This window comes from Nocardia ignorata NBRC 108230 (assembly GCF_001612905.1).
Lineage (GTDB): Bacteria > Actinomycetota > Actinomycetes > Mycobacteriales > Mycobacteriaceae > Nocardia > Nocardia ignorata.
This window is the reverse complement of record NZ_BDBI01000011.1, coordinates 115041-227788: the sequence shown is the minus strand read 5'-3', so window position 1 is coordinate 227788 and position 112748 is coordinate 115041. Positions and strand designations below refer to the sequence as shown.

The following is a 112748-nucleotide window of genomic DNA, read 5'->3' as shown; positions in this document are numbered from 1 at the left end:
CCCATGTTCACCCCGTCGGCGCCGAGCGCCATGGCCGCGACCAAGCCGCGCGCGTCGGCGATCCCGCCGGAGGCGATCATCGGGATCTCGAGCTCACGGGCCGCGGCCGGGATGAGGACCAGGCCGGGGGTGTCGTTCTCGCCGGGATGCCCGGCGCATTCGAAGCCGTCGATGCTCACGCCGTCGACACCGACCTGCTGCGCCTTGAGGGCGTGCTTGACGCTGGTGCACTTGTGCAGCACCTTGATGCCCGCGTCCTTGAGGAACGGCAGGTGGGTGGCCGGGTTTCCGCCGGCGATCTCGACGATCTTCACCCCGCCGTCGATGATCGCCTGCCGGTACTCCTCGTAGGGCGGCGGCGTGATGGACGGCAGGATGGTCAGGTTCACCCCGAACGGCTTGTCGGTGAGATCGCGGGTGCGGGCGATCTCCTCACGCAGCGCCTGCGGCGTGGGCTGGGTGAGGCCGGTGATGATGCCGAGACCACCCGCTTCGGACACGGCGGCGGCGAGTTCGGCGCGGCCGACCCACATCATCCCGCCCTGCACGATCGGGTGCTCGACACCGAATGCCTCGGTGAATCGGGTGCGCAGCATCGCGCTCTCCCTCCGGATTCAGACGTTCCCGCCGGTCGCGGGCAGAACCAGGACGGCTCTGGGCAACCGGACAGAATCATGATTAACTTAGCGAGAATTGTGATTAACTTAATGGCGGCCGACGCGGCCTGTCAACACCTCGTGCGGCGAGTTGCCCGCCCAGTGGAACCGCGCACCGCCACATCGCGAACGAGTGACCTGAAGGAAGGTCGACAATGACCGAAACCCCCACCGCAGCACCGATTTCTGCGACAATGATCGCCACCGCGAACCCGGCTACCGGCGAGCCCGTCGGCAGTTGGCCGGTCGACGACGCCGCACGGGTCGCGGCCGTCGTCGCGCAGGCCCGCGTGGCCGCACAGTCATGGCGCGAACTCGGGTTCACCGAGCGGAAGCGGGCGTTACAACGCTGGGCGTCCCAGCTGGTGCTGCGCGCGGACGAGTTCTGCGCGCTGATCCACGCGGAGAACGGCAAGCCGCTCGACGACGCCTACCTCGAGGTCGTCACCGCGGTCGAACATCTGAACTGGGCCGCCGAGAACGCGCAGCGCGTCCTGAAGCCCAAGAAGGTCTGGCCGGGACTGATGATGGCCAACCACGAGGCGGTGATCGAGCAGCGCCCACACGGCGTGGTCGGCGTGATCGGCCCGTGGAACTACCCGGTGTACACCCCGAACGGGTCCATCGCCTACGCCCTGGCCGCGGGCAACACCGTCGTGTTCAAGCCGAGCGAGCTCACCGTCGGTATCGGGCACTGGTACGTGAACGCCTTCGCCGAGGCCAATCCCGGCCTGCCCGAGGGAATCCTGAGTGTGCTGACCGGGCCGGGGGAGACCGGCCGTGCGCTCGTGGAGTCCGGTGTCGACATGATCGCCTTCACCGGCTCGACCGCCACCGGCAAGCGGATCATGGCGGCGGCCGCCGAGCGGCTCACCCCGGTCGTACTGGAATGCGGTGGCAAGGACGCGGCCATCGTCGCCGAGGACGCCGACGTGGCCGCGGCCGCCGACGCGATCGTGTGGTCGGCGATGGCCAATTCCGGGCAGACCTGTGTTGGCACCGAACGCTGCTATGTGGTCGCCTCGGTGTACGACGAGTTCCTCGCCGAACTGACCAAGCGGGTGCGCGAGCTCGTACCGGGCTCAGACGGCGACGCCGCCTACGGGCCGATGACGTTGCCCACCCAGGTCGATGTGGTCGCCGAGCACGTCGACGCCGCTCTCGCCGACGGCGCGACCGCCCTGGTCGGTGGCGCCGATTCGATCGAGGCGCCGTTCGTCCGCCCGATCGTGCTCGTCGACGTCCCGGAGAACTCCCTCGCGGTGCGCGAGGAGACCTTCGGCCCGACCCTGACGGTGCGCAAGGTCCAGGATGTGGCCGAGGCGATCCGCCTGGCCAACGACTCTCGCTACGGGCTCGCCTCGTCGGTGTTCTCCCGCAAACGCGGCATGGCCATCGCGCGCGAACTGCGGGCGGGCGCCACCTCGGTGAACAGCCCCGCCGCCTACGCCGCCATTCCCGCGCTGCCGTTCGGCGGCGTGGGGGAGTCGGGCGTCGGACGGATCCACGGTGCGGCCGGGCTGCTCGGCTTCACCCGCCCGCATTCGATCGCGCGGCAGCGCTTCGCGATTCCCGGCATGGCGCTGCAGTCCTTCGCCAGGACCGAATCGACCATCGCGATGGTCAAGAAGCTCACGGTGCGCCGCTTCGGCCGCGCCAAGTAGACCCAGCAATCAGGAAGCAGAGGAACAGTATGGGCGTCGAATTCACCTCGGAACAGAAGGATTTCGCCGCGGCGGTCGCCGCGTTCGCCAAGCGCGAGGCGGGGACAAGGGCGCAGCGTGACGAGCTCACCGATCACGACAGAGAACAGCACAACCCAGCGGTCTACGCGAAGATGGCCGAGCTCGGCTGGCTGGGGCTGACGGTGCCCGAGGAGTACGGCGGGTCGGCGGCCTCGATGGTCGACATGTGCATCCTGCTCGAGGAGACCCACCGCGGCATGCTGCCGATCGGCGCGATCGGGCCGACCCTGATCACCGGCGGCGCCTACGCCAAGTTCGGTACCGACGCACAGAAGGACAACGTGCTGCGCGGCATCGTGCGCGGTGCGTCGCAGTCGATCTCGATGTCGGAACCCGAGGCGGGCTCGGATGTGGGCAACCTGTCGACCAAGGCGGTCAAGACCGCCGACGGCTGGCTGATCAACGGCCAGAAGACCTGGTGTTCCAACGCGCACATCTCCGAGAACATCCTGCTCGTGGCCCGCACCTCGAAGGAGGGCGGAAAACACGAGGGGCTCACCATGTTCCACGTGCCCGCGAACACCCCGGGGCTGCAGATCACTCCGATCGAGCTGATGGGCAACCAGAAGGAAACCAACGACCTGTACTTCACCGACTGCGTGCTCCCCGAGGACGCGGTGGTCGGCGAGGAGGGCAACGGCTGGCGTCAGCTCATGACCGGCCTGAACTTCGAGCGGCTGATCCTGGCCGCGATGAGTCTCGGTGCCGCCGAGCGTGCCTTCGCCGACACCCTGGAGTTCGTCACCCAGCGCAAACAGTTCGGCAGGCCGGTCGGCACCTTCCAGGCGCTGCGGCACCGGCTGGCCGACCTGGCCACCGAGATCGAGTGCACCAAGCTGCTGATCTACAGCGTGGCCCGCGAGGCCGACGCGAATCCGGACAAGATGCTGGCGCGTGAGGCCTCGATGGCCAAGCTCAAGGCCACCGAGACCGCCAAGCGAGTGGCGCTCGAGGGCATGCAGATGATGGGCGGCTACGGGTACGCGCGCGAATTCGACATGGAAAAGCACGTGCGCGGCGCCCTGGTGTCGACCATCTTCGGCGGCACCAGCGAGATCCAGCGCGACATCATCGGGCGCACGCTGGGCCTGTGACCCGCGGGGTTCTCGCCGCCGCGACCGTTGGGGGGTGGCGGCGAGAACCCACGCGCTACCGTGGTCGGCATGGCCGAACGCATGGTTGTCATCGGCGCCGACGCGACAGGCATGTCGGCGGCCTCGCAGGCGCGCAGACTGCGCGGCGCCGACGAACTCGAGATCGTGGTGTTCGAGAAGGGCAGGCACGCCTCGTATTCGGCGTGCGGCATTCCGTACTGGGTCAGCGGTGACGTCGCCGAGGCCGACGACCTGATCGCCCGTTCACCCGAGGAACACCGTGCCCGCGCGATCGATCTGCGCTTGCGCACCGAGGTGATCGAGCTCGATATCGCTGGGCGGCAAGTGCTCTCGCGTGACCTCGACACCGGCGACGAGACCTGGACCGGCTACGACAAGCTGGTGCTCGCCACCGGCGCCACCCCGATCCGCCCGCCGCTGCCCGGCATCGACGCCGACGGTGTGTTCGGCGTGCAGACCCTCGACGACGGTGAGGACCTCATCGAGGCGCTGGTTTCGTCGTCGGGACGCGATGCCGTCGTCGTGGGGGCGGGCTACATCGGGGTCGAGATGGCCGAGGCGCTCATCCGGCGCGGGTTCCGGGTCACCATGGTGACCCGGGGTCCGGAGCCCATGTCGACACTGGATCCCGACATGGGCGCCCTTGTCCGAGAAGCCATGGTCGGCATGGGCATCCGGTTGGTCACCGGCACCGAGGTGACCGGTGTGCGTACCGATGCCGATGGGCACGTGCGTGCGGTGCTCACCGCCGACACCGAGTACCCGGCGGATGTGGTCGTCCTCGGTCTCGGCGTACGACCGGCCACCGACCTGGCCCGGCGCGCGGGTCTGCCGCTCGGTGAATCCGGCGGCCTGCTCACCGATCTCGCCCAGCGGGTGCGTGGTCACGACGACATCTGGGCGGGCGGCGACTGCGTGGAGGTACTCGATCTGGTCTCCGGTGAGCTGGTGCACATCGCCCTCGGCACCCACGCCAACAAACACGGCCAGGTGATCGGCACGGGCATCGGCGGCGGGTATGCCACCTTTCCCGGCGTGGTCGGCACCGCCGTCAGCAAGGTGTGCGATCTCGAGGTCGCCCGCACCGGCCTGCTCGAGGACGACGCCGAGCGAGCCGGCCTGCAGTTCCACACGGTCACCATCGAATCCACCGGGCGCGCAGGTTATTTCCCCGGCGCCGAACCGATGACGGTGAAGATGCTCGCCGAACGCCGCACGGGCAGACTGCTCGGCGTGCAGATCGTCGGGCGCGAGGGCGCGGCCAAGCGCGTCGACATCGCGGCGGTCGCGCTCACCGCCCGGATGACGGTGGAGCAGATGACGGCCCTGGACCTCGGTTACGCGCCGCCGTTCTCGCCGGTGTGGGATCCGGTGCTCGTCGCCGCCCGCGCGGCCACCCGTGCGGTGGCGCGCGGCGACTGAACGACTCAGCGGGGAAGTGGCCGACCGAGGGTGACGGTCTGGAGCAGCCGGACCACGAGGTCCTGCGGGCAGATCCCGTCGTCACCGAAGACCCGTCCGAGGTCGACCACCAGGCTGAACGCGGCATGGACCAGGATTCTGGCCTCACCGATCGACAGCTCCGGCCTGGCCTCGGCGACGAGTTTCGCCCACTCGGTGATGATGAGTTGCTGCAGGTGCCGCAAGGTCACCTGATCGGCTTGGTCGACATGGGTGAACTCGGCGTAGTAGACGAAGGTCAGCGCCCGTTCGTCGAAAGACCCGGCGACATAGAGATCGATGAGCGTGCCCAGCGCCTCGGCGGGTGTCCCGGCGGTGTTGATCGCCGTGGGAATCGCCGCCGACACCCGGTCGGCGGCGCGCCGGAACGCCGCCGCGAGCAGGTCGCTCTTGCTGCGGTAGTAGCGGTACACCGCGGAGGCCGCCGACAGATCGGCGGCCACGGCGATGTCTTCCATACTCACATTGGGGTAGCCACGCTCGTGGAACAGCTCGACCGCTTTGCGCAGCAGCAGTTCGTGTTTGAACGGTTGCGGTAGGTCGGCACCCCGCCGGGCCGCCGCCGTGCTCGGCGCGCCGCGCAGATCGGCGTCGACCAGTGCCCAGCAGGTCGACTTCAACAGCTGGGCAAGGGTTTTGGCCGACAGGCTCGCGTGGTGGTCGCCGATGCTGCTGACCACCGCGAACACCGACACCGCGCGCACGGCACGGTCGTGCCCGTCCAGTTCGGGGCGCACGTCACGGATCAGGCCACGTAGTGCGGCGATCGCGGTGACGAACTGCCCGGTGAACTCGGTGAAGTCGGCGGGCTCCAGATAGCGCCGCTCCCAGCGGGCCAGCGCCACGGTCGGCCGGTTGGTGACCGTGGCCGCGATGATCGCGTCGAAGACATGGTCGAGACGCTCCCTCGGCGACCAGCCCTCGGCCTCCGGCGGCAGTTCGACCGCGCTGAGCGCCAGCCCCGACAGCCGCAGCAACTCCTCCCGGAACAGCGCGTACTTGCTGGGGAAGTGGCGATAGAGAGCGGCGGAACTGATGTCGAGCCGGCGGGCGATGTCGTCCATGCTCACGCCGTGGTAGCCGTGCGCGCCGAAGGCCGCCGCGGACTCGGCCGCGATCTGTGCACGCCGGTTCTTCGGCCTGCGGCGGATCTGCCGTGCCGGGGCGGCGGGTTCGTCGATCTGCTTGCTCGTCATCTCGCTTGTCATGCTATCGCCTGTCGGTACCCGGTCGGACCGGCCGCTGGCGTCACTGGGCGGGCGTCGCTGTCAGCGGGGAATTCACCTTCTCGACGAGCCAGCGGCCACCGTCGTTGTGCAGGCTCATCACCATCGACAGCTGGCCCGGCTTGGCCTTGTGCTCGGTGCCGAGGCTCGAGATGGTCGTGCCGATCACCACGATGGCCTCGGCGGAGTCCTCGTCACCGGTGCGCAGGGCGCACTGGGTGTCGGTGGCCTTCGAGGTGACCTGGCCCTGGGTGAGGGCGTCGCGCAGCTCGGTGCTCGTCGCTTCGAACTGCTTCTTCCAGTCGCCGGTCGCACCGTCGAGGACGGCCTGGAAATAGCCGTCGAGGCTCTTGCTGTCGTAGTCGGCAAGGACCGGGGCGTAGCGGCAGGCGGCTTCGCGGGCGCCCTGCTGGGCGGCGAGCAAGTCCTTGCTCTCCTTGTTCTCGAGGAACAGGATCACCGAACTCGCCACCGAGGCGCCGACGACGAGTGCTGCCGCCCCCCGCAGGACGAGGGACCTGCGCTCGGCGGTCCACCGTGCGGCGGCGGTCGGTGCCGCGGTCTCCCCGGCGGGGGTATCGGATTCGGTTGTGCCGGTGTCTTTTTCGTCTGTGCTCATGAGGTCATCTCCTTATCGGGGTGCGGGCACCGCGGGCTGGGACAGTTCGTCGCCGGTCACCCCGGGCGGCGGACCCGCGCCGTTGTCGGGGCCCGGGGGTCGTGGCGCGTTGGCCGAGCCGCGCACCTGCAGCGCGGGGTTGTCGGTGACGCAGTAGTTGTAGAGCCGCACCCTGGTGTCGGTGGTCGGCGTGGTCGGCACGATCGGGACCGTGTCGTAGTCGCAGGTCGGGCGCGGCCACGGATCCACCAGGGTGAAGAAGGCATTGTCGTGGGCCGGGATGCCGACCGCCTCGGCGAAGCGGCTCAGCGTGGGGAAGAGCAGCTCGATCGCGGGCTGGCGAAGTTTTGCCGCCCGGGTGATCGCGACGAAGTTCGTCACCAGGTCGGTGATCGGGTCCTGGGTGCGCGAGACGAACCCGCCGAGCGTGGCCAGCTGACCCGGCCCCTCCTCGAGCAGGTGCCGCAACTCGGCGTCGGCGGCGGTGAACTGCTGGAACAGCGCGCTACCCGCGTGCGTGATGGTGCCGAGGTCGGGTTGGGCGTGCGCGGTGGTCGAGGCGATGACCTGGAGATTGCGCAGAAGGTGCTCGGTATGCGGGAGCAGGTCGGTGAGCCCGGCCATCGCACGGCTGAGCCCGGAGATCATATTGCGCAACCCGTCCGGCCCACCGGCGAGAGCTTTGTCGAGCTCGTCGACGATGACATTGAGCCGCTCGGGATTCAGCCCGCTCACCAGGCCGGTCATATTGGCCAGCACCGACTGCACCTGCACGGGCACCGCGGTGTCGGCGCGGGCGATCACGGCGCCGTCCTCCAGATAGGGACCGGTCTCGGTTTCCGGGCGGAAATCCAGGTACTGCTCACCGGCCGCCGACAGGCGGGCGACCGCCACCCGGCCACCCCGCGGGATCCGGGTGCCCTCCTCGATCTGGGCCACGGCGGCGATGCCGTCACCGGAGACCCGTACGTCCTGGACCCGGCCGACCCGGACCCCACGGAACGTGACATCACTGCCCGCCGTGAGCCCACCCGAGGTGGCCAGTTCGACGGTCACCTCGTAGGGCGAATCGGTCGGGTCGATCCGCAGGACCACCCCGCCCAGGTACAGGGTGCCGAGCACCAGGACCACGACGAGGCCGGCGTTGGCGACCGCGACGCGGCGCCGCACCAGCCACTGCCACAAGGGTGAGTTCATCGCGGACCCTCCTGCGGTGTGCTGTTGAGACGGCCGGTGACCTTGGCGATCACCTCGGCGAGGCTGCCGATGAAGGCGGGCACATCGGTGCCGTCGGGCCAGCGGCTGCCGGTGGGATCGGTGACCGCGCCGACATCGAGGTAGGACAGGATCGCCCCGACCGACAGGTTCGGCCCCCGCATGCTGTCCATCACCGAGGGATAGATCTGGTTGAAGCCGTCGAGGGCGCCGGTGAGGTCGTCGCCCATTCCCACGAACCCGTTCATCAGGTTCTGGATGCTCTGGAACAGGCTCACGAACTGCGGCCCGTTGGTGGCGCTGAAGTCACCGAGGGCGTCCATGGTGATCGCGACCCGGTTGATGAGATCGACGATCGCCTGATTGTTCTCGGCGAACAGCCCGATCAACTGGGGGAAACTGTCGGCCGCCGCACCGAGCTCGGCCTTGCGCCTGGCCAATTCGCCCGTGAGCACCTGCAACCCACCCAGGGTGGCGTCGAGGTCGCCGGTGCGCTCGTTGAGCGCGGTGATGACCGAGGTCATCTCGCCGATCAGGTGCTGCAGCTGAGGTGCTTTGCCCGCGAAGATCGAGTTCAGCTCGGAGGTGATCTCGGCGGCCTGATTGATGCCGCCACCGTTGATGAGCATCGAGACCGACATCATGAGCTGTTCGACCGAGGCGGCCGAGGCGGTGTGCTCGGTGCCGATGGTCGCGCCCTCGCGCAGCGACGGACCGGCGTTCGCTTCGCTCGGCAGGGTCATGGCGACGAAGACATCGCCCAGTGGCGTCGCCTGCCGCAACTCCACGGTGGTGCCCTGCGGCAGCCGGATATCCTCGCGGATGAGCATTTCCACATCCGCCAGGAACGAGGTGGTCGAAATGCCGGTCACCACACCGATATCGGTGCCGCCGATCTTCACATGAGCCCGGTCGGGCAGGTTGAGCGCGTCGCGGAAGGTGGCGTGCACGGTGTACCCGGGACCCCCGATCCCGGGCTCGGGCATCGGCAACTGGGCGACGGTCATCGAGCAGCCGGCGCTCGATGCCGCGACGGCGGACGCGCACAGGGCGACGGCGACGGTCCTGCGCAGTGTCTTTGCGTGCGTGGTCATTTCGTGAGTCCCAACAGAGCGGCGGTCAAGCCGAAATCCGGGCCCATATCGGAGATCTTGCCGGTGCGGCACCCGTCCAGACGCATCTGCACGCGCTCGCAGAACGTCGCGAGGATCTCGCTGTCGAGCACGATCTTGTCGAGCAGGCCGTGCAGGCGAAGGGCTCGATGTTCCCGGCTGATCGCGTTGTCGAAGTTCTGGAACATCAGCGGGCCCACGTCGATGATCTCGGTGAGATTGCGGGCGTTGGCCCGCATCTGGGCGGCGATGTCGACGAACTTGGTGAGCGCGCCCGCGAGCTGGGTCTCGTTCTGGCCGACCACCGAGGACGTGTTGGTGATGAAGTCGTCGAGTTGCTTCAGCACCGCCTGCAAGCCGGGAGACTGCTGGGCGAACAGCGCGACCAGCTCGGTGATCCGCCCGCTGAAATCGCGCACGGTCTGGTCGTTGTCGGCGATGATCTGGGTGATCTCGCCGAGCCGGACCACGGCATTGGCGATCTGGTCCTTGTTGGCCAGGGTCAGCTCGAACGCCGCCGACAGTTCGTCGAGCGTGGCGCGCAGCCGGTCGCCGTTGCCGTCGAGCAGCGGGAACAGCACCCGGCTCGCCATCGGCCCGCTCTGGCTGTCGCCCTTCAGCGCCTCACCGAGCTGATCGAAGTTGGCCAGGATGCGGTCCAATTCGACCGGGGTCCGTGTCTTTCCGAGCGGAAGATGGGCGCCGTCGGCGAGCTCGGGGCCAGACCCGGTGTAGGCGGGCGCCAGTTCGACGTGCCGGTTGGTGATCAGCTGCGGCGAGATCAGGGCCGCCATGGCGTCGGCGGGAATGCGCACATCGCGATCGACCTTCATCACCACCTCGACATAGCTGCCGCGTGGTGTCACCGAATCGACGACACCGACCGGGACCCCGAGCACCGCGACCTCGTTGCCCGGGTACAGCCCGGAGACGTTCTCGAAGTCGGCGCTGATGGTCTTCTGCTCACCGAGCGCTCGGTCGGCGAACCCGGATACGCTGTCGGGCACCAGCGAACAGCCGGTGGTCACGGCCAGAGCCAGGCACAGCGCGGCCAGTCTGCTCGAACGTGTCGTCCTCATCAGTTGCACCCCTGTACGGCCTGCGCGAAGCACAGCCAGTTGTCCGGGAAGATCCACGGTGCCCAGATCTCGCCGTAGGGGCCGTTGCCGAGCAGATTGTTGAACTGCCGCAACGTCACCGGGGCGATCTCGTAGAGCCGGTCCAGGTTCTCCTTGTTCTTGGTCAGGCCGTCCGCCATGGTGTTGAGATTCGTGATCAGCGGTGCGAGCTCGCCGTTGTTCTCGACGCCCATCTCCTGCAGCAGCCGCGACATCTGCGCGACGTTGTCGAGCAATTGGGTGAGCAGGGTCTGGCGTTTCTGCACGGCAGCGCCGATCGCCTCGCCCCTGGTGATCAGGACGAGCACGCTGTTGCGGTTGTCCGACACCAGTTGCGAGACCTGATCCAGGCTCTTCAGCAGGGTGTCGACCTCGTCGCGCCTGCTGTTGATGACCTGGGCCAGCGCGCCGATACTGTCGAGGGCCTGCACCGCCATGGCGGGGGAGTCGCCCAGCTGGCTGCTGAACACATCGAGCGCGGTGCGCAGCTTGTTCGGGTCGATGCGTTCGATCCGCTCGAACGACGACGAGTACTTCGGGTCCTGGATCACCTTGCTCAGGTTGTAGGGAACGGTGGTGTTCTCGAGCTCGATCCGGTTGTCCGGCAGCCCTTTTCCGTCGCCGGGGCGCAGGTCGATGTGCAGCCTGCCGAGGATGGTCGACATCTCGATCGCCGCGTGCGCGTCGGCGCCGAGGCGGATGTCACGACGGATGCGCAGCGCCACGTCGACCCGGTCGTTCACGAGTTCCACCGACTGCACCTCACCGACCTCGATGCCCGAGATGTCGACGGTCGCGCCGGGCCGCAACCCGGCGGCCTGCGCGAATTCGGCGTGAATCGTCTTGTCACCCAGCTGGATCCGGGCGAGCAGATTCGAACCACCGAGCAGCACGAGCACCGAGGCGGCCGCGATCAGACCGAGGCGCAGATTCCGGTTGTGCCGCAAGAACTGCGGGACGCGGGGCCGGTTCATCGGCACACCCCCGACTGCGCGTTGCCGCCGACCTGCGAGAACAGGCCCTCCGGCAGCAGCACTCCCCACAGCGACACATCGAGGCGGCACAGGTAGGCATTGCCGTAGGTACCGTACTGGGTGAAGCGGGCCACACCGTTGAGGAAGTCGGGCAATTGCACCGCGCCGCGATCGAGGGCGGCACCGTTGGCCAGCAGCATCGCCACCCCCGTCGTCGCGTTGCGCTGGGCGTCCGATACACCGGGCTTGACCTGTTCGATAATCGTGACCAGCGAGTTCGTCGCACCGGCCACCCGTTCGACCGAACTCTTCAACGATTCTCCTTCGGCGTAGAGCCCGTCCATCAGGCTGCGGGTCTGGGTGATCAGGGTTTCCAGTTCGCCGCTGCGATTGGCCAGCCCCGCCATCACGGAACTGAGATTGCTCAGCACGTCACCGAGGATCTGATCGCGTTCCCCGAAGGTGGCGGCCAGCTGCGCGGCCTGGGTGATGAGCGCCGACAGCGACACCTCGTTGCCCTGCAGCGCCTGGATGAGCGTTTCCGACAGCGAGTTGATCTGGTCGGGCTGCAGCACGCTGAACAGCGGCTCGAAGCCCGACAGCAGCGCGGACACGTCGAACGACGGTTCGGTCCGCTCGAGCGGAATCTCCGAGCCCGGTGCGACGACGGTGCCGCCGTCGGTGCCCGGTGCCAGCGCGAGATAGCGCTGACCGATGAGATTCTGGTACCGCACCAGCGCCTTGGTCGTATCGGTCAGGCGCTGGCGTTCTTCGATCCGGAAATCGACCCGGGCGGTGTAGTTGTCGGCGAAATCGATCTTGTCGATCCGCCCGACGCGTACGCCGGCCATCCGGACGTCGTCGCCGACCCGCAGGCCGAGCACATCGGTGAACACCGCCGAATAGCTGCTGGTATTTCCCGGCACACTGCGTTGCAGGGTCGACCAGATCGTGTAGGTGAGCACGGTCGCCAGGACAGCGAAGAGGCTGAACCCGATGAGTGCTTTGGTGGATTTCACTGTCGGACACCGTCTTCTGTGTCGGGAACGAGGGGGGTGTCGCCGAGGATCGAGCTCAGCAACAGCAGCTGGCTGAACGTCGGCCTCCCGCCGACCAGCGCCGATATGGCCTCGATGCCGGTGAGCCGCTGTGCGGCCGGGGTGGTGGCGGGTGTGGGTTCGACCGCCGCGGCCGGTGCCGTGATCCCCGGGATGGCGGGCAGCCCCGGGATCGGGGGCAGGCCGGGGATCGCCGGAACGGTGATGCTCGGGAGCGCGGGCAGCTGCGGCACTGCGGGCATCACCGGTGCGGGCCCCGCGGCCTCGAGCCGGTTCGGCAGCATGCCGGGCGGATACTCCTGCGGCGGTGCGACTTCCGGGACGGTCGGTCCGCCGCAGCGGGGACCGGTCATCTCGCCGTAGCGGGGGCAGTCGGCGGCGGTGTACTGCTGGAAGGGCGTGAACGTCACATCCATCCGCCAGGTCATCTGCCTGCGCGAGCCGAAGTTGAAGACCTGCTGCAAATTGCGCAGCGACGTATTGAGATTGGCCGCCGTCGTCTGCAGTGCGCCGGGATCGCGGGCGATGCCGCCGAGCAGGTCGTCCAGCCCCGCGACCAGCTCCTTGCCCGCGTTCGGGTTCGCACCGAACAGCACGTTCACCGATTCCACGGCACTGTTTCCCTGCATGAGCAGTTCGATCAGGTCGGTTCGGTGTTCGTTGAGGGTGCGGGCGGAGTTCACCGAGTCGGCGAGCACACCGACCAGCTCCGGCGCCGACTGGCTCAGCGCCGTCGACGCACGCCCGAGATCGCCGAGCAGGTCACCGATCTCGGGAATCCGGTGCACGGTCGTGAGCCACTGATCGAGGCGCTCGATCGTCGAGCCCGGCGCGCGACCGGCCGGGTCGAGCGCCGCCGACAAGGTGGCGAGCACCCGGCCGAGCTTCTCCGGCTGGATGGTGGTGAGCACGTCGCGCAGGGTGTTGAGCGTGGTCTGCAGCTGGATGGTCGCCTCGCTGGTGTCCTCGGCGATCACCGCACCCGCGCGCAGACCCGAGGTGGCGGCGCCGTTGTCGACCAGCTGGATGGACGAGACACCGAAGATGTTGTCGGGCACCACACGGGCGGTGACGGTATTCGGAATCGTCTCGGCCAGGCCGGGTTTCAGCTCGAGGGTGGCTCGCTGGCGTTCGCCCGCCGCGACCATCTCCACCGAGCCGACGACGCCGACGATCATGCCGCGGAACTTCACATCCGCGCGCTGCGGTAAGCCGTCGCCGGTGCTGGTGAGGTCGGCGCCGACGGTCACCGTTTCCTCGAACTCGCCGTTGTAGCGCAGGGCGAGCAGATACAGCGCGACCGCGAACGCGGTGATCATCGCCAGGCCCGCCGCGGTGAGCTGCAGGGGTTTGGGGCCGCGGCCGCTGAGATCGAGAATCATCCGATCGACCTATCCCGAGATCCGGAATCCGGGGTCGATGCCCCAGATCGCTAGCGTGAGAAAAAGATTCGTGAAGACCATGACGACGATGACCATCTTGATCGCCCGTCCGGCCGCCACTCCGACGCCTTCTGGCCCACCGGTGGCGACGAAGCCGTAGTAGCACTGGATGAAGGCGGCGATCAGCACGAAGACCACCACTTTGAGCAGTGAGAAGAACACATCGGGGCCGAGCAGGAATTGGTAGAAGTAGTGGTCGTAGGTGCCCGCGGTCGTGCCGCCCAGGAACAGCACCGACAGCTTGGTCGCCACATAGGCCACCGCGAGACCGACGGTGTAGAGCGGGACGATGGTGATGGTCGCCGCGAGCATCCGGGTGGTCACCAGGTACGGCAACGGCCGGATGGCGATGGACTCGAGTGCGTCGATCTCCTCGGAGATCCGCATCGAACCGAGCTGGGCGGTGAACCGGCACCCCGACTGGATGGCGAAGGCGAGCGTGCCGAGGATCGGCGCGATCTCCCTGGTGGTCGCGAAGCCGGAGATGGCGCCGGTGAGCGGGCCCATGGTGAGCAGGTTCAGCGCCGAGTAGGACTCCATGCCGACGGTGATGCCGCCGAACGCGCACAGCACGATCACCACGCCGACCGTGCCGCCACCGACGATCAGCGATCCGTTGCCCCAGCCGACATCGGCGACGAGGCGGGCGACTTCCTTGCGGTAGTGGCGCAGCGTGAACGGGATCGCCAGCAGCGCCTGGAAGAACACGATGGCCTGATGACCGAGCCGCTGATTGGCCTGGACCGGCACCTTGGCCGTGGCGGCCAGCGCCTGCACCGGGCGCATCGCGGGTGGGATGTATTCGGCGGCCACGTCACACCACCTTCGCCGGGAAGAGGGCGTTGTAGAGCTGGGTGACGATGATGTTCGTCGCGAACAGCATCAGCGCCGAGGTGACCACCGCCGAGTTCACCGAGTTCGCGACCCCGCCGGGGCCGCCCTTGGTGTGCAGGCCGATATCGCAGGCGATGATCGCGGTGAGCGCACCGAAGATCGCCGCCTTGAACAGCGCGACCAGCAGGTCGTTGGCCACCGCGAACGAGGCGAACGAACTGATGAACGAACCCGGTGTGCCGTGCTGGGCATACACATTGAACAGGTACGCGGTGGCGAAGCCGACGAAGACGATGAACCCGCACAGCAGCATGCTCACCACCACCGCGGCCACCAGGCGGGGTGCGACGAGCCTGCGCACCGGGTCGACGCCCATCACCTTCATCGCGTCGATCTCCTCGCGGATCGTGCGCGAGCCGAGGTCGGCGCAGATCGCCGAACCGACCGCCCCCGCGATCATCAGCGAAGTCACCAGCGGTGCGCCCTGACGGATGATGCCGAGGCCGGCGACCGCGCCGATGAAGGTGGTCGCACCGACCTGGTTGACCAGCGCGCCCACCTGGATCGAGACGACCACCGCGACCGGGATGGCGACGAAGACGGTCGGCAGGGCCGAGACATTGGCCATGAAGGCGCACTGTTTCACGAACTCCTGGAACGGAAATCGTCGCCGCACCAGTGAGAGGAACAGTTGCACGATCGCGGACCTGCCGAGCAGGACCTGCCTGCCGAGGGTCTCGACCGATCGCTGGGGATGTCGTCGCCAGAGCCCGGTGGCGCTGTCGATGATCCGTCCGACCTCGGACGGTTCGGTGGCCGGTTGTGACGTCATGCGGCACCGATCCTCGTGCTGAGCCAGTGGTCGAGCAGGACGACGAGTCCGGCGAGGGCGGCGAGGCCGAGCCCGAACGCGCACAGAACGGCGATCCACATACCGAATCGGAGCACCGGATTCACCTCGGTACGTCCGCCGAGGATCTTGACGACGGTCACCACCAGATCGATGACCCAGACCAGCGCCATCATCAGGTCATCGTCACATTCGCGAAGGTGAGCACCGGCCAGCACACGATCGACCCGAGGAACGAGATCACCAGGTCCGCGCCGTGGAGATCGCGCAGGTGGCTCGTGTGGGTGAGGGTCCAGATCACCCCGACGAGACCGTAGGGGATCCCGAGAATGATCAGGGTGCCGAGAAATTCGGACACCTTCATCTCGTAGCTGAGAAATCTGTCCAGCCGTCGCAACATGGCGTGCCGCTGTTCCTTCCTGCAGGACCGTGGATCAGCGGGGGCCGGCGGGCGGCCGACGTCGCTGACGGTCGAGTGATGTTGCTTGGTGTTCGGTGGGGAGAAAGGAATCGGCTATTCGGGATCTTCCCCTGGATCGTCGGATAGCGTGGGGATTACGGTGCTCACCTACGGCGACTGCACCGATTAAGTTACTATGCATTCCTCGCTCTGTGACGAGAATTACGGGTAACATAGCGCAAGAATCGCCGATTGCCTATAGGTAGTCGACCAGGAGCTCGCCTGGTTGTCGTCAGCGAGAATGGCTAGTAACTTATCGGTGATGTCGCCGCTGGGGTGGCTGTGCAGGAGGAACGCAATGTCCGCAGTGATCGTCGATGTGGTTCGCACCCCCTCGGGGCGGGGCAAACAGGGCGGTGGGCTCTCGTCGGTGCACCCGGCCACCCTGCTCGCGGGTGTGCTCGCCGAGCTCGTCGCCCGCACCGGCATCGACCCCGCCCTGGTGGACGATGTGATCGGCGGTTGCGTGACGCAGAGCGGTGAACAGGCCAACAACATCTCCCGCACGGCGGTACTCGCCGCCGGATTCCCCGAATCCGTGCCGGCCACCACGGTCGACCGGCAGTGCGGATCCAGCCAGCAGGCCGTGCATTTCGCGGCCCAGGGAGTGCTCGCCGGCGCCTACGACATCGCCATCGCCTGTGGCGTCGAGTCGATGAGCCGGGCGCCGATGTTCTCCAACACCCAGGGCAAGGACTCCCTGCGCGGTCCGCTTGCCGCGCGCTACCCCGACGGGCTGATCGGCCAGGGTATCGCGGCCGAAATCCTCGCCGCGCGGTGGAAACTGGACCGGGCCACCCTCGACGAATTCGCCGCCCGCTCACACCGCCTCGCGGCCGCCACCGCGCAGGCGGGCGGGTTCGACGCCGAACTGGTGTCCGCGGGCGAACTCACCGCCGACGAGACCATCCGGGCCGGCACCACCGTGGAAGGGCTGGCCGCCCTGCGCCCCGCCTTCACCGATCAGGCTATGGCACAGCGTTTCCCGGAGATCGACTGGTCGGTGACAGCGGGCAATTCCTCGCCGCTCACCGACGGCGCCTCGGCCGCGCTCATCATGAGCGAGGCGATGGCATCGAAGCTCGGCCTCACCCCGCGCGCCCGCTTCCACTCGTTCGCGGTGGCCGGCGACGACCCGACCCTGATGCTCACCGCCGTCGTCCCGGCGACCCGCAAGGCACTCGAGCGCGTGTCGCTGACCGTCGACGACATCGACACCTTCGAGGTGAACGAGGCATTCGCGCCGGTTCCGCTGGTGTGGCAGCACGAACTCGGCGCCGACCCGGAACGGGTGAACCCGCGCGGCGGCGCCATCGCGCTCGGCCACCCGCTCGGCGCCTCCGGCACCCGCCTGCTCGCCACCATGGTCAACCACCTCGAGCAGACCGGCGGCCGGTACGGGCTGCAGACCATGTGCGAAGCCGGTGGTCTGGCCAACGCCACCATCATCGAACGGCTCTGACGCGCTCGCGCTTCGATCCCGTGATCAACCAAACCCTGGAGTAGCCATGCGTCGTCGGACCGCAGCGGTACGAACATCGGAACCGTCGGGCGACCGGCGGCGCTACATGGCGGGTCCGGCGGCGCTTCTCGGCGGCCCAGCGAATGTGATCATGCAACTGAGCTGGGCGCCGGTCGGTCGCGGGGTCGTGGAAAGCACCGTGACCAGTGGACGTTTCGATCTGCGTCCACGGAAGCGGGGGCGAACCACGTTGACGTACCTGGCGGTCGCGATGCTCGGCACCGAGGAAGATCGGGTCGCCTTCCGCGCGGCCGTGAACACCGCGCACCGGCAGGTGCGATCGCGGCCCGACAGCCCGGTGCGCTACAACGCCTTCGATCCGCGGCTGCAACTGTGGGTCGCGGCCTGCCTCTACCGTGGCACCCTCGATTCGCTGACCTTTCTGTTCGGTGCGCCGGACGAGGAGTCGGCGGACGAGTTGTACTCGGAATCAGCGCGATTCGGGACAACCCTGCAGGTGCCACCGGAACTCTGGCCCGCGGATCGTGCCGCCTTCGCCGACTATTGGGAGTCCATGCTCCCCGGCCTCTCCTTGGACGACGAGGTACGGGAATACCTCGTGAGCCAGGTGGTCGACATGGGCCCCTACCGGCCGTGGGAGCGACTCCTGTTCCGCCGGGTGAACAGGTTTTTCACCACCGGCTTTCTGCCACAACACTTTCGCGATGAACTCGGGTTGTCGTGGAGTGGCCGCAAGCAGCGCGCCTTCGAGATCACGATGCGGGCGATCGGCCGCGTGCTGTCGGTGGTCCCCGAGTCCTGGCGGCTGTACCCCTTCGAGACATACCTGCACGACATGCGCCGCCGACGGGCGCGCGGCCTGCCGTTGGTGTGAGCGGCCTGCCACGAATCCGTACTGTTATCGAGCGACCGGCAGACAGCGAACCGCGCGAGGCGCCAGATGTGCCCGCGCCTCGCAGCATTCGGCGTAGAGCCGCTCGTGCTCGTCGGCCGACATCGGGCGGATGAACATGTCGACGGCGGTGAACAGAGTCTCCACGTAGGTGGCGTGCTGGAAGTGGAAGACCTCGGGATGCAACGCGTGGTATCGGCGCCCGAGGTTGTCACGACCTTTGACGTGCTCGTGCGCGGCGCGGATCACGAAGCGGGCATCCGCGCCGGTGTAGGCCAGCCGGATCATCTGTGAGACGGAACGTTGCTTGTGCCACCACAGCCGGTAGGACACATGATCGACGAGGCCGGCCGCGATCGGCGGATGCAGAACCTGCAGGGGTGACTCGGATGTGCTCCGTGAGAGGTCGTGCACCGCGGGCTCGGGCTTCGCGGTGGTGCCGCGCCGTACCCTCCGCATCGCCCTGCGCCACGACAGCAACGGCACCGACCTGGCGATTCTGGGTGCCATTCCGGAGCTCAGACCGAGCCGAACTTGATCGGCGAGGGCCGCGCGACGGATCGACGCCGAAGTTTCGGTCGGCCGTGGCATGTCGAAGGGCGGTGCGGGGTCGTACTCGATGTCCAGCTGAAGGATCCGGGCGCGCTCGGTGCCGCATATGCTGCCGACCAGCGGGAGGCTGCCGCTGTCGGTGACGATCGGACCGACGTCATGCCAGACGAATCGGATGCTCGTTGCCGGCATGAACCGGAGGACCTCGTACGGGCCTATCGCGTCCAGTGCGGTCATGCCCGGGTAACACAGCACGGCGATTCGCATGTGGTTCACCACCGTTTTTCGGCGTGGAACGCGCGGGCCACCATGGCCGACTTCAGTTGCCAGAGTCCGGTGGCGCCGGTCGCATCGATCCCGGTCAAGGCCGCGATCCGGCCGAGCCGGTAGATGACGGTGTTGGTGTGCACATGCAGCTGCCGCGCGGTGCGCTGGCGATTCATGTTGTTGGCGACGAGCACCCGGACGGTCTTGGCCAATGCGGGATGATCGTCCAGCGGCGCGAGCAATTCGCCGAGTCCGGCCAGGCCCGGTCCGGGCCGGGTGAGCTGGTATTCCAGCGCGAGGTCTTCGAATCGGTAGAGTGCGGGTGGGTAGCCGAGTCGGCCCGCGATGTCGAGAAGTTCGTGTGCGAGCTGTGCCGCGTCGGGAATGTCGGCGGTGCCGCTGACGACCACGGCCACGGTGATCTCGGCGCGGGCAGCGGTCGAGAGTGTGTCGACGAGGCTGTCGAATCGGACATCATCGGTGTCGTCACCGGGGATCAGGATGGTGCCGCCGTCGGATGACAGCATCGCGAGGGCGGTATCGATGTGCCGTTCCAGTGCTTTGTGGACACGGTGGAGTCGTCGCCGTGCCGTATCGCCGGTCTGCCACTGCTTCGGTGACCTGCGGGGAATCGACACTGCGAGCACCCGATACGCGTCCGCGATGTGCACGCCCGACTCCCGGGCCATCGTGGTCGTCGCGCGGCCGGCGAGCAGCGCCGAGGTCACGGTCCGCATCGCGGTGTGGTGTTCGCCCGCGACCACGCGGTATTCGCGCAGATACGCGCTGATCATCGTGGTGGACAGGAGATTCGAGAGTCGCACTGATGCGCGCAGTCCCGCGGCGAGCGTGTCGTCGCCATAGCCGTTGCGGGGGGAGAACACCGTGTCCACGCTCGCCCACAGCGCCTCGTGGAAGGCACGGAGGATGTCCTCGATCGACAACCCTTCCCTGGCCCAGACAGCCGCGGCGGTCGTGAGCCAGTCGAGTTCGCCCGCGACATCCTCGTCGTCGACGATGCTCCGGCCGATCCGCGCGCACATGCCGGTGGACGTGGTGAGCTCGTCCGAGATCGCGTCACCGAGCAGCGCACGGCGCCTGGCGAGGTCGCGGACGAAGTAGCTGACGACCCGTCCGGTCATGACGCCGACATCGGGCTGCGCACACCGCGGTGGCTGGTCGGCCAGGTCCAGCGGCATCGTCGGATCCTCCTCGATCGCCTCGGTGCCACCACCTGCGGCGACGCGGGTACGGCCGAGTGCTGCAACCGGCCTGAGCGGTGGTGCCGTCTGTGGTTCTCGGACTGTCATGGTGTGTCCACGGCTTCCAGTCGGTGGCGCAGGACTTTGCCGGTGGCGTTGCGCGGCAGGGCGTCGACGAACCGCACCTCGCGGGGAACTTTGTGTCGCGCGAGGGTGGTGCGCACGTACTCCTTCACCTCGCGCTCGGTACACGAGGCGCCCGGGGCGCGCACCACATAGGCGCGCAGGCTCTGCCCGAAATCGCGGTCGGCGACGCCGACGACGGCCGCCTCGAGGATGTCGGGCCGGTCGACGAGCAGGTTCTCGACCTCGAGTGGGTAGACGTTCTCCCCGCCGGAGACGATCATGTCGTCGTCACGCCCGTCGATGAACAACCTGCCCTCGGCGTCGAAATGGCCGAGATCGCCGCTCGAGCACATCCCGTCGATCATCTCCTTGCCGGTGCCGTCGGTGTAGCCGCTGAAGCTGAGGCCGCTGGTGACGAAGACGGTCCCGACCACGCCCGGCGTGGTGATCCGGCGACGCTGCTCGTCGTAGATCGCGACCCGGCAGCCCACGGGCGGGCGCCCGACCGTGCCCGGCGCCTCGCGCAGATCCTGCGGTGTCGCGACGGCGGCCACGGCGACCTCGGTGGAGGCGTAGAGGTTGTAGAGCACCTCGCCGAAATGCCGCGCGGTGCGCCGGCTCAGGTCCGGTGCCAGTGCCGAGCCTGCCGAGAAGATCACCGTCAACGCGGAGGTGTCGTATTGGGCCAGCACCTGCTCGCCCAGATCGACGATGCGCTGCAGCATGGTCGGAACCAGGACGAGCGCGCTCGCGCGGTGGCGGGCGACGGCGGCCAGGGTGTTGCGGGGATCGAACCGGTCCGGCAGCAGCACCACCGTGTTGCCGAGCGCCCAGCCCAGGATCAACTGCGACAGGCCGGTGCCGTGGAACAACGGCGCGGCGAGGACGATGGTGCTCGTCTTGGGGAGCGGGATGCGATCCAGGAACTGCGCCGACTGCAACGGCGAAACCTTGCCGCGCGGAGCACCTTTCGGTGTTCCGGTCGTGCCGCTGGTGAGTACGACGATGCCGCCGGGCGAAGCGGGCGCTGGTAGTGGAACGCCGGAGTGCCACGCGGCGACGGCGTGGATCGTCGACCGCCCCGGCCGGTCGGTATCGCCTGCGCGCGTGAGAATGATCGGGACCTCGCGCGCGAGATCGTCGAACAGGTAGGCGAACTCGGCGTCGACGAGCAGCATCTTGATCCGCTCGCGCTCCACGACCGTGCGCAGTTGCGGGCCTGCCATGCCGGTGTTGAGCAGGACGATGCGTGCGCCGAGCTTGCCCGCTGCCAGCAGCGACAGGATGAAACCACGGTGGTCGCGGCACAACGCGCCGACCACCGTCTCGGCCGTGACCCCTTGCGCGGCCAGACCGTTGGCGAGGCGGTTGGAGGCGTGATCGAGCTGTTCGAAGCTGATCGGTCCGCGGTCGTCGATCAGTGCGGTGGCCGAACTCGCGACGCGGGTGGCGTGCGCCAGCGTGGTCACGGCCGGGCCGAGAGCGGCGGCGTCACGGGCCGTCCGTAAGAGCTCGATCGGGTGCCGGAGTTCGATCGCGCCGCGTCGGTGTAGGACAGCGGCGGCGGCCAGGGAGTCGGCAACAGCGCGGACGACCTCGGTCGGTGCGAAGGAGACGGACGGCACGGATACCTCCGAGGGTCGGTCGTCGGCAAGGAATTGCCGCCGGCTAGGCGGAATGGAAGCCAGCCTAGCAGTAGAGAGAATCATGGGTAACTTATTCGTCGAAATTGCGAGGGTGTCCATCGTGAATCAATGAGAGTCCGGTCTATTTCGACTAGAACTGACCCGACAGCGTGAGAATTAGCAGTAACATAAGCTCGACGTCGAGGCGTGCTCGGCGGTGACCCGCGCTCGCGAGATTCCGGGGCGAGACGCCTCTGGGAAAGGATGACGATGACCACGGCAACGAAGCCCGGCGATCCCGACTACTCGGACCCGAACAGCGAGGGATATGTCGAGGAGGGTCCGGGCGGGCACTGGCGGCCCACGGCCGGACCGGCCGCGGGATCGGGACTCGCGCCGGTTCCCCGCGAGCTGACCCTCGATCGGGTACGCATCCACATCCCCGACACCTACCGATCACCGCGCAAGCGGCCCGCGCGGCTGGCCGACGCCCTGGACTTCTGGATGTTCGCCGGTGCGGCCGCGAACGTGGCGATGCAGTTCGCCCATCAGGGCGTGGCCGCAGGCGTCATGGAAAGCCAGGTCGAATCCGGAGCCCTCATGGTGCACCCGTGGAAGCGGCTGCGCACCACCTCCGCCTACCTCGCGGTGGCCATCCTCGGCACCGACGAGGACAAGAAGGCGATGCGCGAGGCGGTGAACGTCGCGCATCGACAGGTGAGGTCCCGTCCCGAATCCAAGGTGAAGTACAACGCCTTCGACCGCAATCTGCAGCTGTACGTCGCCGCCGCCATCTACATCGGCTTCGAGGACACCCACCAGTTGCTGTGCGGCAAGATGACCGAGGAAGAGCTGGAAGCGTTCTATCAGGGCGCCGATACCTTCGGCACGACCCTGCAGGTGCACCCCGACATGTGGCCCAAGACCCGCGCCGCCTTCGACGAGTACTGGCTCCGGGCGTGCGAGCAGGTGGTCTGCGACGACGAATTCCGTGCCTACATCGACGATCTCGTGCACCTGCGGATGATCCACTGGTCGCTGCGGCTGCTGTTCGGCGGCCTCCTGGAGTTTCTGACCTCGGGATTCCTGCCGCCGCACTTCCGCGAGCAGATGGGCATCGAATGGAGCGAATCCGACCAGCGCAGGTTCGAGAACCTCTTCCTGTTCGTCGGTTTCGTCAACCGGTTCATCCCGAAATTCATCCGGTTCGCCGGTACCCACTCGATGATGCGTGACGTGCGGCGCCGCATCCGCAAGCAGAAACCGCTCATCTGAGGCGTGCCGCACGTCGTCGCGTCGGTCAGCTGCGCACCTCCGAGGCCGTCGGCGCCGAGGTGTCGGGGTCGGCCGATCGGCCGGCCGGCAGCGTGTAGGTCGCCGCGATCGACAATACGGCGACGACGAAGCAGGCGGCGGTGTACCAGAGGTTGCCGATGGGGTCGCCGTTGCCGGTCTCGCCGTCGGTCGCCGCGAAGAAGTCGGGCAGGGCGGCGAGCCAGAGACCGGCGAAGACCAGCAGGTAGAAGGTCGCGAAACGCTGGATGAAGGGGTCGGTGTAGCCGGGGTCGGGGGTGGTGCCCCGGCGCAGGTCCGACCACTGGCGGAACATGACGATCGAGGCGACCACCATCAGCACCGCGAGTTCCAGCGCGTACACCACCCCGCGCACCGTGGTGCTGCTCATGCCGAGCACGGTCGCCGGAAGCGGCAGCAGGAAGGTGCCCACCGAGGCGAGCAAGCCGATGACCACAGTGCGCCAGGTCAATTCGACGCCCGTGAACCGCTTGCCCGCGTCGACTTGCCGTCCGACGAAGTACTGCACGCAGAACGCCAGCGACATCGGCCACAGCGCGGCGAACACCACCACACTGCCCATCGGCACCGAATCGAACATCGGCTGGTTGATCGGATTGTCCACCGACCACTCCCACCAGCGCAGTTGCGGTCCGAGGTGGTCGAAGATCTCGTAGAAGGCGTGGTGCACGAAGCCGACACAGGTGGCGCCGATCAGCACCCCGAAACGGCGGAAGATGCCGAGCATGCGCACCAGGCCGAAGGCCATCGTCGCCATCAGCGGATAGATCGCGATGATGTAGATCGGCAGGCGGCCCCACAGGAAGTCGACGGTGAACACGTTGTGCGCGAACATCGTGTCGACGTGGTCCTCGATACCGAACGCGGCGGGGAAGTACAGCGGCGGCTCGATGATGAACAGGTACGCCGTCGCGCCGAACCAGAGGACGAGGTTGGTCGGGTCGCCGTGGCGGCGCAGGCGGACGATCGCGAACCAGAGCGCCAGCACCGCACCGAGCACGATGGTCAGCTCGAGAACGGGCAGGGTCCAGTTCTCCAGCCCGAACGGGCTGCGGAACTCGACGAGTCCACCGGCCTCCGCACAGGAGAAGCCGAGTTGGACCGCGAGGTCGGCGAAGGTGGGGGAACAGTGTTCGGCCATGGGTCGGCCCTTCTAGGAGCTCACGGAATCGGCGGTGTACCAGCGGGTGACGTCGTAGCCCTCGTCGTAGCGGCGGAACCACTCACCGGCCAGGTCGGGCAGTTTCTCGTGCGCGGGGTTGTGCCCCGGCGTCTGGCTGCGGATGATCCCGCCAAGGGCGACGAGCTGTTCCTTCAGGCCGAGATCGTCGAAGGCGCGCGGCATCGTGCCGTTGTCGGCGGGGCGCAGGCCGGGCAGCAGCCGGCGCAGGGTCTGCTGATTGCGGTAGCTCGCGAACATCGACAGCGCGTCGACCTGCCGGTCTTTCAGTGGCACATGCTCGTTGAAGCCCGCGCAGGCCACCCGGATCACCCGCAGCACGTGCCGGAACACCGACGGCGCCACCCGCATCCGGTACAGCTCGCTGTTCACCACCGAGTTGAAGATGATCAGCGCCGAACTGCGGTGTTCGACCTCCTCGACGAAATGCCAGATGAACAGCGAGGCCACCCGGTCGTCGCCGGGGGCGAACAACGTGGAGTCGTTGTCGAGCATCAGCTTGAACACCGGGGTGAAGGTGGCCTCGAGGTCGGCGGTGTAGGCCAGGCGGTACTTGACCGGGGTGGACGCGGTGAGTTCGTCGAACTCGCGGATCACCGCGTCGAGGGTCTGCTGTAGCCCGGGGTAGCGACGGATCAGGCCCTTCACATGCTGGCGGTGAGCGGTGGAGTGCTGACCCTCCTGGCGCATGAACGCGTCGGCCTCCTCGGCCACCTCTGGGTCGGTGATCTGCGGTTTCGCCTGGTTGATGAGCTGCACGATCATCTTCTCGAAGCCGATCGCCAGGAACGAGACGGCGTTGGCCATCGAGGAGAACGCCGGATTCTGCGGGTTCCACAGAAACGGCACGTCGTAGTCGGCGAACGCGAAATCCATCTTGCGGACGTGAAGTTCGGTCACGGTGAGTACCTCGTTGTTCGGGCGTGCGCCGGTCCGGCCGCCACTCGGTTGGGTGAGGTAATCATACGACTGAACGTTCGTCTGTATGATTACTTTGACGGAATCGGCCGTGACCAGGGCTTGTGCTAGCGTCCACCGGGTGGCGCGCAGACGGGGATGGGGCGGTAGTCCGCCGGGGGACGATGCGGAGGCGACGCGCCGGATCGTCGCGGCGGCAGTCGAATTGATCGGGCGCACCGGGGCGGAGATCAGCATCGCCGATGTGGCGGAATCGCTCGGTGTCATCCGGCAGACGGTCTACCGGTACTTCCCGAGCGCCGACGCGCTGATGACCGCCGCCGCGATGGCGTCGGTGGAGGGTTTCCTCGACCGGCTCGCGGCGCAGGTGCGCGGGCTCGGTGATCCGGTGGAGGCGATGGTCGAGGCGGTGGTCTACACGCTGGCCGAGGTGCGCCGCACACCGCACCTGGGCATCCTGTTGTCGAGTTCCTACTCCAACGTCCGCCCGGACAGCCTCACCTCCGAGGAGGCACAGGCCTTCGGAATGACCATGATCCGGCGGTTCGACGTGGACTGGGCCGCGCACGGCTACGACGAGCAGGCGCTGCGGGAACTGGTCGAATACGTTCTGCGGACCATGCAGTCGTTCTTCTTGTCGCCCGGCGACCCGCCGCGCACCGACGACGAGCTACGCCGTTACCTGCGGCGGTGGATGGGCACGGCCATCAGCGCTCAGACCGCGGCCGGACAATTCCTGGAGCGCTGAGGCCGCTGCTGTTTTCTGGCGTGTCCCGCGGGGGCGGCCGACGAGGACTCCGTGCGATGACGTCGTTGGCATCGCGGTGGAGCGTCGGCCCGACCCCGCGGGTGCACCGGTGTCGACACCGTGACCGAAAAACATTGCTCCCCCGGACCGTTCGGCGCCTCGTACAACGGGCCGGTCGAGCACCACATCAGGGTGGTTCCCGCTGGGTGACGGCTCAAACGTGGTTCGCCGTTGCTGGTTGAGGACGGATTCACCGGGTAGGCGGCGGATATGGAGATTCTCGTGATTCTCGCCGTGGTCGTCGTGGTGGCGGCCGTCGTGCTGTGGCGCAAGACGCGGGGCGGCCCCAAGCCGCCGGACGAGCCCGAATGGACGGGCAATCCGCCGCGCTGAGCGTTTCCGGCTCAGGGTTTTCTCGCGACGACCAGGACGTTCTTCCCGAACAGCTTGCCGGTCACCGACTGCAGGGCCTTGCTGAGCGGGAAGACGACCCGGTCGTAGAGCTTGAGCGCGCGCATATTGATGCTGCCGTCGTCGTTGCCGAGCAGTTTGTAGGCCATGGTGGCGAAGAAGCCGATCGGATCGCAGTAGCGCGAATCCACCACCTCGAGCCCGGCATTGCGCAGAATCCGGTTCAACTGGGTGCGCCGGTAACGGCGGTAGTGCTCGACTTTCACGTCCATCGAGGAGAAGAGCATCTCGAGCGCGGGCACGTAGATCACCATCGTGCCACCTGGCCGCAACAGTGACGCCAGGTGTTCGGCGGCTTCCTGGTCGTTCTTGATGTGCTCGAAAACATTGAAAGAATAAATGAGCCCGTATTTTTCGGCCTCGGGCGGCTCGGTGTCGCAGTCGACGACTTTGTAGCCCTTCGCCAGCAGCACTTTCTGCAGGTCGGGGTCCGGTTCCAGACACTCGGGGAAGATCTCGCGTTCGGCGAGCAGATCGGCGTAGGTGCCCTGTCCCGCGCCGAAATCGAGCACACGCAGATCCGTTGTGGTGACATGTTTTTCGACGCAGTCGAGGAGAAATTTGTTGTAGTTGATCGCTTCGGCCATCACCTCCAGGTTGTCGCACCCGGTGTAGGCGAAATTGCTGCTCGTCACGCTCGGTCCCCTCAATCCATCGAAATGTGTGAGTCCGTCCGTTCGAGCGGCCATGATGCCACGTCGCGGTCACAATGGTCGTCGAACACCCGTACCGAGCAGGGAGTGACCGTGTCCACCGTCTTCGTAGCATCCGGCGCGGGCGCGGCCCGTCGCCTCGTCGTCGCCCTCGGCGCGGCGATTGTGCTCGCCGTCGCGTTCGTGTTCGCGCCGCCCCTGGTGGCGGGGTGGCTGCCCGGTGCCGATTTCGCCGACGAGCACGCGCTGCGCGCGGGTTTCCGGTCCGCGTTCGTCACGTATTGGCATGCGGGACAGACCGAACTGACGCCCGAGCTGCAGGCGGCGGTGGACTACTGGTTCGGGTACCACGTCGTGAAGGCGGCGGCGGCGTTGCTGTGGTCGATCGTGCTCGTCGTGCTCGGGGTGATGCTGTGGCGGTCCTCGCTGCGCACCCGGCAGCCGAACCGGACGATGTTCGCGGTGGCGGGGGTGATCACCACGCTGGTGCTCGCGGTCGCCGGGGTGGCGGTGCTTGCCAATATTCAAGGGGCCGTGACCCCGTTCGCGTCCCTGCTGCCGATGGCGGTCGACGGCGCGGCCGATGCCTCGCTGGCCGGGGTACTGACCGAGGTGGGTCAGGGGCTCGACGACTACCCCGGTGGTCCGGCGGCACTGGAGGTGATGGTCGAGGACTTCGCGCGCTATCACGTCGCGATGGCCGCGCTCGCCGCGGCGGCGTCGGCCGGGCTCCTCGGACTCGGTGTCGTGCTGTGGCGGCGTCGCGCAGGCGCGGCCGGTCGCGTCCTCGGCGCCTATGCCCTGGCCGCGGTGGCCCTCGGCCTGCTGTTCGCGGTGGTCACGGTCGCCAACGTGACCACCGCGCTCGATCCGGCGCCCGGGCTCGCCGCCCTGATGACGGGTGGCTGGTGATCAGCGAGCCTGCCAGTTCGGGCTGCGCTTCTCGACGAACGCCATCAGGCCCTCGCGGACGTCCGCCGAGCGGGTGAGTTCGGCGATCTCGTGGTCGGACCGGTCCCAGGCGTCGTGGTCGGGCAGGGCGCCGTCGACGATGCCGAGCGCCACCCGCTTGCTCGCCTGCACCGCCAGCGGGGCGTTCGCCGCGATCCGCGTCGCCAGCTCCATCGCGGTGTCGAGGACCCGGTCGGCGGGAACCACCCGGTTGACCAGTCCGAACTCCAACGCGCGTGCGGCGGTGATCGGCTCGCCGGTCAGGATCATCTCCATGGCGACCTTGCGCGGCAGCTGTTCGGGCAGCCGGAACGCCCCGCCCGCGGCGGCGAAGAGACCGCGTGCCACCTCGGGCAGCCCGAAGGTGGCGGTGGACGCGGCGACGGCCAGGTCGCTGGCCAGCACCAGCTCGGTACCGCCACCGAGCGCGAGCCCGTTCACGGCCGCGATGGTCGGCTTGCTGATGGGGTGGCGCATGTAGCCACCGATACCCCAGTGTTCGTGTCCCGCAGCCAGAATCGACTCACCTCGCCCGAGTGCGCGCAGATCCGCGCCGGCACAGAAGGCCCGGTCGCCCGCGCCGGTGAGGACGAAGGCCCGCACGGCGCGATCGTTGTCGGCCTGTTCCAGGGCCGCGCCGAGCTGGGCGCTGACCTCCCCGTCGATCGCGTTCATGGCCTCGGGCCGGTTGATGACGGCGACGAGCACATGCTCGTGCATCTCGACGAGAACGGCGCTCACGATCGACTCCTGCCTTCGTTGTCCCGCCCGGTCGTGGACGGAACCCGACCGACAAGTACCACGCCGCAAGTAGGCTCCGAAAAAATTCGCGAAAGAATCTCCGGCGGGTGTCGATTCGCGCGGTGCCCGTTCGACCTACGGATGAACGCAGCGCCCACCAGGGGCGCCGACCGAAGGAGACACACCATGAAGTACATGCTGATCATGCGCGCCACCGACGAGGCCTTCGCCGAGTTCGAGAACGTCAGCTTCGACGAGATGCTCGACACGATGGGCAAGTTCAACGACGAACTCATCCGCGCGGGCGTGCTCGTCGCCGCCGAAGGGCTCGAGGACGCCGCCGAGGGCGTTGTCGTCGACTACTCGTCCGAGCCGCCGGTCGTCACCGACGGCCCCTACGGCGAGACCAAGGAACTGTTCGGCGGGTACTACATCCTCAACGTGGCATCGAAGGAAGAGGCCGTCGAGTGGGCCAAGCGGATGCCGATGACCGGTCCCGGCATCAAGACCGAGATCCGGCGGGTGCCCTCCATCGACGAATTCCCCAAGGACAACGTCTGGGTACAGAAGGAACGCGCCTGGCGCGAGTCCACCGGGCAGCTCTGAGGCGATGACGGAGCACACCGGACGTGCGGCGGTCGCCGCCGTATGGCGGATCGAGTCGGCGCGCATCGTCGGCGCGCTGGCCCGCTACACCGGCGACTTCGCGCTGGCCGAGGATCTCGCCCAGGAGGCACTGGCCGAAGCCTTGGTGACGTGGCCGCGCGACGGTGTGCCCGCGCATCCGGCCGGGTGGTTGCTCACCACCGGACGACGGCGCGCGATCGACGCGTTCCGCCGTCGCGCCGCCCTGGACGAGCGCTACACCGTCCTCGCCGCCGGACTCGGCGAGGGCGGTGCGTTCACCGGTGGCGAGCCGGTCCCCGCCGGTGAACCGGTGTGGGATCCCGAGCAGATCGACGACGACGTCCTCGCGCTGATCTTCATCGCCTGCCATCCGGTGCTCTCGCGCGAGGCGAGGCTGGCGCTGACCCTGCGCGTGATCGGCGGTCTGACCAGCGACGAGATCGCCGCGGCCTGCCTGGTGCCGACCGCGACCGTGCAGGCGCGGATCACCCGGGCCAAGAAGACCCTCGCCGCGGCACGAGTGCCGTTCGAGGTGCCGCCGCTCGCCGAACGCCGCGAGCGGCTCGGTTCGGTGCTCGGTGTGATCTATCTGATCTTCACCGAGGGATCGACGGCGAGCAGCGGCGGCGACCTGATCCGATTCGACCTCGCCGGGGAAGCGCAGCGCCTGGCGCGAGTGCTCGCCCGGCTGATGCCCGGCGAACCCGAGGTCTTCGGCCTGCTCGCCCTGCTCGAACTCACCGCCGCCCGGTTCCCCGCCCGCACCGGACCCGACGGCGAACCGGTCCTGCTCGAACAGCAGGACCGGCGCCGCTGGGACCGGACCGCGATCCGGCGCGGCCGCGCCGCCCTGGCCAAGGCCGAACAGGCCGGGCGTGGGCTCGGCGCCTACGGGCTGCAGGCCGCGATCGCCGAGTGTCACGCCGTCGCCCCGTCGGTCGAGCAGACGAACTGGGAGCGCATCGTGCTGCTGTACGAGGCGCTCGGCAGGCTCGCGCCCTCACCGGTGGTCGAGCTGAACCGGGCCGTCGCGGTGTCGATGGCCGCCGGAGCGGCCGCGGGTCTCGCCGTCGTCGACGAGCTGGCGGCCGGGGGAGCGTTGTCGTCGTCGCATCTGCTGCCGAGCGTGCGTGGGGAACTGCTGATCCGCCTCGGCCGCGTCGAGGAGGCGCGCGGTGAGCTCACCGAGGCGATCCGGCGCTGCCGCAACGACCGCGAGAAGGCCGTGCTCGCGGGCAAACTCCAGGCACTCTGACCACAACGACACACAAGCGTAAAGTTTTGTCCGCGTACCGATCGGGTAGTCCAGAATGGCGACGACGAGAGGTTTGTGGATGTCTCAGGAATCGAAATCGGTGTTGCACCGGGCAATCGGTGCATCGGCGATCGGAAATGCGGTCGAATGGTTCGACTACGGCGTCTACGCCTACCTCGCCACCTATATCGCGGCATCGCTTTTCCCCGGTGACGGAACCGGATCCAGCGTTATCTATACGCTGCTCGGTTTCGCGGTCTCCTTTCTGATCCGCCCGATCGGCGGCATGATCTGGGGTCCGCTCGGTGACCGCATCGGCCGCAAACGCGTGCTCGCGATGACCATCATGCTGATGGCCGGTTCCACCCTCGCCGTCGGTCTGATCCCGAGTTACGAGGTCATCGGCATCGCCGCGCCGATCCTGCTGTACGCACTGCGCATGGTGCAGGGTCTGTCCGCCGGTGGTGAATACGGCGGCGCCGCGACGTTCATGGCCGAATACGCGCCCGACCGTAAACGCGGTTTCTACGGCAGTTTCCTCGAAGTCGGCACACTCGCCGGTTTCACGCTCGGCAATCTGACGGCGCTGCTGCTGGTGAATGTGCTCGACGCCACGAGCATGGAATCGTGGGGCTGGCGTATTCCGTTCCTGATCGCCGCACCGCTCGGCTTGATCGGTATGTATCTGCGCAGCCGGGTCGAGGACACCCCGGTATTCCGCGAAATCGAGGCGAAAGACGAGACCGAGGAAACGGTCGGGGTCTATCGCGATCTGCTGACCACATACCTGCGCCCGGTGCTGACGCTTTTCGGTCTGGTCATCGCCTTGAACGTGGTGAATTACTCGCTGCTGAGCTACACGCCGACCTATCTCGGCAACACCATCGGCATGGCGGAATCCGACGCGCTGCTCGTGCCGCTGATCGGCCAGATCGTGATGCTGCTGACCCTGCCGTTCCTCGGTGCGCTGTCGGACCGGATCGGGCGCAGGCCGATGTGGCTGTTCTCCTGCGCGGCGCTGATGATCTCGGTGATCCCGGTGTACATCTTGATCGGCACCTCGCTCACCGGCGCCATCGTCGGCTTCGCCATCCTGGGCCTGCTCTACGCGCCGCAGCTGGCCACCATTTCGGCGACCTTCCCGGCCATGTTCCCCACCATCGTGCGGTTCGCGGGTGTGGCGATCGGCTACAACGTGGCCACCTCCATCTTCGGTGGCACCGCGCCGGTGATCAACCAGTCGCTCATCGAGCTGACCGGCGACAATCTGTTCCCGGCCTACTACATGTTCGGCGCGTGTCTGGTCGGCCTGATCGCCGCCTACTTCCTCATCGAGACCAAGGGCATGTCGCTGCGTGGCACCCAGGTGCCCGGCACGCCGGAAGCCCTCGAGGAACAGCGCGAGCTCGGCGAGCCGGTGGGACTCGCCGAGGGGCTCGATCCCGCTGTCCCGGTGAAGTAGGTCCTCAGGACCGGAACACCGCGAGTGCCTCGTCGCCGAGGTGCGGCCCGCTCACCTCGATGGCCACATTCGAACTGGCGACCACGTCGGCGCAGCTCGAGGTGAAGCTCGGTCCCGGCCCGAGGATGGGCCCGAACTCCGAGGCCGCCGCCGCGAACACGATGCGCCCCACCTGGGCCCACACCATCGCGGCGGCGCACATCGGGCACGGCTCACCGCTGGCATACACCGTGGCGCCACGCAGCGCCTCGGCCTTGCCGGCGGCGGAGGCGACGGTGATCGCGACCAGTTCGGCGTGGGTGGTGACATCGCCGGTGGTGGCGACGGCGTTCGCGGATTCGGCGAGCACTGTACCGTCGCGGTCGACGGTGACGGCGCCGAACGGCCGGTCACCGAGCACCGCCGCCTGGGCAGCGAGGTCGATGGCCCGGCGCAGGTAGGCGATGTCGGTGTCGGTGAGTGTGGTCATGCGCTGAGCTCCACTTCCGTTCCGCGGCCCTGGGCGCGGGCCTTGTCGATGAGCAGGCGGGCGGTGACGAGATCTTGCAGGCCGATACCGACCGAGTTGAACAGGGTGATGTCGCGTGGGCCGGCCCGGCCGGCCGCCCGGCCGAGGACGACCTGGCCCAGTTCGGTGCTCACCTCGGCTTCGGTGATCGCGCCGTCCGCGATGGCCAGCAACGTGTCGCCCGACTTGGTGAGCGTTGTCGAAACCGAGTCTACGATCACGCGCGCCCGGCGCATGGCAGCCCCGTCGACCTCGCGGTGATCGGCGCGTGGCGGGGCGCCGACCACGTTCACGTGCAGCCCCTCGCCGAACCAGGCACCGCGCACGACCGGCTCCCGTGCGGGGGTGAGGGTGCACAGCACATCGACCGCCCGTGTCACCGACTCCGGTGACGGCATCGCCCGCACCTCGAGCTCGAGGTCGGCGATCGCACCGCGGAACCGCTCGACGGTGGCGGCGGACCGCGACCAGACCAGCACGGTCTCCATGTCGCGTACCCGGGCGACGGCGCGGGTGTGCTCGATAGCCAGCGCACCGGCTCCGATCAACCCCAGTGTGGAACTCTCCTGCCTGGCAAGATATTTGGTCGCCACCGCGCTGGCAGCGGCCGTACGAACGGCGGTGACGAGCCGTCCGTCGACGAGCGCCTCACAGCTGCCGTCGAGCGCGGAGGTCACCAGGATCACCGAGCGCTGTACCGGCAGTCCGAGTTCCCGGTTGGCGGGGAGGTCGGCGAGCAGTTTCACGGCGGCGGCCCCGGCGGATTCGGCGGCGGCGACCATCGGAACGAAGGCGGTGTCGCCGACACCGACCGCGGGCGGCGCGGGGACCACCGCCGTGCCGAGCGCGAGGTCGGCGTGCGCGCGTTCGACGGCGGCGAGCACCTCCGCGCGATCGATCAGGGCGGCCACATCGGAATGCGACAGGATCAGAGTCATCGGTGGCTCCTCGGAAGCGGTGGATCAGGAGGTTCGGGCGAAGGCGACGGTCAGGTCGCGCGGTGCACGGCTGTTGCCGACCAGACCGCTCACGGCGACGATCGCGATCAGATACGGCAGCATCACCAGCAGCGCGAACGGCACGTCGACACCGAGCGCGGGCAACGCGAACTGCAGCGCCTGGGCGATGCCGAAGAACACCGACGCCCAGATGACGCCGAGCGCCCGCCAGCGGCCCGCGATCACGGCGACCACGGCCAGATACCCGATGCCGCCGGTCATGTTGTCGCTGAACGAATGCACCTCCGACAGCGCCAACTGCGCACCGCCGAGGCCCGCGGCGAACGCGGCGAGCAGCACGCAGCCGTAGCGGACGGCGCGCACGGGCAGGCCGGTGCGATCGGCGGCCACGGCGTCCTCGCCGATCGCGTCGACCACCAGGCCCATTTTGGTGCGGCGGGAGAACACGAACGCCGACCCCGCGACGAGGGCGATGCACAGGTATCCGAGTACGGTCTGCCCGAACAGCGCCGGACCGATGACCGGAATATTGTGCAGCACAGGAATTCTCAGTGCCTCGAAGCCCACAACGCTGTGCCCCTTGCCGTCGGCGAGCAGCAGGCGCGCGCCGTAGGTGGTCGCGCCGAGCGCGAGCGCGTTGCTCGCGATGCCGACGACGATCTGGTCGGCACGCAGTCCGATACTCCAGACGGCCTGTAATGCACCGAATGTCAGGGCGGCCAGCACCGCGGTGGCCGCGCCGAGCACCGGCGACCCGGTGGCGACCGCACCGAGTACGCCCGCGAACGCGCCGGTGAGCATCATCGCCTCGAGGCTCAGATTGAGCACGCCCGCGCGCTCACTGACCAGCTCACCGCTCGCCGCGACGAGGATGGGCAGGGTGAAGCCGATGCCGCTGGTGGCGATGTCGGTGACCGTGTCGAGGCTCATCGGCTCGCTCCTGCCGCGTCGGTGGTGCTCGTGTCGGGAACTGGTTGTGACGCAGCGGCTTTGCGCGTTCGGGATGTCCAGATGGCAGCGCCCGCGATGAAGACGATCATCAGGGACTCCACGACCGCGATGGTCGAGGCGGGCACGTTCGCGGCCAGCTGCAGGTTGATCCCACCGGAGACGAGGAAGCCGAGCAGGAGCGACACCGCGGCGACGGCGCTCAGGGAGCCACGTGCCAGCAGCCCGACGACCAGCCCGGAGAACCCGTACCCGGAGGAGAATCCCTCGGCGAGGACGAACGGCGCCGTCGCCACCAGCAGTCCGCCCGCGATGCCCGCGAACGCACCCGCCGCCGAGAGGCTGAGGAAACGCAGTCGACCCACCGGCAAACCCAGCCTCGCCGCCGCGTCGGGATTGAGCCCGACCGCACGCAACCGGGTACCGAGTGCCGTGTGGCGCACCAGGATCGCGGTGCCGAACGCGGCGAGCACGGCGATCCACAGGGCAATGGTCGCGGGGGAGCGTTCGATACCGAGCAGGGGCAGATGCGCGGCCTCGGCGAGTTGTTCGGACTGCGGCAACGTCTCCGAGGAGGTCACCGGCTGACGCAGCAGCGCGGGCTCGTGCACGACGAGCAGCACCAGCGCCAGGCCGACGAAGTTGAGCAGCAGCGTGGTGATGATCTCGCTGGTGCCGCGCGCGACTCGCAGATACGCCGCGATCGCGGCCCACAGCCAGCCCGCGGCGGCCGCGCCGAGCAGCACCGTTGGCACCGTGATCGCGGCGGGCGTGTCGGTGAGGGTGGTGCCGATCGCGGTGGCGGCGATCCCACCGGCGCAGATCTGGCCCTCACCACCGACATTGACCAGCCCGGCGCGGTGGGCGATGGTGAACCCGACGGCCACCAGCATCAGCGTGGCCGCGACATTGAGCGAGGCGCCGACCGCGTAGTCGCTGCCGAACATGCCCTCCCACAGCGCTGTCATCGTGGCGCCGGGGGCGGCGCCCGCGACGGCGGCCAGGATCAGCCCGATCACTCCGGCGGCCAGCATGGCCGCGACAGCGACGACGAGCGGGTGGTGGCCCGCGGAGAGCTTGCCGAGGCCGCGCGGAACGCCCCGCGACGCCGGTCGAGACGGGGTCTCGGTCGCCGTGGTCCGACCAGGTGCGCTCATGCCGCGACTCCCATCATCAATTCGCTGATCTGCTGTGCGGCAACGGGATCGGTGGTTTCGACGGGCCCGGCCAGTTCCCCGCGATAGGCGACGAAGATTCGGTCGCACAGGGCAAGCAGTTCGGGTATCTCGCTCGATACCACCAGCACGCCGCAGCCACGCGCGGCCGCGTGCCGAAGCTGCGTCAGCACGAAATCGACTGCGCCGATGTCCAATCCGCGCGTCGGCTGGGCAGCGACCAGCAAGCGCAGGTTCGCCGCCGACAGTTCGCGCGCCAGCACGACCTTCTGCTGATTGCCGCCCGACAGCGATCCCATCGGCGCCCACGGACCGGCCGCGCGTACATCGAAGCGGTCGAGTTCGGCCTGCGCGGCGCGACCCATGGCCTGTTTGTCCAGGAGGCCGAAGCGGCGGAACCGGCCGAGGCTGCCGAGGAAGAGATTCTCGGCCAGCGTCATGTCGGCGACCATGCCGTCGCGGTGGCGATCTTCGGGGACGACGCCGAGACCGAGCGATGTTCGGGTGGCGGGGTTCGCTGTGGTGATGTCGGCTCCGGCGAGCGCGACAGTGCCCGACCGCACCGGGGTGCCACCGGCAAGCACCGCGACGAGCTCGCTCTGCCCGTTGCCCTCCACGCCCGCGATCCCGACGATCTCGCCCGGCCGCACGGCCAGGCTCGCTTCGTCGAGCGCGATACTGCCGTCGGCTCGGTGGACGGTCACCCGGTCGACGGTGAGGACCGCTGCGGGCGGGTTCGATTCATGCGTTGTGACGGTTTCGCCGCGGCGTCGACCGGTGGTCCTGTGCTCGCCCGGATCCAAGCCGATCGTCGCCGCCACGGTCGGGTCGAGATCGGTGGCCTCGCGGCCGACCATCGCGGTGAGTAACTCGGAAATGGTGGTCTCGGGCAGCGGACCGCCGCCGGCGACCGTGCCGCGGCGCAGCACCGTCGCGGCGTCGGCGACTCTGGCCACCTCGCCCAGCTTGTGCGTCACAAGGACCACGGCCTTGCCGTCGGCGGCGATGGCACGGCAGGTGTCGATCAACGCGTCGATCTCGGCCGGATCGAGCACTCCCGTCGGTTCGTCGAGCAGGATCAGCGCCGGATCGCGCAGCAGGGCTTTGACGATCTCGACCTTCTGCCGGGCGCCCACCGGCATCGTCGCGACCTGCTGGTCGAGATCGATGCGCAGCCGATAGCGGTGGGCGATCTCGTCGAGACGGCTGGTCAGATCCGCACGGCGCAATCGCAACCCGTGCTGGGTGAGCAGCAGATTCTCCGCGACGGTCATGGTGGTCACCAGGCTGAAGTGCTGGTGCACCATGGCGACGCCCGCCCGCATCGCGGCGGCGGGCGATTCGGGCCGGAAAGCCTTGCCGCCCAGTTCGATTCGTCCGGCATCGGGTGGGTAGCCGCCGAAGACGAGATTGCACAGTGTCGACTTGCCCGCGCCGTTCTCGCCGAGAACACAGTGGACGGTGCCGGATTCGACGGTGACGTCCACGTCGTGCAATGCCCGGACCGCACCGAAGCTCTTTCCGACCCCGTGCAGGGTCAAGGCGGGAGTGCTCATCGGCATCAGTACGGCTTCACCGTGCCGGTGGACAGGGCCGTCTTCGCCTTGGCGAGCGCGTCGGCGACCGCGGCGTCCTTGTCGCACAACACGAAATCGGTGCCGTCGTTGGGCGAGGTGAGCCCGAAGCGCACGTTCTCCGCCTTCCACGTGTTGTCGAGCGCCGTCTTCACCGCGTACTCGACCTCGGCGCCGATATCGGTGTGCACGTAGCCCAGATACACGGGATCGGTGCAGTCACCGGGGATCGGACCGCCCACCAAGGTGGCACCGGCCTGTGCCGCTGCCTGCTCCAGGCCCGCCTTGCCCAGATTCACGATCTGGCCGAGTGTGCCCGCGCCCGCGCCGTAGTCGGCCAGCGCTGCCTGCTTGGCCTTGGCCGGGTCGTTGAAATCGCCGATATACTGCGGAGTCAGCACCCTGGCGTCCGGCTTCGCGAACCGCGCGCCGTTACCGAAAGCATTGGCGGCGTTGACGATCGCGGGCAGTTCGACGCCGCCGACGAAGGCCACCGCGCCGGTCTCGGATCCGGCCGCGGCCACCGCGCCGCTGAGGAACTCTGCCTCGGCCTGCTGCGGGTCGTAGTAGGCCAGGTTGGCCATCGGCTTCGCGTCGGCGGGCCCACCGATCTCCACGAACTTCACACTCGGGAACTGCGGGGCCACCTTGCGCACATCGGCATCGGTCTGGCCGCCGAGCGCGATGACCAGATCGTTGGTCGAGGCGAAACGGACGAGCGCCTGCTGATAGTCGGCCGCCGCGACCTGCTCGACCTTGCTCAATTCGACCTTGTCGCCGAGGGTTTCGGCGACGCGCTGGTAGCCCAGATACCCCGACTGCATGAAGCCGGTGTCGGAGAGCGAACCGGGGAAGAACACGCCGACCTTCAGCTTGCCGCCCGTCGCGGCGGTGTCAGCGGAACCGCAGGCCGACAACAGGGCAGCGGCGGCGAGGGCGGCCGAGCCGAGGGCGATCGCGCGCCGGGTGGAGTTGTGCACGAGGTACTCCTTGATCGAACGAACCGCCCACTTAGCGGTATACCGTTAAGTGTCAGCGTGCGGTCCGCGAATGACGGCCGGATTACCGAAAAGTAAGAATCGGTCGCACGGTGCGCGCGGGGCTACCGTGGAGTCGGAATCGGGGCGGAAGGATGGTGTGGTGGCGGGACCGGTCAAGAAGTCGCTGCGAGATCAGGCGTACGAGGAACTGCGGGATCGGATCATCGATCTGCGGTTGAGTCCGGGGCAGCGGTTGGTGGAACGCGATCTCGCCACCGAACTCGACATCTCCCGGATTCCGCTGCGCGAAGCGCTGCATCTGCTCGAACGCGAAGGGCTGGTGGTGATCGTGCCCCGGCAGGGCGCGATCGTCGCCCCGTTCACGGTCGCCGATGTGCGCGACCTGTTCGACGTACGCGAGAGCCTCGAGGTGCTGGCCGCCCGGCTGGCCGCCGAACGAGCCGAACCCGCCGACCTCACCGCGCTGCGCGCCCAGCTCACCGCCGCCCGACGGGCCACCGAACGCGGCGAGCAGGCCGCCATCGCGGCCGCCAACGCCGGATTCCACGCGCTCATCGTGGAGATCTCCGGCAACCCGTTGCTGCAATCGCTGTTGCGGCCCTTGGAGTCTCGCGTGCGCTGGCTGTTCCACCTCACCAAGGAGCGCGACCCGGGCACCCAATGCGACGAACACGAGGCGCTCTACGCCGCGATCGCGGCAGGCGACCCGCAGGCCGCAGCCGACATCGCCTACCGCCATGTCGCCTCCGGGCGCGAACCCAGCCTGGCTCTTGCCGAGCAGTGGGCGACGCCCGTCATCGACCCGGTCAGTGCCACCCGCACGCGTCAGCGCACCACGAACCGCGACAGATCGGCGTGATCAGCCGCCGCCCGCCGGAGCTCGGCCGGCGGCGGCCGCATGATGGAGGGCACTGCGTGCCGCGCGCACGGCCGGATGGTCGCCGGTGCCGTTGCGGTAGGCGAGACGGGTGCGGCGGCGAATCGGCAACGCGGTGAGGGCGAGCCGTTCCGGCGGTGCGTACAACGCCAGGCCTGGGATGATCGCGGCGCCCGCGCCGGCGGCCACCAGGGCGAGCACCGTGTCGAAGTCGTCGGCGTGATGACGCACGCGCGGTGTGAAACCCGTTGCCTGACATGCGCGGATCGTCATCGTGTGGCACAGCGTGCCGGGGGTGCCCGCGATCCAGGGTGAGTCGCGGTGGGCGCGCAACGGATCGTCGGCGGGCGCCGGATCGCGGGTGGCGAGAAAGACCGTTTCGGTGTGCAGCGGTTCGGTGTGCAACGCCCGGTCGGTGTCGGCGGGCACCAGGTCGTAGTCGTGGGTGAGCGCGATATCGAGGGTGCCTGCCCGCAGGGCGTCGGGTACGTCGGCCGGATCGATCTCGGTGACGGTGAGTTCCAGGCGTGGGTGTTCGGTGCTGAGGGTGACCAGGGCGGGGGAGAGCAGGGTGCGAGCGGCGGTGGGGAACGCGCCGATGCGCAGAGTGCCGACCAATGCGGCCCGCGCACCGGCCAATTCGGCGTCCGCGCGTTCGAGGGCGGCGAGCACGGTCTCGGTGTGGCCGACCAGCAGATGGGCGGCGGGGGTGAGCGTCACCCGGCGGCCCGATCGCTCGAGCAGTGCCACGCCCGCGTCCTTCTCGAGCGCGCTGAGCTGCTGGGACACCGCCGACGGCGTGTAGCTGAGGGCCTCGGCGACCGCCGCGATGGTCCCGCGGTGAGCGAGTTCGCGCAGCAGGCGGAGTTTGCGGACATCGAGCATCAGTTCAGCTTACGTTCTACCTCATGAACGTGAACTGGACCTTATGGTCGCGGGGTTCGACGATGGAGTCATGACATCGCTGCACGGCCTGTTCGTCCCCCTGGTCACACCCTTCACCGCCGACGGCGCCCTCGCTCCCGACGCACTCCGCGCGCACGCCCACACGGTTCTCGACGCGGGCGCCACCGGGCTCGTCGCACTCGGCACGACCGCCGAACCGACTGCGTTGACGCCCGCCGAACGCGCCGAGGTGCTCGACATCTGCGCCACGGTGTGCGCAGAACGGGACGCGCCGCTGATCGTGTGCGCGGGCGGCAACGCCACCGCCGAGGCCGCCGCCGCAGTGGCTGCCGTGCCGCCGTCGGCGGCCGCGGTGCTGTCGGTGGTGCCCTACTACGTCCGGCCGAGCGAGGAGGGTGTGATCGCGCACTTCACCGCACTCGCGGCCGCGAGCCCGGCGCCGATCCTCGTCTACGACGTGCCGTACCGGACCGCGCGCACGCTCGGCGCCGCCACCCTGATCCGGCTCACCACCATCGCGAACATCGCCGGCTTCAAGCACTCGGTCGGAGGCATCACCGATGCCACCGTGGAACTGATGGCGACCGTGGGGGACCGGACCACCGTGCTGGCGGGCGACGACCGTTTCGCCTCGCCGCTGCTGGCACTCGGCGCCGACGGCGCGATCCTCGCCGCGGCCAATGTCGCGCCCGCCGGGTACGCCGAGCTCGTACGAGCCTGGGGGACAGGCGATCTCGCGCGTGGCCGCGCGGTGGGTAACCGTCTCGACGCCCTCGGTGCCGCACTGTTCGCCGAACCGAACCCCACGGTCGTCAAGGGTGTGCTCGCCGCACGGGGCGAAATCCCCAGCGCGGCGGTGCGTCTGCCGTTGCTGCCCGCCTCGGCCGAATCGGTCGCGGCGGCGCTGTCGGCGGCCGCAACTCAGCCGTAGAGTTCGACGAACTTCGCCAGCGACCGTTCGAAATCGCCGCGCAGTGCCTTGGCCACGGTCGAGCCGATCGGGCCGAACAGCGGCGCGCCGCCGAGTTCGACGGTCAGGTCGACCGCCGAACCGTCGCCCTTGGGCTGCACGGCGAGATCGATGCCGAACTTGGTGCCGCCGATGCCCGCGCCGGTCAACTTCAGCTTGTGCGGCGGCTGGGCGGTGCGCACCGTCCAGGTGACCTTGTTGCGAAACCCCTTCACCCGCGCGACACCGACCAGCACGGTGCCCTCGGTGAGTTCTTCGGGGACGGTGCCGCGCCAGGCCTCGTGGATCGCCAGCCAGTCGCCGAGGTGCTCCAGGTCGGAGGCGTGGTCCCACGCCTTGTCCGGGGCGAGGGGAACGTCGATGGTGAGCTTCAGTTTGGCCACGGCGGGATAGTATCCGGTACTCCCGGTTCCGCGACCACCGCATCCGGACCCTCGTGTGTTTCGACAACCCCGTGCCTGCGGAAATTGGGTAATATCAGCGGCAATTCCCATGCCTGACAGCAGGTTCCATCTCGAATCGGTCACAGTGCTGCTACTGTGTGCGGGTCGCTGGAAGCAGGGACTGTCTATCGGGTATCCGGGATGGTTCCCTCGAGGGCGGCTGCCCGGGTGGAACGACGACGAAAGATCAGATGAACTCCGGAATCGCGGTGCTGTCGCTCATCATCGGAGCCCTGGTGGTCCTCGCGGCCATCGCTGTGGCTGTGCTCGCCATGCACAACGAGCGCAAACAACGCGCACGCGCCGACACCGCCAAGCGGGAGCGTGAACTGTGTGAGGCGGCGGTACATCACCTCGCCCAGATCACCCTGCCCGCCATCACCGACGCCGTACGGCGACACGACATTCCCTCGGTCGCGGTGGAACTGCCCGCCGAATTACGCGACGCGCCCCTCGGCGAGTCGCTGCAGGCGATCGCGACCGGCCACGCCGACGACCTGCGCGTCGTCGCCGAGGAGACACGGGCGATGGTCGAGCGCTACGGCGAGCAACGCCGCGTCGCCGAGATCCAGGCCGCCCGCGAAGAGACCCGCGCCGAACTGCAGGCGTCGTCCCGCGCGGCGACCAGTGCGGCGGTGCGTTCCTTCGGCACCTCGGTGGTGAGCCTCGGCACCGACCTCGGCCAGGTGGTGAGTACCGCGCTGCGCGAGCACCGCGACGACGCCGTCTACGAGACGCTCACCCGCATCGACCACACCGTGCAGCAGATGATCCGGCAGGCGCAGTCCTACGTGATCGTCTCCGGTGGCCTGCCCGGCAGGCGCTGGCCACAGCAGTCGCTCACCGACGTCGCGGGCGGCGCCACCGGGCGCGTGCGTGAGTTCCTGCGGGTCCATTCGGCCCAATCGGAACGCATCGTCATCAGCCGCGCCGTCGAGCCGCTCGTGCACACCCTGGCCACCCTGCTCGACAACGCGCTGCGGTACTCGCCGCCGTCCTCGTTCGTCGAGGTCGGGTTCCAGGAAGGCCACCACGGCGTCACGATCATCGTCGACGACGCGGGCATGCGGATGAGCCCCGAGCAACTCGAGGACGCGCGTCTGGTGCTCAGCGGTGAACGCTCGGTCGACATCCACGACCTCGGGCCTGCGCCCAAGGTCGGTTTCCCCGGTATCGCCGCACTCGCACGCCGCTACGGCTTCTCCGTGCATGTCGACGGTCCCAATATCTACGGTGGCATGCGCGCGATGGTCTATGTGCCGTCGGCGCTGCTGGTGAGCGGAGAGGCGCCGAGAATCCCCGAACCCGAACTGGCCGCGCCCGCGCACATCCCGGTGCCCGTGCCCGACCCTGTCGAGACCGACGGCCCACGCGCGGCCGTACACGAAATCACCAGCGGTGGGCTGCCCAAACGGCGCCGCCGCCCGGTCGCCCCGGATTCGGCGGGGGTGACCACGGAAGTGGGGCAGGCTCGCCCCGACCTCGCCGCTGCCTGGCACAGCGGTTCCCGCAGCGGTCGTGCCGCTGCGGCCGAGCGATCCACGGAAGGAACAGCCGATGAGCACACCGGTAGCCGATAGCACCAACCGTTTGGCATGGCTGCTCGAGGATCTCGAGATCCCCGGCGTCCGCTTCGCCGTGCTGCTATCCGACGACGGCCTTCGCATCGCGCACTCCCACGGCGTCGCCAAGGACGACGCCGAACGGTTCGCGGCGGCCGCATCCGGTCTACGTTCGCTCGGCAAGGCCCTAGGCGAGTTCTGCGGGTCACCGGCGAACACGGTGCGCCAGAACATGACCGAATACGACGAGGGCATGATCATGATCACCGCCGCCGGTGTCGGCGCGCTGCTCGGTGTCGCGACCACCGCCGATGTCGACGTGGCGCTGGTGGCGCACCGGATGAACGAACTGGCCGCGCGGGTCGGCCACGAGATCGGTGCGGCGCCACGGCACGGTGTCAGGTAATGAGCCGAGGCAGGCGTGACCCCGACCTGGTCAGGTCCTATGTGCGCACCGGCGGCCGGACAAGGGCCGCGCACGAACTCGATCTGGTGACCCTCGTCCGCGCCGTCGCCGACCCGCGCGCCGATCACCGCCCCGACGAGCGCCGGGTACTCGCGCTCACCAGCCGCCGTGGCGCGCTGTCGATCGCCGAACTCTCGGCGTATCTCGACCTGCCCGCCTCGGTAGTGAAGATCATCGTGTCCGACCTGCTCGACAGCGGACACCTACACTGCCCCACCCCGGCCGAGGTGAAGCCGGAGCTGGCGTTGATCAAGGAGGTGCTCCATGGTCTCCGTGTCCTCGCAGGCTGAGGTCGACTACGTCGCCGAAACGGTGACCAGATCGGTGAAGATCCTGGTCGCGGGCAATTTCGGCGTCGGCAAGACGACGTTCGTGTGCGGCGTATCCGAGATCCGGCCGCTGCGCACCGAGGAGACGATCACCGAGGCGAGTATCGGTGTCGACGACCTGGCCGGGCTCGGCAGCAAGGTGCAGACCACCGTCGCCCTCGACTTCGGCAGGCTCACCCTCAATCCGCAACTGGCGCTCTACCTCTTCGGTACGCCGGGTCAGGAGCGGTTCGCGCCGCTGTGGGAGGAGCTGGCGCGCGGTGCGCTCGGCGCCCTCGTCCTGGTCGACACCCGGCGCATCGAGAAGGCCGACGACGTGCTCTCGGCGCTCGAACAACGCGGCGTCCCCTACGCGGTGGCGGTCAACGAGTTCGAGGGTTTCCGCCGCTACCCCCTCGACGAGGTGCGTGAGGCGCTCGACCTCACCCCCGACACCCCGGTGATCGCGGTCGACGCGCGACGCCGCGATCACGGTCTGCGTGCGCTGATCACGCTGGCCGAGTACCTATTTCAGAGGCAGGAAGCGGCAGTTCGGTGACCTTGCAAGACCTCGCGGCCGAAATCCGGGTGCCGATGTATTCGCCCGAATTCGCGGCCGACCCGCAAGCTGCCTACCGGCAGATGCGGGAACGGTTCGGATCCCTTGTCCCCGTTGAACTCTCACCGGGAATCCGGGCCACCCTGGTGATCGGCTATCACACCGCGGTACGGATCCTCAACGATCCCGACCACTTCCCGGCCGACCCGCGCATGTGGGAACGCAACATCCCCAAGGACTGCCCGGTGCTGCCGATGCTGCAGTTCCGTCCCGCGGCCCTGCGCACCACCGGTGCCGAGCACGCCCGCTACCGGCAGGCCAATGTGGCCGGTCTGGCCGGTGTCGACCTGTACGCGATGCACAGCACGGTCGAGCAGTTCGCCATCCCGCTCATCAACAACTTCTGTGCCAGCGGCTCGGCCGACCTGTTGAGTCAGTATGCGTTTCCTCTGGTGTTCCAGGCGCTGAACTCGATGCTCGGCTGCACGCCCGAGATCGGTCAGCAGGTGGCCACCGGGATGTCGCAGATCTTCGAGGGCGGCACCGACGCCGAGGCGGGCAACAACCTGGTGGCCAACGCCCTGGCCGACCTGGTCGGGCTGCGCAAACGCGAGCCGGGCGACGACGTGGCGACCCGGCTGCTGCAGCACCCGGCGGCGCTCACCGACGAGGAACTGGTGCACCAGCTGCTGGTGCTCTACGGCGCGGGCATCGAGCCCATGCTCAATCTGGTGGTCAACACGCTGCGCCTGATGCTCACCGACGACCGCTTCGCCGGCGATGTGCTCGGCGGCAGTATGTCGACCCGCGACGCCCTCGACGAGGTGTTGTTCACCGACCCGCCGCTGGCCAACTTCTGCATGACCTACCCCCGGCAGCCGACCCTCATCGAGGACACCTGGCTGCCCGCGCACGAACCGGTCGTCATCAGCATGGCGGCCTGCAACAACGATCCGGCGATCGCGGGCCTGGACGTGATCCACAATCGTGCCCACCTGTCGTGGAGCACCGGCCCGCACGGTTGCCCCGCGAAATCGGTCGCGTACCTGATCGTGCAGGACGCCATCGATCAGCTGCTCGACGCTCTGCCGGAGATCCGGCTCGCCGTACCCCCCGAAGAGTTGGTCTGGCGCCCCGGCCCGTTCCATCGGTCCCTGGCCGCGCTGCCGGTCGTCTTCCCGAATACACCGCCCCTGCCGATGCCCTGATCGGGTTGTCCGCGGAATTTCGGGGGAGGCGCGCGAGATTCGCTCATTCCGCCCACCACCGGAACTAGTCGGTGGTGGGCGGTTGTCGTCTGCCCCCGAGCGAACACCCCGGCCCCCTGGCCGCGGGGATAGCTGGACGAATGCGAGCGATTCGGGTGTTTCTCCCACCATCGGTGTGCGGATGGGGCCAGGATTGGGAAAACCTCGCCGGCCTCGCGTTCGGCCGGCCTCGCAGCACAAGGACGTGAGATATGAGTGACAGGACTTGCGGTGTGGCCGTCGCGGCCGTCGGAACGGCCGTCGCGGCAGTGATGTTCGGTGCGCCGACGGCTTCGGCCGGGGTGTCACAACTGACGGTGAACCCCAGCCTGAGCGTGGGAAGTTCGACGAACTACGGCACCGGGTGCACCCATTACCTCGAGGCTCGGCTCAGTGTCGGCATCGTTCCTGTCGCGTTCTACGACAACGGCACGCTGCTCGCGGTCGTGAACCCCACCGACGGCATCGCCACCATGCCGTGGGTGCCGTCGAGTACCGGAGCGCACACCCTGGCCGCCGTCCAGGACGGCATCGGTCGCGCCGTCGACGTGAGCGTCGGTCGTGGGTACCGCTTCGGCGAGTCCTGCGTGGTCACCGGCGGCTGACTCGCTGAGACGACGGTGGCCCGGTCCTTCCGCGGACCGGGCCACCGTCGTTCGACTCACTTCGAGTCGACCAGCTTCTTGTCGGAGCCCTTCTTCTTGGAGCTCTTCTTCGGTGCCGCACCGTTGCCCGCGGACGGGTTGTCGGGCATGGTCGCGGTGACCACCAGATCGTCGCCCGAGGTGTCGACGTGCACCGTGCCGCCGGGCTCCAGCCCGCCGTCGAGCAGCAGCCGCGACACCCGGTTGTCGAGTTCGCGCTGCACCGTACGACGCAACGGCCGGGCACCGAACTCGGGCTGGAACCCCTTCTCGCCCAACCAGTCCACCGCCGGCTGACTGATATCGAGTTCGACGTCCTGGGCCGCGAGCATGCGCCGTGTGCGGTCGAGGATGAGCCCGACGATCTCCTCGAGCTGCGACTTGTCGAGCCGGTGGAACACGATCTGCTCGTCGATCCGGTTGAGGAACTCCGGCCGGAAGTGCGACCGCAACTTCTCCTCGAGCTGGGGAACGATCGAATCCAGATCACCGGCGGGCGCGTCGAGAATCAGCTGCGAACCGATGTTGGAGGTCATGATGACGATGGTGTTCTTGAAATCCACCGTGCGGCCCTTGGAATCGGTGACGTGCCCGTCGTCGAGCAGCTGCAGCAGCACGTTGAACACATCGGGGTGCGCCTTCTCCACCTCGTCGAACAGGATCACCGAGTACGGCTGACGGCGCACCTTGTCGGTGAGCTGGGCGGCATCGTCGTACCCGACATATCCGGGCGGGGCGCCGACGAGCCGCGAGACCGTGTGCTTCTCCTGGAACTCGCTCATGTCGAAGCGGATCAGCCGGTCCTCGTCGCCGAACACCGCCTCGGCCAGCGCCTTGGCCAGCTCGGTCTTGCCGACACCGGTCGGGCCGAGGAACAGGAACGACCCGATGGGCCGGTTCGGGTCCTTGAGCCCGGCACGCGCTCGGCGCACCGCCTCGGCGACCGCGACGATCGCCTCGTTCTGCCCGATCACGCGCTTGTGCAGCACGTTCTCCAGCTCGAGCAGGCGCTGCTTCTCCTCGGCGGTCAGGTCGGCCACCGGAATGCCGGTGCGCCGCGAGATGACCTCGGCGATGTCGACCACCTGCACCTCCGGTTCCGCGGAGGTGGCACCGGATTCCTCCAGTTCCTCCTCGGCGGCGGCGATCTCGGCCTTGAGCGCCTTGGCCTTCTCGTAGTCCTCGTTGTCGACCGCCGCGTCCTTCTCCCGGTACAGCCGCGCGATCTCGTCTTCCTTGGCCTTGACCTCCGGGTCGGTGGTGCCCGAACGCAACCGCACCCGCGCGCCGGCCTGGTCGACCAGGTCGATCGCCTTGTCTGGCATGAACCGGTCGGTGATGTAGCGATCCGACAGTTGCGCCGCCGCGACCAGCGACTCGTCGGAGTAGCGCACCTGGTGGTGTTCCTCGTACACGTCGGCGAGCCCGCGCAGGATCTCGATCGTGTCGGCCACCGAGGGCTCGGCGACCATCACCGGCTGGAAGCGGCGCTCGAGCGCGGCGTCCTTCTCGATGTACTTGCGGTATTCGTCGATCGTCGTCGCACCGACGACGTGCAGGTCACCGCGCGCGAGAGCGGGCTTGAGCAGGTTGCCCGCGTCCATCGAACCCTCGCCGCCACCACCGGCGCCGACGATGGTGTGCAGCTCGTCGATGAACACCACGAGTTCGTCCTTGTGGGCGCGGACCTCGTCGAGGATCTTGGTGAGCCGTTCCTCGAACTCACCGCGATACTTGCTGCCCGCCACCAGGGAGCCGACGTCCAGGGCGATCACCCGGCGGTCCGCGAGCGAGGTCGGCACGTCGCCGTTGACGATGCGCTGGGCCAGACCCTCCACGATCGCGGTCTTGCCGACACCGGGATCACCGATCAGGACCGGGTTGTTCTTGCGTCGCCTGGACAGGATCTCGATGGATTCCTCGATCTCCTCCGCCCGCCCGACCACCGGGTCGATCAGGCCCTCGCGGGCCTCGGCGGTGAGATCGCGACCGTATTCGTCCAGCGTCGGGGTGTCGGTCTTGCGCTGCTGGCGTTTGGCCTGCGTGGCCGCGGTGCCCGGCGTCGGACCGCCACCGCTCTGGCTGGCCGCCAGACCCGCGACCAGCGTCTGGGCCGCGATGCTGTCGGGCAGCGAGGCGATGCCGAGCAGGATGTGTTCGGGCCCGATGTAGGTGCTGCCGGACTGCGCGGCCTGGCGCTGGGCGGCGCGCATGGCCAGCTTGGTCGCCGGGCTGAGGGTGATGTCGGCCAGGTCGTACCCGCTCGCCGCGCCGGTGTCGAGGTAGTCCTGCATCTGCTCGGCGACCTGGTCGGCATCGAGGCTCAGTTCATCGATCATGTCGCGCGCGGGTTCGGTCTCGGCGGCGGCGTAGAGCAGGTGTTCGGGCGTGATCTCCGGGTTGCCCCATTGCTGGGCAGCCTGCCGCGCCGCACCGACCAGCAACTTCGCGTCGTCGGTCATCAGACGGCTCAGGTCGATGCGTTGCACCGGCGGTTTCGCCGACATCCCGGAACCGAAAAAGCGCTGGAAGATGTCGTCGAAGGGATCGCTCGAACCGGGCCAGCTCGCTGTCATGTCCGCACCTCTTCGTTCGTCGTGCCGCAGCCAGCGGCGACTCCTGTAGATCGGGACCGTGCTGCCAGCAATACTTCGGCATCCTCCGGTGCTGTGCAAGCCATTGGGCAGTTTCACATCCGCGTCGTCGAGCCGATGGCGGACCGGCCAAAATCCGGTGGAAACCGCCCGATGCCACCGGATTTGTCTGATTCTTGGTTCTGGGACGGCGCTCGACGGTAGCGTGACGACCCGCACGGCGGGACCGACCGTCGTGCCCGGTTGTTGGGAAGAGCACGGAGTTTGGTCACCGACGTCATCGATGTCAGCGCGGATTTCACCATCGCCAGGCAAGCCCTCTGGGATGTCCTGCTCGATCCGCAGAGTTATCCACGCATGTTCACCGGAATCGGCGCCTGCGAACGGATCGATCACCCCGACGGAGCGGTGGTGTGGCAGGTCCGGGTCGGCTCGGTGGACACGGGCATCCACACCCATGAGTTCGTCCTGGGCATCGGCCGCTGGTACGAGAGCTTCGAACTGCGCAGCCCCGCGCTCGGCAGCTTCGCCTCGGTGCGGCTGCGTGGCGACCAGCAGCGTACCCGGCTCGACATCACGCTGTTCGCCGCCGCCCGGGTGCATCCGATGCTCGAGCAGCGCAGCAACTCGGTGGTCACCGACTGGGTGAAGGCGGGTCTGCGCCGCACCGCCGACGTGATCGCGGGGACCAGGTCGTCGGTGGTCGTCAACGCCGAACGCTCGCCGCTGCGCCGCAACGCCGGGGTGGCGCGGTCCATCGCGGCCACCGGTCTGATGCGTCCGGAACCGGTGTCGATCCTCAAACAGCTTCGCTCCCTGTCGAAGTGGGGCTTCAACCTGGCGGGCGGTTATGCCGCCGGTGCCGCGCACTCCCCGGACCGGGTCGCGGTGCTGGATCGGTTCGGCACCCGGACCTACCGCGAGATCGACACGCGATCCGATGCCCTGGCCGGTGCCATGTACGAACTCGGCATGCGCGCCGGTGACGCGATCGGGTTGCTGGCCCGCAATCACGCGGGCATGGTCGAGACCATGGTCGCCGCGGGCAAACTCGGCGTCGACGTCGCGCTGCTCAACGCGGGACTGTCCGGGCGGCGCATCGAGGAGATCGTGCAGCGTCATCGCCTCAGCGCGGTGTTCGTCGACGGGGAACTCGAGACGCTGATCCGCTACCTGCACAGCGAGATCCCGCGTTTCACCACCGACGCCGATCCGCCCGATCCGCAGCGCGCGACCATCGACGGCCTGATCGCCGCGGGGGTCGAGGACTTTCCCGTGCCCGCTCATCCCGGCAGGCTGATCGTGCTCACCTCGGGAACCAGCGGCTCACCCAAGGGCGCCCGCCGCCCGCACGCCAAAGGTTTCGGCACCATCGCCGCCCTGCTGTCGCGGATTCCGCTGCGCGTGGAGGAAGTGGTGCTCGTGCCTGCGCCGCTGTTCCACACCTGGGGGTTGGCCGGGCTGCAGCTCAGCACCGCACTGCGCGCCACTGTCGTACTCACCGACGGCTTCGATGCGGTCGAGTGCCTTCGCTCGATCGGCGAACACCGCATCACCACCCTGATCGTGGTGCCGACCATGGTCGAACGCCTCCTCGACGTCCCCGACGACGTCCGTGCGAGCTTCGACCTGTCGAGTCTGCGGCACGTGGTCAGCTGTGGTGCGCCGCTGGCCGGTGCCACCGTGCTGCGGTTCCTCGACACCTACGGCGACGTGCTCTACAACGTGTACGGCTCCACCGAGGTGTCCTGGGCCAGTGTGGCCACCCCCGCCGACCTGCGGGTCTCGCCGACCACGGCGGGCCGCCCGCCGCTGGGTACCCGCGTGGGGGTGCTCGGCCCCGATCTGCGCCCGGTGCCGGTCGGCGCGGTCGGGCACATCTTCGTCGCCAACCACATGCTCTTCGACGGGTACGTCAACGCCGCACCGCCGGAGGAAGCCGACGGCATGCTCGACACCGGCGATCTGGGCTATCTCGACGCCTCGGGCAGGCTGTTCGTGGCGGGCCGCGACGACGAGATGATCATCTCCGGCGGCGAGAACGTCTTCCCGAGACCGGTCGAGGAGGCGCTGGCCCACCTGCCGCAGATCACCGAGGTGGCCGTGGTCGGTGTCCCGGATCGCGAGTTCGGGCAGCGCCTGGCCGCGTTCGTGGTGAAACGGGAAGGGGCGGGCCTGGATCCGGACATGATCCGCACCTATATCCGTCACCGCTTGAGCCGGTTCTCGGTGCCGCGCGATGTCACCTTCATCAACGCGCTGCCGCGCGGGGAGACCGGCAAGATCCTCAAGTGGATGCTCGTCCGGCCGGAGCAGGCGCTGAGCGAGTGATCGCGCGGCGCCTGCCCCGGTGGGGCTAGGTGATCTTCTCCGGCGCGGGCCGGTTCAGCAGCGAATGTTTGCGCGAGTAGGCGAAATACACCACGAGCCCGACGAGCAACCAGCCCGCGAAGCGCACCCAGGTCTCCCACGGCAGCGACCAGATCAGGTACGCCGAGAAGCCGATCCCGATCAGCGGGATCACCGGCATCAACGGCAGCCGGAACGAGCGCGGCGCGTCGGGCCTGGTGCGCCGCAACACGATCACGGCCACACAGACCACGATGAACGCCATCAGGATGCCGATATTGGTGAGTTCGGCGACGGTGTTGATCGGCAGCACACCGGCCAGGATCGCCGCGCCGATGCCGACGATCCAGGTGACCCTGGTCGGCACCTTGCGGGTGGGGTGGGTCTTGGCGAACCAGATGGGCAGCAGCCCGTCTCGGCTCATCGCGAACCACACGCGGGTGACACCGAGCATGAAGGTGAGCACGACGGTGATGATGCCGACGATCGCGCCGACGGCGATGATATTGGCGACGCCCGGCATCCCGACCGATTCGAAGGCGGTGGAGAATCCGCTGGTGGGGCTGATCTCGGTGTACTTCTGCATGCCGGTGAGTACCAGGGTGCACAGCACGTAGAGCACCATCGCGATGGCGAGGGAGTAGATGATCGCCTTGGGCAGGTGTTTGCGTCCGTCGATGGATTCCTCGGCGGCGGTGCTCATGGCGTCGTAACCGAACACCGCGAAGAACACCGTCGCCGCGCCCGTCCATACCGCGCCCGCGCCGTAGGGGAAGTACGGGTCGTAGTTCGCGCTGTCGATGTGGAACACACCGAGCACCACGATGAGCACGACCAGCGCGACCTTGATGCCGACCGCGACGGTCTCGAACCGGCCGACGCTGCCGATCCCGCGCGAGAGCACCCAGGCGGTGCCGAGGCAGAACAGCACCGCGAACAGGTCGATCACCCGGCCGTCACCGGTATCGGGTGCGCCGAGCATCCACTCGGGCAGCGTCAGGCCGACCTGATCGAGCAGGAACCCGAAGTACCCCGACACCCCGATGGCGACGACGGCGGCGACCGCGATGTACTCGAGCAGCAGGTCCCAGCCGATGAACCAGCCGGCCAGCTCACCGAGCGAGACATACCCGTAGGTGTAGGCCGAGCCCGCCTTCGGCACCATGCCCGCGAATTCGGCGTAGCACAGCGCGGCGGCGGCGCTGGCGACACCGGCGATCAGGAACGAGATCAGTACCGCGGGACCGGTCACCGAGTGGGCGACCGATCCGGCGAGGGTGAAGATGCCCGCGCCGATGATGCCGCCGACACCGATGGCGGTGAGCTGCCACAGGCCGAGTGATTTGGCGAGGCGTTCGTCGCCGGGAATCTCGTCTTCGACCTCGACGAGTGGTTTACGGCGCAGCATCTGGGCGCGCAACTCTGCGAAAGACATCGCTGTTCCTTCCGTCGGCGGCCTGGCCGCGTGATCAGTACACCGCCGCATCGCCGTTCCCGACCCCGAGAATGAATATTGTTCAGTGGTAGTGCCCGAATGGAGAGCGGCTCGTTACCCGCGTCCGCCTGCCAACGCACGCAGGAAGAAGGCGAGATTCGCCGGTCGTTCGGCCAGCCTGCGCATGAAGTAGCCGTACCACTGGTCGCCGTAGGGGATGTACACGCGAACGTGGTTGCCCTCGGCGGCGAGTCGCTGCTGTTCGTCGTCGCGGATGCCGTACAGCATCTGGTACTCGTACTCCTCGCACTTACGCCGTGCCGCCGCGACGGCCGCACCGGCGGCGGCGATGATCGCGGGGTCGTGGGAGGCGATCATCGGATAACCCTGCCCGGCGGCGAGTACACCGAGGCAACGCAGATAGGAGGCATCGACCTCGGCGCGGTCACGGAAGGCCACCGATTCCGGTTCGTCGTAGGCGCCCTTGCACAGCCGGATCCGCGACTGCGGGCCCGCCAGAGCGCGGCAGTCCTCCTCGGTGCGACGTAGGTAGGCCTGCAGAACGGTGCCGAGCCAGGGGAAGTCCGCGCGCAGCTCGCGGACGATCGCGAGAGTCGAATCGGTGGTCGTGTGGTCCTCGGCGTCGACGGTGACCCACAGCCCGGCAGCCTCGGCGGCGGCGCAGATCTGGTGCGCGTGCTCGCGGGCGACGGCGTGGCCGTCGCGGGGCAGGGCCTGGCCGAGCGCCGACAGTTTGACCGAGACCTCCAGTGGCCGAACGGCTCCCGACGTGGTTTCGGCCTGGGGCAGGCGTCCCAGCGCGGCGATGAGAACGCGGTACTGCTCGACCGTCGCCTGCGCTTGCGTCAGGTCGGTGGTGTCCTCACCGAGGTAGTCGATGCTGATGAAACGCCCTGAGCGGAGCAAGGTTTCGGCGGTGGACACCACCTGGTCGGTGGTGGTTCCCGCGACGAACCGTGACACCACATCGCGGCTCACCGGCAGCCGGGTGACCGCGCGTTCCAGTTGTGCCGAGCGCGCCGCTGCGAGCAGTGCCGAGCGCAGAAGTGCCGACATCAGTTGGCCTCCGATTCCTGGTGGGGGTAACCGTGCTCGGTGGGTGGGGTGAAGGTCTCCTTGATCGTGCGCGCGGAGGTCCAGCGCAGCAGGTTCTGGGCCGAGCCCGCCTTGTCGTTGGTGCCCGAGGCCCGTCCGCCGCCGAAGGGCTGCTGGCCGACGACTGCGCCCGAGGGCTTGTCGTTGATGTAGAAGTTGCCCGCCGAGAAGGTGAGCCGCTCGGTGGCGGCGGCGATGGCGGCGCGGTCCTGGGCGATGATCGAGCCGGTGAGACCGTAGGCGCCCGCGTCGACCAGATCCATGGCCTCCTCGAAACCCGATGGTGTCGAGTCGTCGTAGACGTGCACGGCGAGGATCGGACCGAAGTACTCGGTGTGGAAGATCTCGTCGCCCGGGTCGTCACCGACCACCACCGTCGGTTCCACGAACCAGCCGACGCTGTCGTCGCTGTGCCCGCCCGCGACCACCGTGATCCCCTGGGTGGCCTTGGCCCGCTCGAGGGCTGCGGTGTTGCGATCGAAGGCACGCCGATCGATCAGTGCCCCACCGAAATTCGTGAAATCGGTGACATCGCCGTAGCGCAGCGACGCAGTCTTCTCGATCAGGTCCTCCGACATCGCCGACCACACCGAACGCGGCACATACGCCCGTGAGGCGGCCGAACACTTCTGGCCCTGGTAGTCGAACGCGCCTCGCAGCAGCGCGGTGGTGAGCACCGCCGGATCCGCCGAGGGATGGGCGAGTACGAAATCCTTGCCGCCGGTCTCGCCGACCAGCCGGGGGTAGGTGCGGTAGCGGTCCAGGTTCGTCGCCACTTCCCGCCACAGATGCTGGAAGGTGGCGGTGGACCCGGTGAAGTGCACACCAGCCAGGCGCCGATCGGGCAGCACCACCTCCGAGACCTCGGGTCCGGCGCCGTGCACAAGGTTGATGACACCGGGCGGCAGACCCGCCTCCTCGAGCAGGCACATCGTCAGGTATGCGGCCACCGCCTGCGAACGCGCAGGCTTCCACACCACGGTGTTGCCCATCAGTGCGGGCGCGGTCGGCAGATTGCCTGCGATGGCGGTGAAGTTGAACGGGGTCACCGCGTAGACGAAGCCCTCCAGCGAGCGGTACTGCATGCGGTTCCACACCCCGCGCGAGGACAGCGGCTGTTCGGCGATGATCTTGCGTGCGAACGACACATTGAACCGCCAGAAGTCGACCAGTTCGCACGGTGCGTCGATCTCGGCCTGATACGGCGACTTGGACTGACCGAGCATCGTTGCCGCACAGATCCTCTCGCGCCACGGACCGGCGAGCAGATCGGCCGCGCGCAGGAACACCGAGGCGCGGTCGTCGAACGACATCGCCCGCCAGGCGGGGGCGGCCTCGGTGGCGGCTTCGACGGCAGCGGCGGCCTCGCCGGAGGTCGCGTCGTGCAGGGTGCCGAGTACGGCGCTGTGGCGGTGCGGTTGAACGACCTCGAACACCGGTCCGTCGCCGCGTAGGTGCCGACCGCCGATCACATGGCAGATCTCGGTCGGGGCGGCGGCCAGTTCGGTGAGTGCGGTCTGCAACCGGGTGCGTTCGGGTGTGCCCGGCGCGAAGGTGCCGACGGGTTCGTTCACCGGCGGCGGGGTGGTCGCGATGGCGTCCATGAGTGCCTCTCCTGCGTCGTACGGCGGTAGCGGGATGTGACGTAGTCAACACCCATCGGCATCGGTCATAATCGGCTGATCGGACGAAGTTCTGCCCAGCGTTTGGTCCGATCGGACAATGGAGCGCGCGTATGGAGACGACACTGGCCGAGCTGCTCGGCGCGCTCGACCACACCGTGGCCACGCTGGTCGACGCACCGGCGGGGGAGCAGGTAGTGGTGCGCACCGTCGCCCTCGCCGAGCCCGCCGACCTGGCCGAACACCTCGAGGCCGACGGTGTGTTGGCACAGGTGTATCTGCTGGTCGGCGTCGATCCCGAACAGACCGTACGGTGGCTGCGCGGTGTCGGCGCCCGCCCGCTCGCGCAGCGGCCGCGACTGCTGATGACCAAGCGCGCCGACGACTCACCGGCAGTGCGTGCGGCCGCCCATGCGGCCGGGATCGCGCTCGTGCAGGTGCACCGGCATGCCCGCTGGGACCAGGTGTTCGGCCTCGTCCGCCGCATGCTCACCCGCGCGCCCGGCGGCCGGACCGAGGCCGGTGAACCCGACCTGCTCGCCCCTGATACGGACCTGTTCGGACTGGCCCAGGTGGTGGCGGCCGAGACGGGCGGCATGGTGAGCATCGAGGACCCGCACTCGCACGTGCTCGCCTATTCGGCCTCCGACGCCGCCGCCGACCAGTTGCGCATCCGCTCGATCCTCGGCCGCGAGGGCCCGGCCGACTACCTGCGGATCCTGCGCGAGTGGGGCGTGTTCGACCGGGTGCGCCGCACCGACGAGGTGGTCGACATCCCCGACCACCCAGAACTCGGCATCCGCCGCCGGCTGGTCGTCGGTATCCGGCGGGCCACCGTCGGTGCCGAGGACCGGATGCTCGGCACGATCTGGTTGCAGCAGGGCGACCGGCCGCTGCGCCCGGACGCCGCCCAGGTGCTGAGCGGTGCGTCGGCGGTTGCGGCGCGCATCATCGCGCGGGCACTGGACGCACCCTCGACCGAGGCTGTGCTGGTGCGCAGGCTGTTCGGCGCGCACGGCGAAGGAGTCGACGTGCCGTCGGTGGCGGCCGCCCTGCGCCTGCACGAAGCGGGTCCCGCCGCGGTGATCGGATTCGCCGCGCTCGGTCCGGCCGCCGAACTCGCCGCGTCCAGCGGCCTGATCCGATTGCACGCCAGTGCTTTTCGTGGCGACTCGGTTACCGAGGCGATCGGTGAGCGAGTGTATGTGCTGCTGCCCTCCTATCACTCCGAGCACGGTGTCGGATCGTGGGTGCGTGAGCTGGTCGCGCAGCTCGAGCAGGCACGTGGGCTGGTGGTCCGCGCCGCGGTGGCCGCGCCCGTGGCCGGGCTGACGGCCGTCGCCGGAGCCCGCGCCGAGGTCGACCGCGTGCTGGACAGCCCCGCCGCCACCGCTGAGGGCAGCCGCGTGACAACCCTGGCCGAGGCGAGAACGGCGGTGCTGCTCACCGAGATCATCGACCTGATCCGCGACCACCCCCACCTGCACGACCCGCGCCTGGCCGCCCTCGATGCCTACGACCGCGACCACGGTGCCGACCTGCGCGACTCGATCCGCACCTATCTGCGCGCCCACGGTGAAGTGAGCACCGCGGCCGCCGCCCTGCGCGTGCACCCGAACACCTTGCGCTACCGCCTGCGCCGCGTGGAATCCATCCTCGGCATCGACCTCACCGACCCCGACGACCGCCTGCTCCTGGAAATCCAGCTCGCCGCCTGCCCACCGCGCGCCCCCTCCGGAAATGCCGGCTCAGCGTGACGAACCGCCCCCGCGCCACGCCGAGCCGTGTCGTCACGCCCCCGTCGGAACCTCCCCGACGGCCTTGGCCGGGTCGATCACACCGAGCACCTCGCCCTGGGGTGCCTGCAGGATTCCCATGCGCCCGAACGGACTGTCGTCGGGTCCCATGATCACCTTCGCGCCCAGTTCGGTCGCCTTGTTCAGGGTGCCGTCGGCGTCGTCGACCTGGATCCAGGTGAGCCAGTACGGCGGATTGCCGAGCGACGAGGCGTCCATCATCCCGCCGACCTCGTGCTTGTCACCGGGCAGCGAGAAGGTGGAGTAGGTGAAGTTCACCCCGTCACCTATCTCGGTGTAGTTCCAGCCGAACACGCTGGTGTAGAACTCGTGTGCCTGGTCGTAGCCGGGGGTGTGCAGCTCGTTCCAGCAGTAGGCGCCGTGCTGGTTGAACACCCCGGCACCGATGTGGCGCTTGGCTTCCCAGACGCCGAAGGCGCCGCCGGTTTGGTCGGCGGCGACGAACATCCGCCCCACGTCGAGGACGTCGAACGGCGGCATGAACACCTGACCGCCGGCCTTCGTGACGCGCTCGGCGATCTCGTCGGCCCGTTCGGCCGCGAAATAGGTGGTCCACACCGACGGCATCTGCCGCATGTCGTCGGGTTTGGATCCGATGCCCGCCGCGGGTCTACCGTCGAGCATCGCCATGAGATATCCACCCGCGCCCGCGTCCTGGATGTCCCAACCGAAGAGCGCGCTGTAGAACGTGCGGGCGGCGGCGGGGTCGTCGACCTGACAGTCGACCCAGCACGGCGTGCCCTGGGGCCATGGTTCGTCACGTGTCGGCATTATCGAACGTCCTCCTCGTCGATGAATGACACCGGCCGGGTCGGTCGGCACGCACCAAGTCAACCACTGCCCACCGACACGTCCGTCGCCGCGGATAACGCCCTGAACTGGAACGATACGTGTTCACTGCGACCCTCCGAGCGGTCCGGCGCTGCCCGCCGCAAGTCGTTACCACTGTTACAGTTTCGCTGCCGATCTGCGGTGGCTAGGTCAACGATGAACGAACCGGTCGGGAGCGACTCGATGACGTTGAGAGGTTCCGAACGTGGGCTCGTCCGTGTGCTGACGGCGATTCTCGCGATCACAGCGGTGCTCGCCTGCGGGGCAGGCCAGGTGTCGGGCAGGCCGGGCGGCGACGTGCCCGGCGTGCGCTGGACCGCCCAGCACGACGCGCCGGGCACCTATCCGGAAGTGCGCGTGGAGCGCGGTGTGCACATCACCATGAGCGACGGCGTGGTCCTCAAGGCCGACGTGTACCGCCCCGCCGACGCGGCAGGGGTGATCGAGCAGAAGCCGCTGCCGACGATCGTGAGCCTCACGCCCTACTCCAAACTCATGACCGGCCTGATCGAGGCGGCCGCCGCCACCCCCGGCCTGCAGTCGACCGCCGTCGACATCGTGCGCCGCCTGAACCTGTCGAGCACACCCATCAGCGGTTTCGGCGATCTGATGCAGGCACTGGACGGCGGCATGATCCAGACCATGCTCGGCGTCGACCGCAAACTCATCGGCAGCGGCTACACCGTCGTGGTCGCCGACGTGCGCGGAACCGGTCAGTCGCAGGGCAAATGGGATACCCTCGGCGCCCGCGAACAGCTCGACACCCGTGAGGTGATCGAGTGGGCGGCCGCCCAGCCGTGGTCCAACGGCCGCATCGGCATGAGCGGCGGCTCGTACTCGGGCATCAACCAGCTGCGGGCCGCCGAAGACGCGCCCGCCGCGCTGCAGGCCATCTTCCCGGTGGAACCCGGCAGCGATCTGATGCGCGACGTGGTCGCCCCCGGCGGTGGCGTCGGCACGACATTCCTTCCGCTGTGGCTCAATTCGGTCAACCAGCTCAAACTCGTGCCCGACGTCGCGTCGATGATCCAGGGCACCTTCGACTGGACCTGGTTCAACGATCGCATCGCCGACCCGACGACCAATTTCGACCTGCTCGCCCAGGCCCTGCTCACTCCCTCGCTCGAGGACATGCCGCCCGCCCTCGACGGCGCGCTCGACGAGACCTCGGCGTTTCGCGAGGCGATCATGGGTCATCCGGAGAAGGTGAACGTGCCGACGTTCGTCTACGGCGGCTGGCACGACATCTTCGCCAACAGCGCGACCAAACTCTACGAACAGCTCCCGCTGCCCCCGGGCCGCAAGCAGCTGGTCGTCGGCGACACCTATCACGCCAATCCCGGTGCGGGAACCGGTGTTCCGGGGGCGCCGCCGCGGCTGGACGTGTTGCAGCGCGCCTGGTTCGACAAGTGGCTCAAGGACATCGACAGCGGTGTCGAGGCGTTCGGCCCGGTGACGGTGAAACAGCAGGGCGGCGGGTGGGTCACGCTGCGCGAGTGGCCGCAGCCGGGCGTCACCCATCGGCGGGTATATCTGTCGGCCGATCCGAGCGGGTCCACCGAGGACAGCCTGCACGACGGTTCCCTTCGTCCCACGGGCCCCGGCGCGGTCGAAAGCCTCACGGTGGCACCGGGTTTGAGCACCATCTGCTCGCGTGACGCGGCGCAGGGTTCGGCTGGGATGACCGCCGCGCTCGACGCGTGCGCCAAGGACTCGCGCATCGCCGAACGCAACGCGCTCACCTTCACCAGCGCACCGGTCGCCGAGGAGACGGTGATCTCGGGCCCGATCAATGTGCGGCTCAACACGGTGCACGCCGGCAGTGACGGATTCTGGAACGTCACCGTCAACGATGTCGCTCCCGACGGCACGTCCACCGTGCTCACAACCGGTCAGCTCACGACCTCCATGCGGGCCATCGACGAACGGCGCAGCGCGCGGTCGGTGAACGGTGATCTCACCGCACCGTTCAACCCGCTCACCCTCGACCGGCTGCTGCCCGTGGTCCCCGGTGCGCCGACCGAGATCGACATCGCTGTCATCCCGACCCAGGCCGTGCTCGCACCGGGGCACCGCGTGCGGATCGACGTGTACGCGGGCAACGCGCCCAAGGCGCTGCCGTTCCGCCCGATGCTCGACGCCTCCGGGCTGGAACCGCAGCAGGTGCGCCTCGACCCGGCGGCACCGAGCTTCGTCAACCTGCCCACCGACAAGCCGATCCCGTGAGTCGGCTCAGAGCTGGGATTTCACCTCGGCGGCAATGAGTTCGAGGTGGTCGAGATCGGCCAGGTCGAGGATCTGCAGGTAGATCCGGCTCGCACCGATCTCGCGGTAGCGGGTGATCTTGTCCACCACCTCGGCGGGCGAGCCGGCCAGCCCGTTGGTCTTCAGCTCGTCGACCTCACGTCCGATCGCCGCGGCCCGGCGCGCCACCTCGGCGTCGGTGTGACCCACGCAGGCCACGAGCGCGTTGGAATACACCAGTTCGTCGGTGCGCCCGGCCGCGCGCACGGCGTCGCGGACCCGGTCGAACTGGGCCGAGCTGTCGTCCACCGAGGCGAAGGGCATATTGAATTCGGTGGCGTAGCGGGCGGCCAGGCGTGGGGTGCGGACCTTGCCGTTGCCGCCGATCACCACCGGCACCGGATCCTGCACCGGTTTCGGCAGGGCGGGGGAGTCGGTGAGCTGGTAGTGCTCGCCGTCGAAGGAGAAGGTATCGCCGAGCTTGGTCGACCACAGGCCCGTGACGATCGCGAGCTGTTCTTCGAGCAGGCCGAACCTGTTGTCGGGGAACGGGATTCCGTAGGCCGCGTGCTCGGCGGCGAACCAGCCGCTGCCGAGCCCGAGCTCCACCCGGCCACCCGACATCTGGTCGACCTGGGCCACCTGGATGGCCAGTGGCCCGGGCAGCCGGAACGTGGCGGCGGTGACCAGGGTCCCCAGGCGGATGCGGGAGGTGTCGCGGGCCAGACCCGCCAGGGTGATCCAGGCGTCGGTGGGTCCGGGCAGGCCGTCGGCATCGCCCATGGCCAGATAGTGGTCGGAGCGGAAGAAGGCGTCGAAGTCGAGATCCTCGGCGGCGCGCGCCACGGCGAGCAGCGTGTCGTAGTCGGCGCCCTGCTGCGGTTCGGTGAAGATGCGGAGGTCCATGATCACCATCGTGCCCGAGACGCGCGCGGGTGTGTGAGGCTGTAGGGGCAACGGCTCGGCGGAGGAGGATGCGGTGGGAGAACCTGTCATTGTCGTCATGGGCGTCTCCGGGTGCGGCAAGACGACCGTCGGGGCCCTGCTCGCCGACCGCCTCGACGTGCCCTACGCCGAGGGCGACGACTTCCACCCGCTGGCCAATATCGAGAAGATGGCGGCCGGGATCCCGCTCACCGACGAGGACCGGTGGCCGTGGCTCGACACGGTCGCCACCTGGCTGCACGAGCACAGCGAGGCGGGCGGGGTGGCCAGCTGCTCGGCGCTGCGCCGGGTCTACCGCGACCGGCTGCGGGCCAAAGCGCCCGACACCTACTTCGTGCATCTGGCCGCCACCCGGGTGGAGCTGATGCGCCGGATGACCGGTCGCCTCGGCCATTTCATGCCGACCATCCTGCTCGACTCGCAACTGGCCACGCTCGAACCACTCGAGCAGGACGAAGCCGGTGTCGCCCTCAACGCGCTACAACCGCCAGGGGTGCTCGTCACCGAGGCGGTCGAGAAGTGGAGAGCCGATCACCGCTGAAACAGCGGATGCAGCTGCTCGACGGGCGCGAGCATCAACCACCCGCCGATCACGGCCGCCGCCAGGCAGATCAGCGCGAAGAACGCCACCCACAGCAGCGCGGGCAGGTGGGTGAGACGGGCCAGCTGATCGGCGTCGGAATCGGTGCGCCCGGGTTGTCTGCGCCTACCGCGCTGCAGCTCGAGCACGGGACGGACAGCGGCGGCCAGCAGGAACCACGCGGCCAGATACGCGAACCCGGCCTGGAGCAGGTCGCTGCCGTACCAGGACACCCCGAACACCAGCGCGCCGAGCACGAGCACGGTCAGCAGACCGTACACATTGCGCACCTTCACCAGCACCGCCACCAGCATGGCCAGGGTGGCCCACAACATCACCGACACCCGGCCGGAACCCAGCAGCGCCGCGTAGCCCACGCCGAGCAGCGCGGGCGCCGGATATCCGGCCATCGCGGTGAGGATCATGCCGGGACCGGTGGGTTTGCCACTGGATACCGTGAGACCCGAGGTGTCGGTGTGCAGCGTGATCGCATGCAACCTGCGCCCGGTGAGCAGCGCGAACAGCGCGTGCCCACCCTCGTGCGCCACGGTGACGGCGGCCCGGGTGATCCGCCACAGCGGGCGGTATCCGACCAGGACCAGCGCCAGCGCCGCGGTGACGAGCACCAGCCACCACGGCGGCGCGGGTTGCGGTGCGAGTAAACGTTCGAACGAAGAGCTGACCGATCCGGTGTCCACCGCCGCACTGTAGCCGCGATTCGCCACGCCCACGGCCCGGTCAGCGCATGATGCGCCGATACCGTGTTCCCGCAACGCTTTCCGGGCAACGATCGCGTCCGGGCGTGGTAGCAAAGGGCATGCAGATGCGACCGCACCGATGGAACCCGCCGCGCGCGACCGAACGGGCCGGCCAGACACAGAGCACACCCCCGCTGCCCGAGGTTCGGTTGATACCGCTGCCCGGGCAGGGACCGGAAGATGTCGTGTTGACGACCGACGGACACGTGGTCACCGGCACCGAGGACGGTGCCATCTGGCGCGTCGACCCGGCCGACGGCACCGTGCAGAAGGTCGCGCAAATGCCGGGCAGGCCGCTGGGAATGCACGCCGACGCCGACGGTTCGCTACTCGTCTGCGTCGCGGGCCACGGCGTGCTCCGGCTGGCCGGGTCCGGTGCCGAACTGGAGCCGGTGATCACCGAAGTGGACGGTGAGCCGATCATCTTCCCGAGCAATGTGGCGCGCGACGCCGACGGCACCGTCTACCTCTCGATCTCGTCGCGGCGCTGGCCGTTCGAGCAGTGGATGGGTGACATCCTCGAGCATTCCGGCAGCGGCATGCTGGTTCGCCGCGACCCGGCGGGGCAGGTGGAGGTGCTGATCGACGGGCTGCAGTTCGCCAACGGGGTGGTGCTGGCGCCGGACCGGTCCTGTGTGCTGGTCGCCGAGACCGGCGCCTACCGGATCACGAGGTACTGGCTCTCGGGTCCCCGCGCAGGCACCGTCGACCGTCTCGTCGAGAACCTGCCCGGTTCGCCGGACAACATGCTCCTCGGCAGCGACGGTCTGGTCTGGATCGGGATGGTGGCACCACGCAACCCGCTGCTGGACCGGATGCTGGCACTGCCGGGCATCTTCCGGCGCCTCACCTGGGCGCTGCCGGAGTGGCTCCGACCGGCGCCCGCCCGCTCCGCGTGGGTGATCGCGCTCGGTCTGGACGGCACGGTGGTGCACGACCTGCAACGCCCGGGCGACGACTTCGCGATGGTCACCTCGGTGGTCGAGCACCAGGGCACCCTGTATCTGGGCAGTCTTTCCGAATCGGCCGTCGGGGTGAGCGCGGTGCCGTGACGTGCACAGTATCGTCGATAGCCGACCCGATGAGACTGCGGAGGGATGGCTCGACGATGACCAAGCCCTGCCTGTTGCTTCAGCTTCGTCCCGAACGTGCCGCGTCCGACGACGAGTACGCCGCACTGCTGCGCGCCGCCGAGCTCACCGACGACGAGGTGGTGCGCATCGAGATGGATCGCGGGATGCCCGAGGTCGACCTGGACGACTTCTGCGCCGTGATCGTCGGCGGCGGGCCGAGTAACGTGAGCGCGCCGCAGCAGGACAAGTACGACTACCAGCGGCGGTTCGAACCGCCGCTGCGTGCGCTGCTCGCCGAGATCGTCGACCGGGATTTCCCGTACTTCGGTGCCTGCTACGGCCTGGGCATCCTGGCCGACGTGCTCGGCGGTGAGGTCGGCCCCGACCGTTACGGCGAAGCTGTCGGCGCGAGTACGGTCGTGTTGGCCGACGGCGCCGAGGACCCCTTGCTCACCGGCATCCCGCGTTCGTTCCGCGCCTTCGTCGGTCACAAAGAGGCCTGCCAGGGCGTGCCGCCGGGCGCGGTGCTGCTCGCCGGTTCCGAGGGTTGCCCCGTGCAGATGATCCGGGTGGGGCGCAATGTGTACGCCACCCAGTTCCATCCCGAGCTCGACGGCACCGGGCTGGCCGTGCGGATCGAGGCCTACCGGCACGCGGGCTATTTCGACCCGAACGAGGCGGACATGCTGGCTGAACTGGGTCGGCGTGAATCGGTGCCGGTGCCGCGGGAACTGTTGCGGCGCTTCATCTCGCGCTCTCGCGGGTAGCCCGCACGGTGGAGGGCAGGGGGTGGTCCGGTTCCAGCGCGGGCAGGCCGTCGATGCTGGCGGAGTTGTCGCCCGCGATGCGCCGCGCGAAATCTTCGTCGGTGCGCCGGGTGTGGGCCTCGTCCAGAATGGAGCGCTCCTCGACCAGGTCCATCCTCGGCACCGACCAGCCGCACGAATCGGCGATGCGGTCGACCGAGACCACGATCACCGCGCGGATACCGGGATGCTCGGTGCCGAATCGCGCACGCAGCGTGTCGAATTCGGGGGAGTCGGGCCGCACGACCCGCCCGGTGCCGAGCAGGCGCAGGATGCGGGCGACGCGGGAGAACGAGCAGAACATCACGGTGATGCGGCCGTTGTCGCGCAGGTGCGCGATCGTCTCCGAACCGCTGCCGAACAGATCGAGGTAGGCGACGGTGTGGTCGTCGAGCACGGCGAAGGTGTCGCGATATCCCTTGGGGGACACATTGATATGACCGCCGGCGGAGGGCGCGGTTCCCACGAAGTACATCGGCTGGTCGGCGATGAACGCCCGTAACTTGTCGTCGATCCGGTCGAACACCTTGGCCATGACGCACTTTCCGGTCCCGCCGGGCGGCGAGCTCCCCGTGGTCGAGTGTATCGACCACGACGTTGGATTCACGGTGAGAGTTATCGCAGACGGCGCCCACCGCGGTGACCGACGATGGGGCAATGACGCAGACCGCTCCCCACCCTGTCCGACAGCGCTACGCGGACCCGGACGCTGCCGTTCCCGCGCAGTGGAACTCTGTGCTGCAGGTTTTGCACGAACACAAATCGGTCCGGCGCTACCTGCCCGATCCGGTCGAACCGGAAACGATCCGGCTCCTGGTTTCGGCGGCTCAGTCCGCCCCGACCTCGTCGAACCTGCAGGCCTGGAGTGTGATCGAGGTCCGTGATCCGACGCGACGGGCCCGGCTGGCGGCGGTCGCGGGCGGTCAGGCACACATCGAGCAGGCGCCGGTACTGCTGGTCTGGACCGCCGACTTCGCGCGACTGCGTCAGCTCGCCGACGACCATCGCGCGCCCCTCGACGGCGCCGACTATCTGGAATCCAGCTACGTCGGTGTGGTCGATGCCGCGCTCGCCGCCCAGAACGCCGTGATCGCCGCCGAATCGCTCGGACTGGGCACCGTCTACATCGGTGCGTTGCGCAACGACCCCGAGCGGGTCGCGGCGGAACTGAACCTGCCCGCCCACGTGTTCCCCATCTTCGGGCTGGTGGTCGGCCACCCCGACTCGACGGAGGGCACACAGGTGAAGCCGCGATTGCCGCAGGCGGCCGTGCTGCACCAGGAGACCTACGACCTACCGAGTCAACGCGGACCGGTCGCCGACTACGAGCAGCGGATCGGCGCGGTCTACGGCGACCAGGGCCTCCCGTTCTCCTGGACCGAGCGGGTACTGGCCCGGCTCGGCTCCGAGGCCTCGCTCAACGGTCGGCACCGGCTCCGGGAGTCCTTGGCGGCCATGGGATTCCGGCTCCGCTGAGGCGGGTCAGCCGTTGATCGCCTCGGCGGTGAGTTCGAGGGAACGGATGCGGGTGTCGATGTCGTAGACGAGGGTGGTGAGCATCAGTTCGTCGGGCCGGGTGTCCTCGATGAGCTGGGCGGCCTGGGCACGCACCGTCTCCGGCGACCCCTGCAATTGACCGGCCTTGCGCTGTGCGGCGAAGTGGCGTTCGGCATCACTACCGGGGAACCCCTCGGCCTGCTCGGGGGTGGCCAGCGCCTGCGGGCGGCCGGCGCGCAGGTTGACGAAGGCCAGGTCGCGTGGTGCGGCGAGCCGGTCGGCCTCGGCGTCGGTGTCGGCGCAGATCGCCGAGACCGCGACCATGCTGTACGGCTCGGCCAGGATCGCCGACGGCCGGAAGTTGTCCCGGTAGAGCGCGAGCGCGGCGGCGGTGTTCTCGCCGGCGAAGTGGTGCGCGAACGCGAACGGCAACCCCAGCACGGCCGCGACCTGCGCGCTGTACCCGCTCGAGCCGAGCAACCACATCTCGGGCTGTGTGCCGCGACCAGGGGTGGCGACGATGCCGTCCGCATCGGTGCCACCGAAATAACCCATCAGAGCGGTCAGCTCACGGGGAAACGATTCGGCGCCGAGACCTTCGGCGTGTCTGCGCAGCGCGCGAGCGGTAGCCGGATCGGTGCCGGGCGCGCGACCGATGCCGAGATCGACGCGGCCCGGATGCAGTGCTTCGAGCGTGCCGAACTGTTCGGCGACGACCAGCGGAGCGTGGTTGGGCAGCATCACGCCACCCGATCCGACCCGGATACGCGAGGTCGACGCGGCGAGATGCGCCAGCACCACGGCGGGCGCCGAACTGGCGATGCCGGGCATGTTGTGGTGCTCGGCCACCCAGAAGCGGCGCATCCCCAGCTCCTCGGCGCGCTGGGCGAAGCGGGTCGTCGCGTGCAGGGCCTCGCCTGCCGTCGCGTCGGCCTGCACCGGTGCCAGATCGAGAACCGACAACGTGACCGGGCTCATGAGTCTCCTTCGCGTGAAATCCCCTCAGTAGGCCAACCGGCGCGGCGGCTCCGGTATTTCCGGCGAGCGGTAGGGGTGATCGGCGGCACGGTTGCCGCGCGGTAGCGTGCAGGAGTGTTCGACAGCGCGGTGACCGCGCTGGTGGTGCTTGCGGTGCTGTTCACCGCCAACCCGATCTCGGGGCGGATCTTCGGTGACCGCCTGGGCGGCTCTCGGTCTCCTCGGCCTGGTCGTGATCCTGCTGCTGTGGACCGACGGTGGGCGCGGCGCACCGCGCTGGTCGTCGGTGCCGTGTTGGCCGCGCTGGTGTGCGTCGGCTACTACACCTTCGGCCGCAAGACAGTAGCGCACACCCACTGACCGTCGGCCACCGTTTGCTGGAAAGCCGCTGGCAGACAAGCGTTTTCTGTCATACCCCATCGGTATCGTCGAAGTGTCACACAACTGGCCCGGCGAGTGTTGCCGGGCGGTGCGAGAACGGGGGCACGACATGAGTGACGACTTCCGCGGCGATCTGCGTCCACCACGCAGGCACGGAACCACCTGGCGCGAATCGGAATACCGGATCCTCGCCGACGACCTACGAGCCGGTGTCGATCTGGCCCGCACCGCGCGAACGCTCGGGCGCACGGAATCGGCGGTACGCACCGCGCTCCGCAACTTCGTGCCCCCCGAGGACCGGATATCCACGGCCGAGCGTGAACGGTGGGTGCGAACGCGCCTGGTCGCCGAACCCGAATGGGATTGGTGGGCGGTGGTGATCGACCAGCACCGCCGCTCCGGCAGCCGCTTGTGGTTCACCCGCCACGAACACTGTGCTCGGATCGGCTGGCGCCGTAAGACACCCATGCCCGCGCTCGCCCAGGAACTCGACACCTCGGAACTTTCGGTCGCCGAGTTGCTGCGCTCACTCGGCCTCGTCGAGAGCATCGAGGAAGCCGCCGACCGACTCGGTGCCACCCCGGGACACGCGCTGGCCGAACGGGTTTCGGCCCGCCGCGACCGCGCCGTCGGCGCCCGCTGGATTCTGGTCGTCGACGGCGCGGCGGGCACCACCCACCCCCGCAATGCCCCGACCCGCCGCCATATCTCCCTGCACGAGACCCGCGCGGCCGCCGAAGCCGAACGCGACCGGATCCTCGCCTGGCACCAGCGCCTCACCGCCTCGGCTCGGCGTAGCGGGCCGGCAACCGGGCAGGACATCGACAGCCCGTACACATACGGCGACACGACAGTCCTGCGTGACCATGGCGCACCCGCACCCGCACCCGCAGCCGCAGCCGCACCGGCGGACCGGTCGCATCGGTCGGCGCATTCGGACCGAGGCGCCGCGGCTCTGCCCAGCGTCGGCGACCTCGCCGAAACGGCCCGGCCGCACCGGCAGGCGCGTGCCGATGGTGACGCCGCGGCGTCGTCCGGGCCGGCCGATGCCCGCGAGTCGGTGTGGTGGACCATCGCCGAACGCGGGCTCGGCGCGAGCACCGGACCGACTCGGTGCGGTGAGGTCGCCGCGGTGGGCAGCGGTGGTGAGGTCGCCGCGGAGGCGCTGGCGGTGGGCGACATCATCAGGGTGCCGGTTCCCGACGGGTACCTCCAGGACCGCATCATCGCGATCACTCGCGCGGGCGCGGGCGCGCCGGTCACCGTCGACCTCGCACCCGTCGGGAACTCGCGCATTCGCCGCGTCGTCGAATTCGGGGCGCAGGAGCGAGTCGAGGTGGTGCGCCACACCGAGCAACGATCCGCCTGACCGCGACCACGAATCGACGCTCGCGGCGTCCGCGGCGGGCGTCGACCGGACACCCTGATATCGGCGGTGCCCGCACAACCGCCGCGTGCGCGACACCGATGACGCCTCGGCGCGGGCAGCCGTCGGTCCGGGTGTGACCGGATGTCGGTTGCCGCCGGGGTGGTCCGTCAGTCGTCGGCGGTACGTCCGGGCATGGTGGCGGCCGCCGCGAGCATGATCACCGCCATGGTCAGGATGGCGGCGAACACCAGGTGGATGCCGGAGGCGAGTTCGGTGGGGGTGGGGTGGTCGGGGTCGGTGATGCCGGTGTTGACGATGGCGCCGAACACGGCGACACCGAGCGCGCTGCCGAAAGATCGGGCGAACATATTGGCCGAGGTCACCACACCCCGCTCCTGCCAGGGTGCGCTGTTCTGCGCCGCGATCAGGGTGGGCGAGGCGACCAGGCCCATGCCACCGCCGATCAGGAAGCACGAACCCGCGATCTGCCACGGGCTGGTCCCCGCATCGATGAACAGTGTTGTCGCGCAACCGATGACGGCAAGAGTGCTGCCGAGCAGACCGGCGATGCGGAATCCCCAGCGCAGGTACAACCTGCCCGACAATGTCGCCGCCAGCGGCCAGCCGAGGGTGAGCCCGCCGACGGCGAGCCCGGCGATCAGGGCGGTGGTGCCGAGGACACCCTGGGCGAAAGTCGGGACGTAGGAGGTCAATCCGAGCACCACCGCGCCGACGAGCAGCGACACCGTACTGCTGGCGATCACGATCCGGCGCGTGAAAACCCACAGCGGCAGCACCGGATTGGGCACCCGCAACTCGACGACGGCGAACACTGCGAGAACCACCGCGCTGCCCGCGAACAGGCCGATCGACACCGGTGAATCCCACGCCCACGCCTGCCCACCTTCGAGCAGCGCGAGGATCAGCGCCCCCGCGCCCAGTGTGAGCAGCGCCGCGCCGAGGTAGTCGATCCGCTGACGGCTGCGCGGCGCCGATTCGGCGAAGTGCCGCAACAACATCCACGCCGCGACCGCACACAGCGGCAGGTTGATCAGGAAGATCCACCGCCAGTCCGCGTGATCGGAGAGTAGTCCACCCAGCAGCGGCCCGAGCACCGCCGACCCGGCCCACACACCCGCCATATAGCCCTGAACCCTGGCCCGTTCGGTCAGGTTGTAGAGGTCGCTCGCGATGACCATCGTCATCGGCTGGATCGCGCCGGCGCCGATTCCCTGGATGGCACGAAAGACGATGAGCGCCAGCATGTTCGACGCCAGACCGCACAGCATCGAGCCGACGGCGAACACCGCGATCCCGAACAGGATCACCGGCTTACGGCCCACCATGTCGGCCAGCTTGCCGTAGATCGGCACCGTGACCGCCTGCGCCAGCAGGTAGATCGAGAACAACCACGGGAACATCGCGAACCCACCGAGCGAATCGGTGATGGTGAGCACCGCCGTGGCGATAATCGTGGAGTCGAGCGCGATCAGCGAGGTCGAGAGCATGAGCGAGGCGAGCACCGCACCCCGTTCGGATCGCAACCCGACAGCCGTATCCGCCGTATCGGTCGCCACCGCGGTCCTTTCCTCGACTAACCAGTCGGTCCACGGTATCCGGCGCGCCCGCGTCGTCGCGCGGGAATTTCCGTCGCCCCTGCCAGCGGTCAGCTCCGCCTGGACCCCGTCACCCACACCGGTCCGGTCAGCAACCAGATCACCGTGATCACGCCGAGCGAACCGAAGATCCCCATCAGCTGTTCGCGCTGCTCGGCGTCGGCCACCGTGTAGCTCAGCGCCAGGGTGAGCGCGCCCGCGATGGCGGCCGCGCCGAGCCAGCGAACGAAGTCCGCCCACTCCTTGCGTGTGCGTTCCGGCCCGTATTTCGGCACCCGGACGGGCGCGGGTCCGCCGGCGAAGCGGTGGGCGAAGCGCTCGTCGAGCCACCGGATCATGCGCGGCCCGAACATCACCGTGCACCCGAGGTAGATCCCGGCGATCCGGTGCGCGAACGTCACTTCACCGCCCCGGTGCAGGTCGATCGCGACGGCGACCACCAGCACCACGTCCAGCGCGGGAACCAGCGCGAGGGTGACGGTGCTGGCGCGCCGCAACCGCAGCAGGTAGCGCAGGGCCAACCCGCCCACCACCAGCACCCAGAAGCCGATTTCGCACCCCGCGATCGTCAGCAGTACCGGGTTCGTCAGTTCGTTCATGCGTTCAGGGTGCCGAACCGGATGTGGTGGGCACATCCGGCTTCCGGTCGCGGGCGGGTCCGACCTTCGGGGGACGTCTTCCACCGCCCGATGTGCTGAAATGAGCAGATGCCCACCGTCCGCGCGCCCATGGACCGGCTCGTGGAGGCGTTCGACAGCGCCACCTCCGCGGCCGTCGGGGTCTTCCTGGTCGGATTGCTGCTGTGGGGGGTCGGTGGCTGGTCCATCGTCGTCGACCGCGATCTCTACCCGCCCGCCGCGAAACTGGCCCTGCTCTTCGCCGCCCTCGCCATCCAGCTCACCGCGCAGCGCAGGCCCGCTCTCGCGTTCGGCCTGATGATCGTTTTGCTGGCAGGCGACTTCGTCTTCGGGCCCTCGCTGCCACTGTGGATCGCGCTGACCGACGTGATCTTCCTGGCGGTGAGCACCGGGTCGGCCCGGCTGTCGGTGGTGGTCGGCTGGTTCGCGTTCCTGGTGACCGTCGGTGGAGCGCTGCTCGCCCTGGCCCTGCTCGGGGTGCGGGCCGCGCTCTACGCCGGTCTGATCGGGGTCGCGCTCACCTGGTCGCCCCTCGGCTACGGACGGGCCGTGCGTGCCTCCCGGCGGATGGTCGACGCCGAACGCGACGCGGGTCGCGCCGAACTCGCCGCGCGCGACGCCGAACGGTCCGCCGCCATCGGGGAGGAGCGCAGGCGCCTGGCCCGCGATCTGCACGACGCGGTCGCCGGTCACGTCTCGGCCGTCGCCATCCTCGCCGAGGTCGCGCAGCGTGACCCGGGCAATATCGGTGTCCTGCAAACGATCCGGTCGAGCAGCCTGGCCGCCATGGAGGAGATGCGGACCACGATCGAACTGCTCACGGACCCGACGACAGCGCCGTCACGACGCGGCTGGCCTCGCTGGACGGCCTGATCGAGGCGGCCGAGGCAGCGGGTGGGTCGGTCTCGCTGCGCAGGCCCGACGACCTGTCGCTGCCGCTGGCGATCGAGGCCGTGGTCACCCGGATCCTCGGCGAGACCATCACCAACGCGACCAAACACGCACCGGGCGCACCCTTGGACATCGAACTGCGCCGGGAGGGCGCCGGGTTGGTGGTCGAGGCAAGCAATCCCCTCGGTTCCGAGGTGGCGACAGGCCACGGAAACGGGTTGCGCAACATGATGTTCCGCGCCGAATCGATGGACGGCACCGCGACGGCGGGCGCCCGCGACGGCCGATGGCATGTTCGGGTCCGGATTCCCCTGGAGGCCAGATGACGGTGACCGTGCTGGTGGCCGACGATCACGCCGCGATCCGCGCGGGCCTGAAGATGCTACTCGAGGCCACCGGGGAGGTGCGGGTGATCGGTGAAGCGGCCGACGGTGCCGCGGCCGTTCGCCAGGCCAAGGCGCTGAGCCCCGACGTCGTCCTGATGGACGTGCGCATGCCCCGCGTCGACGGCCTGGCGGCCACGGCGGCCGTCGTCGCGGAGACCAGCGCCAAAGTCCTGGTCCTCACCACGTTCGCCATCGACGACTACGTCCTCGGCGCGCTGTCGGCAGGCGCGAGCGGATTCCTGCTGAAATCGGTGGGCGGCGACGACCTGGTCCGCGCCGTGCGGGCGGTGGCCGACGGTGACGCGGTGCTCGACCCCAAGGTGACCCGTGCCGTGATCGCCGCCCTCCCACGTGCCGAGGAAACCGCCCCACCCGACCTCTCGGCCCTCACCGACCGCGAACGGCAGGTGCTGGCCGGTCTCGGCGCCGGCCTGTCCAATATGCAGATCGGCACCCGCCTGCGGATCGGTGAGGCGACGGTGAAAACGCACGTCTCGCGGGTGCTGAGCAAGCTCGGCGTGCAGTCACGCGTGCAGGCCGCTGTCATCGCGGCACAGGTCGGTCTCGAATTTCCGTGACGCCAATTCGTGCCGTTTGAAACGGGCACGCCGGTTCAATACCCATGTCAGGGCGCGGAGGTGGCCTGCGGAGTGTCGCGCACGCCACCCGACCCGCCTGAGGTTGAATATTCAATAGATCTGGCTCTACCGCGTCACGCGTTCTCGACATCGGCGTCACAACGAACAACCGACGAAGGAGCAACGATCGTGAGCATGATCCTGGCCGCAGTGCACGACACCTATGGCATCGTTCTCGCGCAGGTGGGCAACCCGACGCCGGAGGCGCCGCCCATGGCCGACAAGGTGCTGCAGCTCGGCCGGTACTTCACCTGGATGATCCTGCTGTCCGGCGTCACCGCCATCACCTACGGCGGCGGCCGCTTCGCCTGGGAGAAGTGGAACGGCGGCGGCCTGCAGTCACCCAAGATGATCGCCAGCGCGATGGCGGGCGGCGCGGTCGCCACCAGCGCGGGCACCATCATGAACGCCGTCATCGGAGCCTGACACAGCTTCGAGGGCCGGAGCCTCTGTTCCCGGAGAAGAGACCGACCTGCTGATTCAGGGCCGGAAGAGTCGCTCGGTCGGAGCCAGCGGGCGCAGGGTCTTCGATACCTGGGCGACCAGTTGCCACGGCCGATCGGTGTCGGTGGAGGCTTTGCCGCTGGTGAGGATCGCGCCGGACAGGCCGCGATCGGGGTCTGCCCACCCGTACTGGGTGGTCAGCCCGCTGCGGCCGAAATGGTGTGTGGTGTCCGGCCCGAATTTCGAACGGCGAGCGCCCAATTCGAACCCCGCCCGGCTGACCCGGCCCGCGAGACCCGGCATGCGGTCGGCCGGCCCGATCGCGGTGCGCACGGTGTCGGGATCCATGATCCGCACACCGTCCAATTCGCCGCCGCGAGCGAGGATCTCGTAGAACCGTGACAGCTCGTAGGCGGTGGTCACGAGATTGCCCGAGGGCAGTTCGGCGGTGAGGAAGGCGTCGTTGGTCGCCTTGGATGCCTTGTCCATCCGTCCGCCGACCGCCTTGTTCGTCAGGAACAGCATCAGCCGGGACGGCGGGGGACCGGTTTTCACGCTCGGCACCACCTTGTCGACATCGGCCGGGTCGACGCCGAAGTTGTTCCACCGGAAACTCAGCGGTTCGAGCACCTGCTCGGCGAGATGCTCGCGCATCCGCTTGCCCGTCGCCCGCTGCACGAGCAACCGCTGGATGAGTCCGCTGGTCAGCGCGTGGTAGACGCGGAAGCGGCCCGGCGGCCAGCTGGGAGCCAGCGCGGTGAGCGCCTCGAGCGCGAGATCCTCGTCGATCACCAGTTCCGCCCCCTGATACGGCGGGGTGATGAACGGGATGCCCGCCGAATGCGAGAGCACGTCACCGATGGTGATCACACCCTTGCGGTGCGCCGCGAATTCCGGGATGTAGTCGCACACCGCGTCGTCCGCCGCGAACGCACCCTGCTCGATGAGCATCGACATGACCGTCGCGGCCACACCCTTGGCGGTCGAGAAGCCACAGAACGGGGTGTCGGTGGTGACGAGGATCTTCTCGGCGTCCGGCTCGTCTCGCGGGGTATTGCCCCAGCCGTGCCCGATGGCCCGATTCAGCACGATCTTGCCGTTGCGGCGCAGACACACCTGGATCGCCGGGGTGGTCCCCATCGAATACCACGCCCGCACCGACGACCACAGTGCCTCGACATCGGCCCGCGATGACCCCGCGTCGGCCGGATCGTCCTCGTGCCCGACCGTCGTCACCGAGTCCAGATCATCGGCAACCTGCACCAATGTGCCAGCGAGTGCGTTCATCGGGCCAGCCTACCGACGCCGGCTACGGTCCCGCTCCCGTCAGCCAGGAAATCGCGCACGTCAGCGATCTGACTGCGACGAAGCGCGGTCATCGCTCTGCCGACCGCCTCGGCCTTGGAATCAGGCCGATCGTAATGTCAGGGCTGCCCCGGCTTGAGCACGATGAACAGGCCGTTGGCCTCGGCGCAGAGACGGTCACCGTCGTGCATGGTCGCCTTCAGGTACACCTTGCGGCCGTCGCGCCGTTCGGCATGGGCGCGCACGGTGAGTTCACGGTTGAGCGGGGTGACCGACCGGTAGTCGACGGTGAGCGAGGCCGTGCGGGTCACCGCACCGGTGGCCAGGGCGGCGGTCATGCCGAGGATGTCGTCGAAGGCGAGCGAGATGTGCCCGCCGTGCGCGGCCTGGTTGCCGCCCAGGTGGAAGGTGCGGAAGGTGACCTTCGCGGTCACCCCGTCGCGGTCACCGCTGACCACCGTGTACGGCGGCAGGGTGATGTTGCCGCGCGCGGGTAGATCGGTGCGCGTCCAGCTCGGCGAGGACCACTCGTCGACCACGGCCTCGTCGAGGCGGGCATTGAGCTGCTCGAGCGCGACGATCGTCTCCTTGGCCAGCTCGTCGGACGGGTTCGCCAGTCGCGCGCGGTCCATCAGCTCGCGCACCTGCTCGATGAACTCGCCGTAGTGCGGTCCGCCGATCAGGGTGTCGCTCTCGCTCGCGCGCGCTTCGATGAGCTCGGCCATCGGCCGGAAGCCGCCCTCGTGATGCGTCTGGTCGGGCCGCGAGTCGCCGACGTTCTTCTCGTCCATATGCAACACGTTATCGTTTCCGAGCTGGGCGTTCGCGCGGGGGACCACCGCCGGTCGGTTAGGCTCGATGCCGATCATCATCGACGGCGAGAGGCTTGGCATGAGTATCGCGGCGGTTGTGTTCGACATGGACGGTGTGCTGATCGACTCCGAGCCCGTCTGGGAAAAGGTCCGCAAAGACTACGTCACCGTCAATGGTGGTCGCTGGCAACCGGATTCGCAGCAGCGCATGATGGGAATGTCCACCGTGGAGTGGTCGTCGTATCTGGCCGACGACCTCGGTGTCGCCCAACCGGCCGACAAGGTCGCCGCCGACGTCATCGATCTGATGGCCGACGAGTACGCCCAGCGCCTGCCGCTGCTGCCCGGCGCCGTCGACGCCGTTCGCCGCTGCGCCGATTCCTGGAAGCTCGGGCTCGCCAGTTCTTCTCCGGCCTCCCTGATCGCGCTCGTTCTGGAGAAGGCGGGGCTGATGGAGAGTTTCGCGGTCGTGCTGTCCACCGAGGAGGTGGGTCGCGGCAAGCCCGCGCCCGATGTGTACCTCACCGTCGCGCAGCGGTTGGGAGTCGACCCGAAGAACTGTACGGCGGTGGAGGATTCGACCAACGGCCTGCGATCCGCGCACGCCGCGGGGATGCGGGTGATCGCGGTACCTCGCCCGGAGTTCCCGGCCTCGGCCGAGGCGCTCGCCCAGGCCCAGGTGGTGCTCGACGGTCTCGATCAGCTCACCGCCGACGTGATCACCGGCTGATCAGAAACTGCCGGTCACACCGTCGATGCGTTCGCGCAGCAGGTCGGCGTGCCCGTTGTGGCGGGCGTACTCCTCGATCATGTGTAGATACACCCAGCGCAGCGTGTAGCCGTCGGAGCGCCACGGCACCTGGAACACATGGTCGAGGGAGAGGTCGGCGACCGCGGCGTCGCAGGCGGCGACTTCGGCGTGGAACAGGTCGAAGACCTCCGGTGCCGGACGCGAAACCAGGTCGTCGAAGTCGGCGTCGGGTTCGAGTTCGGAGGCGTACACCGGGCCGATGTCCTCGCCGGCGGCCGACACCCGGAACCAGCCCCGTTCGACCTCGGTGAGATGACGAACCAGCCCGAGCAGCGACAGGTTCGACGGCGGAACCGAACGTTTCGCCAGCTGCGCGGCGTCGAGCCCGCCGCATTTGTTGAGCAACGTCTGACGGTGGAAGTCCAACCAGGACTGCAACATCGGGCGTTCGTCGGCGCCGACCAGGGTGCGGGTCGGCACGAGTTCGGGCGCCTGCCAGGTCATGGGTGCGAGGCTAGTCGTCGTCGTCCGATCCCGCAGTCCGATTACCGCGACGATGCCGGTCACGGGTCGGGGGGCGGCGTCCGGCACACTGGCCGGATGGGTGCCGAGCATGTCGACCTGCCCGAGGTCGTGGTCCACGTCGGTGACGGTGCGGGTGCGCCCCGCGCCGTCGACCCCGCCCGCCCCGGCGCCGATGCCGTGAACCCGGCCCCCGATCACCCCTTCCTCCTGCTCACCCGGGGGCCGGACCACATCCAGGCCCGCTACCTGCCCGACGGCACCTACGAGATCGAGCACATCGCGGGCACCGACCACCGCCATCTGTTCACCACCGATGCGGTGCTGGTGCGCGATGTCGTCTGGTCCTGGATCCAGGGCGACACCTGGTGGTCGCACACCGTCGCCTGGACGACCGTCGACCCCGCGCTCGCCGAGATCGACGCCCTCCGTGCCGAACTCACCGACATGCTCGACGGCATGTCCCTGCTCGACAGCGTCACCGACGACCTCGACGCGGCTCTCGCCCGAGCCGACGAACTACTCACCGCCGAACCGGATTTCGACGACGGGTGACGGCGGAAAGGTCGACGCGGTGACGAACCCGCGGCGACCCACCCGTCAGTCCTCGTCGCCCTCGCACCAGTCGTCGAATGCCTCGAACTCGGCCTCGTACTGGGGTGGGACAGAGTCTTCGACCGCGTCCTCGACGGGATCCCACATCCGGTTGCAGTTCTCCGGGGCGGGTGGCCAGGACTCGATGTACTGGACCAGCGGGGTCTTCGGCGCTTCGGGTTCCTCGGCGTTCGCCACCGCGGCCGAGCTCAGGGCGAAGGCACCCGCGACGGCCGCGGCGGTGACGATCCGGTAACCAGCTCTCACAACATCCTCCTGTCTTCGGCGGCACTCCATGCCGGCTCGATTCTGCCTCCGCCTTACCCACGGACCGCTCGTCCAAGCACGCGGGCGCAGCCGTGTCGCGGCATAAGCCACGCTTATGTGCTCGTCGTGGATCGGGATCTACCCGGGGGTGCGTGGCCCGGCGATGGTGGGGAGGTGGATCGCGTAGGAACTGTCGCGCCGGGCCTGGCTCTGGCACTGCTGCTGGCCGCCGTCGCCACCCCGGTGGGTAAGGCGCTGCCGATGGCCGGAGCGCCGGTGGTGGCCCTGATCGCCGGCGCGGTGACCGGAATGTGGTTGCGGCGCAGGGGGAATGCGAGGTTCGAGCCGGGCCTCGACGTGGCCAGGCAGCGGGTGCTCGGGTGGGCCATCGTGCTGCTCGGGCTCGGTCTGCCGATGGGTTCGGTGCTCGGTGTGGGGCGCGAGACCGCTGTCGTACTGGTCGGTACCCTCGCCGCCGGTGCCGTCGCCGCGTTCGTCGCCGGGCGGATGCTCGCCGTGGATCGTGAGTCGGCGACTCTGATCGCCGCCGGGTCGACCATCTGCGGTGCCTCCGCCATCGCGGCTGCGACGGCGGTGCTCCGCCCCGATCGGCAACGGGTGGCCTATGCACTCGGCACCATCTTCGTCTTCAATGTCGTTGCGGTACTCGTCTATCCACCGCTGGGCCGGGCGATCGGGATGTCGCCGCAGGCGTTCGGACTCTGGGCGGGCACCGCCATCAACGACACCTCCTCCGTGCTGGCCGCCGGGGTGGTGTTCGGGGCGGGCGCCGCGCAGTTCGCCGTCGTGGTGAAGCTGGTCCGCAGTCTGGCCATCGTCCCGCTCTGCCTCGGCCTGCATCTGGGGCGGCGACGGCTGGCCGAGCGAACAGGCACAACTGCCGGCTCCCTGCGCGAGAGCTTCCCGCTGTTCGTCGTGATGTTCGTTGCGGCGTCAATCGTCGCCGCCACCGGCATCCTGCCCTCGGCTCTCACCGAGCCACTCGCCGCGACGAGCGGCTGGTTGATCACCGCCGTCCTGGCCGCCATCGGCACGTCCCTGAGCCTGGACCGCCTGCGGTCCGCGGGTCCACGTCCGCTGCTCCTCGGCGGCGCCATCGGCGTGGTGCTCGGCACCTCGAGCCTGGCGCTGATGGCGCTCACCGGCTGGTGCTGAATCCCGAGGTCAGGTGCGTATTCGGCGCCCGGCGGAGATCATCGTGGTTTGCTGGAGAGGTGCGCACACGAAGCCGGATCGCCGCCGCCGCCCTCGGCGCCATGCTGTGGGGCGAGTGGGTGAACCGGCGTGCGTCCCGAACCGAGACGCGCCCCGACACCGGCGGATCGGAGGCGGTGGTCGTGCTCGGATACCGCAATGCCGGTCGCAGCGCCAACGCCATGAACCGATGGCGAGTGCGCGCGGGTCTGCGTTCCCTCGACCCAGGGGCGAGCGAATCGCGGCTGGTCCTGTGCGGCGGTGCCTGCGCGGGGCCCGACACCGAGGCATCGCTGCTGGCCCGCTACGCGCGCGAACGCGGGTACACCGGTGAGCTGGTGCTCGAGGAGAACAGCCGATCCACCTGGGAGAACATCGCCTTCGCCCTCCCGTTCCTGAAGGACGTCGATCGGATCAAGATCGTCTCCCTGCCGACGCACGCCGCCGTCGCACGCCGCTACCTCGCGGAGCAGAGCCCCGAGCTCGCTACCCGCCTGGTGCGCGGGCGCGACTACCGATTCGGGGAGTGGATGCCGCTCAAACCGGTGATCGCGCTCTACGGGGTCGCGAAGCGCCTGCGCCGCACACCCGCGACCGGTGCGTGATGCTGCCACCGGGAACCCCCGACCTCGACGTCCTCGATCTGCTGGTGTCGGTCGCCGAGCTGGGTAGTCTCGGCGCCGCCGCGCGCCGGCACGGCATCACCCAGCCCGCCGCGAGCATGCGCATCAGTGCCCTGGAACGCCGAATGCGGGTCAAACTGCTCGACCGCGGGCCGACCGGATCCGAACTCACCGACGCGGGCCGCGCCGTCGTCGAGCACGCGCGGCCGGTGCTCGCGGCCGTGCGCGACCTCGTCGACGACATCGACCGGCTGCGTGCCGCCCAGGCCACGCGCCTGCGGATCGCCGCATCGAAAACCATTGCCGATCATCGCATTCCGCATTGGCTGGCGGCCTTGCGCACCGACCATCCCGAGGTGATCGTCGCCCTGGACGTCGAGAATTCCACCCAGGTCGCCGCCCTGGTCCGCGACGGCGCCGCCGATGTGGGTTTCGTCGAGGGTCCACACCCGCCGGCCGGGCTCGGCAGCCGGGTGCTCGGCTCCGACGAACTGGTCGTCGTCGTGGCGTGGGACCACCCGTGGGCGCGCCGGAAGGCCCCCGTGACGCTCGCCGAGCTCGCCCACACGGCCCTGCTCTGGCGTGAACCCGGCTCCGGCACCCGCGACACCGTCTGGGACCTGCTCAGCAGCGAGGGCGCACCGGCGGGCCCGGCCGCCGAACTCGGCTCGGCCGCGGCCATCGTCGCCGCCGCGCGAACCGGGATGGCCCCGGCGGTGCTGAGCCGCCTGATCGCCGCACCCGATCTGGCCACCGGCGCCCTGGTCGAGGTGTCCTCGACCGATGCCACCCGCCTCACCCGCAAGTTCCGGGCCATCTGGCGGCGTAGCAGCCCACCGACCGGCCCCGCCGAGCTCCTCGTCGAGCGCGCCGCCCGCCTCGAAGAGGCCCGCCGCTAGCGAATTCGGTCGGTGTGTACCGCTCGGTCCAGCGAAATGGTGCGTCGGCGGCACGGACAGCTCTAGGCTGTATTCGCTACACACTGTGGAGGTTGGATCTATGACGGTCGACATCGTGACCGAACCGGCGCCGGAGGAACTGTGGACCGGATCGGCCCGCTCGGCCGGGACACCGCCCACGTCGATGATCGAGCGGATGACACTCATCCTCGACGCCTTCGACGCGACCACCCCGACCCTCACCCTGCTCGGCCTGGCCGAACGCACCGGCCTGCCCAGATCCACGGTGCATCGCATCCTCGATCAGATGATCCGATTGCGTTGGCTCGCACACACTCCCGGCGGTTACCGGCTCGGGCTGCGGGTGCTCGAACTCGGCGGACTCGCCGCCGAACACAACGAACTACGTGAAGTGGTCGGCCCGCTGCTCTACGACCTCAGCCAGCGCACCGGCCTGGTCGGGCACCTCGCCGTGCTCGACGGCCGCGAGGTGCTGTTCCTGGATCGCGCGGGCAGGCGCGGGCAGGTGGCGATCCCCACCCGCATCGGCGGCCGGTTACCTGCCCACTGCACGGCCCTCGGCAAAGCGCTGCTGGCCACGCTCGAACCCGGCATCGCCGAGGCTTCGCTGCGCGGCAACACCGTCGCCCGCACGGCCCGCACCATCATCGACCGGGTGGAACTGCACCGAGAACTGGCCCGCATCCGGCACCGTCAGGGCGTCGCCGTCGACACCGAGGAATCGCTGCCCGGCGTGGGCTGTGTCGCGGTGCCGATCCGTGGCCGAGGGGTGGCGGTAGCCGCGATCTCGTTGTCGGGCACCGTGAACGGCGACCGCGCCGCGCTCGACACCGCCCGGCTGGCGCGCGCCCTCGCCGAGGTCGCCAACGAGGCATCGCGCGCGCTGACACCCCGGCACGGACGCGGCTGACTAACCCCGGCGCGCCATCGCCCGGCCCGCGGCGCGGCCGGAGAAGATGCAGCCGCCGAGGAACGTGCCCTCGAGCGCGTTGTACCCGTGCACACCGCCGCCGCCGAACCCGGCGACCTCACCGGCGGCGTACAGGCCGTCGAACACCGAACCGTCCGGGCGCAGCACCTGCGAGTCGAGGTCGGTCTGCAAGCCGCCCAACGTCTTACGGGTCAGCACATTGAGCCGCACCGCGATGAGCGGGCCGTGGGCCGGATCCAGGATGCGATGCGGGGTGACCACCCGCTGCAACTTGTCACCGATGTACTTGCGGGCGGCGGTGATCGCCGCGATCTGCGCGTCCTTGGTGAAGGGGTTGGTCACCTCGCGATCGCGTGCGACGATCTGCCGTTCCAGTTCGGCGGCATCGAGCTTCGGTCCGCGCGCGATCTCGTTCATGCCGTCCACCAGGGCGGGGAGCGAGTCGGCGACCACGAAGTCCACACCGTGCTGCTTGAACGCCTCGACCGGACCCGGTGCGCCCTTGGCGAGGCGGCTGCGCAGCGTGAGCTTCCAGTCCTTGCCGGTGATGTCGGGGTTCTGCTCCGAGCCGGAGAGGGCGAACTCCTTCTCGATGATGGTCTGGTTCAGCACGAACCAGGAGTAGTCGTAGCCGGTCGACAGGATCTGGCGCATCGTGGCATTGGTGTCGAAGCCGGGGAAGCACGGTGCGGGCATGCGTCGGCCGTTCGCGTCGAACCACAGCGGCGACGGACCGGGCAGGATGCGGATGGCGTGATCGGGCCACACCGGATCCCAGTTGTTGATGCCCTCGGTGTAGTGCCACATGCGATCACGGTTCACCAGCGCCGCGCCCGCGCTCTCGGAGATGCCGAGCATCCGCCCGTCGACGTAGGCCGGTACGCCCGAGATCATCGTCTCCGGGCACGGGCCGAGGCGCTCGGTCGGCCAGTTGCGCCGGATGATGTCGTGCGCGTGCCCGATGCCGCCCGTGCTCACCAGCACCGCAGGCGCCTGGAAGTCGAAGTCGCCGACCACGTCCCGGTTCGAGGCGACACCACGCTCGGTATCGCTCGGCGCGAGCACGCTGCCGCGCACACCGGTGACCGCGCCGTCGGTGACCACCAGTTCGTCGACCCGGTGGCGGAACGCGAACCGCACCAGGCCCTTGGCCTCACCGGCCAGCACGGGCTCGAGGAACACCCGCAGGACCTCCGGACCGGTGCCCCAGGTGAGGTGGAAACGGGGGACCGAATTGCCGTGGCCGTCGGCGAGGGAGCCGCCGCGTTCGGCCCAGCCGACGATCGGTGTGATGCGTAAACCCAAGGCGTGCAGGTAGTCCCGCTTCTCGTCGGTCGCGAAGCGAACGTAGGCGCGTGCCCACTCCACAGCCATGCTGTCCTCGCCGTCGAGGCGATCGAAACCGGCCGACCCCATCCAGTCCTGCAGGGCGAGGTCGTAGGAATCCTTGATGCCGAGGCGGCGCTGCTCGGGGGTGTCGACCAGGAACAGCCCACCCAGCGACCAGAACGCCTGCCCACCCAGATTGGCGCGGTTCTCCTGATCGACCACGAGCACCCTGCGTCCGGCCAGCACCAGCTCGTGGGTGGCGACCAGGCCCGCGAGCCCGGAGCCGACCACGATCGCGTCGGGGGAGAAATCATCGGTGGGCTGGGGTGCTGCGCTAGACATGTAGGAAAGCTAGCATTGCTGCGACGGTGACCGGGGGGAGTCCTGGAATTCACCTGACCAGCGATGTTCACCGAAGAAAGGCTCGAGAAACCATGAAGGTCCGGATCCGCGCGGGCGCCGCCGTGCTCGCCCTCGCCGTGCTGGCGTCCCTCGGCGCCACCTCCTGCGGCAAGTCACGCTGGTGCGAACGCGACCTCGGCGATGTGCACGTGGCCGACTCCTACTGCGAGAAGAACACCCCCGGCTACGAGTGGGAACCCGACAACGACAAGCCGAAGTACAAAAAGAAGTCCAAGAAGAAGTAAATCCCTCGGGCGGCCCTGTGCCGCAGGCGATCCGAGACGCAACCGTGGCGCAAGGGATGCGCAACGCATGCCGTGCCGATGCCGATGACCGGGTATTCCACCTCTGAGCACCCCGAATGCCGTTGCGGCAGGCGGTAACTGCTCGGTTCTCTAATCCTCACAACGGCGTGAGCAGGTGGTCCCCATGGCCTATCGGAAGGTAATGCGTATCGGTTGGAAGCGCACAGCGACAATGCTGTCGGTGTTGCTTCTCGCCACGGGAATCGGTTCGGCGATAACGCCCGGACCTACGGCGTGGGCACAGGGTTGTGCCGCAGTGGACGTCGTAATCGCCCGTGGCACAACAGAGCCCGGATATCTAGGGGCCGCCGTCGGGGACCCGCTCTACGCGGTCCTGCGCGAGCATCTGGCGGTGGACACCAGTGCGCATCGCGTGGAATACCCCGCAGATCTACTGGTGCCGTCCTCGGTGAGCGACGGAACCCGCGCCATGACAGGCCATCTCGTCGCCCGCTCGGCCGCCTGCCCGGACCAGCGTTACATTCTGGTCGGCTATTCGCAGGGTGCGGTGGTCACCCACGGTGTGCTGGGTTCTCCTGCCGCACTGGTACTTCCGGGGATGTGGACTCTCCCGCCCGAGCTGTCCCACCGTGTCCTCGCGGTGCTGCTGTTCGGCGACCCACTCCGCCTCGTCGGCGCAACGGTCCACCCGTGGTACGCGGATCGCACGCAGAACTACTGTGCCGCAGGCGATCCGGTGTGTGCGGGCGGCATCTTCCCCGCCGCCCACGGCACCTACGAATGGGCCTTCGCCGATGCGGCGGGACAGGTGAACGCCCGGCTGTGAAGTCGCCCGCCGGGGTCGGCGACCGGTAGTCCAGAATCGGGAGATGGCGAGCGAGAACATGATGCTGATCCACGATCCCGAGCTGCTGGACCGGGGCGAGCGGGTGCTGGGCGAGGAGTTCCGGGCCATGCACGAGCGGGTGCTCGCGGTCACCGCGATGACGTCGAGGCTCAACGCACTGCCCTTCGACGACGAAGCGGGAAAGGCGGAACTGCTCGAGCAGATCCTCGGGCGTCCGCTGCCCCCGAAGCTCACGATCTACCCGCCCTTCTACACCGACCACGGACTCGGTCTCGACATCGGGGAACGGGTCTTCGTCAACCAGGGGTGCACGTTCCTCGACTACGCGGGGATCCGGCTGGGCTCCGGCGTGATGATCGGCCCCAAGGCCACCTTCATCACCATGGGACACCCGGTCGACCCCGAGGAACGGCGCCGGTTTCTCACCGGCGCACCGATCGATGTAGCCGACAATGTCTGGATCGGCGCCGGGGCGACAATTCTGCCCGGCGTCAGTATCGGACGCGACTCGGTGATCGCGGCCGGCGCGGTGGTCGGTGACGACGTGCCGGAGCGGAGCCTGGTGGCCGGTCCCAAGGCGTCGGTCCTGCGCACGTGGTGACACCGGCATTCGCGGACGGAAAGTGACCGCGATGGCTTCTATCGTGCGGTTATGGGAAATCGAACGAAGAGGATCGTGGTCACCACGCCCACGGGACACGTGGGGTCGCGGGTGGTGCGGCTGTTGGTGCAGGCGGGAGTTCGGCCGCGGGTGCTGATGCGGCACCCGGGGCGGCTCGACGATGGCGTTCGGAAACTGGTCGACGTGGTACAGGCCGACCAGGGGGACGCGGACGCCGTGGTGCGGGCCACCGAGGGGGCAGATCGGTTGTTCTGGGTCGACCCGCCCGCGCTGGTAGACGGTGATCCGGTAGCCGGCTACGCGCTGATGGGTGCCTCCGCGGCGCGGGCCGTAGTCGAGAACAGCATCGAGAAGACGGTGTTCCTCAGCAGCGGGGGAGCCGAGAAACGTTCCGGCGCAGGAGAAATCGACGGACTCGCACGCACCGAGGAGCTACTCGACGCCACCGGTGCCGACGTGCTGCATCTGCGATGCGGATACTTCTTCACGAACCTGCTGCCCCAACTCGACGAGATCCGGGCGGGCACCCTGTCCACGCCCTGGCCACTGGACCACGCCATGCCGTGGGTCGATCCGCGCGATATCGGCGAGGTCGCCGCGGTGCGCTTGCTGTCCGACGACTGGTCGGGCCGCGTCGTCCAGGCGGTCCACGGACCCGAGGATCTCACCTTCGCGCGCGTGGCCGAGATCCTCGGCGCACAACTCGGGCGCGACGTCACCCCGATCCACCTCTCCGACCGGGAGTTCCGCAACGCCCTGCGATCAGCGGGGCTCGGTGACGGCCAGATCGACGGAATCGCCGGAATGGCAGCGGGTCTCAGCACGAACTACATCCCGGAGGACCCCCGAACCCTGCTCACCACCACGCCGACGACTCTGGCCGAGTGGGTCTGCCGTCAGCTGCGCTGATCACCGATCCCGCCCTCACACCACGCGGGCGAGGCCGCGGGATGTATGGCCGACCCGACCCGACCCGGTCACGACACCCCCCGACACAGCGAGTGTCGTGACCGGGACTCAGATCACCAGTGGACGCCGGGCAGCATCCGGCTCATCCGCGCGGCCGGACTCGGAACCACCATCAGCGGGGCGAGGACCGGGCCGAGGACCGTGAGGGGTCCACGCGACGGCTCGGCTGTCTCGGCGGGTTCCGCGATGACCGGTTCCTGCTTGCCCTGCGACGCGGTCGATTCACCGAAGAGGCGGTACCCGGTGTGCATGATGGTCCGTTTCAGCGACGGCAGGAACATCTCGACCGCCTGCGAGAACGTGCCGACAGGCGTGTCGATGCGGTCGGGGCGTTCGAGCAGGGCGCGGACCACGATCCCCGCCGCCCGCTCCGGATCCGGCAGCGGCAGCGCCCGGTAGATCTCGGTCGGCGCGATCATGGGGGTGCGCACCAGCGGCATCCGGATGGAGGTGAAAGTGATTCCGGCGTCACGGTTCTCGACCGCGGCGATGTCGCTGAAATTGTCCAGCGCCGACTTGCTCGCGGCGTACGCGGCGAAGCGCGGCACCTTGGTCTGCACCGCGATCGAGGAGATGTTCACGATGTGGCCGAAGTGGCGTTCGCGCATCGACGGCAGCAGTGCGAGGATGAGCCGCACCGCACCGAAGTAGTTCACCGCCATGGTCCGCTCGAAATCGTGCATGCGGTCCACCGAATTGGCCACCGAGCGCCGGATCGAACGGCCCGCGTTGTTCACCAGGTAGTCGACGTGGCCGTGCTCGGCGAGCACCGTCTGCACCAGCGCGCCGACGGCCGTGGCATCGGTGATGTCGCACGGGTAGGCGAAAGCCGACCCACCGTCGGCCCGAATGGATTCCGCTGCGGCAGTGAGATCTTCGACGCCGCGCGCCACCATCAGCACCACCGCGCCACGACGCGCGACAGCATGCGCGGTGGCCAGGCCGATGCCCGACGACGCGCCGGTGATGAGCACCGTGCGGCCCGAGAGCGGATGTGCCCCGGACTCGACACGGCCACGCTGCGGATCGAGGTTGGCCCGCCAGAAGTCCCACAGCCGGGCGGCGTAGGTCTCGAAGGCGGGCACCGCGAGCCCGGGCAGCAGCGCCCGCGTGGAGTCCGAGACGAACTCGGCGGTGAAACCGACATGCGGCGCCACCTCCGCGGGAATGCCCGCCTGCTCGAACAGGAAGTCGCGCACCGCGTGCGCGCCGGGCACCTGACCGAGCCCGCGCAGCGCGAACGCACTGCCCGGCACGGTCCCGATCCCGGTCGGCCCGCCCGCCGCGCTCGCCAACGCACGGTAGATCTCGCCGAACGGCTGCGGCTGCGGGTTGACCAGGTGGAATGTGCGCCCGTCCAGCCCCGGGCGGCGCACCAGGCGGACCATCGCCTCGGCGACGTAGTCGACCGGAACCACATTGGTGGCACCCAGATCGGGCAGCGGCAGCGGCAGTTCGGCGGGCAGGTCCGACAGTGCCGCGATCGCCGGGAAGAAGTAGTACGGGCCGTCGATCTTGTCCATCTCGCCGGTACGCGAATCACCGACGACGATGGCGGGGCGATACACCCGCCACCGCACGTCGCCGGCCTCGCGGACCAGCTTCTCGGCCGCGAACTTGGTGCGGTGATAGGGCGAGGTGAGGTTCTGGCCGAGGTCGAAATCCTCCTCGAAGAACTTGCCGTGATGATCGCCCGCCACCGCCACCGAGGACACGTGGTGCAGGACCGCACCGAGCCTGCGGGCCAGCTCGATCACCGCGCGGGTGCCGTTCACATTGGCCGCGTGGGCGGATTCCTCGTCGGCGGTCATGTCGTAGACCGCGCCGAGGTGCAGCACATGGTCGGCGCGCGGCGGCTCGTCGCCCAGGCCGAGTCCCTCGGCGGTCAGGTCGCCGACCAGGGCGAACACGCGATCGCCGTCGGGATGCTGCGCGTTGAGCGCGGTGAACTTGGCCAGCGACTCGGCGCGCACCAGCACGTGCACGATCGCGGCCGGGTCGGCGGCGAGCAGCTCACGTACCACTCGCCGACCGAGAAAACCGGTACCGCCCGTCACGATGTAGGAAACCATCGCCCCTCCTGAAAATGTCTCGAAACACGGTGTGCGCAAAAGTGATCCGGCATGCGGCGGTGGATGTGGGGATCACGAGAACCCGGGAACGTCGTCGTCCGGGTGGGGCTAACCGTACTCGTCGGTAACAAAGGGGGCAAGCGACGGGGTGTCTGTCACCGTGTGGGAATTGTCACCCGTCGTCGCAGGTCAAAGGGTATGTGTGACAGCTGATTTCCGTAACTCCGAGTTTCGGGCAACTTCTCGCTAACGGTGCGCGGCGAGTACTCCGGCGACGGTGTCGGCCATCCTGGCGCGGAATCTGTCGGGGGCGAAGCTGTCGGCGTGGGCGCGGATCTTCGCGGAATCGTAGATGCCCGAATCGAAGTCGCGCATCCGTTCGGCGAGGGCGGCGACGACCGCGTCGTCGTGGCCCGGCGGCACGTATTCGCCGGTCACGCCGGGTCGCACCGTGTCGAGCGAGCCACCCGCACCGACCGCGAGCACCGGCGTTCCACAGGCCATGGCCTCCACGGGGACGATGCCGAAGTCCTCGATGCCCGGCATCAGCAGCGCCCGGCAGCGCCGGTACATGTCCTGCAGGACGTCGGCGGAGGTGGCGCCGAGGAACGTGGTCTCCGGTCCGGCGAGCTCTTCGAGTTGGTCCCGGAAACGGCCTTCGCCGAGCACGACCAGCCGCACGCCCGCGCGCTGAGCCGCGCGGATCGCCAGATCCGCGCGCTTGTAGGGCACGAGCCTGCCCGCGCACAGGAAGAAGTCCTCCCGCGCGACCCCGGGATCGGGCGTGAAGCGGCCGACCTGCACCGGCGGATTCACGACGGAGGCGGGTAAACCCCACCAGTCTCGTACCCGGTCGGCGACGGCATGCGAGTTGGCGACCACATGGGTGAGGCGGGGTGCGGCGCGCAATTCGCCACGGCGAGCGAGTGTTCCGAGCGCACCGAGTGCGAGCTGACCCAGCCGGCCGCCCGCTTCCTGGGCGCGGAATTCCCGATCCCACGCCCACCGTGCCGGGCTGTGCACATAGGCGACCACGGGTGCGTCGGTGGCGAGCGCGGCCTGGGTGGCGAAGGCATGGTGGCTCACCACGACCACGTCGAAGTCGCGAAGCGGCATGCGCCGCAACGCTCGCGGCACCAGCGGTAGCAGGGGAGCGTGCCTGCCGCCGGTGACGGTGTGGGCGCGGCTGAGCCAGGTGTCGTGCACCGCGCGCACCGGCTCGCGCAGCCCGCCGGGCGCCACGATGGGCGCGAATACCTCGGCGTCGGGCCAGGTTTCGACGAACTCGCCGACCACGGCTTCCGAGCCGCCGAATTCGGTGAATCGTTCGTGGACGATGGCGACACGGGTCATGGGGAGGTTCTCGTTTCGATCCGGCGGGGTGCGGCGGTGCGGCGCAACGCGGGCGCGACCGGGCGGCCACGCAGCAGCCCGTCGACGGAGCCGCGCTCCACCGCGCGGCGATATACCTCGGCGGCCCTGGCGCACGCGGAGACCGTGTCGGCGACGGCCTCGGCGTCGTGGGCGGCGGAGGTGACGAAGGACTGTCCGAGCACGCCGTGCTCGAGCAGTTCCTGCAGGAACAGGGTCCGAAAGGCCTGCGACGGGCTGCCTTCGGCGTCGAGGGTGCGGAATATCAGGCACGACGGGCGGCCGCGCACCTGGAGGTGGTCGGTGATGCCGTGTTCGGCGGCGACGGCGTTCACGCCGTCGGCGAGGGCTCGGCCCGCCTCTTCCATGCGGGCGATCGGGCCCTCGGTGCGGTAGGCGTGCACCACGGCGCGGAACGCCGCGAGCGAGGCGGTTTCGGGGCCGTGGGTGGTGGAGAGCAGGAACACCCGGTCGCGATCGGTGCGCAGGCCGCCGAGTTCCATGTACTCGCGTTTGCCCGCGAGTGCGGACAGCGGGAATCCGTTGCCCATCGCCTTGCCCCAGCACGACAGATCGGGTGTCACCCCGTAGACCGCTTGGGCGCCGCCTGCCGACCACCGGAAGCCGGTGATCATCTCGTCGAACACCAACAGCGTCCCGTGCCGATCACACAGTGCGCGAACGCCTTCCAGATATCCGGGTAGCGGCTCGGCCAGCGCGGTCGCCGCCTCGAGGAAGACCGCCGCCACCGCGTCGCCCGCCAGGACCGCCGCGAGCGCGTCGAGATCGTTGTAGGGGAATGTCACGGTGTCGACGGCGGGGATGCCTGCGGACATGTCGGTGGTGCCGATGAACCAGTCGTCGACGGAGAAGAACGGCTGTGCGCAGACCGCGACGGTGGTTCGCCCGGTGACCGCGCGGGCGAGCCGAACGGCCGCCGTGGTGGCGTCGGAGCCGTTCTTGGCGAACTTCACCATGTCGGCGCCCGGTACCAGGTCCAGGAAGTCCTGTGCGGCAAGCAGTTCCAGTTCGGTGGGGCGGGAGAAGCTCATGCCGTCGGCGGCGGCCTCGGTGGCCGCACGCAGGACCGGTTCGTATCCGTGGCCGAGGGTGACCGACCGCAATCCCATCCCGTATTCCACGAACTCGTTGCCGTCGGCATCCCAGACGCGAGCGCCCTTGCCGCGCACCAGGACCGGCGCCATCGACTCGGGGTACTGGTCGGTGCCACGGGCATAGGTATGCGCGCCGCCGGGTACGAGGTCGTGCAGACGCGCCTGGATTTCGGTGCTGCGGGTGAAGTCGCGCATCAGGTGAGCCCCCAGAGATCGTGATCGGCACACAGTCCGCTCGGTCCGCGATGAGCCCTCAGCAGCCCCTCGTGGGCGAAACCGGCGGCGGCGACCACCGCGGCGGTGACGGTGTCGCCGACGGGAATCTCGGCCGCCATCCGCCGCACACCCAGCTCCGCGAAAGCGTGCTCGACGACCGAGCGCAGGGCTGCCGCCCACAGTTCGGGTTCGACCCGGAATGGATCGACCCAGGTGTAGAGCCCGGTGGCCTGGCACGGCAGCGGTGAATCGTAGAGGTGGAACTCGCCTGCGTAAGTACCGTTCACGTCGAGTACGAGGCGCAGTCCACTCGGTGATCGGAGGCCGAACCGGGTGTGCCACAGCGTGCGATACCACTGGGCGCGGCTCTTCGACCGGTCTTGCCGGGCCGAGGAACCTTCCTCGGTGCCGAGCCCCTCCTGCCGGGACCGGGGGAACGAGCTCGTCGCCGTCACCCTTGTGCGTCTCACCCGACTCCACTGCGCCCTGTCCTTGCGAGTCAGGGTGCGCACCACCGTGTTCGGAGCCTCGGGGACGGTCAGCGCAACCGGGGCGGCGGGACGGTAGCGCCGCAGCTTCTCCCGCACAGACCACACCGACCATCGCAAGGCGGCCAGTGCGACCACCGCGCGCGGTACGCCTGTATTCGCCGCGACTGCGCCCGGTGCGGTGCTCGGCGGGTAGGACGACTCGGAAGGTCTCGGCTCCACGACAGGAACGTCCGCTGGATCGGCCGGAACGAGCGGCGGCAGTTGCGCGGCCGCCAGATCGGCGGGGGTCAGTGCCCACAGTGTGTGGTCCTTGCGCGCACCGCCCGCGTCGTAGGCCCGGACCATCGTCGCCTCGTGCCGGAAGCCCAGACCCCGCAGGCAGCGCAGCGCCGGGTCGTTGTCGATGGACACCGGGGCGAGCACCCGCGCCACCCCGTGCACGCGGAACATGTAGTCGCACAGCAACAGCAGGGCCCGGCCGATCAGCCCACGACCGGCCGCACCGGCATCGATCCAGGCGCCGGCCTCCGCCGTCGCCGAGTCGGCGTCGATGATCGTGTACTCGATCTGCCCCGAGAACCGCCCGTCGACCTCGATCACGCCGACGAACCGGCGACCGGCCCGCATATCGGCCCAAGCCACGAGGCACTCGCGCGCCCAGATCCGTGGCGTGTGCCGCTGCTCCCAGCTCAGCGGTGAGGTGCCCCAGTGCGGTTCGATCCAGGCCCGGTCACGCAACCTGATCTCACGCCACCGGTCGAAGTCCGACAATCGCGGCGGGCGCAGGCGAACGAGGCTGTGGCCGTGGCGGATCGGGCCGAAGGTCGGGCTCGACATCGCGGTCGGGGCCTCGGCGGTCGTGGGCGACACTGCGCCTCAGTTCTCGCGCGGACCGGGCGACTTCGGCACCGGTGCCGCCCGCACCGGCCATTGCCGTGGCAGCACCGTCGTCTCGGGGTCGTAGTGGACACTCGCGCTGCTCGTCACGTGCGGCACGGTGGCGGTGTCGGTGCGCGCCGGTGGTGTCGGCGTGACAGGCTGTGAATCGACGGGTTCCGGCTTCTTCGGATCCGGGGTCGGCGAGGCCTGTTTCGCCGGATCCGGCTTCGCCCCGCCGCGACGAAGACCACCACGCCGGACGATCGCGCCACGAGCGAGCACCACCGACTCCGCGACGATGATCAATGTGGCCAGCGCCGCGAACAGGCCCTCCTGCACCGGATGCGGGGCGACGAGTTCCGAGCGGGGGTTCGCCACCACTGTGAGGCGCGGCATGCCGAGCACCTGCCGGAATTCCATCTCGCGGGCCACATCCCTGGCATCGAAGCTCAGTTCGGGGCGCAGCGGGTCGTCGGCGAGGCGTTTGGTGAAGGTGTCCTCCACCGCGCGCCGATGCGTCTCGAGGTCGGCCGCCGAACGGGCGATGGCCTCGGTGCGCATCTGCGAGGCGACACTGTCCAGGGACTGCTGCACCGCGAAGACCAGCTTCTCGGCTTGCTCGGGCGACCCCGCCTGCGCCTTGATGATCAACAGCGAGGGCGCGGGACCGGTCATGGCCGAAACCCGTGGCCGCAGATCCTGTTCCGACGGCGCGAGCCCGTTCTTCACCACATCCGAAAGCACCCGGCTCTCGGTGACCAGGACGATGTAGGGCTGGGTGAGTTCGTTGAAGACCGCACCGATGGACTGCTGCGAGATCTGCGCGGTCAGGCTGGCTTCGTAGGTGCGTGGACTGCCGTCGCGCACCACCCACACCACACCACCGACGATCGCGGCGACGACCAGGGCGATCGGCAGGGCGCGCAGCAGCTTGCGCAGATGGTCGGCAATGTTCACCCCGGACATGGCCGGGGAATCGGCACCCGTGTCCGCCGGGTCGGTCTCGCTCACGCTGTCCCCACATTTCGCCGATCTTGTGCAGCGATGTTAGCTGGGGTTCCACTGTCTGGCGAACTCTGAGCCCTGTGGCGAGCGTCATGAGTACCCGTACTGGTAATCGTGAAACATTGTCGCCCGTCGTCTCGATGTGAATGTCGATTGCTCGGCGGGTACTGTGCACGCGAACGGGCACCCGGCGCGCGACGCGGGCTCGCTGAATGTCTTGGAGGATATGCTGTGGTGGGGGTGCCCGTATCGGTCTGCGTCCCGGCATTCAACGCGGCGCGCACCATCACCGAGACCATCGATTCGATCCGTGCCCAGGAGTTCGGGGATTTCGAGATCGTTGTCCTCGACAACGCCAGCACCGACGGCACCGGTGAACTGGTCCGATCCATCGACGACGAACGGATCCGGCTCCACAGCAACGACACCGTGCTCCCGATGACCCAGAACTGGAACCGGGTGATGAGTCTCGCCGGTGGCGAGCTGGTGAAATTGGTCTGCGCCGACGACCTCATCACCCCGGATTGTCTGTCGGCACAGGTGGAGACGTTGCGCGACCCACGAATCGCCGTCGCGGGTGCGAAATTCGACATCATCGACGACGACGGCACCGTCCTGGCCAGAGCTCGTGGGCTCGCCGGGCTGATCGGGTGCAAGTCCTCGCGAGCGGCGCTACGCACCTTCGTGCGCAGACTGCCCGACGACCTGTGTCCCACCGCCGCGTTCCTGTTCCGCCGCCGCGAGTTCGAGGCGACCGGCGGCTTCCGTACCGATTTCTTCTACGCCATGGACATCGACCTGGTCGCGCGGCTGTGCGCGCACGGCGGGTTCTACGGCCACAACCGCCCGCTCGCGGTGAACCGGGCGTCGATCTTCAACCATTCCTCCACCACCTCGACGCTGAGCAAGTTCTCCGACGTGGTGCGCTTCAACCATCACGCGCGCCGCGAATACCGAGATCTGGTGCGTCCGGTCGACGTGCTCGCCGGCGATGCCACCGTGGTCCGGCAGGCGCTGGTCCGCCTCGGCGCGCGGGCCAGGCAGCTGGCCGGGCGGGGCTGAGGCGTGATGAGCTCGCTGCTGTACCTGGCCGCCGTCCCGGTGGGCTGGGCATTCCTGCGCTGGATTCGTTTCCGGCCCCAGCGCGGGGTGTTGCTGGTCGCGGCGCTCGTCCCGTTCAACGGTCTGCTCGAGATCGCTCCGGGCTGGATGCAGGTGGCGGGCTGGAAAGAGGCGCTGCTGTGTCTGACGCTGGCCGTGGCACTGTTCGTTCCGCACCGGCAGACCGAGCCGCGTCCGACGCTGCCGTGGGTGCCCTTCGGCGCCGCGCTCTGTGTGTTCGGTGTGGTGTCGGCGTTCGTCACGGCCGGAACGCTCGGGCTGTTCGCCATCAAGATCACGTTCTTCTACTTCGTCGTGATCCCGCTGATCCTCTACCTGCGGCCGTTCACCCCCCGTGACCGCGATCTGCTGGTGACGATCATGATGGTCGAATCGGTGGGTATCGCGTTGTTCGGCCTGGCCCAACAGGTGATCGGCGGGGCCGGGCTGGCGAAGATGGGCTACGAGTACAACGAGACGATCCGCTTCGCCGGTGGTCTGCTCCGGTCCTTCAGCACGTTCAATCAACCGTTCCCCTATGCGTTCTACCTGGTGACGGTGTTGCTGGTGGGTGGTTCGGTGGCGCTGGCCGATCCTCGGCGCGCCCGCAATCGGATGTTCCTGATGGCCACCCCGATCCTGGTACTCGGCGCCGCGGCGAGCGTGGTGCGGGCGGCGCTGGCCGGTTTGCTCGTCGGGGCGTTGCTGCTGGCGGTAGTGCGGTATCGCCGTCAGCTGATGCCGGTGATCCTCGGGTCCGTCGCGGTGGTCGTCGTCGGCGGGATCGCGGTGTCGTCGCAGGCCAGCAGTTCGCTGTTCTCCTCGTCGAGCCTGGCCGACCGCAGCACCGGCTGGAACACCGTGATGCGCACCGTGGGCAGTCATCCCTTCGGTGACGGACTCGGTTCCACCGGTGCGGCGGCGGCGCGGTTGCTCGTCGAGGAACTCGGGCCGATGGCGGGGGAGATGCCGTACGCCACCGGTGAGGTCCAGATCTACGGGCGTCCCTATCAACCCGACAACTACTACGTGAAGCTGCTCATCGAGCTCGGGCCGATCGGGGTGTGGCTGTTCTGCGCCATCCTGGTCGCGATCTTCCTGCTCGCGTTCCGTGGTGCCCGTGCACTGCGCGGACCGGATTCGGCCCTGGCACTCGGTGTCGCGGCGTCGGTGCTCGCCAGCGCGGTAGCGGCGGTGGCGTCCAGCTACTTCGAGATCTTTCCGACCGACTTCTATTTCTGGCTGCTCGCCGCGGTCGTCGGGTGTGCCGTCACGCAGCGCCGACCCGAGCCGGTGTCCGCCGCGCCGAACTCTGTCCCCGAACAGGTGCCGTCATGAATGAATCCGTCAGTACCGCAGTGTGTTTCGGGGCGCTGGCGTTCCGGCCGAACGGTGCGGGCGTCGCCACCTACCAGCGCGAGCTGCTGGCAAGGATGGTCGGGCTGATGCCGGGAACCGCGCTGTCGGCGCTGGTCCAGGCCGATGCCGCGCCCGTGCTGCCCGAGGGCATCGCCCCGATGACGCGACCGGTCGCGGCGGGGGCGCGCCGGGCCTGGCACGGCATTGCCCCGCAGCGTGGTGCCGACGTGTTCCACGGACTCGATGTCGATATCCCGCTCACCGGCCCGAGGGCCACGGTCAGCACCGTGCACGACCTGTCGGTGTTCGACGTGCCGTGGGCGTTCAGCCACTACCGGGCCCGCGGCGAGCAACTGCTGCTGCGGATGTCGCTGACCCGCGCCGACCTGCTCATCGCCGTCTCCGAATTCACCGCCCAGCGCATCGCCGACCGCTTCCGACGCGAGGCCGTCGTCGTCCCGCTCGCCCCGGCCGCCTGGGCGACGGTGCCCGACGAGGCCGCCGTGGACCGGGTGCGCGCCCGGTACGCGCTGCCGCCACGCTTCGTGCTGCAGGTCGGCACCGTCGAACCACGCAAACAGGTCGCGATGCTGGCGCGGGTCGCGGGCGATCTCGACATCCCGCTCGTGCTTGCGGGCGCCGGGTCCGATGGCCCGCAGGCACCGGCCTCGGCGACCGGGCTCGGCTACGTGGACTTCGCGGACCTGCCCGCCCTCTACGCGGCCGCGACCGTGGTGGCCTACTGCTCGGAATACGAGGGCTTCGGTCTGCCGCCGGTGGAGGCCATGGCCTGCGGGGGCGCGGTCGTCGCCAGCGCGGTCGGCGCGCTGCCCCAGGTCTGCGGTGACGGTGCGGTCCTGGTCGAGGGCACGAACCCCGAGGCGTGGGTCCGGGCGATGCGTCCGCTGCTGCACGACGAGGCCGCCAATCGGGAACTGCGCGACCGTGGCCTGGTCGCGATGACGAAACTGAGCTGGCAGGCCACCGCCGAGGCCACCGTCGCCGCCTATCGCACGGCCGGACTCCTGCCGTGAGCGAGCAGACCGCCGCCATCGACGAGCAAGCCGAGAGCAGGCGCCGCGCGCAATCGGGCCGTGCCGCGGCCAACAACACCGCCGCCATGCTGGCCGCCCGGATCTTCGCCGCCGCGCTCGGCCTGCTCGGTACCACCCTCATCGCACGGTCGTTGCCGACGGTCGAATGGGGCTATTTCTCCTTCGTTTTCGGGCTGCTCGGCATGCTGGCGATCGTCACCGATCTGGGTGTCGGGCGGGCGGTCATCGGCAAACTCGTGCACGGCGATCCCACCGAGGCCTCCGAGGTGGCCGCCTCGTTCATCGTATTGCGCACAGTTCTCGGCCTGGTGGGCTACGGGCTCGCCATCGGCTATGTCCTCGTGATGCGGTGTCCCACACCGGTTGTCGCGGCCACGGCGCTCGCCGGGCTGGTGGTGGTGATCGCCACCCCGAGCCACGCGCTGACCATCCTGTTCCAGTCGACGATGCGCCTGACCTTGGTCGCCGCCGCCGAATCCCTCGCGCGCTGCGTCCAACTGGCACTCACGGTCGCCGCGGTGCTGTGGGCGCCGACGCTGCTGTGGGTCGTGGTGCCTGCCATCGCCTACGAGGTCGTCGCGGTCGCGGTGAAGATCGTCGCGGTGACGCGCGGCCTCGGCGGGCCCATCCCGGCGCGGCGCATCGAGTTGCGCTGGTGGGGGCCGATGTTGCGCGAGGCGCTGCCGCTGAGCATCGGTCTGGCGCTCATCATCATGCTGCAGAAGGTCGGGCTGCTGTTGCTCGGGCACGCCGACAGCTTCGAGGCCGTCGGCCTGTTCGCCGTCGGCATGAAGTTCGCCGACCTGCTCGACACCGCCGCCGTCTCGGTCGTCGCGCCGCTGACGACCCTGCTGATCGCGCTGTGGCCCGACGACCCGCCCCGCTTCCGGCGCTATTTCCGGCAGGCGAATGTCGCGCTGATCGCCTTGGGTCTGCTCGCCCTCGTGGCCTTCTGGCCGGTCGCAGGTCAGGTGATCGGGTTGCTGTTCGGCGAGAACTTCGTCGAGGCGGCCGACGCGGGCCGGATCCAGGTGGCCGCAGGCCTGCTCGGTGCGGTCGCGAACCTCGGCCTGGTCGCGCTCATGGCGACCGGACGCAACGCCCTGATCCCGTGGATCGCCGCGCTGGCGCTCGCGGTGAACCTGGGCGTCGCGTGGCCGTTGATCGACCGGATGTCGTACGAGGGCGCCGCCATCGCCGGGTTGATCGCCCAGGTGGTGTTGCTGATCGCGGTGTGGATCGCGGTGCTCGCGACGGTACGGCTGCGGCGGCTGCTCCCGGTCGCGACGGTGGCCGCGCTCACCGGTGTCGCCGTCGCCGTCGTGGGCGTCGCGAGCCTGGCCCAACGGCACTGGGCGCCCCCGTGGATTCTCACCTGCGCTGCGGCCTGCCTGATATACGTTCTCATCGCCGGAAGCATCATGCGAAGGACCGAGGGATTGACCATACGAAGCTTGCGAGGACCGGAAACCGATGACACTGTGGCGAATCGCTCGGGCGGGGCTGACCGCAGTGGTCGTCATGGCGACAGTCCTCGGGTGCGCACCGGAGCCGACAGCGAGCACTGAACCAGTGGTGCGCGGCGGTCTCGGCATCTCGGGCGGACACACCTGGCTGCAGCTCGACGCCGCGGAACTGGACCGGCAGATGGGCATCGTGGCGCAGACCGGCGCCACCTGGGTGCGGATCGACATCGACTGGTCGGTCATCGAACCTGTTCGCGGCGAACAGGATTGGTCGGCCACCGACCGCGCCGTGCGGGCCGCGCGCGCCCACAATCTTTCGGTGCTGGCGATCCTGACCTACGCGCCCGCCTGGGCCGGACAGCACGGCGGTGACGGCGGCAGCAAGACCGCACCGCAACCGGTGTTGTTCGGGCGGTTCGTCGGTGACGCCGTGGATCACTATCGCGACCAGATCGCACACTGGGAGGTCTGGAACGAACCCAATGTGACCGCCTTCTTCGCGCCGAAGCCCGATGTGGCCACCTACGCGCACCTGCTGCGGCAAGCCGCGCTCGCCGTGCGCGCCCGTCAGCCGCACGGGCAGATCATCGTCGGCGGGCTGGCGCCTGCCGCCGACGACGGCCGCGACATCGCCCCCGCCACCTTCGTCGAAGCGCTCTACGCCATCGGCGCCGCCCCCGACTTCGACGCCGTCGCCGTGCACCCGTACTCGTACCCCGAACTGCCCGAATCGCAGAGCTGGTACAACGCCTTCGGCAACCTCATGCGGATCCGGCGCATCATGGACGCCAACCACGACACCACGATGCAGCTGTGGCCCACCGAGTTCGGTGCGCCGACCGGTTCCGGTGCGCGCGCCGTGAGCGAAGACGTGCAGGCCCAGATCATCGATCAGGGACTCGGCATGGTCGCCGCCATCCACGATATCGGCCCCGTGTTCGTCTACTCGCTGGTCGACGCGGGCGCCGACCCGCACGACCTCGAGGACAACTTCGGTCTGCTACGCCGCGACTACTCCGAGAAACCGGCGGTGACCGTGGTGCGCAACCACGCGGAGGTGCTGCGTGCCGGGCGCTGAGCGGGACCTGCTGTTCGTCGCCCACAGCGCGCAGGCCTCGGGCGCGGAGAAGGTGATGCTCGATCTGATCGAGCTGGCGGTGGCGCGCGGTTACCGGGTGCGGGTGGCGTGCCCGGTCGGCGCGCTCAGCGAACGGCTGCCCGGCTCGGTGGGACATGTGCCGATCCCGGAACTCGGCTTGTCGGGTCAGCAGGGCGGTGCGCGGTTCGCGGCCGCACTGGTGATGCTGTGGCACTGGGTGCTGGCCGCCGCCGCGTTGCGAAAGGCCTCGCGCGGTGGCCGGGCGCGGCTGGTGGTGAACTCGACGATGGCCCTGCCCGCCGTGGCGATGTCGGTGCCCCGGCGCCGTGACACGGTCTGGTTGGTACACGACATTCTCGCCAGCACAAGACAATTCGCGGTTGCGCGGATCGGTCGGATGGCGCTGGCACGGGCCGTCGCGGTATCCGAACGGGCGGCGGCCCCGGTGCGCGCGCTCGGCATCGAGACCCAGGTGGCCTGGCTCGGGGTGCCGTGGCCGGTCGAGCCCGCACCCGTGCTGGATCGCTCGCACCCCGTGGTCGGCATCCTCGGAGTGATCACCGAGTGGAAGGGCCACCACGTGCTGCTGGAAGCCGTCGCGGCACTGCCCGGCGTGTGCGTCGAGATCGCGGGGACGGCCCTGCCCGGCGACGAACCGTACCTGGCGTGCCTGCGCGACCGCGCGGCCCGGCCCGACCTCGCCGGCCGTGTGCGCTTCCTCGGCCACGTCGACCCACTGCCGACCATCCGAGGCTGGGACGTCCTCGTTTCGGCCAGCGTCCTCCCCGAAGCGGGACCGCTGGTTGTGCTCGAAGCGATGAGCGTGGGCGTCCCCGTGGTCGCGACCGACCACGGCGGCAATGTGAGCACCGACGTCGCGGTATGCGTCCGCCCCGACGACCCACACGCCTTGTGCGAGGCGCTGAGCCGGATCACCGAGGACCACGCCCTGCGCGCTCGGCTCCGCGAAGCGGGACTCGCGAAGATCGCCACCCGGCACAATCGCACCCGGACCCGCCCGCACATGTTCGACACGGTGGTCGGCGACGGGGACCGAGCGATGTCGACACCGGCCGCGAACTCGACGTCGGCAGCACCAGCCTCACCGTGACCCCCCGGTGAGTCGTCCCGCAGGTCGGACGTCGGTGGGTCCTGGCGTACCGGCCGTCCTTCGACGGGTGGGCCCCCTCAGCCGTGCGCGCTCGGCGTGGGTTTCCGGCGGGTCGTGCGTACAGGGGACGACGAGTTGCCGGGAATCGGCTACCGGTCGACCTTTCGCGGGCGGACGGGATCGTCGACGAACCAGCGGCCGTCGAGTTGCGGGAGGGAAGTTCGGACTTCGCGGAGGAGATCGGGGAGCGTGAGCAGGACAGCGTCGGGTTCGGCCGCCACCAGGTCGGTGGGGGAGATGATGGGGACGTCGGTTCCTGGCATGCGTCGGCCCTGTTTGCCGGGCGAGGCGTCGGCCACACCGGCGAGGAGTTCCCGGTGCGCGCCCGCCATAGCCAGGAGAGCGACAGCCCGGGAGGCGGCGCCGTAGGCGAAGGTCCGAAGACCGTGGGCGGCACGGTCTTCCAGCCAATCGTGGAGAGCGCCGACGTGGCGATCCACCACCTGCTGCAGTCCGCCGGCCGCCGCCAGCGCCTCCTCCTCGGCTGCCAGCAACTGCTCGACCGCCCGGTCGGCGGGATGCGAACCGTGACGCGCGGCGACCAGCACCGTGCCGCCGTAGAGGTCGAACTCCCATGCCGTCACGACGCTCATCCCCGCCGCGGCGAGAAGGGTACGCAGGGAGGCGAGAGAGTAGTAGGCGAAGTGGCCGTGCCGCAACGCATTCCACTGCCCCTGCGCCACGATCGCGGCCAGCGAATGGAACTGCACGAGCAGCACGCCCCCGGGTGCGGTCGCGGCGGCGCGGGCGGCGAAGGCGGCGCGCTGGTCGGGTTCGTGCATGATGCCGAAACAGTCGAGGACCACATCGGCGGGCCCGGTGGTCTCGGTGAAACCGGGCAGCGGCAACCAGGTACCGCCGTGCGGACTGCCGAACTCGGTCACGGTCGCGCCGGCGAGCAGACCGGCCGCACGCACCCGGTCGATCGCGTCGGCCGCCTGATCGCGCAGCGCCTGCGGTTCGATCCCACGCGGTTCGGCGGTGACGGTGTCGTCGTCGGCGAGCTGGGCCAGCCCGCACGCCGCGCACCGGTCCATCCGCAGCGGATGCCCGGACTCGGTCGGCCGCATCGGGGAATCGCGAGGTGGGAAGTGGTCGGCGGCGGGCACCGTGCCCAGGTCGAGCAGGGTGCGCAGCGCGGTGTCACCGCAACCTCGGCAGCGGCGGGTCATGGCAGGATGTCCTCGTGCGTATCGAAAAGACCGAACTGGCCGATGTGGTTGTGCTCGTCCCCGAGCCGTTCCGCGACGACCGCGGCCTGTTCACCCGCACCTTCGACGCCGAAGAATTCGACGCCCACCTCGGAATCGACGGTGCCGCAGCGAGATTCGTCCAGGACTCGCAGTCGCGGTCGAAGCGCGGGGTGATCAGGGGTATGCACGGGCGCGGCGGTCGTGGCGAGGCCAAACTGGTGCGTTGCGCGCACGGCGCGGTGCACGACGTGCTCGTCGACATCCGCCCCGGCTCGCCCACATTCGGTGCGCGGCAAGCCTTCCGCCTCGACGACGAGCTGTTCCACCACCTGTACGTGCCGCCGGGCTTCCTGCACGGCTTCCAGGCGCTCACCGATATCGCCGACGTGTGCTACCGCATCGATCGCCCACACGACCCCGCCGAAGACCTCGGGGTCGCCTACGACGACCCCGACCTCGACATCGACTGGCCGCTGCCGGTGACCGTGGTCTCCGACCGCGACGCGCGCGCGGGCAGCTGGGCGCGGCTGCGCGCTACGCTGAGGCCCGCGCACTGATCCGGCGCAACCGGTCGTCGAGCACACCCGCCTCGCACAGCCCACGCAGGTGCGGCAGCCGGGTGAAACGCTGGAAGAACGCCTCGGACGTGAGCCCCCGCGTCGTGTATTCGATGAACAGCTCCTCGGCACCCGCGGGCACCGTCCACTTCGCCTCGAAACCGAGAACCTCGCGCGCGGCCGAGAAGTCGACCCGGTACGAGCGCGGATCGGCACCGCTCTCACCGGTGATCACCAACCGCGAACCCGGCACCGCGTCCACCACGGCCCCCGCGATCTCGGCGACGGTGAGGTTGTTGACCTCGGTGCCGATATTGAACGCGCGGCACGAGACGTCGGCCGCCGGCGCGGTCAGGCACATCGCGAACGCGGTCGCGATATCCGCGGCGTGCACCAGTGGGCGCCACGGTGTGCCGTCGGAGAGCACCTTCACCTCACCGGTGAGCACCGCGTACCCGACCAGGTTGTTGAGCACGATATCGGCACGCAGCCGCGGCGAGAACCCGAAAGCCGTTGCGTTGCGCAGGAATACCGGGACGAAGTCACTGTCGGCCAGCGCCGCCACATCGTCTTCGACCCGCACCTTGCTCTCGGCGTAGGGCGTGATCGGGCGCAGCGGCGCCTGTTCGGTGACCAGTTCCTCGCCCGCCGCGCCGTACACCGAACACGTGGAGGCGTACAGGAACCGGCGCACCCCTGCTTCCTTGGCCAGCCGTGCCAACCGGACCGAGGCGTAATGGTTGATGTCGTAGGTGATCTCGGGCGCCAGCGCGCCGAGCGGGTCGTTGGACAGCGCCGCCAGGTGGATCACCGCGTCGAACCCGCGCAACTGCTCGACCGTCACCTCCCGCAGATCCACGGCGAGACCCGCCGGGTCACCGGCGAATTCGCCGAGCACACACTCGGCGAAGTACCCGATGTCCAGACCCGTGACCTCGTGGCCCGCCGCCTGCAGCAGCGGAACCATCACGGTGCCGAGGTATCCCTGATGCCCGGTGACAAGTACCCGCATGTTCACGCCTGTTCCCATCTGATGATCGCTTTGTCGAGCACGAAAGCCTCGGCATACGGCGCGTGACACTGCACGCCACGCATCCGGGCCAATCCGAGGAAGGCCTGTTCGTCGAACCAGTCCCGGCCCGCCTGCGACGGATAGTGCTCGTGCAGCAACCGCGACTTGCGGTGCAGCAGTTCGGCATCCATCGGGTGGTACAGCGTCGGGGCCGGAGTATCGGTCTCCCACTTGAGGATCTCGTAGCCGAGGATCAGGTGGTCACGGAACTCGGTGGGCACCAACTCGGCGAGCAACCGGTGATCCTGGTGGGCGTCTCCGCGATGCGGCGCGAACACCACCTCCGGTTCACCGCCGCGGCCGAACGCGCCGAGCGCGTCCTTGATCCGATCCCAGTGCGCGGGCGCCCGCCCGTCCGGCACGTCGAGCACCTCGAGCTTGGGTTTGGTCCCGGAGCAGAAGGCGGTGAGTGCCGCGCGTTCCTCGTCCTCGCGTGCGGTGCCGCCGCCGGAGAGAACCAGTGCCCGCACCTCGACCTCCGGGTCTGCGGCGGTGAGCGCGAGCAGGGTGGCACCCATGCCGATGGCGATGTCGTCACAGTGCGCGCCGAGCACCGCGATCCGCTTCGGCGGACGGGTGAACAAACCGATCACGCCGACTCCCACACCATCCACGGCCGCGAACCGTTGCGGTAGGCGTCGTCGAGTTCAGCGCGCTCCTTGAACGTGTCGGCGGGCTTCCAGAAGCCCAGGTGCCGATATCCGAAGAGGCGACCCTGCCCGGCCAGCGTGCCGCACGCGTCGGCCACCAGGTCACCCCCGGGCGGCAGCAGATCGAAGATCTCCTGGCTGAGCACGAAGAACCCACCGTTCTCCCACAGCGGCATCCGCGCCACCGGCATGATGTCCTTCACCTCGCCGCTGTCGGTGATGTCCACACAGTGGAACGACGACTGCGGGGGAACGACCATCATCGACGCCGCCGCCCCCGAGGCGTGGAAACGCTCGATCATGGTGTCGAGCGGTGCGTCGGTGAGCACGTCGGCGTAGTTGGCCAGGAAGAACTCGTCACCGTCGAGATGCTCGCGCACCCGGCGTAACCGCTCACCGATCGCCGACTCCACCCCGGTGTCGACAAAGGTGATCGACCAGTCGCTGATATCGGCGCCGAGCAGTTCGACCTGACCGTCGCGGATGACGAAGTCGTTGGACGCCGTCTCCTGGTAGGTGAGGAAGAAGTTCTTGATGTGCTCGGCGCCGTAGCCGAGGCACAGCACGAATTCCTTGTGCCCGAAGTGCGCGTAGTACCGCATCACGTGCCACAGCAGCGGTCGGGGACCGACCAGCTGCATCGGCTTGGGCACGATGTCGTCGGACCCGCCGCGCATGCGCATGCCGTACCCGCCGCAGAACAACACGACCTTCATCGATTCACTTTCGTTTCCAGCTCGCCGCGGTGCAGCACCGGCAGCGGGTAGACCAGTTCGCCGCCCCATTCGCCCACGTGGCTCAGCTGTGCGCTGATCTCGGTTTCGAGGTTCCAGGGCAGCACGAGCACAACGTCGGGCCGGTCCGCGTCGATGCGCTCCGGCGGATGGATCGGGATGCGGGTGCCAGGGGTGTAGCGCCCGTGTTTGTAGGGGTTGCGGTCGACGGTGTACTCGAGCAGATCGGGTCGGATGCCGCAGTAGTTGAGCAGGGTGTTGCCCTTGCCGGGAGCACCGTAGCCGACGACCCGCTTGCCCTGCGCACGGCAGTCGAGCAGGAAGCGCAGCAACTCCTGGCGCACCGCCTCCGCGCGCGGCGCCAGGTCCAGATATCCGGCGGGAGTGTGCAGCCCGGCTTCACGTTCGAGGTCGAGCACCTCGGCGACCCGCGGACCCGGCTCGGCGACGGCGTCCGGGCGCGCCCACAGCCGCAGCGAACCGCCGTGGGTGTCGAGCAACTCCACGTCCACGACCGTCAGCCCGCCCACCGCGAGCGCGCGCTGCGCCGAATGCAGGGTGTAGTACTGGAAATGTTCGTGATAGATGGTGTCGAACTGGCCGTGGCGCACCAGGTTCAGGGCGTGGTGCACTTCGATGCTGAGCCAGCCGTCGTCGCTGAGCAGGGTGCGCAGCGCCCGGGTGAAACCGCGCAGATCGGGGATGTGGGCGTAGACGTTGTTGGCGACGACCAGATCGGCCGGTCCGTGCTCGGCCCGCACCCGCGCGGCCGAATCCTCGTGCAGGAACGTGGTTTCCGTCGGCACACCGACCGCGCGGGCGGCGGCACCGACGTTGATCGAAGGCTCGATGCCCAGACACGGGATACCGCGTGCCACTGCGTGCCGCAGCAGATATCCGTCGTTGCTCGCCACCTCGACCACGAACGATTCGGCACCGAGTCCGAGACGCCGCACCGCGGTGTCGACGAAGTCTTCGGCGTGACGCACCCAGCTGTCGGAGAACGACGAGAAGTAGGCGTACTCGGTGAACGTGTCCTCGGGGGTGATCAGCGCCGGGATCTGCAACAGCAGGCATTGCTCACACAGCCGCAGATGCAGCGGATAGGTCATTTCGGGTGACTCGAGCCGTTCGCTGTCGAGGAAGCTCTCACACGCCGGGGTGGCGCCCAGGTCGAGCACGCTCGTGAGCTGCCCGGAATCACACAGCCGACATTGCAACGGGTCCACCTTCATCAGACGCGAGAATTGTCGCGGCCGATGCCGGACATGCCGGACTTCGGTCCTGCGGGACGAGACGTTACAGCGCGGCGCAGGCCATAGCCGCCGGAAAATGTTGCGACCTGGGAAACACCGCGGTGCTCATATCGGGGGTCAGGCCAGGTGAAACCGCGATCGGCTAATTTCCGGCGAAGGCGACCATTCTTCCCGCAGATGTGACATCGCCCACTCCGGAAATCGTTTTTCCTGCCTTCATATCGAAGTGCCATGGACTTTCCGTTATCTCGTCCACCGCTCTCCGTGCTGCTGGGCTAATCTCTGGATCGCGTTGTGGCGCTTGCGCTTCGATGTGGAGGAATTTCGGCGATGTGTAACGATCGTCCCACGGGTTTCGAATCGAGGGGCGTAGCGGCCATCGCAGTGGTCGCGTTCTGGTCGCCGGCGATCGGAAGGGTTCGACTCCCGATAGGGGAGGTGTGTCGGTTCATGAGCTACGAGCTCACCAGTAGTGGCGAGATGGATGCCGTCACCGGCGTGCACGCGGTGCACGACTTGCGACGGGAAAGCTGGCAGACCGCATTCGTGCGGCGCCTGGTCGTCACCGATGCCGTCGCTGTCGTCGGTGCCGTCGGTACCGCGCAGGTGCTGCGGTTCGACGGACCCGTCGACTCGACGCTGGCCTGGCCGTTGCCGTACGACATCGGCTACTCCGCGGTGTCGCTCGCCCTCGCGCTCGGCTGGCTCGCGCTCTTGCACGGGTACGGCACCCGCGCACCCCAGGTGATCGGCACCGGCAGCGAGGAATTCCGCAGGCTGGTTTCGGCGAGCCTGCGCCTGTTCGGTGTCCTCGCCATCCTCGCGCTGCTGTTCCGCATCGAATTCGCCCGTGGCTACCTGGCCATCGCCCTGCCCGCCGGGCTGTTCGGCCTGATCGCCGGGCGACTGGCCTGGCGCAGGCAACTGCGCAGCCTGCGGGCCGAAGGTCGCTGCCACACCGCGGTGCTCGTCGTCGGCTCGCCCGAAGCCGCCCACGCCATGGCTACGGCGTTCACCGACGACCCGGCCTCCGGGTACCGGGTGGTCGGGGTGTGCGTGCCGACCGGGTCGGGGGAGCGGGTCGAAACCCTCGGCGGCGCCTCGGTTCTCGGTGACGACCGCTCCGTACTCGACGCCGTGCGCCGCAGTGGGGCGGGCTCGGTGGCTGTCGCGGCGACCGACCATCTCGGCCCGGCCGAATTGCGGCGCATGGCATGGGAACTCGACCCGCTCGGCGTCGACTTGATCGTGGCACCGGGTGTCGTGGACATCGCCGGTGTGCGCCTCAATCACCGGCTGGTGGCCGGGATGCCGATGCTGCACATCGACCGCCCGCGCTACGGGCGGGCCAAGTCCACTCGTAAGGCGCTGTTCGACTTCTGTTTCGCGGCCATGGTGGTGCTGCTCAGCGCACCGGTGCTGCTCGCCATCGCGCTGGCGGTGAAGCTGAGCAGCCCCGGCCCGGTCTTCTACCTGTCGGAGCGGATCGGCCGCGACGGCGTGCCGTTCCGGATGATCAAGTTCCGCAGTATGCGCCCCGACGCCGACACCACCGTCGACGAGCTCATCGCCGAGCACGGCGGAAACCCGGTGTTCTTCAAGGTCAAAGACGATCCCCGGGTGACGCCGGTCGGCCGCTTCCTGCGCAAATACAGTCTCGACGAACTGCCCCAGTTCTTCAATGTGCTGCGCGGTGAGATGAGCGTGGTCGGGCCGAGGCCACAGGTGCAGCGTGAGGTCGACACCTACGACGGCGAGATGCGCAGGCGGCTGCTGGTGAAGCCAGGGCTCACCGGGCTGTGGCAGGTGAGTGGACGCTCGGACCTGTCACCGGAGGATTCGGTGCGCCTGGACCTGTCGTACGTGGAGAACTGGTCGATGGTGCTGGACGTCGCCCTCATCGCCCGAACCATCGGGGTGGTCACCCGGGGCGAGGGCGCGTACTGAGCCGGTGCGCCGAAGACGCACCGGCCCATTCCCTTTCAGCGCAGATCGCGGCGACGGTAGGCGAACAACCCCACCGCGATGCCGGTTCCCGCGACCGCCAGCAACCAGACGATCGGGGTGGCGGTGAACTCCGCGCCCGGCAGCTTCGGCGGATGCACGAACGGCACGAGATCGAGCACCCACTGCGGGAAGCTGCCCAGTGAGCCGAGCAGGAACCCCACGACCATCGCGCTCAACACACCCCAGCTCAGCGGCGCGAACCGGGGCAGGGCGCCGACGAGCAGCACCGCGACGGCGGTGACCACCCACACGGCAGGCAGTTGCACGGCCGCCGCGGCGAGCGCCTGGCCGATCTTGTTTCCCGGGTCGCCACCGGTCGCACCCCAGACCACACCGATCGCCAGCCCGGCGGTCAGCAGGCCCACCGCCGGGCCACCGAGGGCGAACAGCAGATGGCTGCCCGCGTACCGGATCCGGCCGACAGCGGCCGCCAGCACGCTTTCGGTGCGACCGGTGTTCTCCTCCTCGTGCAGTCGCAGCACGGCCGACACCGAGTAGGCCGACGCGGCGGCCGCGAGCATCGCGATGGCGTAGGCGATGAACGACTTCTCCAGATCGTCCGAACCGCCGAGCGAGGTGATGACATCGCGCAGCGATTCGCTGCCGTCGAGCATGTCGCCGATGCCCGTCACCGCGCCACCGATGAGCAGACCGTAGAGAGCGAAACCGGTCGTCCAGGCGAGCAGCGACCCACGCTGCAGCCGCCAGGCCAGCCCGAACGGTCCCGACAGCGAGGTGCCCGCCGTAGCCGGGCCCGGCCGGTCGGCCAGCAGGCCCGCGCCGAGGTCGCGGGTGCGCAGCAGTTGGTAGGCCAGCAGTGTCGCACCGGCACCGAGGACGAGCAGCGGCACGAGCACCCACCACCGTTCGTGAGCGAAGGGCCGGATCTGCAGGCACCAGCCCACCGGTGAGAACCAGGACAGCACACCGTTTCCCGCGTCGCCCACCGCGCGAATCGCGAACGCCGCACCGAGGGACCCCAGGGCGATTCCGCGCGCGATCCTGGCGCCCGTGCTCAATTGCGCGGCGACCGCGGCGATCGCGCCCCAGACGACGCCGGACGCAGCCAGCGCCGCACCGAACGCGAGCGACCCCGCGACGGGCAGATCTGTCGCGAGCAGCGAAGCCGCACAAGCGATTCCGGCGATCGCCGAGGCGCCGTAGGTGAGCAGGAGCGCACCGGTGAGGCCGGCGAACCGCCCGATGCTCGTCGCACCGACCAGTTCCGCGCGCCCGGTCTCCTCCTCGACCCGGGTATGCCGGATCACGGTGAGTACGGCCGCGATCGCGATGAGCGCGTACATGGCCCCGGCCTTCCAGGTGCCGATAGACCCGAGGGCCGAACTGAACACCGGGCCGTACATGGCGACCAGAGCCGGGCTGGCGGCTGTCGTCGTGGCGAAACTGTCGAGCTGTTCCTGGGTGGAGTAGAGATCTTTGATCGAGACCACTTGGATCGCCGGCATCAGCCCGATCAGCAATGCCCACAGCGGGGCGACCACCCGGTCACGGCGCAGGGCGAGCCGCAGCATCTGCCCGGTGCCGGTGAACTCGTCTGCGGCACGCGATGTTCCGGTGAAGCGACCGGTGGCGGTGAGCGTGCTCATGCGCGCACCTTCTCGGGCTGATCGACGTGGTAGTGGCGCAGGAACAGGTCTTCCAGCGTCGGGGGAGTGCTGGTCAGGCTCCGGACGCCCGCGTCACCGAGTACCCGGATGAGCGCGCCCAGATTGTCGGCGTCGACCTGGCAGCGCAGAGTCGAACCGTCACGCTCCACGTCGTCGACACCGGGTAGCGTGCTCAGATCGCCTGGGTCGCCGATCAATTCGGCCGTGATCGCGGTGCGGCTCAGGTGACGCAGTTCGCGCAGCGAACCGGATTCGACGGTTCGGCCCGCGCGGATGATGGTCACCCGGTCGCACAGGTGCTCCACCTCCGAGAGGATGTGGCTCGACAGCAGCACCGTCGCGCCGCGCGCGGCGGCGTCCCGCACGCATTCCTGAAAGACCTGCTCCATCAATGGATCCAGGCCCGAGGTCGGTTCGTCGAGGATCAGCAGGTCGGCCTCGGCGGAGAAGGCCGACACCAGCGCCACCTTCTGCCGGTTGCCCTTGGAATAGGTGCGTGCCTTCTTGGTCGGGTCGAGTTCGAAGCGCTCGATCAGTTCGGCGCGGCGCGCCTGGTCGAGGCCACCGCGCATGCGGGCGAGCAGGTCGATGGTTTCCCCGCCCGACAGCGACGGCCACAGCGTGACATCGCCTGGCACATAAGCGATCCGCTCGTGCAGCGACACCGCGTCGGCCCACGGGTCACGGCCGAACAACTGCGCCGAACCGCCGGTCGCCCGGAGCACGCCGAGCAGAATGCGGATGGTGGTGGACTTGCCCGCACCGTTGGGTCCGAGGAACCCGTGGATCTCACCGGGCCCGACCTGTAGGTCGAGCCCGTCGAGAGCGGTGAAGCGACCGAAAGTTTTGCGCAGGTCGCGGGTTTCGACGACCTGCTGGATGGGGGACGGCATTGCTACTCCTCGAGGAGAGAGTCGAGCAGAGACGGGTCGGTCAGCATGCCCTGGGTGTAGAGCTCGATGGCCGGGAAGGTGAGTTCGGTGGACAGCTCGCGAATCGCCTTGCCGTAGTCGAGTTTTCCCTCGCGCTGACTACGCATCTGCAGATAGAGGTTCATGGCTCCGACATGGCAGAGCACCAGATAGCGGGCACGGGCCACGGGATCGTGGCTCGGTTTGATGCGGCCTTCGTCGACGGCGGCCTGGGTGTACTGCACGGCGTCGTCGATCATGTGCTCGAGCAGCGACTCGGCGAGCGGTCCGCCGGCCTGGAAGCTGCGCAGCATGTAGGCCACCAAGGGTGCGTAGATCTCGATCTCGGCCAACGCGTCGAGCATCCCGGTCGGACCGGTGGCGCGGATGGCCCGCAACTTCTCGTCGCGGATGATCTCGATCACTCGTTCGTCGCACGCCGCGCGCAGGCCGTCCTTGGACCCGAAGTGGTGATTGACCAAGCCCGGTGACACCCCGGCGGCAGTGGCGATGGCACGCACGCCGACACCGAATCCCTGCTCTCCGAACAGGTCGATCGCGGCGTCACGGATGCGCGCGGCCGTGCTCAGGTCGGTGGGGGATCCTTGCGAAACGGGCTGTTGGTTAAACACATGTTCAATATACTAAACGAGTGTTCAATCAGTCCACAAGAGGGTGTGCGAGGGAGTTTCGCCGCAGCCGGTACGTCGCCGACCGGGCTATGGTCGAAGGCATGGCTACCGGCACATCGACGACGGCAGAACACCTCCGCGCAGCGCTGGACGGACCGTGGCGCGCGGTCAGGGAACAGGCACGCACCCAGCTGGCGGACGACCGCTTCACCGGCGATCCCGACCTGGATCTGAAGGACGCTCGCGCACGAGTGCTCGAGCAGATGCGGGTGATCGCGGGAATGGGTTACCCCGAGCGTGGGTTCCGCCCCGAGAACGGTGGCACCGGCGATCCGGGCGGCGCGGTCACCGGTCTCGAGATGCTGGCCTACGCCGACCTCTCGCTGTGGGTGAAATCCGGCGTCCAGTGGGGCCTGTTCGGCGGTGCCGTGGAAAACCTCGGCACCGAGCGGCACCGCGACTACATCAAGCGGCTGATCTCGCTCGACCTGCTCGGCTGTTTCGCGATGACCGAGTCCGGGCACGGCAGCGATGTCGCGGTTCTCGAGACCACGGCCACCTATGACCCGGCCACTCAGGAATTCGTGGTCAACACCCCGACGCCGTCGGCGCGCAAGGACTACATCGGTGGCGCCGCCGAGCACGCCCGGATGGCGGCGGTGTTCGCCCAGCTCGTCACCGAGGGCAAGAACCAGGGCGTGCACTGCTTCCTGGTGCCCATCCGCGACGAGAACGGCGCCGACCTGCCCGGTGTCACCACCTCCGACGACGGCCGCAAGGGTGGTCTGCCCGGTGTCGACAACGGGCGCATCGTGTTCGACAACGTGCGCATCCCGCGCGAGAACCTGCTCAACCGCTACGCCGATGTCGCACCGGACGGCACCTACACCTCCGAGATCGAGAACCCGAGCAGGCGCTTCTTCACGACGCTGGGCACGCTGGTGCGCGGACGGGTGAGCGTCGGTGGCGCCGCCGCGGCGGGTGCGCGCGTGGCGCTGAGCATCGCGGTGCGCTACGCCTTGGCCCGGCGTCAGTTCGCCGACCCCGACACCGGTGCGGAAACCCTGCTGTTGGACTACCGCAGCCACCAGCGCAGGCTGCTGCCGCTGGTCGCGAAGTCGTTCGCGCTGGCCTTCGCGCAGAACGACCTGGTGCGCCGGATGGACCTCGTCCAGCGTGGCGCCGAGATCGAGCCCGGTGCGCAGCGTTCGCTGGAGAAGCGCGCCGCGGGTCTGAAGGTCGCCCAGACCCGGCACGCCACGCGCGCCATTCAGGAATGCCGCGAAGCCTGCGGCGGCGCCGGGTATCTCACCGAGAATCGTCTCGTGACGCTCAAGGCCGACACCGACGTGTTCACCACCTTCGAGGGCGACAATGTGGTCCTCACCCAGCTGGTCGCCAAGGAGCTGCTCACCGCCTACGCCGACGAGATCCGTGACCTGGACGCACTCGGCTGGGTGCGCTTCGCCGCGACCATGGCGGGCGACGTGGTGCGCCGCAATACCGGTGTGCGCCAACTGATTCAGACACTGCGCGACCGCAACGACGAATCGGTCGACGAGGGCGACCTGTCCAAGCGCGACGTGCAGCTGCAGTTGTTCGCCGACCGTGAGGACTACCTGCTGCGCACCGCGGCGCACCGGTTGCGGGCCCGCGCCGAGGACACCGGCCCCTTCGAGGCGTTCAACAACGCCCAGGACCACATCCTCGCCGCAGGCACCGCCCACATCGACCGGCTGGTGCTCGAGGAGTTCGTCGACGGGATCGCCACCATCGAGGATCCCGATGCCAGGGCACTGGCCGAAACCGTCTGCGACCTCTACGTG

Annotated in this window: 109 protein-coding genes (2 of these 109 cut by a window edge); 52 read left to right on the top strand and 57 right to left on the bottom strand. The window is 68.8% G+C overall.

Annotated elements, in window-relative coordinates:
* Positions 1-596, bottom strand: partial view of an NAD(P)H-dependent flavin oxidoreductase gene (locus NI2_RS10420; RefSeq protein ID WP_067488874.1) — the 5' portion only. It extends 391 nt beyond the left edge of the window; only the first 596 of its 987 coding nucleotides appear in the window; it begins with the start codon at positions 594-596; its stop codon lies beyond the left edge, outside the window.
* 215 nt (positions 597-811) lie between these two features.
* Between NI2_RS10420 and NI2_RS10415 the strand changes: the two genes are divergently transcribed.
* The 3 genes from NI2_RS10415 (at position 812) to NI2_RS10405 (ending at position 4938) form a co-directional block, all read left to right on the top strand.
* Entirely contained in the window at positions 812-2320 is a 1509-nt protein-coding gene (locus NI2_RS10415) for an aldehyde dehydrogenase family protein (protein WP_243749962.1), read from the top strand.
* Positions 2321-2349: 29 nt separating this feature from the next.
* Positions 2350-3495 (top strand): acyl-CoA dehydrogenase family protein, encoded by a 1146-nt coding sequence (locus NI2_RS10410; protein ID WP_067488870.1) that lies wholly within the window; start codon positions 2350-2352, stop codon positions 3493-3495.
* Positions 3496-3564: 69 nt separating this feature from the next.
* The gene (locus NI2_RS10405; protein ID WP_067489180.1) at positions 3565-4938 is read left to right on the top strand and encodes an FAD-dependent oxidoreductase; all 1374 of its coding nucleotides are present in this window, start codon (positions 3565-3567) and stop codon (positions 4936-4938) included.
* Positions 4939-4943: 5 nt separating this feature from the next.
* Here the strand turns inward: NI2_RS10405 and NI2_RS10400 are convergent, their stop codons facing one another.
* From NI2_RS10400 to NI2_RS10345, 12 genes are read right to left on the bottom strand one after another with little or no spacing between them, the layout of a single operon-like run.
* Entirely contained in the window at positions 4944-6185 is a 1242-nt protein-coding gene (locus tag NI2_RS10400) for a TetR/AcrR family transcriptional regulator (RefSeq protein ID WP_067488868.1), read from the bottom strand.
* A 40-nt stretch (positions 6186-6225) separates the two neighbouring features.
* A complete protein-coding gene (locus tag NI2_RS10395; RefSeq protein ID WP_174552194.1) occupies positions 6226-6822 on the bottom strand; it encodes an Rv1363c family protein in 597 nt (198 codons plus the stop codon).
* Positions 6823-6834: 12 nt separating this feature from the next.
* Positions 6835-8019: an MCE family protein gene (locus NI2_RS10390; protein ID WP_067488866.1), complete on the bottom strand. Its 1185-nt coding sequence runs from the start codon at positions 8017-8019 to the stop codon at positions 6835-6837.
* Positions 8016-9131 carry an MCE family protein gene (locus NI2_RS10385; RefSeq protein ID WP_067488864.1) on the bottom strand — a complete coding sequence of 372 codons (1116 nt, stop codon included), beginning with the start codon at positions 9129-9131 and terminating at the stop codon, positions 8016-8018. Before NI2_RS10385 ends, NI2_RS10390 begins: the two co-directional genes overlap by 4 nt.
* Positions 9128-10228, bottom strand: a complete 1101-nt coding sequence (locus NI2_RS10380; protein WP_067488862.1) for an MCE family protein — start codon at positions 10226-10228, stop codon at positions 9128-9130. The genes NI2_RS10385 and NI2_RS10380 overlap by 4 nt, the downstream gene beginning before the upstream one ends.
* On the bottom strand, positions 10228-11241 hold the full coding sequence (locus tag NI2_RS10375; protein WP_067489177.1) for an MlaD family protein: 1014 nt from the start codon (positions 11239-11241) through the stop codon (positions 10228-10230). Before NI2_RS10375 ends, NI2_RS10380 begins: the two co-directional genes overlap by 1 nt.
* On the bottom strand, positions 11238-12260 hold the full coding sequence (locus NI2_RS10370; protein WP_067488858.1) for an MlaD family protein: 1023 nt from the start codon (positions 12258-12260) through the stop codon (positions 11238-11240). Before NI2_RS10370 ends, NI2_RS10375 begins: the two co-directional genes overlap by 4 nt.
* Positions 12257-13681 carry an MCE family protein gene (locus tag NI2_RS10365; protein WP_067488856.1) on the bottom strand — a complete coding sequence of 475 codons (1425 nt, stop codon included), beginning with the start codon at positions 13679-13681 and terminating at the stop codon, positions 12257-12259. Before NI2_RS10365 ends, NI2_RS10370 begins: the two co-directional genes overlap by 4 nt.
* Before the next feature lie 9 nt (positions 13682-13690).
* Positions 13691-14527, bottom strand: a complete 837-nt coding sequence (locus NI2_RS10360; RefSeq protein WP_371851958.1) for an ABC transporter permease — start codon at positions 14525-14527, stop codon at positions 13691-13693.
* 28 nt (positions 14528-14555) lie between these two features.
* Positions 14556-15407 (bottom strand): MlaE family ABC transporter permease, encoded by an 852-nt coding sequence (locus NI2_RS10355; protein WP_067488852.1) that lies wholly within the window; start codon positions 15405-15407, stop codon positions 14556-14558.
* Positions 15404-15601 (bottom strand): hypothetical protein, encoded by a 198-nt coding sequence (locus NI2_RS10350; RefSeq protein ID WP_067488850.1) that lies wholly within the window; start codon positions 15599-15601, stop codon positions 15404-15406. The genes NI2_RS10355 and NI2_RS10350 overlap by 4 nt, the downstream gene beginning before the upstream one ends.
* Positions 15601-15825 carry a hypothetical protein gene (locus NI2_RS10345; RefSeq protein WP_067488848.1) on the bottom strand — a complete coding sequence of 75 codons (225 nt, stop codon included), beginning with the start codon at positions 15823-15825 and terminating at the stop codon, positions 15601-15603. Before NI2_RS10345 ends, NI2_RS10350 begins: the two co-directional genes overlap by 1 nt.
* 358 nt (positions 15826-16183) lie before the next feature.
* Between NI2_RS10345 and NI2_RS10340 the strand changes: the two genes are divergently transcribed.
* On the top strand, positions 16184-17347 hold the full coding sequence (locus NI2_RS10340) for a thiolase family protein (RefSeq protein WP_067488846.1): 1164 nt from the start codon (positions 16184-16186) through the stop codon (positions 17345-17347).
* A 46-nt stretch (positions 17348-17393) separates the two neighbouring features.
* Positions 17394-18242: an oxygenase MpaB family protein gene (locus tag NI2_RS10335; protein WP_084476300.1), complete on the top strand. Its 849-nt coding sequence runs from the start codon at positions 17394-17396 to the stop codon at positions 18240-18242.
* 24 nt (positions 18243-18266) lie between these two features.
* Here NI2_RS10335 and NI2_RS35085 read toward each other — a convergent pair whose 3' ends face one another.
* From NI2_RS35085 to NI2_RS10320, 3 genes are all read right to left on the bottom strand, one after another.
* Entirely contained in the window at positions 18267-19079 is an 813-nt protein-coding gene (locus NI2_RS35085; RefSeq protein WP_243749961.1) for an oxygenase MpaB family protein, read from the bottom strand.
* Positions 19080-19084: 5 nt separating this feature from the next.
* Complete coding sequence (locus tag NI2_RS10325) at positions 19085-20278, bottom strand: PucR family transcriptional regulator (RefSeq protein ID WP_067489174.1); 1194 nt, start codon at positions 20276-20278, stop codon at positions 19085-19087.
* A 107-nt stretch (positions 20279-20385) separates the two neighbouring features.
* Positions 20386-22032, bottom strand: coding sequence for an AMP-binding protein (locus tag NI2_RS10320; RefSeq protein WP_067488840.1), 1647 nt, complete (start codon positions 22030-22032; stop codon positions 20386-20388).
* A gap of 270 nt (positions 22033-22302) precedes the next feature.
* Between NI2_RS10320 and NI2_RS10315 the strand changes: the two genes are divergently transcribed.
* A complete protein-coding gene (locus tag NI2_RS10315) occupies positions 22303-23307 on the top strand; it encodes an oxygenase MpaB family protein (protein WP_084476344.1) in 1005 nt (334 codons plus the stop codon).
* A gap of 25 nt (positions 23308-23332) precedes the next feature.
* Here the strand turns inward: NI2_RS10315 and NI2_RS10310 are convergent, their stop codons facing one another.
* Entirely contained in the window at positions 23333-24487 is a 1155-nt protein-coding gene (locus NI2_RS10310) for a hypothetical protein (RefSeq protein WP_067488838.1), read from the bottom strand.
* Positions 24488-24499: 12 nt separating this feature from the next.
* On the bottom strand, positions 24500-25426 hold the full coding sequence (locus tag NI2_RS10305; protein WP_067488836.1) for a metal-dependent hydrolase: 927 nt from the start codon (positions 25424-25426) through the stop codon (positions 24500-24502).
* Between the two features lie 139 nt (positions 25427-25565).
* On the opposite strand from NI2_RS10305, the gene NI2_RS10300 reads away from it, so the two are divergent.
* Together NI2_RS10300 and NI2_RS35080 are read left to right on the top strand one after the other, a co-directional pair.
* Positions 25566-26192 (top strand): TetR/AcrR family transcriptional regulator, encoded by a 627-nt coding sequence (locus NI2_RS10300; RefSeq protein WP_067488834.1) that lies wholly within the window; start codon positions 25566-25568, stop codon positions 26190-26192.
* A gap of 270 nt (positions 26193-26462) precedes the next feature.
* Positions 26463-26585, top strand: coding sequence for a hypothetical protein (locus NI2_RS35080; protein ID WP_255284010.1), 123 nt, complete (start codon positions 26463-26465; stop codon positions 26583-26585).
* Positions 26586-26596: 11 nt separating this feature from the next.
* Here the strand turns inward: NI2_RS35080 and NI2_RS10295 are convergent, their stop codons facing one another.
* Positions 26597-27298, bottom strand: coding sequence for a class I SAM-dependent methyltransferase (locus tag NI2_RS10295; protein WP_067488832.1), 702 nt, complete (start codon positions 27296-27298; stop codon positions 26597-26599).
* A 111-nt stretch (positions 27299-27409) separates the two neighbouring features.
* On the opposite strand from NI2_RS10295, the gene NI2_RS10290 reads away from it, so the two are divergent.
* Positions 27410-28228, top strand: a complete 819-nt coding sequence (locus NI2_RS10290; protein ID WP_133734089.1) for a hypothetical protein — start codon at positions 27410-27412, stop codon at positions 28226-28228.
* Here NI2_RS10290 and NI2_RS10285 read toward each other — a convergent pair whose 3' ends face one another.
* Positions 28229-29011, bottom strand: coding sequence for a crotonase/enoyl-CoA hydratase family protein (locus NI2_RS10285; RefSeq protein WP_255284013.1), 783 nt, complete (start codon positions 29009-29011; stop codon positions 28229-28231). It lies immediately after the preceding gene.
* A gap of 183 nt (positions 29012-29194) precedes the next feature.
* Between NI2_RS10285 and NI2_RS10280 the strand changes: the two genes are divergently transcribed.
* The 3 genes from NI2_RS10280 to NI2_RS10270 all read left to right on the top strand — a co-directional run bounded on the left by NI2_RS10280 (position 29195) and on the right by NI2_RS10270 (position 32352).
* Positions 29195-29614, top strand: coding sequence for a YciI family protein (locus NI2_RS10280; protein WP_067488828.1), 420 nt, complete (start codon positions 29195-29197; stop codon positions 29612-29614).
* 4 nt (positions 29615-29618) lie between these two features.
* A complete protein-coding gene (locus NI2_RS10275) occupies positions 29619-30890 on the top strand; it encodes an RNA polymerase sigma factor (protein WP_067488826.1) in 1272 nt (423 codons plus the stop codon).
* 79 nt (positions 30891-30969) lie between these two features.
* Positions 30970-32352 (top strand): MFS transporter, encoded by a 1383-nt coding sequence (locus NI2_RS10270; RefSeq protein ID WP_243749959.1) that lies wholly within the window; start codon positions 30970-30972, stop codon positions 32350-32352.
* A gap of 4 nt (positions 32353-32356) precedes the next feature.
* On the opposite strand, the gene NI2_RS10265 is transcribed toward NI2_RS10270, so the two are convergent.
* The 6 genes from NI2_RS10265 to NI2_RS10240 all read right to left on the bottom strand — a co-directional run bounded on the left by NI2_RS10265 (position 32357) and on the right by NI2_RS10240 (position 38496).
* Positions 32357-32821 carry a nucleoside deaminase gene (locus NI2_RS10265; RefSeq protein WP_067488824.1) on the bottom strand — a complete coding sequence of 155 codons (465 nt, stop codon included), beginning with the start codon at positions 32819-32821 and terminating at the stop codon, positions 32357-32359.
* Positions 32818-33798, bottom strand: a complete 981-nt coding sequence (locus tag NI2_RS10260; protein ID WP_067488822.1) for an ornithine cyclodeaminase family protein — start codon at positions 33796-33798, stop codon at positions 32818-32820. Before NI2_RS10260 ends, NI2_RS10265 begins: the two co-directional genes overlap by 4 nt.
* A 24-nt stretch (positions 33799-33822) precedes the next feature.
* The gene (locus NI2_RS10255) at positions 33823-34749 is read right to left on the bottom strand and encodes an ABC transporter permease (protein ID WP_067488820.1); all 927 of its coding nucleotides are present in this window, start codon (positions 34747-34749) and stop codon (positions 33823-33825) included.
* Positions 34746-35801 (bottom strand): ABC transporter permease, encoded by a 1056-nt coding sequence (locus tag NI2_RS10250; protein ID WP_067489165.1) that lies wholly within the window; start codon positions 35799-35801, stop codon positions 34746-34748. Before NI2_RS10250 ends, NI2_RS10255 begins: the two co-directional genes overlap by 4 nt.
* A 119-nt stretch (positions 35802-35920) precedes the next feature.
* Positions 35921-37498: an ABC transporter ATP-binding protein gene (locus NI2_RS10245; RefSeq protein ID WP_067489162.1), complete on the bottom strand. Its 1578-nt coding sequence runs from the start codon at positions 37496-37498 to the stop codon at positions 35921-35923.
* 5 nt (positions 37499-37503) lie between these two features.
* Positions 37504-38496, bottom strand: coding sequence for a BMP family protein (locus NI2_RS10240; protein ID WP_067488814.1), 993 nt, complete (start codon positions 38494-38496; stop codon positions 37504-37506).
* Positions 38497-38656: 160 nt separating this feature from the next.
* Here NI2_RS10240 and NI2_RS10235 point away from each other — a divergent pair, with 160 nt between their 5' ends.
* On the top strand, positions 38657-39376 hold the full coding sequence (locus NI2_RS10235) for a GntR family transcriptional regulator (protein ID WP_243749958.1): 720 nt from the start codon (positions 38657-38659) through the stop codon (positions 39374-39376).
* Here the strand turns inward: NI2_RS10235 and NI2_RS10230 are convergent, their stop codons facing one another.
* Complete coding sequence (locus tag NI2_RS10230; protein WP_067488813.1) at positions 39377-40279, bottom strand: LysR family transcriptional regulator; 903 nt, start codon at positions 40277-40279, stop codon at positions 39377-39379.
* A gap of 70 nt (positions 40280-40349) precedes the next feature.
* Between NI2_RS10230 and NI2_RS10225 the strand changes: the two genes are divergently transcribed.
* Positions 40350-41231 carry a dihydrodipicolinate synthase family protein gene (locus tag NI2_RS10225; RefSeq protein ID WP_067489156.1) on the top strand — a complete coding sequence of 294 codons (882 nt, stop codon included), beginning with the start codon at positions 40350-40352 and terminating at the stop codon, positions 41229-41231.
* On the opposite strand, the gene NI2_RS10220 is transcribed toward NI2_RS10225, so the two are convergent.
* Entirely contained in the window at positions 41222-41653 is a 432-nt protein-coding gene (locus NI2_RS10220; RefSeq protein WP_067488812.1) for a type II toxin-antitoxin system Rv0910 family toxin, read from the bottom strand. The genes NI2_RS10225 and NI2_RS10220 overlap by 10 nt on opposite strands.
* A gap of 251 nt (positions 41654-41904) precedes the next feature.
* Between NI2_RS10220 and NI2_RS10215 the strand changes: the two genes are divergently transcribed.
* From NI2_RS10215 to NI2_RS10190, 6 genes are all read left to right on the top strand, one after another.
* A complete protein-coding gene (locus NI2_RS10215) occupies positions 41905-43293 on the top strand; it encodes an ATP-binding protein (RefSeq protein WP_067488808.1) in 1389 nt (462 codons plus the stop codon).
* Positions 43271-43681, top strand: coding sequence for a roadblock/LC7 domain-containing protein (locus NI2_RS10210; RefSeq protein WP_067488807.1), 411 nt, complete (start codon positions 43271-43273; stop codon positions 43679-43681). The genes NI2_RS10215 and NI2_RS10210 overlap by 23 nt, the downstream gene beginning before the upstream one ends.
* Positions 43681-44031 (top strand): DUF742 domain-containing protein, encoded by a 351-nt coding sequence (locus tag NI2_RS10205; protein ID WP_067488806.1) that lies wholly within the window; start codon positions 43681-43683, stop codon positions 44029-44031. Before NI2_RS10210 ends, NI2_RS10205 begins: the two co-directional genes overlap by 1 nt.
* Complete coding sequence (locus tag NI2_RS10200; protein ID WP_174550318.1) at positions 44006-44608, top strand: GTP-binding protein; 603 nt, start codon at positions 44006-44008, stop codon at positions 44606-44608. The genes NI2_RS10205 and NI2_RS10200 overlap by 26 nt, the downstream gene beginning before the upstream one ends.
* 35 nt (positions 44609-44643) lie before the next feature.
* Positions 44644-45816 (top strand): cytochrome P450, encoded by a 1173-nt coding sequence (locus tag NI2_RS10195; RefSeq protein WP_084457145.1) that lies wholly within the window; start codon positions 44644-44646, stop codon positions 45814-45816.
* Positions 45817-46067: 251 nt separating this feature from the next.
* The gene (locus tag NI2_RS10190) at positions 46068-46460 is read left to right on the top strand and encodes a hypothetical protein (RefSeq protein WP_067488805.1); all 393 of its coding nucleotides are present in this window, start codon (positions 46068-46070) and stop codon (positions 46458-46460) included.
* A 56-nt stretch (positions 46461-46516) separates the two neighbouring features.
* Here NI2_RS10190 and NI2_RS10185 read toward each other — a convergent pair whose 3' ends face one another.
* Positions 46517-49075, bottom strand: a complete 2559-nt coding sequence (locus NI2_RS10185) for an ATP-dependent Clp protease ATP-binding subunit (RefSeq protein ID WP_084476290.1) — start codon at positions 49073-49075, stop codon at positions 46517-46519.
* Positions 49076-49357: 282 nt separating this feature from the next.
* Here NI2_RS10185 and NI2_RS10180 point away from each other — a divergent pair, with 282 nt between their 5' ends.
* A complete protein-coding gene (locus NI2_RS10180) occupies positions 49358-51424 on the top strand; it encodes an AMP-binding protein (RefSeq protein ID WP_067488803.1) in 2067 nt (688 codons plus the stop codon).
* A 25-nt stretch (positions 51425-51449) separates the two neighbouring features.
* Here NI2_RS10180 and NI2_RS10175 read toward each other — a convergent pair whose 3' ends face one another.
* From NI2_RS10175 to pruA, 3 genes are all read right to left on the bottom strand, one after another.
* Positions 51450-52877 carry an amino acid permease gene (locus NI2_RS10175; RefSeq protein WP_067488801.1) on the bottom strand — a complete coding sequence of 476 codons (1428 nt, stop codon included), beginning with the start codon at positions 52875-52877 and terminating at the stop codon, positions 51450-51452.
* Between the two features lie 114 nt (positions 52878-52991).
* Positions 52992-53954 carry a proline dehydrogenase family protein gene (locus NI2_RS10170; protein WP_067488799.1) on the bottom strand — a complete coding sequence of 321 codons (963 nt, stop codon included), beginning with the start codon at positions 53952-53954 and terminating at the stop codon, positions 52992-52994.
* Positions 53954-55597 carry an L-glutamate gamma-semialdehyde dehydrogenase gene (gene pruA / locus NI2_RS10165; protein WP_067488797.1) on the bottom strand — a complete coding sequence of 548 codons (1644 nt, stop codon included), beginning with the start codon at positions 55595-55597 and terminating at the stop codon, positions 53954-53956. The genes NI2_RS10170 and pruA overlap by 1 nt, the downstream gene beginning before the upstream one ends.
* A gap of 131 nt (positions 55598-55728) precedes the next feature.
* On the opposite strand from pruA, the gene NI2_RS10160 reads away from it, so the two are divergent.
* On the top strand, positions 55729-57372 hold the full coding sequence (locus NI2_RS10160; protein WP_067488791.1) for a helix-turn-helix domain-containing protein: 1644 nt from the start codon (positions 55729-55731) through the stop codon (positions 57370-57372).
* A 33-nt stretch (positions 57373-57405) separates the two neighbouring features.
* Here the strand turns inward: NI2_RS10160 and NI2_RS10155 are convergent, their stop codons facing one another.
* A complete protein-coding gene (locus NI2_RS10155) occupies positions 57406-58203 on the bottom strand; it encodes a VOC family protein (protein WP_067488790.1) in 798 nt (265 codons plus the stop codon).
* A gap of 243 nt (positions 58204-58446) precedes the next feature.
* Between NI2_RS10155 and NI2_RS10150 the strand changes: the two genes are divergently transcribed.
* Positions 58447-60489: a CocE/NonD family hydrolase gene (locus tag NI2_RS10150; protein WP_067489142.1), complete on the top strand. Its 2043-nt coding sequence runs from the start codon at positions 58447-58449 to the stop codon at positions 60487-60489.
* Between the two features lie 6 nt (positions 60490-60495).
* Here the strand turns inward: NI2_RS10150 and NI2_RS10145 are convergent, their stop codons facing one another.
* Positions 60496-61413, bottom strand: coding sequence for an LLM class F420-dependent oxidoreductase (locus NI2_RS10145; protein WP_067489139.1), 918 nt, complete (start codon positions 61411-61413; stop codon positions 60496-60498).
* 97 nt (positions 61414-61510) lie between these two features.
* Between NI2_RS10145 and NI2_RS10140 the strand changes: the two genes are divergently transcribed.
* Complete coding sequence (locus NI2_RS10140) at positions 61511-61993, top strand: gluconokinase (protein WP_067488789.1); 483 nt, start codon at positions 61511-61513, stop codon at positions 61991-61993.
* Here the strand turns inward: NI2_RS10140 and NI2_RS10135 are convergent.
* Entirely contained in the window at positions 61984-62730 is a 747-nt protein-coding gene (locus NI2_RS10135; RefSeq protein WP_067489136.1) for a M50 family metallopeptidase, read from the bottom strand. The genes NI2_RS10140 and NI2_RS10135 overlap by 10 nt on opposite strands.
* Positions 62731-62939: 209 nt before the next feature.
* Between NI2_RS10135 and NI2_RS10130 the strand changes: the two genes are divergently transcribed.
* Positions 62940-63842, top strand: coding sequence for an SMP-30/gluconolactonase/LRE family protein (locus NI2_RS10130; protein ID WP_255284012.1), 903 nt, complete (start codon positions 62940-62942; stop codon positions 63840-63842).
* Between the two features lie 56 nt (positions 63843-63898).
* A complete protein-coding gene (locus tag NI2_RS10125; RefSeq protein WP_067488788.1) occupies positions 63899-64630 on the top strand; it encodes a glutamine amidotransferase in 732 nt (243 codons plus the stop codon).
* Here NI2_RS10125 and NI2_RS10120 read toward each other — a convergent pair.
* Positions 64608-65204 carry a pyridoxamine 5'-phosphate oxidase family protein gene (locus NI2_RS10120; RefSeq protein WP_067488786.1) on the bottom strand — a complete coding sequence of 199 codons (597 nt, stop codon included), beginning with the start codon at positions 65202-65204 and terminating at the stop codon, positions 64608-64610. The two genes, NI2_RS10125 and NI2_RS10120, sit on opposite strands and share 23 nt — an antisense overlap.
* A 122-nt stretch (positions 65205-65326) precedes the next feature.
* Between NI2_RS10120 and NI2_RS10115 the strand changes: the two genes are divergently transcribed.
* Positions 65327-66145, top strand: coding sequence for an NADPH-dependent oxidoreductase (locus NI2_RS10115; protein ID WP_067488784.1), 819 nt, complete (start codon positions 65327-65329; stop codon positions 66143-66145).
* A gap of 6 nt (positions 66146-66151) precedes the next feature.
* Here the strand turns inward: NI2_RS10115 and NI2_RS10110 are convergent, their stop codons facing one another.
* The gene (locus NI2_RS10110; RefSeq protein WP_067488782.1) at positions 66152-67144 is read right to left on the bottom strand and encodes an LLM class flavin-dependent oxidoreductase; all 993 of its coding nucleotides are present in this window, start codon (positions 67142-67144) and stop codon (positions 66152-66154) included.
* Positions 67145-67258: 114 nt separating this feature from the next.
* Here NI2_RS10110 and NI2_RS10105 point away from each other — a divergent pair, with 114 nt between their 5' ends.
* Together NI2_RS10105 and NI2_RS10100 are read left to right on the top strand one after the other, a co-directional pair.
* Positions 67259-67504: a hypothetical protein gene (locus NI2_RS10105; protein ID WP_067488780.1), complete on the top strand. Its 246-nt coding sequence runs from the start codon at positions 67259-67261 to the stop codon at positions 67502-67504.
* Positions 67505-67634: 130 nt separating this feature from the next.
* Entirely contained in the window at positions 67635-68894 is a 1260-nt protein-coding gene (locus NI2_RS10100; protein WP_067488778.1) for a hypothetical protein, read from the top strand.
* 167 nt (positions 68895-69061) lie between these two features.
* Here NI2_RS10100 and NI2_RS10095 read toward each other — a convergent pair whose 3' ends face one another.
* Complete coding sequence (locus NI2_RS10095; RefSeq protein ID WP_067488776.1) at positions 69062-70471, bottom strand: MFS transporter; 1410 nt, start codon at positions 70469-70471, stop codon at positions 69062-69064.
* Positions 70472-70560: 89 nt separating this feature from the next.
* Positions 70561-71109 carry a hypothetical protein gene (locus NI2_RS10090; RefSeq protein WP_067488774.1) on the bottom strand — a complete coding sequence of 183 codons (549 nt, stop codon included), beginning with the start codon at positions 71107-71109 and terminating at the stop codon, positions 70561-70563.
* A gap of 108 nt (positions 71110-71217) precedes the next feature.
* Here NI2_RS10090 and NI2_RS10085 point away from each other — a divergent pair, with 108 nt between their 5' ends.
* The 4 genes from NI2_RS10085 to NI2_RS10070 all read left to right on the top strand — a co-directional run bounded on the left by NI2_RS10085 (position 71218) and on the right by NI2_RS10070 (position 73489).
* The gene (locus NI2_RS10085) at positions 71218-72021 is read left to right on the top strand and encodes a histidine kinase (RefSeq protein ID WP_067488772.1); all 804 of its coding nucleotides are present in this window, start codon (positions 71218-71220) and stop codon (positions 72019-72021) included.
* 80 nt (positions 72022-72101) lie between these two features.
* Entirely contained in the window at positions 72102-72365 is a 264-nt protein-coding gene (locus NI2_RS35075) for a sensor histidine kinase (protein WP_067488771.1), read from the top strand.
* Complete coding sequence (locus NI2_RS10075) at positions 72362-73003, top strand: response regulator (RefSeq protein WP_067488770.1); 642 nt, start codon at positions 72362-72364, stop codon at positions 73001-73003. The genes NI2_RS35075 and NI2_RS10075 overlap by 4 nt, the downstream gene beginning before the upstream one ends.
* Positions 73004-73198: 195 nt before the next feature.
* Positions 73199-73489, top strand: coding sequence for a hypothetical protein (locus NI2_RS10070; RefSeq protein WP_174550258.1), 291 nt, complete (start codon positions 73199-73201; stop codon positions 73487-73489).
* Between the two features lie 54 nt (positions 73490-73543).
* On the opposite strand, the gene NI2_RS10065 is transcribed toward NI2_RS10070, so the two are convergent.
* A complete protein-coding gene (locus tag NI2_RS10065; RefSeq protein ID WP_067488765.1) occupies positions 73544-74794 on the bottom strand; it encodes a serine hydrolase in 1251 nt (416 codons plus the stop codon).
* A 137-nt stretch (positions 74795-74931) separates the two neighbouring features.
* Positions 74932-75603: a PaaI family thioesterase gene (locus NI2_RS10060; RefSeq protein ID WP_067489130.1), complete on the bottom strand. Its 672-nt coding sequence runs from the start codon at positions 75601-75603 to the stop codon at positions 74932-74934.
* Between the two features lie 67 nt (positions 75604-75670).
* Here NI2_RS10060 and NI2_RS10055 point away from each other — a divergent pair, with 67 nt between their 5' ends.
* Positions 75671-76354 (top strand): HAD family hydrolase, encoded by a 684-nt coding sequence (locus NI2_RS10055; protein WP_307656847.1) that lies wholly within the window; start codon positions 75671-75673, stop codon positions 76352-76354.
* On the opposite strand, the gene NI2_RS10050 is transcribed toward NI2_RS10055, so the two are convergent.
* Complete coding sequence (locus NI2_RS10050; protein ID WP_067489127.1) at positions 76355-76879, bottom strand: DinB family protein; 525 nt, start codon at positions 76877-76879, stop codon at positions 76355-76357.
* A gap of 96 nt (positions 76880-76975) precedes the next feature.
* Between NI2_RS10050 and NI2_RS10045 the strand changes: the two genes are divergently transcribed.
* Entirely contained in the window at positions 76976-77452 is a 477-nt protein-coding gene (locus NI2_RS10045; protein ID WP_133734088.1) for a hypothetical protein, read from the top strand.
* Between the two features lie 45 nt (positions 77453-77497).
* Here NI2_RS10045 and NI2_RS10040 read toward each other — a convergent pair whose 3' ends face one another.
* Complete coding sequence (locus NI2_RS10040) at positions 77498-77758, bottom strand: hypothetical protein (RefSeq protein ID WP_067488748.1); 261 nt, start codon at positions 77756-77758, stop codon at positions 77498-77500.
* Positions 77759-77932: 174 nt separating this feature from the next.
* Here NI2_RS10040 and NI2_RS10035 point away from each other — a divergent pair, with 174 nt between their 5' ends.
* The 4 genes from NI2_RS10035 to NI2_RS10020 all read left to right on the top strand — a co-directional run bounded on the left by NI2_RS10035 (position 77933) and on the right by NI2_RS10020 (position 81426).
* Positions 77933-78934 carry a YeiH family protein gene (locus NI2_RS10035; RefSeq protein ID WP_067488746.1) on the top strand — a complete coding sequence of 334 codons (1002 nt, stop codon included), beginning with the start codon at positions 77933-77935 and terminating at the stop codon, positions 78932-78934.
* 59 nt (positions 78935-78993) lie between these two features.
* A complete protein-coding gene (locus tag NI2_RS10030) occupies positions 78994-79578 on the top strand; it encodes a YdcF family protein (RefSeq protein WP_067488744.1) in 585 nt (194 codons plus the stop codon).
* A complete protein-coding gene (locus NI2_RS10025; RefSeq protein WP_067488739.1) occupies positions 79575-80495 on the top strand; it encodes a LysR substrate-binding domain-containing protein in 921 nt (306 codons plus the stop codon). Before NI2_RS10030 ends, NI2_RS10025 begins: the two co-directional genes overlap by 4 nt.
* A 100-nt stretch (positions 80496-80595) precedes the next feature.
* Positions 80596-81426: an IclR family transcriptional regulator gene (locus NI2_RS10020; RefSeq protein ID WP_067488737.1), complete on the top strand. Its 831-nt coding sequence runs from the start codon at positions 80596-80598 to the stop codon at positions 81424-81426.
* On the opposite strand, the gene NI2_RS10015 is transcribed toward NI2_RS10020, so the two are convergent.
* On the bottom strand, positions 81427-83118 hold the full coding sequence (locus NI2_RS10015) for an FAD-binding dehydrogenase (RefSeq protein ID WP_067488736.1): 1692 nt from the start codon (positions 83116-83118) through the stop codon (positions 81427-81429). It lies immediately after the preceding gene.
* Positions 83119-83210: 92 nt separating this feature from the next.
* Here NI2_RS10015 and NI2_RS10010 point away from each other — a divergent pair, with 92 nt between their 5' ends.
* The 4 genes from NI2_RS10010 to NI2_RS09995 all read left to right on the top strand — a co-directional run bounded on the left by NI2_RS10010 (position 83211) and on the right by NI2_RS09995 (position 85822).
* Positions 83211-83423, top strand: coding sequence for a hypothetical protein (locus NI2_RS10010; RefSeq protein ID WP_067488734.1), 213 nt, complete (start codon positions 83211-83213; stop codon positions 83421-83423).
* Between the two features lie 316 nt (positions 83424-83739).
* A complete protein-coding gene (locus tag NI2_RS10005; RefSeq protein WP_243749955.1) occupies positions 83740-84270 on the top strand; it encodes a cutinase family protein in 531 nt (176 codons plus the stop codon).
* Positions 84271-84313: 43 nt separating this feature from the next.
* Positions 84314-84892 carry a sugar O-acetyltransferase gene (locus tag NI2_RS10000; RefSeq protein ID WP_067488729.1) on the top strand — a complete coding sequence of 193 codons (579 nt, stop codon included), beginning with the start codon at positions 84314-84316 and terminating at the stop codon, positions 84890-84892.
* Between the two features lie 51 nt (positions 84893-84943).
* Entirely contained in the window at positions 84944-85822 is an 879-nt protein-coding gene (locus NI2_RS09995; RefSeq protein ID WP_067488727.1) for an NmrA family NAD(P)-binding protein, read from the top strand.
* Between the two features lie 113 nt (positions 85823-85935).
* On the opposite strand, the gene NI2_RS09990 is transcribed toward NI2_RS09995, so the two are convergent.
* From NI2_RS09990 to NI2_RS09970, 5 genes are all read right to left on the bottom strand, one after another.
* Positions 85936-87954: an SDR family oxidoreductase gene (locus NI2_RS09990; RefSeq protein ID WP_067488726.1), complete on the bottom strand. Its 2019-nt coding sequence runs from the start codon at positions 87952-87954 to the stop codon at positions 85936-85938.
* 246 nt (positions 87955-88200) lie between these two features.
* On the bottom strand, positions 88201-89307 hold the full coding sequence (locus tag NI2_RS09985; protein WP_067488721.1) for a glycosyltransferase: 1107 nt from the start codon (positions 89305-89307) through the stop codon (positions 88201-88203).
* Entirely contained in the window at positions 89304-90635 is a 1332-nt protein-coding gene (locus tag NI2_RS09980; RefSeq protein WP_067488719.1) for a glutamate-1-semialdehyde 2,1-aminomutase, read from the bottom strand. Before NI2_RS09980 ends, NI2_RS09985 begins: the two co-directional genes overlap by 4 nt.
* A complete protein-coding gene (locus NI2_RS09975; RefSeq protein WP_067488717.1) occupies positions 90635-92017 on the bottom strand; it encodes a GNAT family N-acetyltransferase in 1383 nt (460 codons plus the stop codon). Before NI2_RS09975 ends, NI2_RS09980 begins: the two co-directional genes overlap by 1 nt.
* 6 nt (positions 92018-92023) lie before the next feature.
* Complete coding sequence (locus NI2_RS09970; protein ID WP_067488715.1) at positions 92024-93037, bottom strand: hypothetical protein; 1014 nt, start codon at positions 93035-93037, stop codon at positions 92024-92026.
* Between the two features lie 228 nt (positions 93038-93265).
* Between NI2_RS09970 and NI2_RS09965 the strand changes: the two genes are divergently transcribed.
* From NI2_RS09965 to NI2_RS09940, 6 genes are read left to right on the top strand one after another with little or no spacing between them, the layout of a single operon-like run.
* The gene (locus NI2_RS09965) at positions 93266-94093 is read left to right on the top strand and encodes a glycosyltransferase family 2 protein (RefSeq protein ID WP_243749954.1); all 828 of its coding nucleotides are present in this window, start codon (positions 93266-93268) and stop codon (positions 94091-94093) included.
* Positions 94094-94099: 6 nt separating this feature from the next.
* Positions 94100-95470, top strand: a complete 1371-nt coding sequence (locus NI2_RS09960; protein WP_067488710.1) for an O-antigen ligase family protein — start codon at positions 94100-94102, stop codon at positions 95468-95470.
* Positions 95467-96525, top strand: coding sequence for a glycosyltransferase family 4 protein (locus NI2_RS09955; protein WP_067488708.1), 1059 nt, complete (start codon positions 95467-95469; stop codon positions 96523-96525). The genes NI2_RS09960 and NI2_RS09955 overlap by 4 nt, the downstream gene beginning before the upstream one ends.
* Positions 96522-98114, top strand: coding sequence for an oligosaccharide flippase family protein (locus NI2_RS09950; protein ID WP_067488706.1), 1593 nt, complete (start codon positions 96522-96524; stop codon positions 98112-98114). Before NI2_RS09955 ends, NI2_RS09950 begins: the two co-directional genes overlap by 4 nt.
* On the top strand, positions 98068-99090 hold the full coding sequence (locus NI2_RS09945) for a glycoside hydrolase 5 family protein (protein ID WP_166655787.1): 1023 nt from the start codon (positions 98068-98070) through the stop codon (positions 99088-99090). Before NI2_RS09950 ends, NI2_RS09945 begins: the two co-directional genes overlap by 47 nt.
* Positions 99077-100222 (top strand): glycosyltransferase family 4 protein, encoded by a 1146-nt coding sequence (locus tag NI2_RS09940; protein ID WP_067488702.1) that lies wholly within the window; start codon positions 99077-99079, stop codon positions 100220-100222. The genes NI2_RS09945 and NI2_RS09940 overlap by 14 nt, the downstream gene beginning before the upstream one ends.
* 149 nt (positions 100223-100371) lie before the next feature.
* Here the strand turns inward: NI2_RS09940 and NI2_RS09935 are convergent, their stop codons facing one another.
* Positions 100372-101454, bottom strand: a complete 1083-nt coding sequence (locus NI2_RS09935; protein WP_067488700.1) for a class I SAM-dependent methyltransferase — start codon at positions 101452-101454, stop codon at positions 100372-100374.
* A 14-nt stretch (positions 101455-101468) separates the two neighbouring features.
* Here NI2_RS09935 and rfbC point away from each other — a divergent pair, with 14 nt between their 5' ends.
* The gene (gene rfbC / locus NI2_RS09930; RefSeq protein ID WP_067488699.1) at positions 101469-102032 is read left to right on the top strand and encodes a dTDP-4-dehydrorhamnose 3,5-epimerase; all 564 of its coding nucleotides are present in this window, start codon (positions 101469-101471) and stop codon (positions 102030-102032) included.
* Here rfbC and NI2_RS09925 read toward each other — a convergent pair.
* The 4 genes from NI2_RS09925 to NI2_RS09910 are packed head-to-tail and all read right to left on the bottom strand — an operon-like array spanning position 102010 to position 105708.
* Complete coding sequence (locus NI2_RS09925; RefSeq protein WP_067488698.1) at positions 102010-103044, bottom strand: NAD-dependent epimerase/dehydratase family protein; 1035 nt, start codon at positions 103042-103044, stop codon at positions 102010-102012. The two genes, rfbC and NI2_RS09925, sit on opposite strands and share 23 nt — an antisense overlap.
* A gap of 2 nt (positions 103045-103046) precedes the next feature.
* Positions 103047-103697, bottom strand: coding sequence for a PIG-L deacetylase family protein (locus NI2_RS09920; RefSeq protein ID WP_067489121.1), 651 nt, complete (start codon positions 103695-103697; stop codon positions 103047-103049).
* Positions 103694-104470, bottom strand: coding sequence for a glycosyltransferase family protein (locus NI2_RS09915; protein WP_067488697.1), 777 nt, complete (start codon positions 104468-104470; stop codon positions 103694-103696). The genes NI2_RS09920 and NI2_RS09915 overlap by 4 nt, the downstream gene beginning before the upstream one ends.
* Positions 104467-105708: a class I SAM-dependent methyltransferase gene (locus NI2_RS09910; protein ID WP_067489119.1), complete on the bottom strand. Its 1242-nt coding sequence runs from the start codon at positions 105706-105708 to the stop codon at positions 104467-104469. Before NI2_RS09910 ends, NI2_RS09915 begins: the two co-directional genes overlap by 4 nt.
* Before the next feature lie 486 nt (positions 105709-106194).
* Here NI2_RS09910 and NI2_RS09905 point away from each other — a divergent pair, with 486 nt between their 5' ends.
* Positions 106195-107691 carry a sugar transferase gene (locus tag NI2_RS09905; protein WP_067488695.1) on the top strand — a complete coding sequence of 499 codons (1497 nt, stop codon included), beginning with the start codon at positions 106195-106197 and terminating at the stop codon, positions 107689-107691.
* Between the two features lie 35 nt (positions 107692-107726).
* On the opposite strand, the gene NI2_RS09900 is transcribed toward NI2_RS09905, so the two are convergent.
* The 3 genes from NI2_RS09900 to NI2_RS09890 are packed head-to-tail and all read right to left on the bottom strand — an operon-like array spanning position 107727 to position 110922.
* On the bottom strand, positions 107727-109358 hold the full coding sequence (locus NI2_RS09900) for an ABC transporter permease (protein ID WP_067488694.1): 1632 nt from the start codon (positions 109356-109358) through the stop codon (positions 107727-107729).
* Positions 109355-110260 (bottom strand): ABC transporter ATP-binding protein, encoded by a 906-nt coding sequence (locus tag NI2_RS09895; RefSeq protein WP_133734103.1) that lies wholly within the window; start codon positions 110258-110260, stop codon positions 109355-109357. Before NI2_RS09895 ends, NI2_RS09900 begins: the two co-directional genes overlap by 4 nt.
* Before the next feature lie 14 nt (positions 110261-110274).
* Positions 110275-110922 carry a TetR/AcrR family transcriptional regulator gene (locus NI2_RS09890; RefSeq protein WP_067488692.1) on the bottom strand — a complete coding sequence of 216 codons (648 nt, stop codon included), beginning with the start codon at positions 110920-110922 and terminating at the stop codon, positions 110275-110277.
* A gap of 101 nt (positions 110923-111023) precedes the next feature.
* Here NI2_RS09890 and NI2_RS09885 point away from each other — a divergent pair, with 101 nt between their 5' ends.
* Positions 111024-112748: the 5' portion of an acyl-CoA dehydrogenase family protein gene (locus tag NI2_RS09885; RefSeq protein WP_067489117.1), read on the top strand. It continues 207 nt past the right edge of the window; the window shows 1725 of its 1932 coding nt (coding positions 1-1725); the start codon lies at positions 111024-111026; its stop codon lies beyond the right edge, outside the window.

Excerpts from the sequence above, each read along its gene's own strand:
- NI2_RS10415 (WP_243749962.1), top strand. The coding sequence starts at position 812 with ATGACCGAAACCCCCACCGCAGCACCGATTTCTGCGACAATGATCGCC.
- NI2_RS10410 (WP_067488870.1), top strand. The coding sequence starts at position 2,350 with ATGGGCGTCGAATTCACCTCGGAACAGAAGGATTTCGCCGCGGCGGTC.
- NI2_RS10405 (WP_067489180.1), top strand. The coding sequence starts at position 3,565 with ATGGCCGAACGCATGGTTGTCATCGGCGCCGACGCGACAGGCATGTCG.
- NI2_RS10400 (WP_067488868.1), bottom strand. The coding sequence starts at position 6,185 with ATGACAAGCGAGATGACGAGCAAGCAGATCGACGAACCCGCCGCCCCG.
- NI2_RS10395 (WP_174552194.1), bottom strand. The coding sequence starts at position 6,822 with ATGAGCACAGACGAAAAAGACACCGGCACAACCGAATCCGATACCCCC.
- NI2_RS10390 (WP_067488866.1), bottom strand. The coding sequence starts at position 8,019 with ATGAACTCACCCTTGTGGCAGTGGCTGGTGCGGCGCCGCGTCGCGGTC.
- NI2_RS10385 (WP_067488864.1), bottom strand. The coding sequence starts at position 9,131 with ATGACCACGCACGCAAAGACACTGCGCAGGACCGTCGCCGTCGCCCTG.
- NI2_RS10380 (WP_067488862.1), bottom strand. The coding sequence starts at position 10,228 with ATGAGGACGACACGTTCGAGCAGACTGGCCGCGCTGTGCCTGGCTCTG.
- NI2_RS10375 (WP_067489177.1), bottom strand. The coding sequence starts at position 11,241 with ATGAACCGGCCCCGCGTCCCGCAGTTCTTGCGGCACAACCGGAATCTG.
- NI2_RS10365 (WP_067488856.1), bottom strand. The coding sequence starts at position 13,681 with ATGATTCTCGATCTCAGCGGCCGCGGCCCCAAACCCCTGCAGCTCACC.
- NI2_RS10360 (WP_371851958.1), bottom strand. The coding sequence starts at position 14,527 with ATGCGCCCGGTGCAGGCGCTGGCCGCCACGGCCAAGGTGCCGGTCCAG.
- NI2_RS10355 (WP_067488852.1), bottom strand. The coding sequence starts at position 15,407 with ATGACGTCACAACCGGCCACCGAACCGTCCGAGGTCGGACGGATCATC.
- NI2_RS10350 (WP_067488850.1), bottom strand. The coding sequence starts at position 15,601 with ATGATGGCGCTGGTCTGGGTCATCGATCTGGTGGTGACCGTCGTCAAG.
- NI2_RS10345 (WP_067488848.1), bottom strand. The coding sequence starts at position 15,825 with ATGTTGCGACGGCTGGACAGATTTCTCAGCTACGAGATGAAGGTGTCC.
- NI2_RS10340 (WP_067488846.1), top strand. The coding sequence starts at position 16,184 with ATGTCCGCAGTGATCGTCGATGTGGTTCGCACCCCCTCGGGGCGGGGC.
- NI2_RS10335 (WP_084476300.1), top strand. The coding sequence starts at position 17,394 with ATGCGTCGTCGGACCGCAGCGGTACGAACATCGGAACCGTCGGGCGAC.
- NI2_RS35085 (WP_243749961.1), bottom strand. The coding sequence starts at position 19,079 with ATGCGAATCGCCGTGCTGTGTTACCCGGGCATGACCGCACTGGACGCG.
- NI2_RS10325 (WP_067489174.1), bottom strand. The coding sequence starts at position 20,278 with ATGCCGCTGGACCTGGCCGACCAGCCACCGCGGTGTGCGCAGCCCGAT.
- NI2_RS10315 (WP_084476344.1), top strand. The coding sequence starts at position 22,303 with ATGACCACGGCAACGAAGCCCGGCGATCCCGACTACTCGGACCCGAAC.
- NI2_RS10310 (WP_067488838.1), bottom strand. The coding sequence starts at position 24,487 with ATGGCCGAACACTGTTCCCCCACCTTCGCCGACCTCGCGGTCCAACTC.
- NI2_RS35080 (WP_255284010.1), top strand. The coding sequence starts at position 26,463 with ATGGAGATTCTCGTGATTCTCGCCGTGGTCGTCGTGGTGGCGGCCGTC.
- NI2_RS10280 (WP_067488828.1), top strand. The coding sequence starts at position 29,195 with ATGAAGTACATGCTGATCATGCGCGCCACCGACGAGGCCTTCGCCGAG.
- NI2_RS10275 (WP_067488826.1), top strand. The coding sequence starts at position 29,619 with ATGACGGAGCACACCGGACGTGCGGCGGTCGCCGCCGTATGGCGGATC.
- NI2_RS10270 (WP_243749959.1), top strand. The coding sequence starts at position 30,970 with ATGTCTCAGGAATCGAAATCGGTGTTGCACCGGGCAATCGGTGCATCG.
- NI2_RS10265 (WP_067488824.1), bottom strand. The coding sequence starts at position 32,821 with ATGACCACACTCACCGACACCGACATCGCCTACCTGCGCCGGGCCATC.
- NI2_RS10260 (WP_067488822.1), bottom strand. The coding sequence starts at position 33,798 with ATGACTCTGATCCTGTCGCATTCCGATGTGGCCGCCCTGATCGATCGC.
- NI2_RS10255 (WP_067488820.1), bottom strand. The coding sequence starts at position 34,749 with ATGAGCCTCGACACGGTCACCGACATCGCCACCAGCGGCATCGGCTTC.
- NI2_RS10250 (WP_067489165.1), bottom strand. The coding sequence starts at position 35,801 with ATGCTGGCCGCCGGAGTGATCGGGCTGATCCTGGCCGCCGTCGCGGGC.
- NI2_RS10245 (WP_067489162.1), bottom strand. The coding sequence starts at position 37,498 with ATGAGCACTCCCGCCTTGACCCTGCACGGGGTCGGAAAGAGCTTCGGT.
- NI2_RS10230 (WP_067488813.1), bottom strand. The coding sequence starts at position 40,279 with ATGCTCGATGTCCGCAAACTCCGCCTGCTGCGCGAACTCGCTCACCGC.
- NI2_RS10225 (WP_067489156.1), top strand. The coding sequence starts at position 40,350 with ATGACATCGCTGCACGGCCTGTTCGTCCCCCTGGTCACACCCTTCACC.
- NI2_RS10215 (WP_067488808.1), top strand. The coding sequence starts at position 41,905 with ATGAACTCCGGAATCGCGGTGCTGTCGCTCATCATCGGAGCCCTGGTG.
- NI2_RS10210 (WP_067488807.1), top strand. The coding sequence starts at position 43,271 with ATGAGCACACCGGTAGCCGATAGCACCAACCGTTTGGCATGGCTGCTC.
- NI2_RS10205 (WP_067488806.1), top strand. The coding sequence starts at position 43,681 with ATGAGCCGAGGCAGGCGTGACCCCGACCTGGTCAGGTCCTATGTGCGC.
- NI2_RS10200 (WP_174550318.1), top strand. The coding sequence starts at position 44,006 with ATGGTCTCCGTGTCCTCGCAGGCTGAGGTCGACTACGTCGCCGAAACG.
- NI2_RS10195 (WP_084457145.1), top strand. The coding sequence starts at position 44,644 with ATGTATTCGCCCGAATTCGCGGCCGACCCGCAAGCTGCCTACCGGCAG.
- NI2_RS10190 (WP_067488805.1), top strand. The coding sequence starts at position 46,068 with ATGAGTGACAGGACTTGCGGTGTGGCCGTCGCGGCCGTCGGAACGGCC.
- NI2_RS10185 (WP_084476290.1), bottom strand. The coding sequence starts at position 49,075 with ATGACAGCGAGCTGGCCCGGTTCGAGCGATCCCTTCGACGACATCTTC.
- NI2_RS10175 (WP_067488801.1), bottom strand. The coding sequence starts at position 52,877 with ATGTCTTTCGCAGAGTTGCGCGCCCAGATGCTGCGCCGTAAACCACTC.
- NI2_RS10170 (WP_067488799.1), bottom strand. The coding sequence starts at position 53,954 with ATGTCGGCACTTCTGCGCTCGGCACTGCTCGCAGCGGCGCGCTCGGCA.
- pruA (WP_067488797.1), bottom strand. The coding sequence starts at position 55,597 with ATGGACGCCATCGCGACCACCCCGCCGCCGGTGAACGAACCCGTCGGC.
- NI2_RS10160 (WP_067488791.1), top strand. The coding sequence starts at position 55,729 with ATGGAGACGACACTGGCCGAGCTGCTCGGCGCGCTCGACCACACCGTG.
- NI2_RS10155 (WP_067488790.1), bottom strand. The coding sequence starts at position 58,203 with ATGCCGACACGTGACGAACCATGGCCCCAGGGCACGCCGTGCTGGGTC.
- NI2_RS10150 (WP_067489142.1), top strand. The coding sequence starts at position 58,447 with ATGACGTTGAGAGGTTCCGAACGTGGGCTCGTCCGTGTGCTGACGGCG.
- NI2_RS10145 (WP_067489139.1), bottom strand. The coding sequence starts at position 61,413 with ATGGACCTCCGCATCTTCACCGAACCGCAGCAGGGCGCCGACTACGAC.
- NI2_RS10140 (WP_067488789.1), top strand. The coding sequence starts at position 61,511 with ATGGGCGTCTCCGGGTGCGGCAAGACGACCGTCGGGGCCCTGCTCGCC.
- NI2_RS10125 (WP_067488788.1), top strand. The coding sequence starts at position 63,899 with ATGACCAAGCCCTGCCTGTTGCTTCAGCTTCGTCCCGAACGTGCCGCG.
- NI2_RS10120 (WP_067488786.1), bottom strand. The coding sequence starts at position 65,204 with ATGGCCAAGGTGTTCGACCGGATCGACGACAAGTTACGGGCGTTCATC.
- NI2_RS10115 (WP_067488784.1), top strand. The coding sequence starts at position 65,327 with ATGACGCAGACCGCTCCCCACCCTGTCCGACAGCGCTACGCGGACCCG.
- NI2_RS10110 (WP_067488782.1), bottom strand. The coding sequence starts at position 67,144 with ATGAGCCCGGTCACGTTGTCGGTTCTCGATCTGGCACCGGTGCAGGCC.
- NI2_RS10100 (WP_067488778.1), top strand. The coding sequence starts at position 67,635 with ATGAGTGACGACTTCCGCGGCGATCTGCGTCCACCACGCAGGCACGGA.
- NI2_RS10090 (WP_067488774.1), bottom strand. The coding sequence starts at position 71,109 with ATGAACGAACTGACGAACCCGGTACTGCTGACGATCGCGGGGTGCGAA.
- NI2_RS10085 (WP_067488772.1), top strand. The coding sequence starts at position 71,218 with ATGCCCACCGTCCGCGCGCCCATGGACCGGCTCGTGGAGGCGTTCGAC.
- NI2_RS10075 (WP_067488770.1), top strand. The coding sequence starts at position 72,362 with ATGACGGTGACCGTGCTGGTGGCCGACGATCACGCCGCGATCCGCGCG.
- NI2_RS10070 (WP_174550258.1), top strand. The coding sequence starts at position 73,199 with ATGATCCTGGCCGCAGTGCACGACACCTATGGCATCGTTCTCGCGCAG.
- NI2_RS10065 (WP_067488765.1), bottom strand. The coding sequence starts at position 74,794 with ATGAACGCACTCGCTGGCACATTGGTGCAGGTTGCCGATGATCTGGAC.
- NI2_RS10060 (WP_067489130.1), bottom strand. The coding sequence starts at position 75,603 with ATGGACGAGAAGAACGTCGGCGACTCGCGGCCCGACCAGACGCATCAC.
- NI2_RS10055 (WP_307656847.1), top strand. The coding sequence starts at position 75,671 with ATGCCGATCATCATCGACGGCGAGAGGCTTGGCATGAGTATCGCGGCG.
- NI2_RS10050 (WP_067489127.1), bottom strand. The coding sequence starts at position 76,879 with ATGACCTGGCAGGCGCCCGAACTCGTGCCGACCCGCACCCTGGTCGGC.
- NI2_RS10045 (WP_133734088.1), top strand. The coding sequence starts at position 76,976 with ATGGGTGCCGAGCATGTCGACCTGCCCGAGGTCGTGGTCCACGTCGGT.
- NI2_RS10020 (WP_067488737.1), top strand. The coding sequence starts at position 80,596 with ATGACGGTCGACATCGTGACCGAACCGGCGCCGGAGGAACTGTGGACC.
- NI2_RS10015 (WP_067488736.1), bottom strand. The coding sequence starts at position 83,118 with ATGTCTAGCGCAGCACCCCAGCCCACCGATGATTTCTCCCCCGACGCG.
- NI2_RS10010 (WP_067488734.1), top strand. The coding sequence starts at position 83,211 with ATGAAGGTCCGGATCCGCGCGGGCGCCGCCGTGCTCGCCCTCGCCGTG.
- NI2_RS10000 (WP_067488729.1), top strand. The coding sequence starts at position 84,314 with ATGGCGAGCGAGAACATGATGCTGATCCACGATCCCGAGCTGCTGGAC.
- NI2_RS09995 (WP_067488727.1), top strand. The coding sequence starts at position 84,944 with ATGGGAAATCGAACGAAGAGGATCGTGGTCACCACGCCCACGGGACAC.
- NI2_RS09990 (WP_067488726.1), bottom strand. The coding sequence starts at position 87,954 with ATGGTTTCCTACATCGTGACGGGCGGTACCGGTTTTCTCGGTCGGCGA.
- NI2_RS09985 (WP_067488721.1), bottom strand. The coding sequence starts at position 89,307 with ATGACCCGTGTCGCCATCGTCCACGAACGATTCACCGAATTCGGCGGC.
- NI2_RS09980 (WP_067488719.1), bottom strand. The coding sequence starts at position 90,635 with ATGCGCGACTTCACCCGCAGCACCGAAATCCAGGCGCGTCTGCACGAC.
- NI2_RS09960 (WP_067488710.1), top strand. The coding sequence starts at position 94,100 with ATGAGCTCGCTGCTGTACCTGGCCGCCGTCCCGGTGGGCTGGGCATTC.
- NI2_RS09955 (WP_067488708.1), top strand. The coding sequence starts at position 95,467 with ATGAATGAATCCGTCAGTACCGCAGTGTGTTTCGGGGCGCTGGCGTTC.
- NI2_RS09945 (WP_166655787.1), top strand. The coding sequence starts at position 98,068 with ATGGCGACAGTCCTCGGGTGCGCACCGGAGCCGACAGCGAGCACTGAA.
- NI2_RS09935 (WP_067488700.1), bottom strand. The coding sequence starts at position 101,454 with ATGACCCGCCGCTGCCGAGGTTGCGGTGACACCGCGCTGCGCACCCTG.
- NI2_RS09925 (WP_067488698.1), bottom strand. The coding sequence starts at position 103,044 with ATGCGGGTACTTGTCACCGGGCATCAGGGATACCTCGGCACCGTGATG.
- NI2_RS09915 (WP_067488697.1), bottom strand. The coding sequence starts at position 104,470 with ATGAAGGTCGTGTTGTTCTGCGGCGGGTACGGCATGCGCATGCGCGGC.
- NI2_RS09905 (WP_067488695.1), top strand. The coding sequence starts at position 106,195 with ATGAGCTACGAGCTCACCAGTAGTGGCGAGATGGATGCCGTCACCGGC.
- NI2_RS09900 (WP_067488694.1), bottom strand. The coding sequence starts at position 109,358 with ATGAGCACGCTCACCGCCACCGGTCGCTTCACCGGAACATCGCGTGCC.